The following is a 110,567-nucleotide window of genomic DNA, read 5'->3' as shown; positions in this document are numbered from 1 at the left end:
TGAACAGTGCGAGGCCCGCGAGGAGGACGACGATTCCGAGGATGAGGTGAATCCAGCCCCAGCCGGTCAGGCTGAACTGGAATGTGTAGTTGTGCGTGGCGACGAAGACGTTGTCCTTGGCGAGCGCCGAGATGCCCTCGAGAATCGCCATGATGCCGCTGAAAATCATCAGGGCGGCAGCCAAGGCGGTCCAGCCGGCCACAGCAGGACTGTGTCCGGAACCACCTGCCGCGTTACCCGTTCGGGTTTCACCGTGACTGGTCATGTCGGTCTCTCCTTCGACCGGGAGATGCCGCCTACGGCCTGGGCCGATGGGCAGCCTCACATTCCAGACTGACATGGCAGGCGCGGCTCAGCATCCGAAGCGAAGAGGAGCACCTCAGGACGACCGAGCCCGGTGTTCTCCCGGACGAGACGGGGGGCAGGGCGGGGGCAGGGCGGTATGCGGCCGTCCGCGACCTGACCTGGTGAGTGTCGCCGACGCGTCCTGTACCGTCGAATGGAGAACGCTGAAGACCGGCCAACGCGACGCGGGGACAACTCCGGCTCAACGCGTACGCACCGAGCCACGGCGGCCCACATGGTTGAAGCACCCATAATGCGCTCCCCGCCTCACACATCAAGCAGTGGTCGCCAGGACCGCCGTACGTTGTCGGCCACCGGCGACCCGGTCCTGGCGACGCGGTTCGCGATTCCGATGGTCCCGTCGACTTTCGTCCGCAGATTGCGGCTGACAAGACGCCTGGCGGACGGGGTGAACAAGCCATTGACCGTCGTGAACGGTCCGGCGGGGGCAGGCAAGACCCTCTGTGTCGCCGACTGGCTCGCGCAGGAAGCGGTGCCGTGGCCCACCGTGTGGCTCACGATGGAACACGGCGACAGAGCCCCGGGCACGTTCTGGGCCTACGTGCTCGAGGCCATGCACCATCACGGACTGTCCCCGCAGCCCGACGTCGGCAGTCCGGCTCGTGCCGACGAGGTTGACCGCTTGTTGCTGGTCCGTCTTGCCGCGTACCTGAACGGACGCCCCGATCCCGTGCTCCTGGTGCTGGACGAGTTCGACAGGGTGTCCTCACGGGAGATCGCCGAGCAGGTGGAATTTCTTCTCCGGCACGCCGGCCGCGGACTGCGGCTGGTGCTCATCAGCCGTGTGGAGCCGCTGCTCCCCCTGCACCGGTGGCGTGCGGCCGACGAGATCACCGACATAGGCGCCGCTGATCTGGCATTCAGCCCGCAGGAGATCACCGAACTTCTGGCCCGCCACGGCCTGAGCCCTTCAGGCGAGACGGTGCGGCTGCTGACCGAACGCACCGAGGGTTGGGCGGCGGGTGTGCGGCTGTGTGCCCTGGCCATGGGACAGACCGACGAGCCCGACAGGTTCCTTGCCGAATTCGAGGCGGGGCACAGCACTGTCGCCGATTTCCTGCTCTGCGAAGTGCTGGCCAGGCAGCCCGCTGAGACCCAGGAACTGCTGCTACGGGCGAGTGTGCTGGAGCGGATCCATCCCAGCCTGGCCAACGCCTTGACCGGGCGAGAAAATGCCGAGGGGATCCTGGCCGCGCTGGAGCGGGCGAACACCTTCGTGACCGGGGTGGGTCATTCCTGGTACCGGCTCCATCCGCTCTTCGCGGAGATATTGCGGGTTCACCTGCGTTCCCGCTATCCGGGCCTCGAACGGGAGCTGCACCGCGCGGCGGCCCGGTGGCTGTGCCAGGCCGGGCAACTTATCGACGCACTGCCACATGCTGCCGCCGCGGGCGAGTGGAAGTTCGCCGCCGAACAGGTCGTCGGTTGTCTGGCGGTCGGACAGCTGTTCACCGGCAGAGACACCGCGAAGCTGGACGCCGGCCTGTCGGGCATGCCCTCGGATGTTTCCGGGGCGGGCCCGGAACTGGTGCGGGCCGCGCGCAGCCTCGCGCGGTATGACGTCGCTTCAGGTTGAATCTGCTCTGATACGGGCGACCCACCAGCTTGGCACCTCATCCTGTCCGTCTCTGCCGCCGCAGGCCGGCTCGGGCCGTCTTCGTCCTGGCGCGTCCTTCCTCGCACAGGTTGCGCCACGGCCTTGAGGTGATCTCCACGGCGGGTTCGGCGCGGTTTCACAGGGGGCGGGGAGACGAGGGCACTACGGTCGGGATCGGGTCCGCAGGAGATGGTCCCGCCGGTCCCTGTTCCCGATGAGAGGGTGAGGGCGGAACCCGGCCGGAAGGGCAGTATGGACGCAACGTTTTCACTGATCCTGCTGGCACTGTTCTTGTGGGGCCTGTGCTCGCAACGAGTGGCCAAGGCAGAGCTCACCGCTCCCGTCGTCTTCGTCCTGCTCGGCCTGCTGATGCACGAGGGAATCAGCACGGTGGACCTGGAGCCCTCCCCGGAAGCGGTCAAGGCGCTGGCGGAGATCACCCTCACCTGGGTGCTGTTCACCGACGCGGCGCGTCTGTCGATCCCGTCCGTACGCGCGGATCTGCGCCTGTACCTTCGTCTGCTGACGGTGGGTCTGCCGCTGTGTATCGGACTGGGGACCCTGTTGGCCTGCGCCCTCCTCCCGCACGTATCGGGCTGGGTCGCTCTCTACGTCGCTGCCGCGCTGGCGCCGACGGATGCGGCGCTGGGCGCGTCGGTGATGTCGAATCCATCGGTACCCGGGCGAATCCGCCGGGCGATCAATGTGGAGAGCGGTCTCAACGACGGCATCGCCACACCTTTCGTGGTGTTGGCACTGGCCGGAATCGCCGCAGCGGAGACCGGGCGAAACCATCAGGGGGCCAGTGGCGCACTTGTGGAACTGCTGATCGGTCTGGCGTACGGGGGTGCGCTGGCGTCCGTCGAGAACGGCGTGGTGCTCTACGTCCACGGCGGCGGTTTCGAGTACCGCATGCCCGAGCTGATGAACCTGACCGCCCACCGGGTCTCGCGGGTGACCGACCGCCCCGTGCTCGTCGTGCACTATCGTCTCGCGCCGGCCGACCCCTACCCGGCCCCGCTGGACGACGTCGTTGCCGTCTATCGGAGTCTGCTCGACCAGGGCGTGCCCGCCGCGAAGATCACCGTGTTCTGTGAGTCCTCCGGTGCCACGCTGGCACTGTCCGCCCTGCTCGTTCTCAAGGAGTCCGGCACCGCCCTTCCGGCCGCCGTCATCGCCAACTCCCCGGTCACCGACCTCACCCTGGCCAGCCCGTCCATCGACAACAACAGCGCCCACGACTCGGGCGTCGACCGGGCGATGTTCACCCACCTCGTCGGCCAGTACCTGGGCGGCGCCCGTCCCGACCGGGCTCCGCAGTCGCCGATGCACGGCGCCCTCGACGGCCTGCCGCCACTGCTGTTCACGGTCGGCGCGGCGGAGGCGCTCCTGGACGACACCTTGCGCTTCGCGGAGGCGGCCTCCGGCCCCGGGGTCAAGGTCTGCGTCGATGTGTACGAGGCGATGCCGCACGTCTTCCAGGTCCTGATCATCTCCGACGAGAACCCGGCGGGCAGGAGACTGCTGGCACGCTTCGCCGAGTGGGTCGCCGCCGCGTAGGCACACAGCAGAGCAGTCCCGATCCCCGGCAAAGATCGACCGGACAGGACCAAGCCGTCGAGCCGCCCGAAGCTCCAGGTGTGCACATGACGCCGCACTCGACCGCACGCCTCGCTTTGATGTGCAGCGGATGCCACGCCGACACTGAACACCGCTGCCGGTGCCGAGTGCGGCGCCGTAGTAGTGCGCTCCCTCCGTTGCGGCCCATCGGTGGCTGACTGCCGGGCAGAAGTACGTCAGGTTGACGGTGGACACCTATCCGCGACGCTGGTTACGCGGCGCGCAACGCCTGCGAGAGCGCGTCGACGCTCACGCCCACAATGGCCAGGAGCTGTGCCCGGGTCGCCCCGGCTCTGCTCATGACGGCGAGGGACTGGTTCACGGCCGCCACGTGTACAGCGAAGGCTTCGGCGTCCTGGTCGGTCAATCGGCCGGCCGTCAGCGCGGCGCGCAGGCGCGCGCACTGGAAGCCCAGCGCCTCCTTCGCGTGCGCCGCGACGCTCGGGCTCAGCACCGGAATGGCCATGGCCGACTGGGCGACCAGGCAACCGTCCGGCAGTTCGGGATCGGCGATGCGCTCGAGGGTGACGTCGAAGAACGCACGAACAGCTGTCAGAGGTTCCGAGGCGGCACACGCCAGGGCGGCGTCGTACTTGTCGCCGTAGCGCGCGGCGTAGCGATCCAGGCAGCGCAGGAAGAGCGTGTCCTTGTCGCCGAGCGAGGAGTAGATGGAACTCCGGTTCAGGCCGGTTGCCCGGGACAAAGCGTCCAGCGAGGTGTCGGCGTAACCGGCGCGCCAGAACTGGATCATCGCGGCGTCGAGCGCCGCGTCCATGTCGAACTGCTTCTTGCCTGCCACGGGGCTCTTCTCGCCGATGTGTCGAAGTTTCGGACTGCGTTGCGCACCATTTTATCTTGAACCGGACGGTTCAAGATGTGTTAGCGTTCCAGCACGGTCATGGCCGGACCTGACACCGATGGAGGATCTCCGTGACGGACCACCCGACCAGCGTTCGGCATGTCTCCGCAAGCAACCCCGTCCGCGACCTGCCCCTGCACGACCTGGCCGGATTCACGCACCGCTGGGTCGACGCGCACGGTGTCCGCCTTCACGCCGTCGAAGGCGGCCGGCCGACCGCCCCGACCGTGGTGCTGCTCGCCGGATTCCCGCAAACCTGGTGGGCCTGGAGAAAGGTGATGCCCAGCCTCGCCGCCCGGTTCCACGTCATCGCGATCGACCTGCCGGGCCAGGGCCACTCCGAGTGCCCGGAGCGCAGCTACGACACGCACACGGTCGCCGCGCACGTCCACGCCGCCGTGCAGGCCCTCGGCGTGTCGACGTACTGGCTGGTCGCCCACGACATCGGCGCCTGGGTCGCCTTCTCCCTCGCCCTCAACTTCGAGAGCGAGCTGCGCGGGGTCGCTCTGCTCGACGCCGGAATTCCCGGCATCACTCTCCCGGAATCGATCCCCACCGACCCGGAGCGGGCGTGGAAGACCTGGCACTTCGCGTTCCACCTGGTGCCCGGCCTGCCGGAGACGCTGCTTGCCGGCCGCGAACGGGAGTACGTCGGCTGGTTCCTGAAGGTGAAGGCCCTCTCTCCCGATACGTTCGACGACGCCGAGCTCGACCACTACGCAGCGGCCGTCGCCGTCGACGGTGGCCTCCGCGCTTCCCTCGCCTACTACCGGGACGCCGCCGAGTCGGCGCGCAGGAACCACGAGGCGCTCGAGCGAAAGCACCTGACCGTGCCGGTCCTCGGGATCTCCAGCAGCCACGGCTCCGTTCCGGACATGGCGGCCTCCATCAGCCCGTGGGCCGACGACACCACCGGAGTCGTGGTGCCCGACGCCGGACACTTCATCCCCGACGAGCAGCCCGCAGCCGTCGTTGCGGCGCTGGACGATTTCATCGTCGACGACTGACGCCGGTCACACCTGCCCGACTGCGCACAGCCCCGGGCCGTGGGCTTGTCGGCCACCGGCGGAAACTCAGTCCGTGGGGCGGCTGGGCAGGTCGAGGAGCGTCATCTCCTCGTCCGTCAGCCGAAGCGCCCCCGCCGCCAGGTTGTCGATCAGGTGGTCCGGATTGCCCGTGCCGGGGATGGCCAGTACGTGGGCGCCCCGGTGCAGGGTCCAGGCCAGGCGGATCTGCGCGGGCGACGCCCCATGCGCCTCGGCCACCGCGAGTACCTGCTCGCTCTCCACTTCGACGGCGCCCCCCTCGCCGCCTTGGCCGGCGATGGAGTAGAAGGGCACGAAGGCGATGCCCTGGGCCGCGCAGTGACGAACCATCGCATCGTGGGCCCGCGCGTCGATCCCGTAGCGGTTCTGGACGCATACGACCGGTGCGATCGCCTCTGCTTCGGCGAGATGCTCCGGCCGGACATTGGAGACTCCGAGGTGACGAACGAGCCCGGCGTCGCGCAACTCGGCGAGCGCCCCGAAGTGCTCGGTGATGGACTCCTGGCGCATGCGGCGCAAGTTGACCAGGTCGAGATGGTCGCGGCCGAGCTGGCGCAGGTTCTCCTCGACCTGGCCGCGAAGCTCGTCAGGGCGGGCCGCGGTGTCCCACTCACCCGACGCGTCCCGGGCCGGACCGACCTTGGTGGCGATGACGAGGTCGTCCGCATACGGCGCCAGCGCCGAGTTGATCAGTTCGTTGGCGGAGCGCAACCGCGAGAAGTAGAACGCCGCGGTGTCGATGTGGTTGACGCCGAGCTCCACCGCCCGGCGCAGCACTCCGATGACGCGGCTACGGTCGCTGGGCGTGCCCAGGTGGAAGGCCCCGCCATCGCCGGTCAGGCGCATCGCGCCGAAGCCGATCCGGTTGACCTTCAGGTCGCCGAGCAGCCAGGTACCCGCGTCGGCTGCGGAAACCGTGTCGTGTGTCATTTTGCCCAGTTTCTTCGGAACGGACCGCACCCTCGGGCCACGTGAGGGGCGAGCCCTGGAGTATGCACGACGGCAGCCGCAGCGCGAAGGTGCGAAGGCGTGGGCAAATGTCACAGCGGATCGGGGAACTGGAGGGGTGGCGGGGCGAGTTGTTACTCGTAGAACATCGCACCGCATCCCGGCCCGCCGGACGGCCGCCCCACGACGACCTCCGCGGTAGGGAATGTCCCTGCCGTCCCACGGACTTCGCAGCGACGACGTTGAGCCGGGTCCGCAGCCCTGGGAGACGGAAATGACGAACGAACGCGCACTGGTCATCGGCGGTGGCGGAGTAGCCGGAATCGCCTGGGTGACGGGCGTGCTGGCCGGGCTCGCCGACGCCGGGGCCGATGTCACCGACGCGGACTTCCTGCTCGGCACCTCGGCCGGTTCCGCGGTGGGCGCACAGGTCACCAGCGGCGTGGAGCTGTCCGCGCTGTTCCAGGCCCAAGTGGACCCCGCACTCCAACGCGAGGAACTGAAGCCGAGGGAAGGCGCGCTCCTCGAGGTCTTCGAGTTCGGCGAGAAGGTGGACGCGGAGGTCAGCGACCCGGTGGAACGCCTGCGTCGGATGGGCGAGATGGCCCGGGCCGCCGACACCGTGACCGAGGCCGAGCGACGGCCCGTCATCGAGGCCAGGCTGCCGTCCCACACCTGGCCGGACCGCAACCTGTCCGTGGTCGCCGTGCACGCCACCACCGGTGAGACCCGGCTCTTCGACCGTGCCTCCGGGGTCGGCCTGGTGGACGCCGTGACCGCGAGTTGCGCCATCCCCGGCGTCTGGCCCGCCGCGACGATCGGCGACGCCCGGTACATCGACGGCGGCATCCGGTCCTTCACCAACCTCGACCTCGCGGCCGGCTACGCACGCACCCTCGTCATCGCGCCGATGCCCGATCCGGTACTCGATGCCGACGCGGCCTCTATCGCCGAGCACGGCGGTCGCATCGAGGTCATCACCCCTGACGAGGCCGCGCTGGACGCCTTCGGCACCGACCCGTTGTCCCCCGCCAGCAGGACCCCGGCGGGCCACGCCGGTTACGCCCAGGGCCGGGCGGCCGCCCAGGCAGTCATCGCGCTGTGGAACGGTGCGTAGCGCCCGGCGCCGCTTCCCGCATCACTCCGGTTCGTCGACGATGGACTCAGACATGCAGGGTCGGCCGGTAGACGAGCTCCTGGATGTGGCTGTCGAGCGTCCGGTGCTCGATCAGCTCGAGGTCGAAGTCGGCCGCACCCTGGAAGACCGGGTCCGCCCCGGTCCGACCGGTGATCACAGGGAAGAGCGTCACCTGGACGCGGTCGACCAGACCGGCGGCCATCAGCGCCCGGTTCATCGACAGACTGCCGTGCGAGCGCAACGGCACCTCGGACTCCTCCTTGAGCCGCGCGACGACGTCGACGGCGTTCCCGCTCACAACGTTCGCGTCCGGCCAGTCGAGGGGTCCTTCCAGCGTGGTCGACACCACCGTTGCCGGCAGGCTCCTCATCCGCGTGACCCAGGGGTCACGCACGTCGGACTCTTCGGTGCTCGATGCCAGCATCCGCGCGAACGCCCGATATGTGGTGGCCCCGAAGACCATCCGCTGCTGCCCGCCGTACAGGGCGAGGCGGTGGTCGAGTAGCTCGGGGCCTTGCTTGCCCCAGTAGCCGGTCCAGTTGCCTCCGGCGGCGCCGAAGCCGTCGAGGCTGGAAAAGACGTCGAAAGTGTAGGTAGCGGTCATGATGCTCTTTTCGAGTGATTGATCGCGCGTTGGGAAGGCAGAGCCGGGAACCACGGTGAAACTCATCGCCCGTGGACTCGCGGAGTCCGGCTGCCGGCTTCGTTCACTTCAGCTGAAAGCGATTGTCGACGAGTTTCAACAGCGAGTTGCGGGCGGCGCGCTCGCGGAGTTCACGAGTCTCGTCGAGCGGACAGGACCTGGTGACGTGGCGCAGATCGGTGGCCAGGGAATCGATCTTCACGGCTTGCCGGGCCGCGTTAGCCTTCCGGGATGAGGGGCACGGGCCGGTATCGGTGGCGCACCCGATGGTGAAGGCTGCTGCCCTGGAGCCTTGTCGAGCGCGGTTTCCTCGGCAAGGGCAGACGGGACTGCGGGGCGCATGAGTGGTACAACCACGACCGGTGTGTCGCCAGGTGCTATCACTGTGAGGCCGGTGAACGGCCCTGGGGCGCAGCGTCCGGCAGCCTCGTCCCGCCGGCCCATAGGTGATGTCGCTTCGTCTCTGACCCGGAGCCCCCCCGCATGTGACGCGCGGCCGACGGCACCCGCGCGTACGACAGCCCTGGCCCCCGGGCCCCGGCTGCACGCCGGATGCCGCAGTCCAACTCTGCCTGTTCGGCCGGGAATCCTGCCCCTGATTACCTGGATCCCTCACACCGGTTCGCGTAGAACAAGGCAAGGTGACCACTGACCTGAGGAGCGCTATGGAATCCGCAGAACGCAAGGTGTCCCCAGCGAAAGAAGAAACGACCCACCACCTTCGCCCTGCGGATTCAGCGAACAAAGACCTTCGGGGGATCCTCGGACTGCAGCGCACCGCAGGCAACGCGGCCGTCGTTCAGATGCTGCGACATGCCGGACACGAGCGGGCCCAGGACCGGCACGAGCACGGTGCCGGCTGCGGCCACCGCGCCGATACGCCTGCCGTGCAACGCGCCACCGCCCAGGACGTCCTCCGGCAGCCGGGGCGCCCGCTGGACAGCGAAGTCCGCGCCGAAATGGAAGCCCGGTTCGACACAGGCTTCTCCGACGTCCGCATCCACGCGGGCAGTGCCGCACAGGCTTCGGCGGCCGCACTGGGAGCGCGAGCCTACACATCCGGTAGCCACGTGGTGATCGGGCAGGGCGGCGAGGACAAACACACCCTCGCCCACGAACTCACCCACGTCATCCAGCAGCGCCAAGGCCCTGTCGCCGGCACGGACAACGGCAACGGTCTGCGGGTGAGCGACCCCTCCGACCGGTTCGAGCGCGAGGCCGAGGACAACGCCCGCCGGGTGATGAGCGGCTCGGTTTCCACCAGGGGTTCCGACCCGGCGGAGAGCGACACCTCGGGCGGGGACCGGCCGACGGTTTCCCGGGCGATCCAGCGGTACTACAGCGGCCGCCACACCGTTACCTACGCTTCCTCATCCACGAGCGGAGTGGGTAGCTACATGGAAGCCGAACTGCACCCCGGGTCGATCAAATACGGTGGAAAGCCGAAGGTGAAGCCCAGTTGGTGGCCCAAGACGGGGACGCCGACAGGGGACTGGTTCGCCAAGTACATGGTGCAGGGCCACCTCCTCAACGACAACCTCGGCGGCCCCGGCAACACGTTGGACAACCTGACGCCCCTCACCAAGGCCGGCAACCGGAAGCACCACGAAATGACGGAGTACAACGTAAAGGACGAGATCAAAGCAGGCAGAATAGTGGTGTACAAGGTCGAAGCGGTATTCGACGGGCAAGTCACCGGGGCGAGCCTCGGGGCAACAGGCTCAGTGGCTGCCGAGATCGACCGGTATTACGCGCAGTCGATTCCCACGTACCTGAATTGCCAGACGACTGTCCACGACCCGAGGACAGGGCAGGAGATGTACGGCGAAGGCTGGATCGTGCATAACACGGTGGCCTAGGAATCGTTCGAGGACGGGGCAGCGCCCGGAACGCGGGTCTCCGCCCGTCTCCGGCTCTGGTCCGTCGGCCGATGCCGCCAGAACGCGCCCGGTGGGCCGTCCCGGGATCGGTGGCGTGAGCCCGGTCGTCATCGGTAGTACGAAGGTGAGCCCGCCCGATCGGGTGACTCAAGGCTGGTCCGGGCGCGCGTGTCGCGGCCCTTGGGAAGCAGGCGGATAGGTTGAGCGGGATCCGGCCGCTGAAAGCCGTGCCGGCGAGGCCGAATCTCCGGCCCTCGCAGTCCAGTCCCAGCAGGGAGTGCAACCACCGGCATGGACATTCTCTTCATCACGAGCGTGGCGGCGGTCGTCGCCGACCCGCCGCTGAGCCGCAAGCTTTTCATCGATGCTCTTGGCCTCCCCCTGGAGGGGGAAGGCGACGGCTACTACTCCAGCGGGAGCGTCCCCGGCAGCAAGCACTTCGGCCTGTGGCCGCTCTCGCAGGCAGCCGAGGCATGCTTCGGCACGGCCCAGTGGCCCGTCGGCCGGGTGGTCCCGCAGGCATCGATCGAGTTCGAGGTGGCGAACGCGGAAGCCGTCACAGCCGCCGGTGCCGAGCTTCAGCGTGCGGGCTTCGAGCTGGTGCACCAGGCCCGCACCGAGCCGTGGGGCCAGACGGTGGCCAGACTTATCACGGCGGACGGCTTGATTGTCGGGATCTCCTACGCCCCCTCCTTGCACGGGTTGCAGGACGGCCGGCACCCCGGGTGAGCACAGCCCGACATGGGACGCCCTCGCACCATGTTCGCAGGTCACCCCTTGGACTCAATCGTGGATCCGGGGCGGTCTCCACTGCGGGTGACTATGCGTCGCGGTCACTTCGGCGGCCTGGACCGAGCGAGCGCACCACCCGCGCCGCCGCCGTGCTGTCGAAGAGATGACGGGCGGGGTCCACCTCGTCCCAGGTCAGAGCGCGAGGCCACAGCTCGGATATCACCGCGCAAGCCTGCCACGGCCACCCTGCGGTGGGGCAAGTGCATTACCGCTGGGCTTGAAACGGCGTGTGTCGGACGTGTCTTCAGCCTCGGGTCCGTCCGCCCGGCGGTCTCGTCGAGCATCCGCCGCAGCGTCCTCTCCTGAAGGTGGTCCTCGCGCAAGGCGCGTCCCCGCGTCACGGCAACGAGCGGGTGAGCCACGCCACTTCACCACTCTCCTCCGTGGAAACGTGATGCCGCGCGAACCCGAGCTTCTCAAGGACACGGAACGACGGTGTGTTCCCTGTGCCGACGGTCGCCCAGAGCCGCTTCCGCCCGGTCGCGATAGCGGCATCGAGCACCGCGCCGGCCGCCTCGGTGGCGTACCCACGCCCCTGCGCGCGCTGGAACAACTCATACGCGATTTCGGGCTCCTCCACGGTGGAGCGGCCGATGATCAACCCGCAGTAGCCGATGAAGTCGCCTTCGTCACGGCGCTGGATGGGCAGCAGGGCGATGCCCGTTGTCTCCGTTGCGGTGAGCAGCTTCGCGATGAGCGTCCGGGTGTGCTCGACCGTGGGCGTCCCGTTGCCGCGTTCGGATTGGAGTGCGCGGAGCTCAGCGGCGTCCGACTCGGCCCACGGCCGCAGTACCAGCCGCTCGGTCTCGAGGTGGAATGACATCGTCTCGTACGTAGACATGCTCCTACTCTGCCCCACGGGTCACGATCCAGCTGGAGTACTACCCACCGGACGACCAAGCGCTCGGCCCAACGACCCACCACCACAAACAGCACCCTCGGACAGTGGTGGCCCTCATCCTGCCGCCGTAAGGGGCCGTGAGGTTTCGGGCACTGACCTCTGGTGGTGATCCTGCCCCGGGTCAACCAACCCGGCAGGTCTCAGATCTGGGGGCAGCTCCGGCGGCCTACTGGGCTTCACCGCGTCCGGCTCCACTGGCACTGACGGCCTATGCGTCTTTCGCGGCGGAGTGCACGGCCGGGTGTCGATGGCCGCGCGCTGCGGCCCACACGATGGACACCACAAGGACCACCACCCCCAGCGCTGCCAGACCGGCCAGCACCTCGGACAAGGTGCCGTCGGTCAGCTCCGCCCGATTCAGCCGGCCGCCGTCCAGCACGCCTCTGCTGAGCAGGACGGACGCCGAAAGGCCCGCGACGTCGGCGCTCAGGAGCAGGAAGAGGATCCATATCTGGCTCACTCGCAGCCATCCGACCGTCAGGCCGCCGATGACCAGGCTCACGACGGATGTCGGCAGCGATGCGGTCGCCCCGTCGATGTGGAACTGCGCGTCAAGCCAGGCGGCGGCGCCCAGCGAGACCAGGGCGAAGAAGAGAGTGACGGCGCAGCGCCACGCCGTCCCGTAGCGGGTCCGTGGCACCGGAAGCGGTTCGGTCGCCGGGTCGGCGGTCGGATCGGTGAGAGACATGGCCACCATGATGTCGCCGTCAACAGATGGATCCAAGAGACCGGCCAGGAGACCGGGCAAGAGATGGCGCACCGCCACTGGCGTCGAGCTTGTCGCAGGTCATCCGACATCGGCCATCCCGGTTCGTGACTCCGGGCCACCTCCCCGATGAGTTGCCGACGGGGCTTCGCTCTGATGGACGAGGGCGGGGTCTCCTACGTGGTGCGGGTGTCGACGCCAAGCGGGGTGTTGCTTAGGATCGCAGGCACGGCATCGCGTGTCGGTCACCGGCCGGGTGAGGCATGGAGGTGCCCGTGAGATTGCCTTGCGGAGGCATTCCACACATGTCAGTCGAGTTGAATCACACCATCGTCCATGCCCGGGACAACCGGGAGTCGGCCGAGTTCCTGGCGCACATCCTGGGGCTCGAAGTAAGGACCGAGTGGGGTCCGTTCATTCCCGTGGCCACCGGCAACGGGGTCACCCTGGACTTCGCCGCCATCCCCGCGGAGTCGATCGTCATGCAGCACTACGCGTTCCTCGTTTCCGACGAGGAGTTCGACGCTGCCTTCGCGCGTATCCAGCAGGCCGGGATCACGTACTACGCCGATCCACATCTGAAGCAGCCCGGGGAGATCAACCACCACCACGGTGGGCGCGGCCTGTACTTCATGGATCCGGCCGGGCACGGCATGGAGATCATCACGCGGCCCTATGGCAGCCACGAGCAGACACCGACGGCTTCCTGAGGCAGTGGCAGGCCAGGCACTGTCCTGGCCTGCCGCTCCGTCGATCACGTGGCACTTCCGTCAATCCCGCCCCTCCGTACGCCATTGCGGATCCCCCGCCCATTGACAGCGCAGGTCACGACCGGACCGCCGAGCATGGACAGCATCAAGGGCTCGGAGAACGCGAGATGGCAGTGTCGGCATGACCTGAGTCCATCACCTTCTGACGCTTTCAACTCAGCTGTGGTCTTCGGGAGGAACGCTGTCATGCCGGTGGCCCCTGAGCACGGCACGGCCTCGTCGCCGGGAGGTGCTGCTCCAGGGGGCCGGTCGCCGACGACGCGGCCACCGGCCCCGGAGGTGCACCTGCGTCGTCAGCCGACGTTCAGCGCCGTGTCGTCGAGGACGAACGACGTCGCCAGCTTGGTGCCCTCGGTACCGGTGAAGCGGATCGTCACCGACTGGCCCGCGTATGCGCTCAGGTCGAGGGTGCGCTGGGTGTAGCCGCTCGTCGCGTTGAGGTTGGAGTAGGTGGCCGGGGTGGCCAGGACGGCTCCGTTGCCGCCGACGACCTGAACCTTCAGGGTGTCGTAGGCAGTCCCGGTGGTGGCCTCCTCCGTGTCGATGTGCAGGTAGAACGACAGGGTGGCCGCGCAGCCCGACGGAATCGCCACCGACTGGGACACCGTGTCGGTGTGGGACGTTCCGTAGCCGTCGAGCCAGGCCTTGTACGTACCCGAGTGGGCGGCCTCGGCGCTTGCGTTGGTGATGACCCCACTGGTGGCCGACCAGGAGGTGGCACCGGACTCGAAGCCGGGGTTGCGCAGCAACTGGGCCGCGGTGCAGGTGCCGCCACCGCCGCCGCCACCGCCCGATGTGCCGGAGGCTCCGGAGAGCCACTCGGTGCCGTTGAGGCCGAGCTCGGCGTCCGTTCCCGCGGGGTCGTTCCAGCCGTCGTAGAGCGTGTTGCCGCTCTGGCCGGTGCCGTCGTCGATCGGTGAGCTGTCACCCCAGAACGCGACCCGCCCGCTGCCGAAGGTGCTGGTGGCGAAGAACGCGCCGGTGTTGCCGGAGGACCCGGTGCGGTAGACGAGGCCCTTGGCGGCGGCGTTGTCGGCCGGCTTGAGGGTGACCGTGGTGCCGTTGCGGATGATGCTGCCGGTCACCTTGCCGAAGGAGCCGTTCAGTACGGGGTCGGAGGAATCCGAGACGGCCCTGGGGTTGTCGGTGCCGATGTTCAGCTGGTCGACGGAGAACCCGAACGGGTCGGTGCCGTCCACGCTGTTGTTGGTCATCAGGTCGTTGATGACGTCGACCGCGTCGCTGCCGTCGTTGTTGCGGTCGGAGCCGGTGTGGTCCGAGATGAGGAACAGGCCGCCACCGTTCTGCACGAACTTCATGACGGCTGTCTTCTCGGCGGCACTCAGCAGCACGTTGGGTTCGGGCAGCACGAAGGTGTCGAAGTTCTTCAGGTCGAGCGCCGACGAGGTGCCGTAGCTGATGGTGTTGCCCGAGGGCAGTGTCTTCAGCGCGTAGTCGCCGGTCTTCTGCAGGGCGACGCCCCAGGAGGACAGAGCGCCGGTCCAGTCGGACTCCGTCGAGGGCGTCGCGTCCTGTCCGAGTGGGTCCGGCTGGCTCGTGCCGATGATCCAGTCGGCGTTGCCGGCGGTCTCGGCCTTCGTGTTGTCGAAGAGCACACGGTGGGGGGTGGTGGCCGTGGCGGTTGCCGCGGAGACCCCGCCGGAGGCGGCGGCGGGCGAGGCGGCCGCCTGGGCCGCGACACCGGTGAGCAGCATGCCGCCCACCGTCAGCGCTGTGGTGAGCGTGCGGCGTGAGCGTCTTGAACCGAGCATCCGTCATACCTCCGTCGAGTGGGGGGAGAAGGGGTGCGGAGCGTAAGTCTGCGCGCGTAGATAACGGGCCGGGGAACTGCCGGACTACGAGCGTTTGAACGGTACATGACTACCTGGCTCGGGGACAGAGCAAACGCGTGCCCGTGCCGCCACGCGTTCCCCGACTCGGGCCCCGCATGGACCGGCCTGCTCGCGGCCCGCGATCGGCAACGCGCGAGGTGGAGCGACAGTTCGTCAACGAGCAAGGGCTTGAAGCCTTTTGGAAGCGTGATGGGGAGCCCACTGACGTGCTGCGTCGCCCCGCAGTCTGATCCGGGGAGGGCAGCAACCCTGGCGCACTAGGCCGACCGCAGGGTGAGCAGTGTGATCTCGCTGGGTGCGAAGATCCGGAAGGGAGGGCCCCAGAAGCCGGTGCCCCGGGATGTGTAGAGCTGGGTCCGCTCGCCGTGCCGGCTGAGGCCGTGTACCACCGGCTGGTCGATCCGGACGAGGTAGTGGAACGGCCAGATCTGTCCGCCATGGGTGTGCCCGGAGATCTGCAGGTCGATGCCGGCGCCCGCTGCCTGGTGGACGTATTTGGGCTGGTGCGCGACGAGCAGGACCGGCAGGTCCGGGTCCGCCCCCGCCAGCGCACCGTCCAGGTTCGCCCGGTGTCCGGTCAGGCCGGAGGACTCCGCGGTCACGTCGTCCACACCCGCGAGCACCAGGCTGTGCCCGCCCCGTTCGACGACGACGTGGCGGTTGTGCAGCGGCTCCCACCCCAGCTCCTCCATGCGGTCGAGCCAGCCCTGGGCTTCGCTGCCGTACTCGTGGTTCCCGGTGACGTACACCTTCGCCAGCCGTGACCGTATCGTCCCGAGCGGCGCGGCCTGCCCCCGGCGCTGGTGCGGGGTGCCGTCGGCGATATCGCCCGCGTGACAGACGACGTCGGCGTCCAGCTCGTTGACCGCCTCGGCGACCCGCGCCGACCATCCGGCCCGGTCGATCGGTCCGTAGTGGGTGTCGGCGAGTACGACGACCCGTGTCCCGTCCAGGCCCCGGCCGAGCCGCGGAACCGTGACGTCGAGTCGCACCACCCGGGGCAGGCGCATGGCCTCGCGGTATCCCCAGGCCAGCAGCCCGGCCCCGACCACCGCGACGACAACGGCCACGATCCTGGACCGCGCCGGGTCGCCGACGCCGGACACGATCAGCACGAGCCGCAGCAGGCCGCTCAGCGCCGACCAGACGAACAGCACCCAGATCACGCCGAGGGTGGTGTCGGCGACGCGCGCCGCCCGGTCCGACCGCCGGCGCCCGTGCCCCATGACCATCAGCACCGGAAAGGAGAGCAGCGCGGCCGCGAAGAGGACCGTGCCGGCCAGGACCACCGGGAACGGCCAGTCGGTGTGGGAGGAGAACAGCGTCCACCAGGGCAGGAGGAACAGGGAGACGAGTACGACGACGAGTATGAGAACCCGGCGCAGGACCCGGACAGCGCCGCCGTGCCTCGGAGCCGGCGACGAACCGGCGCCGACCGGTACGCCGGCCTCGGCCGAGGGCTCGAGCATGACGGTGTCCGGTGCACCGCCGCCGATCGGCGGCGCGACCGGTTCCGTCCCGTGAGATTCGTGGTCTGCCACTGCACTGCCCCTCACATCCGCGATCCGGCCGGTTCCCATCATCCGTTACGCGGAGCCGCCTGCTGCACGGGGTCTGCACCGTTTCGACGGGGGAGGCGTGGTGCTGGGCGTAGCGCCGGGACACCTTGGCCCGTTTGCGAGTTGCGGGAGACCCGCGCGGTTGCGGCTACCCCGAGCGAGACCTCGACGCCGTGGCCGCCGAGCGCAACAGCCGCCCACGCAAAACGCGTGGCTGGGAAACCCCGGCCGAGCGCCTGCGGAGTCCGATGTGTCCAGGAGTGACAGCGCAAGCGGCCTTCCGCGCGGTGCCTTCGGACCCGGGCCACGCCGTGAGGCAGCGGCTGTTGCTCATTCGGCCTTGATGCTTGACCGTCGAACGGGGGCGCCGGCCGGGTTAGCTTCGCGTGATCATGTGGCGGTCGGCGCATGAAAGCAGGGCCTCCTGCACAGCTCGGGGAGGGCGTAGCCACGGGCGGCGATCAGCACGGTAATGCCGCTGGAGTCGCAGAAGTTGAGGCCGCCGAGGTCCACGATCAGCTGCTGGCCGGCGTGCAGGTTCAGGTGCGGCAGCGCGTCGCGGACCCGGGGGCACTGTCGTGGTCGAGGCCGCCGGCCAGTTCGATGACCGGGCGGCTGGTGCTGGTACGGGTGCTCAGGGCCAGGGAGTTAACTGCTGCTCTTCACTGGGGGTCGGGGCACGTTGATGGCCAGAAGTGCGGTGTCGTCGTCCACGCCGGTGCCGAGGGTGTCGAGCAGGTCACCCATGGCCTTGATCGTTTCCGAGGCGGTGGTGGGGGCCAGCGAGCGTGCGAAATCCAGAAGCGCTTCGTCGCCGTAGCGTCCGCCGGACTGGTCGGTGTGGGCTTCGGTGAGACCGTCGGTGTAGAGCAGCAGGGTGTCGCCCGGGTCCAGGAGGACGGTGATGGTGGCGATGTGGGCGTCCGGCAGGACGCCGACGAGCTGGCCGCCGGAGGTGGGCAGCTCGTCGGCGCTTCCGTCGGCCCGCATCAGGATGGCCGGCGGGTGGCCGCCACTGGCCAGGGTGATCTGGAAGGCGCCCCCGTCGCCGACGGGGGTGAGCAGCCCGAAGATCACGGTGCAGAACCGGGGATCGGTGCCGTTGTACTCGTGGTTCAGGACGGTGTTCAGATTGCCGAGTACCGCGACGGGATCGGAGTCGTAGACGGCTGCGGCGCGCAGGGTGTAGCGGGCGAGCGAGGTGACAGCGGCCGCGTCGGCACCCTTGCCGCACACGTCACCGAGGAACAGTCCCCAGGTGCCGTCGGCGAGCGGGAACAGGTCGTAGAAGTCGCCGCCGACCTCGTCCACGGAAGCGATGTGGTAGTGGGCGGCGACGTCCAGTCCGGGCACATCGTCCAGGACCGGGGGCAGCAGCGACCGCTGCAGCGTGGCCGTCAGGGCCTTGAGCCGGTCGCGTTCGCGATCGGCTTCCTGCCGGGCGCGCAGCAGTTCCGTCTCGTAGGCACGCCGGTCACGGGCGTCGACGACGGTGGTGCGGATCAGCAGTGGCTGCCCGTCCTCGCTGTTCTTGACGGTGGACGTCACCAGGACCGGCAGGCGTGAGCCGTCGGCGGCCTGCAGTTCCAGCGCGATGCTTCTGACCTCGCCCTGCATGGCCAGCAGCGGCGCGAAGTGGGTCTCGTGGTACAGCTTGCCGCCGACGGTGAGCAGGTCGGAGAACCGCTTGCGTCCGACCAGTTCTTCCCGCCGGTGGCCGAGCCAGTCCAGCAGGGTCTTGTTGACCTTGGCGATCTGTCCGTCCAGCAGGGTGGACAGGTATCCGCAGGGCGCGTTCTCGTACAGGTCTTCGGCGTCGTCCTCCAGCAGTGCGGAGAACGCCGCCGCCTGCTCGTCGTTCGGGCCCGTCTCGCAGCCGTGACCGTCGTCGGCCTCGCTCATCTGAGGGCAGTCCTGGCGGCGAAGGAGGCGATCGCCGCGGCGGTCGCCTCAGGCGCGCTGAGCTGCGGGCAGTGCCCGGTGGCGGTCAGGGTGACCAGCTCGCTCCCCGCGATCCGGGCGTGAACGAAGGCGCCCACCTCGGGCGGGGCGATCGCGTCGCTGGAGCACTGTGCGATCAGGGTGGGGACCGTGACCGCGGCGAGGTCGCCGCGGTTGTCGGACAGGAACGTGGCACGGGCGAAGGTCCGGGCGATCTCCGGATCGGTGCGGCAGAAGCTGTTGGTCAGCTCCTGCCCCAGCTCCGGTCGCTCCGGGTTGCCCATGATCACCGGGGCCATCGACGCCGACCAGCCCAGGTAGTTCGACTCCAGCGACTCAAGCAGCTCATCGATGTCCTCGGCGCTGAAGCCGCCCCGGTAGCCGCCGGCCGGGTCGTCGATGTAGCACGGCGAGGGGGTCAGCAGCATCAGGCCGGAGAAATACCCGGGCTCCCGCTTCGCGGCAAGCACCCCGATCATCGCGCTCACCGAGTGCCCCACGAAGACCACGGGACCCAGATCCACCTCACGGCAGATCTCCAGCACGTCCTGCGCATAGCCGGCGAGTCCGGTGTAGCGGTCCTCGCTCCAGGCCGACAGATCCGATCGGCCGACCCCCACGTAGTCGAAGAGGACCACCTTGAAGTCGCGTTCCAGGATCGGTACCACCAGACGCCACATGTTCTGGTCGCAGCCGAATCCGTGCGCGAGCATCACCGCGGGCCCGTCCGCCCGGCCGGTCACCCTCACATGGTTCCTGGCTCGTACATCCATACGGTCCATCTTCGCACTCAGGCCCTTCAGGAGCCTCTGGGTCGCCGAGCCCGCACGTGCATGTCGTACAGCTGGATGAGTCGCTCGGGGGTACCCGCCACGGACCACAGGCCCTGGAGTGACGTCACCCATGAGACACGCGCCGCTGGCAGACGCAGCGATGACTTTGTCCGGCCGGGAGAGTCTCACCACCACTGTCGCCATCACAGGAGGAACCCGTGACTCAGCTACTGAGAGTGCAGAACTTCAACGTCTCGAGTGACGGGATCGGGGCCGGGGAGGACCAGACCCTCGAGAGGCCGTTCGGTCATGTCGATCCCGGGAAGCTGTTCGCCTGGGCCGGCGCCACAGCGAGCTGGCCCATGCGCACCGACCCGGGGGGAAGCCGGGGCCTGGACGACTACCTCACGCGGGACTACCCCCGCAACATCGGCGCCGAGATCATGGGCCGCAACAAGTTCGGGCCCCAGCGCGGGCCCTGGCAGGACCACGAGTGGCAGGGCTGGTGGGGCGAAGAGCCCCCGTTCCACACCCCGGTGTTCGTCATGACCCACCACAAGCGTCCTTCGTTCACGCTCTCCGACACCACGTTCCACTTCGTCGACGGCGACCCTGCCGCAGTCCTCGGGCAGGCCCGGGAGGCGGCGCAGGGCAAGGACGTCCGGCTCGGCGGCGGGGCCACCACCATCCGGCAGTTCCTCGACGCCGACCTCGTCGACACCCTGCACGTGGCGGTCTCGCCGGTGAAGTTCGGCTCCGGAGTACGACTCTGGGAGTCTCCCGATGAGCTGCTCGACCGGTTCCACCTGGACGTCGTCCCCAGTCCGAGAGGGGTGACACACCACCTGTTCTGGCATAAGTGACCACCCCTCGAGGCCGGCCCGGGAGCCTCGGGCCATGCACGGGACATCGGTGGCGCACTTCTATGACGAACTGGCTGACGACTACCACCTGGGCCCTGATCGGCCAGGATCACACGACCGTTGTCGACTGTTCCTGCGGCATCGGCACGCAGCCCACTGCCCGAGCCGCGCTCTGACCCTCTGTTCAGCCCAGTGGCTCTGCCAGGGCCTTGAACGCCGGGCGGAGCAGAGCGGCGATTCGGTCGGCCGGGGCGTCACGAAGAGCGGCCACGCCGAGGAACTGGTGGCCGATGGTGACGCCCAGCAAGGTGGTGACGGCGAGTGCCGCGCGCAGATCGGGGTCCTCGGTCGCCGACAGGGCGGCGCTGACGCTGTCGATCTGCCGATCGAGGGCGACGCGGACGTGGATCAGCACATTGCGTACGTCGGCCAGGTGAAGCGGGGCGGCCGCCTCGATGAGGGTGCGGCCCCCCTTCTCTGCGAATTGGGAGACCAGGTGGCGGCGCGGCTCGCCGAGATCGATCAGAAGCCGAGTTAGCCGCGGTATGCGCTGGGTTCGGCCGGCTCGCCGGGCGCGAACCGGACAGAGCCCCCTTGGTAGGGTGCGCCGATGTCATCGGCCAAGCAGTTCCAAGTCACCTTCGACTGCGCGGAACCTGAACGTCTCGCTCGCTTTTGGTGCGAGGTGCTGGGGTACGTCGTACCGCCGCCACCTGAGGGGTTTGCCACCTGGGACGATTTCAGGGGGTCGCTGCCACCTGAGCGGCAGGACGCATGGTTTGCCTGCGTTGATCCCTCAGGCGTGGGCCCGCGACTGTACTTCCAGCGCGTTCCCGAAGGGAAGGCCGCCAAGAACCGGCTGCATCTCGACGTGCGGGTCGGCACCGGACTCGTCGGTGCGGAGCGCCTGGCCGCACTCGAGGCCGAGTGCGCACGACTGGTCCCGCTCGGCGCGGTACACGTGCGAACACTGTATGACGGCAACGATGCGTGCATCCCGATGCAGGACATCGAGGGCAACGAGTTCTGCATCGACTGAGGGCGAGGCTGCGCGGCCGGGCGATGCCGTGCCGGGCGGTGTGTACGCCGCCGCCCGGTCAGCGGGTGACGTTCGGGAGGAGGACGACCTTGCCCAACGGGTGGTCGTGTTCCATGTGGGCGAAGGCCGCCCGGACCTTGGCCAGCGGGTAGGTCCTGCTGATCGGGAAGCATCTCGCCGCCACAGGTGCGTCAATCAGGCGCGAGGGTTTCGCATGCGCCTTCGCAGGGCGAGAGTTCGTGATCCACCGGACAGAACCTGGCGGTGCGGCGCACGAAAACCGGTGGAGCGGCACCGCGGTGCGCCGTTACCGTGCAGCCGAACCAAGTCGTCCGGTGAAGGGCATGCCGTTGTACACCCTGTGAGACCTCCCGAGTGCTGATTCGTCGCGCGTCGCACCTGTGCGCCGCGCTGCCTTTTGCTGCGGACTTCTCACTGGAACCGGTGTTCTTCTGTGCTCGAAAACTGGGTGGTCATACCCACCTGCCTGCCGCTCGTTCTGCGCCGTTGCCACGCGTGCGCGTCGGAGCGCTTCCGGACAAGCGGAAAATTCCGAGTCAACGCGAACCACAAGCTCATCGACGTCTGGCTCCTCGCGCTCTGTACCGGTTGCGGGGAAACGGCGAAGCTCACGGTCCTGGAGCGGATGAACGTGCGCTCCGTACGACCTGAACTGCTGGACCGGATGCATGACAACGACCCCGCCCTGGCGGCGGAGTTGCTCCAGGATCCGCTCATGCGGCGCCGGAATCGCATAGCCCTCGACTGGGACAACGCCTGGCGCCTGGAGACCGGTGCTTCGGATCTCACGGACCACGAGGTGCTCGACATCTCGGTCCGCTTCGCGGCACGGATCCCCGTCCGGCCGGTGCGACTCATCGCTGAGGGTCGCGGTCTCTCGCGGGCGGAGGTCGAGAGACTGATCGAGGAGGGGAAGCTCGTTTCGGCAGTCCGCCTGAGCGGCAAGCTCTCCGGCGACTTCACCTTCATGCTCAAGCGCTGAGCGCTCCCTGCCCTTGGGGGCCTGTCCGGCAGGATCCGCCGGACAGGCCCCCAAGGTCTTCTGCTGCGAAAGGGCGGGGCATCGGCCCGCTCGGCGGCGATCCGGCCACGCCGGGCGGAGAGCGACTTCTGCTCAGTCCCAGCGCAGTCATCGTCGCAGGCCGGTGCTCAGATCCGGGTGCGGACGAGTCGGCGGAGCGGGGATCAGGTGTTGTTGGCCAGGTTCTTCAGGCCGGTCAGCGGCCCGTTGAACCGGTCCTGGTCGCCGGGGAAGGTGCCGGAGTCCGCGTACTGCCAGAAGGTGTAGAAGCCCCAGCCGGCCGGCAGCGCCCCGACGCTGGTGGAGTACCGGGCGATGAACAGGGGGTCGTTGGATCCGTAGGCGCTGCTGTTGCCGGTGCAGGTGGTCCACCAGTTGGTGGTGGTGTAGATGGTGGGCCAGCGCGTGGTCTTCGCATGCACCTGGTTGACGAACGAGGTGATCCAACTGCGCATCGACGCCTGGCTGAGGCCCCAGCAGGTGGAGCTGGGACCGTACTCGATGTCCAGCATGGGCGGCAGGGTCTTGCCGTCCTTGGACCAGCCTCCACCGTGTGCGACGAAGTAGTTGGCCTGCGTGGCGCCGGAGGAGCTGTTCGGGGTGGCGAAGTGGTAGGCGCCGCGGATTAATCCGGCGTTGTACGAGCCCGTGTAGTTCGCCGAGAAGTTGGGGTCGCGAAAGCTGGTGCCCTCGGTGGCCTTCATGTAGGCGAATCTGGCGCCCTTGGAATAGGCGGAAGCCCAGTTGACGGTGCCCTGGTAGTGGCTGACGTCCATGCCCTGCGTCTGGGTGACGCTGGGCGTGATCACCTGGGTCTTGGCGCCATGGCCCTCGTGCACGGCAACGGTCGAACCCATCCAGTCCATCTCGGGATTGTGCGCGGCCGCAGCCGGCGGCGTCGCGGCCGCGGCGGGAATCGCGACGCCGGGACCCACCAGGCCCATCGCCGCACCGGCGACTGCGGCGACTCCGGCGAGAGAGCGGCGGAGGTACTTCTTCCGGGTGCTGTACGCGGTGGCGTTCACATGTCCTCCAGGAGCAGGGGCGGATCTGACGTGGCCATGGCAAACGCGAATGTACGCGCGTAGATGAAGGAAGTGGAAGGGCCTCTCCGACTGACTATTGGTCCAGTCCTCTGGACGTCTCAAGTAGCTGCGCTGCAGCACGAATTGAAAGAAGTATCAGCAAAACTGAAACTCGGACAGGCCAGCAGGCCATGCCCAACTGCCCTCCCGGCAAAGCTGGTTGGCGGGGCCTTCGATGGGCCCTTGCCCAGGGGACCGGCTGTGAGAAGGCCTTTCGGCCACAGCCGAAAGGCCTTCTCACAGCGCCGCGCCGCCTGGTTGCGTGGCGTTCGTCACCGATCGGGTTCCGAATACAAGGGGAACTACATGGCCGGTGCGGCGGCTGCAGCGTTCTTGACAGCGTCCAGAGCGGCGGTGTGCGAGACGATGGGCTTGTACCCGAGTTCGGCTACCGCCTTGTCGGTCCGCAGGGTGCACGTCTGCCCGAGGAACCATCGAACGGGCACGGGAATCGCACGGGCGGCGGTCTCGGCGTCCAGTTCGGCGGTCGGCTTGTCAACGCCATGGATGTCGAACATGGTCTCCCAGAAGTCGCGGAAGGTGACGCGGTGTTGGTCGGTGACGAAATATGCCTGACCCGGCCGGCCGCGCTGCCATCCGAGCATGAGGCCCTCGACGCAGTTGTCGACGAACGTGATCTCAGTCGTGTGGCGACCGCCCTCGATCCAGGCGAACTGCCCCGCCTTCGCCAACTCGATCAGCATGTCGATGAGGATGCTGCCGGGACCCCACACCATCCTGGGCCGGATCGACACCGTGGCGAATCCCGGCGCGTTCGCGTCGAGCACGATCGCCTCGGCCTCGGCCTTCACCGCGGAGTAGGCGGCTTCCGAGTCCGGCCGCAGCGGCGCGGCTTCGTCGGCTTCCACGAGCGGATCGCCGGCAAGGAGTGCGGCTTCGGTTCCGCAGTGAACGAACCGGGGAACCCCGGCGTGGCGGGCCGCGTCGATCGCTGCCCAGGTGCCGCCGATCGTCACCAGCTCCTGACGCGCACGGTCGGCGGAGACATCGGTTTCGGCAGCGAGGTGGAACACCACTTCGCTGCCCTTCACCGCGTCCCGCCACGTGGCCGGGTCGGTCAGCTCGCCCCGCACGGGTTCGGCGCCCAGCGCTGACACCTTGGCGGCCGACTCCTCGCTTCGGACCAGAGCCCGGACCGTATGCCCCTCACGGACAAGCCGACGGACCAGCACTTGGCCGATGAACCCCGAACCGCCTGTGACGAATGCTCGTGCCATCAAACTCTCCTTCATCGATACCGGCCTCCTCGCCCGCCTCAGGGCGAGAGGGTCTCAGGGGATGAAGCAGCCTCCACTCACCAGCCATTCCCTCGAAAATATTCATAGTTCGATTGGGTGCGATAAAATTTGGACATGGCTTCTCTTCGGGCGCTGGAGTGCCTTGTCGCGGTCGCGGACTCCGGGTCGGTCACACAGGCGGCACGGCTGCTGCACTCGTCGCAGCCCGCTGTCTCTCACCAACTCGCCGCGCTGGAACGCGAGACAGGGACGGTTCTGCTTCGTCGCGAACCCAGGGGAGTCAAGCTCACTCCTGCCGGGCGGGCCGCTGTCGCGGATGCCAGACGAGCGATCGACGCAGCCGCCTCCGCGGTCCGGTCGGCCCGCGCTGCCGGCGAAGCGACCGGGGGATCACTGCGGTTGGCCTGCGCGCAGAGCCTGATCTCCGTGCTCGCCCCGGTCATTCGCGAGTGGCGCCACCGTCACCCCGAGGTGACGATCACCTTGCGTGAATCCACGTCGGTACAGGAGCTCCACGGCTTCATCGACGCCGACGAAGCCGACGTAGTGCTGATGCCTTCTCCGGTGCCCGACCGATTCACGGCGACCGCCGTCGGCGACGAGGAGATCGTGCTGGCCGCACCGACGGACCACCCCATCGTCCGGCAGCCTGTCGTGTCCGTACAGGATCTGGACGGAGTACGTCTCGTTCACTACGCCCCGGAGAACGGCCTCAGCACGTGGCTCGACCGATCCCTCACCAAGGCCGGAGTCCGCCCGGAGCCCGTGATGAGGACAGCGGTCACTGTCGCGGCCCCGCAACTCGCGGCTGCCGGCCTGGGGGTCGCGGTATGCCCGGTAAGCGCGATCAGCGCCGGCTTCCCGGGCGCGGTCCGATCGTTCTCACCACCATGGGTCAGACAACTGGTGGCGGTCACCTCCACCACACTCGACCCGCTCGCCGCGCGGTTCATCGCCAACATGCGCAAGCGCGGCGTGCACGTGCCCCGCGACGTGCGAGCTCAACTCGCGGGGGACAACCCGAAGCCCGCGAAGGCGCGACCGTCCTCCTGAGGATCGCCCCGCCGACCCGGTCGGCGATCAGGTCGTTCGCCGGCGATCAACAGCGGGCGGCGTCGACACCCATCGACTCGGCGAACGTCGGACCCTGACGAATCGACGCCCGCACGGGCCGGCGTTGCTGCGTCGCATCGCCGGCCCACGGCCCGGCGCGCCCGGGCGGCGCCGCACGGCCGATGGCAGTCAGGCGCGCGCTGCGGCGGTCCGCGGGCCAGAGCGCGGTCCCGACTACGCCCTCAGACACGTAATCCCCAGTTGACATGAGCAATATCTATCGCAACCCCTACTTCTATCGATCGGAAGACGGGAAGGATGGCTCCCCGTCGGCAGTTGAACAGCAGACAGAGGGCGAACTCACCACTGGGCCCGCGCAACTTCGAGAAGCATTCGATGGCGTGTCCGGTCCGGCCCGTCGCCCTCGACCTGTCGGACGAGGGGTCGATCCAGGCGGCTGCGGATCAGGGCAGGGCCGCCGGTGCGCTCGACCACCTCGTCAGCATCCCCACCACATCTGTCACCACTGAGGAACGAGATACATCATGAGCAACATCAGCATCATCGGTCTGGGAAACATGGCCCGCACCATCGGCGCCCGGGCGGTCGCAGGCGGCAATGCCGTCCAGGTCATCGGCCGCGACGCGGCCAAGGCCAAGAACCTGGCCGAAGCCCTCGGCAGCGGCACCGCGGCCGGGACGTTCGGCACCGCACCGGCCGGCGACATCGTCATACTCGCCGTGCCGCACGACAACGCGGCGCCGGTCGTCGCCCAGTACGGGGACGCGCTGGCCGGCAAGGTCATCGTCGACATCACCAACGCCTTCAACTCCGACGCCACTGGGCTGACCACCGCTGCCGACGCGTCCATCGCGCAGGAGATCGCCAAGGTCGCCCCTGCCGGTGCGCACGTCGTGAAGGCGTTCAACACCGTCTTCGGCCACGTCCTGGCCCAGGGCCGCCCGCTGGACGTGCTCATCGCCGGCGACGACGCCCAGGCCAAGGCAACTGTGTCGGCATTCATCAAGAGCCTCGGGCTGCGGCCGCTGGACACCGGCTCCCTCGAAATGGCGCGCTGGCTGGAGGGAACAGGCCTGGTGATGATGGGCCTGGGCCGATACGGCGCAGGGAACTTCAACTTCACCCTCGGCGTCAACACGTCCGCCTGAGCCCGCCCGCGCTCGCCCGCGCCTGGCACCAGGCGCCGAAAACGGTTGATGAGCACCCGATCCGCCAACCATCCGGCTCACGCATCAACGTGACTGCCGCGTCAGCACCACAAGGAGACAGCAATGTCCGATTCCGCCCAGGCGCCCTCACACGACGGCACCGCGTCCGGCAGCACAGTGCCGGACGACCCGCCTGCTACCAGCAGCATGTCCGACTCTGGTGCAACAGCCCCGCGGTTTCCGCTCCCGGCGCTGATCGTGATGGCCTGCACCACTTTCATCGGAATCGTGACCGAGACGGCGCCGGCCGGGCTTCTCCCGCAGATCGCCCGCGGACTCCGCGTCTCCGACGGCTCAGCCGGCCAACTCGTCAGTGCTTACGCGGTTGGAGCGGTCCTCGGGGCGATCCCCGCGGTCATGCTGACTCGCGGTGCCCGGCGCAAGCCGCTGCTGTGCGTCGGGCTGCTCGGGTTCTTCCTCGCGAACACCGCCACCGCGCTCGCCCCTGATCTCCTCGTCGCCCTCCTCGTCCGCTTCGTTGCAGGCGCGTTCTCCGGTCTGCTGTGGGGCATGCTCGCCGGATACGCGATGCGCATCACCGCGCCGGAACGCGCTGGACGCGCCCTGGCCATCGCCATGGCCGGCATCCCGATAGCCCTCGCGGCGGGGACTCCGCTGGGCACCTGGCTCGGTACGACGCTCGGATGGCGATGGGCCTTCGCCGGATCGTCCCTGTTCACCGCTGTCGTCCTCGTCAGTGCACTGATCCTCGTCCCCGACGCTCCGGGCCAGCACGCACACACGCGTATCCCGCTCGTCAAGGTGCTGCGCATTCCGGGTCTTGCGACCATCCTCGCCGTCGTCTTCGTCTGGTTGCTCGCGCACAACCTCCTCTACACGTACATCGCCCCCTATCTGCAGCAGGAGCACCTCGATCTGAAGCCCGACCTCGCGCTCGTCATCTTCGGCGTCGCCGCGATCGCCGGTGTCTGGATCACCGGAATCCTGGTCGATCGCATGCTCCGCCGCCTCACCCTGGCCAGCGTGGGCCTCTTCATCCTCGCCGGCGTGATCCTCCTCGCCGCCGAGCAGTCCACGCCGCTCGCGATCCTCGCCATCCTCCTTTGGGGACTCGCCTTCGGCGGCTCAGCGACACAGCTTCAGTCCGCTGCGGGAGCTGCCACCGGCGAGCACGCCGACGCGGCCATATCCATGGTCACCACGGCCTTCAACCTGGCGATCTTCACAGCCGGGGCGGTAGGAGCGGTCATCGTGGACGGCGTCGGAGCCAAGGCCCTGCCCGCAGTGATGACCGTCCTCGCGGTCTCAGCGCTCATCGCGGTAGGCCTCGGTCGGCGCGCCGCGTTCCGGCCCGGTCGCTGACCGGCAGTGACCCGGGCCATGCCTGGCGCACTCAGGTCTGCGCCAGGACCCCACCCCGGCCGGTCCGTCACCGAGTGCCCTGATTCCGGCGGTCGGTGGCCCGGGGCGCCCGGTGGCCCGGTGGTTATACACGCCGGGGAACCTCAACCGGTACGGCTCCGCCCGCTGCCCGCGAAGAGTTGTCCGCGCAGAGTTGTCCGCGAACCAACCGGAAATTGTCCGCAGTCGGTAACGGAGGCATCCATCGGCCCACCCGCCTCGTCCTGCCAAGTGGTTGCGAGGTGACCAAGATCGGTGCGGGCTGCGAGGCAAGGGGCGGACATGGCACGGCACAGCGGCGGACGGGGCTGGTACGGCAAGGTGCTCGGGGCGGGGCTCGCGGTGACGATACTCACCGCCGGTGCCTCCGCGTGGACCGCGCAGGCCAGTTCCGCGGACGGCTCGTCACCGAAGGCGACCGCTCCCGCCAAATCGGCCAGTGAGACCAAGCCGGTCGAAGTGACCATCGCGCACTCCTCGGACGCCGGGGCGCACGGCGTCAACATCACCGTCGATGACGGCCCCGACCCCACGTGGACCCCTCAAGTGCTCGACCTGCTGCGCCAGTACGGGGTGAAGGCCACGTTCTGCATGGTCGGGCCGCAGGCACAGGCCCACCCGGACCTCGTGAAGAGGGTGGTCGCGGAAGGGCACCGGCTGTGCGACCACACGGTGTCGCACGACACCACCATGGACAAGAAGTCCGAGGCCTACCAGTCGCAGCAGATACTCGACGCCGAACGCATGATCACCAAGGCGTCCGGGGGCGTACGGCCGATGTACTACCGGGCGCCCGGCGGGGCCTTCACCCCGTACAGCCGCAAGCTCGCCGCCTCCCGGGGGATGCGCCCGCTGGGCTGGAACGTGGACAGCAAGGACTTCGAGCGACCGGGCGCGGACGCCATCGTCGCCACCGTCGAGGGGGAACTGCCCAACGGACCCACCCTCCTCTTCCACGACGCGGGCGGCGACCGCTCCCAGACCGTCGAGGCCCTGCGCCGCCTCCTGCCCCGGCTCAAGGAGCAGGGCTACACCTACGGCTTCCCGGTGCGCTGAGCCGAGCTCCGGCGGCGAGGCGGCGGGCTTCGGCTGTGACCTCGGCATTGACCTGAGCTACTGCTTTGCCGGTGTCTTCGAGGATGGCGTACTCGTCATCGAGCTCGGCGAGCCGTTCCGTCAGGGGCAGCTCATGTCCATAGCGCTGATGAATCCGGAAGGTCAACTCCCAGGGTTCCAGCTCGCCGGCGAGCATGCGTCGGGCGAGCGCCCGCACGGCTGCTTCTTGGCCGGCCTCGCCGGCGACTGGGTAGAAGGTGAGGCCGAGTTCGTCAAGTGCTGGGGGAAGCAAGTAGTGGACGTCGTAGTCCGCCTCGGCACGGGTACAGGCGGCGAGGATTCGAAGCCCGGGGCTGTCGAGCCCTGCGACGAGCGCATCACAGGCGGCACTGACGACATCTCTCGCAGGGACTTCCCCCATGCTCCAGAGGGCGGCATGGTCCTGTAGGGCGTTTGCTGCTGCTTCGGGCGACGTCACCCACTCATGGTTGCCTTCGCGGTGCGTCCTGGGCGAGCAGGTTCTGTCGAAATGCGGGAGATAGCCGACTGCCTCGGGCTGCGCCGCCGGCCTCGGGCCGCCCGGCGGCGGGTGGTGGGGATCAGTGGGCCTTGTCAGCCGGCCCGTGGGGTGAGGCTGGTGCGGTCGAACGGGCCACCGTGTGCGGCGGCGTACGCGATGGCGTCGTTGACGGCATCGAGGCCGAACGACCGGACTCGTTCGGGGGCGAGCTCCAGAGTGCCCGAGGCCAGGAGCCGGATGATGCCGGCATTGGCGGTGCGCGGATACATCCACTGCCCGCGCACGGTGATCGAGTTGCGCATGATCCATGGGTACGGGAGCGCGAGGTCGTCGCCCCCGAGCATGCCGACGCCGCCCATGAGGACGACGCGGCCGTACTCGCGCACGGTCATGGCCGCCGCGCGCGACACCGAGCTGGGTGCCCTCGGCGGGAGCAGGTCGATCACCATGTCGATCTGACCGCCGGCCGCCGCGGACATCGCCGCGCGGTCGGTGGCCTCGTCCCCGGTCAGCGGGACCGGGCGCAGCCGCGGACCGAACCGGTCGGCGAGGAGGTCGAGCGCGGCCTGGTTGCGGCCGGGGACGACCACGCGGCCCGCTCCCATCGCGAGCGCGACCGCGACCGCGCTGCTGCCGAGATTGCCGGTGGCCCCGCTGACGAGCAGCGTCTCGCCGGCTGCGAGCCCGCCTGCCAGCAGCCCGCCGTAGGAAATGGTGTGCACGGTGAGTGCGGCCCAGCGGGCCGGATCGTCCCTGGCCGCGGCGGGCAGCGGGAAGACGTTCTCCGTCGGGACCCGCATGAGCTCGGCGAACGCGCCGTCGTGCAGGTGCTCGGCGAGCCGTGCGCCGCCCGCGCCGCGCGAGCTCCAGCCCTGGAGCGTGATGTCGGGCGTCACGGCGTCGTCCCGCGAGCGCACCGTCGAGTCGCACCACACCAGGTCACCGACGCGCAGCCGGGTGGCGTCCGGGCCGACGTGGACGATCCGCCCCACGCCGCCGACACCGGGCACGACAGGAGGGACAAGGGGGTACTTCCGCTTGCCGCTGAAGACCTCGGCCGCATACGGCGCCACGCCGGCGGCGAGGACCTCGACCACCACCTCACCGCCCCCGGCCTCGGGGTCGGGTACCTCCCGCACCGTGAGCGGGGCGCCGAACTCCGTCAGAACTGCTGCTCGCACGTGATGACCTCCGTGTTTGTCCGTGCCTGTGGGATCGACACTAGGAGCTGAGTGAGCATGCGGGAAGCGATGATCTGGCATCTGTGGTATGCGTAGGCCGCATGGACATCTCCAGTGCGGGACTGCGGGTCCTGCGGCAGATCGCCGAGTCCGGCAGCTTCACCGCAGCGGCTGCCCGACTCGGCTACACGCAGTCGGCCGTCTCACGTCAGGCCGCAGCCCTCGAACACAGCGCCGGCACCACCCTGTTCGAACGCCGCCCGGACGGGGTACGGCTCACTCCCTCCGGCTTGATCCTGCTGCGGCACGCCCACACGGTCCTGGCCTCGCTCTCGGCGGCCGAGCGTGAGCTCACCGGCACCGTCCCGCGGACCGAACGGGTACGACTCGGGATAGTCCCGAGCGCGGGCGCGGCGATCCTGCCCGCCGCACTCGCACACGTCGCGGCGGCCGGCCCGCAGGTCTCGGTCACCACCCGCGAGGGCACCACACCCACCCTGATCCGGGCGCTGCGCGCGGGCTCGCTCGACCTCGCCGTACTGACGTCCCGACCGCCCCACCGGCCTTTCGACGGCGACTCGCCGCGCCTGCACTTCGAGACCGTCGCGGACACCGAACTGCTCGTGGCGGCGCCCTCGACCGGACAGTTCGCCGGACGCACCACGGTGCACGTCGACGAGCTGGTCGACGCCGCGTGGATCGCCACCCCGTCATCGGGCTCCGAGCCACTGCTCGGTGTCTGGCCCGGCCTGCCCGGACGGCCGCGCGTCATCCACTCCGCGCGCGACTGGCTGACGAAGCTCCAGCTGGTCGCCGGCGGCTTCGGCGTGACGACGGTACCGTCCGGGCTCGCACCGGTGCTGCCGCCCGCAGTGAGCCTGCTGCGCGTCGACGGCGCGCCCCCCGAGATCCGCCGGGTGCTCGTGGCACGCCTCCCCGGCCACCCCGCCCCGGCGATCAGCACCGTCACCCGAGCGATCATTTCGACCGCATGAACCGCCGCCAAGGCCCCGCGCGATCGCGTGTACCCCTCTCGTGAGGGACCAGCAGGACGTCGGGCAGGCCGAGCACGAGGATCTGCTCGACGCGTTCCTCGCGTCGGTGAAGCCGGACGAGGGTGTGCTGCACGCCGCCGCACGCCCCCGGTGGGGCCGGAAGTCCCGTTTGTGTGGTGGGAGATGATTTCCGTGCGGTACGGTGACGGTGCCATCACGCTCCGCGTACGCACGTATACGGGGCGGCCCCCGGCGGTGCTACAACACCAACCGAGGGCCTTCATCACCAGTGGAGAAAGGTCCACCGGGAATGCTTCGGTATGTTATCGCGCCGTCCGGGCGCTATACGAAGGCATCGCATGATGTCGTCCGTCATCCGCGTCTGAACAACGACGCGAAGATCCTCCTCCTGTACGTCCAGGGCCTCCCCGAGCACGCGGTGCACAAGCCCTCAGTGAGCTCGCGCAGAAGCTCGGGCTCAAGGGACGCGCCTACCAGAAGGCCAAGGAGCAACTGACCGCGCACGGTTACGTCCACGAGTGGCGCACCCAGGGCGACCGAGGCCGTTGGGTCACCGAGCAGCTCGTGGCGAATCTCCCGCTGACCGTCGAGCAGGCATCCGGTTTACGGCAGGACCCCACGCAGGCCGCTCCGTCACCGAGTACCCGGGTTCCGGCGGTCGGTGGGCCGGGGCGCCGGGTGGCCGGTGGCTATGAACCGGTAGAAGACCACGGTGAGAAGACCACTCCCCACCCACCCTCCGAAGCCCGCCCGCCCGGCGAACCGAGCCAGGCACCGGAACGGGAAACCGCACCGGCACCGGCGCCGGACCCCGGGCCTCATTCGGATCGGCCACCCGCTCGGGAACTGGCGCAGGCAGAACGGGTGTTGCTCTCGCTACGTCACTCCCGCCGGGAACTGCACCTCGGCGTACCCGAGGCCCGCGCCCTGGCGGCCGACGCCGCGAAGTGGCTGCTGCGCGGTGTCACGCCCGCCGACCTGCGCCTTGTCCTGCTCGCCGAACGCCCACACGACGGCGTGCGCTCGGCAGTCGGCTTCCTGCGCTACCGCCTCGTGCACAAGCTCCCCGACGCCCCGGAACCGGCATCCGCCCCGCCGCCGTCCGCGCCCACACCCACCGGCTTGGTCACCTGCCAGGGGCCGGGCGAGGACCACGCCTTCCGCCCCGTCGCCGACGAGACCCACTGCGCCCCCTGCCGCCGCGCCGCCGCACAGCCGAAATCGCCCGGATCCCCGTCCGCGCCGAACGACCACACCCCGTGGCGCGAGCGCTTCACCGTGATCAACGGAGCACCCAGCCCGTCGTAACCTTCGCTCCGGCCGACCTGACTGAATCCATGCCCGGAGAGCTGGAGAACGCCAGGGCGCCCCACTGCGGAAGCCCTGGCATTTCCTCTCAGTAGACGACGGTGATGGTGCACTTCACGTGTGCGCCCGAAGACCCGACCAAGGTCTCCCCGAGGCCCACGCTCTGCTGCGCCTGCTCGCCGGAGCAGTGCTCAGGACCGGTGGATGGGCCTCGGGCTGGATCGCGTCCCGTCTGCTGGACCACATCGTCACCGACGATCACGCGATGGCCGTACCCGTTCCCCACCGGGTCTGCGACAAGACCGCGGACCCGGACTGAGCATCAGGAGTGATCGAACAGAGTGACTACGCTCTGCGGTGCTTCCCCGCCGAAGAAGATCTCCAGGTTCTTCGCCGAGCGGCCGGCGACGTCGCTGCTACGCGGGAACAGCCGCTCTTCGTAGGCGGTGAGCGCGGCCTCGATGTCGGGTTGCTCAACCAGCTTGCTCGCCAGGTCAGCGCCGTCGTACATGGCGAGGTTCGCACCCTCGCCGGCGAAGGGCGACATCAGATGCGCGGCGTCGCCGACGAGCGTCACGCCGGGCACCCTGTCCCATGCGAGCCCGACGGGCAGGGCATGGATGGGGCGGAGCCACGGCTCCGCGTCGCTCTGTGTCACAAAGGCGGTGAGCAGCGGCGACCAGCCATCGAACTCGTCGGCAAGTTGACGGAGGCCCGCGGACGGGTCGTCGAAGTCGATCGACCTCATCCACTCCTCGGGCTTGTTCAGCGCCACGTATCCCCGCACCTGCCCGTCGGCGTAGCGATGGGCGATGATGCCCTTGCCCGGCGCGACTGCCATCAGCGTGCCGCTACTGATCGCGGCCACGCTCGCCCGACAGTCCTGGCGGCCCGAGGCGAGGGCGATCTCGATGAAGCAGGTTCCGCTGTAGAGGGGCTTGGCGGGGGTGAGCAGCGGACGCACCTTCGACCAGGCACCGTCCGCGCCGATGACGATGTCGGCGCGCGTGGCGGGACTTTCCGCGAAGGTGAGGTCGTAGCCGCCTTCCACACGGTGCCGGATCGAGGCGAGCTTGTGACCCCACCTGATCGTCCCGGGCGTCAGCGAGTCGATGAGCAGGCGCCTGAGTTCGCCACGATCCACCTCTGGACGGGTCGAGGCGGGGTCCGCAAGCATGTCGAACAGGATCGTGCCGTGGCGGTCGACCACGCGCTTGGCGTCCTCGCCCGGGCGGACCAGAGCGAGGAACTCGTCGTAGAGACCGGCTGCGCGAACCGCGACCTGTCCGGTCTCTTCGTGGAGGTCGAGCAGGCCGCCCTGCGCACGGGCCGTCGCCGAAGCCTCACCCTCGTAGATCGTCGCGGCGACACCGTGAGCCTGAAGCACCCGGGCGAGCGTCAGCCCGCCCAGTCCCGCTCCGACAATGGCGATGGTCTTCTGCATGGTGCGCTCCTCTGTCGCGCCGACAAGCGGCGGCGGTGGTCAGCGCCGAAAGCGGACGGGGATGCCCGATCTCGGCAAGGAGACGCTCACCGATCAGAACCATCTGCATCGATGTACGAGTGATGTCCGGCGGGGTGGACCCGCGGAACATCGTTTTTCGCGACCTGGTGACTATAACTCGGTATCCGTCTCGTGGCGGCCGGGACCGCCCAGTCTGTGACACACCGCGCAGTCACCCCCGACCGGGACCTCCGCCGGAAGCGTCCGCTCCTTGTTCGGCAGCGTTCAACTCCCGGTGGAACCGCAGGTCCTCGAAGCCGTCGGCCCCGACGTGGTGGCTGTTCGCGGCCACTGCGGACAGTCCCCGTGCCGTGGCGCTGTCCGACTGTCTGGTGGGGCGTGGGAACTGCTCCTCAGGGGCGGAAGGTGCGGCGGCGTACGAATGCAGGACGTCAGAGTTTGGGCACCACCGTGAACGGCAACTGAGCCGCCCACTCGGCAAGCGCACCCGCCGCGCTCTCACGCAGGTCGCCCTCGACCGGGACCTCCGCCAGGAGGGACCGCTCCTTGTTCGGAAGCGACAACTCCCGGTAGAACTGCAGGTCCTCGAAGCCGTTGGTCCCGACATCGTGGCTGTTGGCGGCGTACACCAGACGCGGGATCCGCGCCCAGTAGCAGGCGACCAGGCACATCGGGCAGGGCTCGCTGCTGGAGTACATGACGCCGTCCTCCATCAGGTGCCGGCCGAGCGACTCGCCCGCAGATCGCAGCGCCATGACCTCGGCGTGCGCGGTCGGGTCGTTGCGCTCGACGACGGAGCTGGTGCCGACGCCCACAGCCTCGCCATCCACGACGACGATGGCGCCGAAGGGGGTCTTGCCCTCGTCCTCAAGGGCGTGACGCGAGACGGCGATGGCCTGTTCGAGAAACGCTCGGTCCTGTGAGTTCCCCTGGGCGTATGGCAACGGATCTCCCTCATCTCACATGTGGACCGAAGGATCACCGTCGCTGAACGGGCCCTGAAGATCCACGTCGTAACCGGTAAGCGGTGTCGTGGCACCAGTGGTCTCGACGGTACTCAAAGCAAGAGCGGTGCTCTCTGGATCGGACCACTGGCCGTCCTCCAGCAGATCGACCATATCCGGTAGTGGGGCTGCGGCCTGGTCACCGGGGATGATCAGCCGGTGTACGCGCGGCGCGGGACCTGACAGCAGAGCGCCCGTCGCCGCGAGCCGGTAGTTCCACTCGTCGAACGCTCGCATCACGGCGTCCGCGTCGGGTGCGTCGACCGTGGCAGCCGGAAGGTTGTGGAGCACCACGCGGGTCAGCCGCAGCGACGAGCCCCGCCGCAACTGCGCTGCGACCAGGGCCTGGTCGATGTCGTTTCGGAGGCCCGCGTGCTGCGGTCTCAGCCAGTCGAGGCCGCACTGGACGACGACCGCGTGCGTGACAGAGGGTCGGAGCAACCTGGCCATGAGGGTCGGCCAGTGCATGGCATTCATGAGGTCACCTGTGCCGGCGCACCCACCAGCTGAAGGACGCGGAGCCCGACCGCGATGGTCTCGGCCTCACCTTGGGTGCCGGGCGGGATGGGAAGTACGCGGGCGGCCAGCGCAGCGGCCGACTTCAGCGCAGGCGCGGGCAGGCTGTCGAGGAACGCCCGGAGCTCCGACTCTCCGCCGGCATCGGCTTCGGCGACGCTGAGCGGCGCCAGGCGGCAGGCGATGGCCAGCACCATGGCGGCAGGCCGCTCTTGGGGCTCGGCGCGTGGAGAGGGACTGGGGACAGGACTGGCAGCGGTACGGGCCTGGATCTGCTGCCACGGCGAACCGGACTCATCCGTGCGCGCCATGAGGACGAGCAGCGCCTCCCGCGCCCCCGCAGCGGTCGTGAACCAGCGGTGGGAGGCGAAGGTACGCAGATACGCGCCCAGCAACTGCGGATCCGGTGTGAACTCCGGGCGGACGAGTTCGGGCGGATGGACGAGACGCGCATCGCGGAAGGTGGCGATGGCGCCGACGGAGACGAGGGCCCAGAAGCGGTCGAACCCGGCGACCGAGCCGAAGGTCTCCCGAGCGGTGTCCGCGGCCGGCCCGGTCGCGGGGTCCTCCGATCCGTAGAGGGCCTCGCGCATCTCACCGAGGACGGATGCGCCGTCCCAGTAGTTGCCCATGAACTTGCGGCCGGTGAGGAACTGGTACACGCCGTAGAACGCATTGGCCTGGTGCGCACCGTGGAATTCGGTGTAGTCGCGCGTCCAGAGCAGCACACCGGCCGGATCGCTCAGCACCGAGGCGACATCGTCCGCACTGCTCACCGTCTTCGGGTCGGGGTCGACGCAGAGGAGGATACGGAGCCGGCAGTCCACCGACATGGCCACCAGCTCGCGTGCGGCCCGGCTGGACGCGATCCCGCGCACCGACATGAGCATCGACGTACTGCCGAGCCAGGCGAGGTAGCGGCTGGTCGCGCCCAGGACTGCGGCGACATCCGGCAGGTCCCGGGCCTGAGCAAGGATGGAGCCGATGAGCCGCTCCGCGCTGCCGGTGACCACGATGGGGTCGGCGCCGCGTACGAGGGCCGCGCGGGACAGGCGGTGCAGTACTTCGAGGTGCAGGGCTACCGAGTTCTCGTTTGCGGGCGCCGGGACACGCGCGTCGATGAGCTGCCCCACCAGATTGCGGATACCGGTGGGATCGTTGCCGCTGATGGACTGGTCGAGCGTGCCGAGATACGCGGCGACCACGGGATCGTCGCTGAGCTCCTCGTCGAAGCTGAGTTCCTGGTCGTGCAGCTCGACGAGGCCGCGTGCGAGCGCCTGGGTCAGCAGCCGGTTCCGTCCGCCGACGCTGGCGAGGCCGAAGAGCCGGATGAAGGAGAAGACCCCGAAGACGTTCGCGAGGAGGAAGAGCTCCGCGCCGTACGTCGCGCTGGTCTCGTTCTTCCAGAGCAGCCCGCATCCGGTGAACATCGCGGCGACCCACCCGATGAACACCCACTCGCGAAACGCGATGTGGCTGTCGATGGCACGGAGCGACGGCCAGGAGCTGGCAGCGGAGAAGGTGAGCGCGAAGATGACGGCTTCACCCGTGAGCAGCGTCGCGAAGAACGCCACGGAGAACTGCGTCGCGTCGACGACCCGGTCCTCGTCGACGGAGACGCCCCAAGCCAGCCCGGCCAGCCCGAGCGAACAGACGAGCAACGCGGCCTGCCGCCGTAAGTGCCCCATGCCCCGTCTGCCCCCTGAGACTTACCGTCGACGATCAACTGTGCCAGGGGGCGGGGTGGTTGCCAAGGGCGGTCAGTCGAGTTGGCCGTTTCTCAGGGCCGCTACGAAGCCGGCCCAGGCGGGGGCGCCGAAGGCGAGCTGCGGACCGTGACGGTCCTTGCTGTCGCGTACGGCTGGGCCGCCAGGCAGGAACGCAGTTTCGACACACTCGCTGGTATTGGCTCCGCTGTACGAGGACTTGAACCAGGCGTTGGACGGTATGGGCGTAGTACGGCTCTGCATCACATCTCCTTACGGACTCGGTCGATCATGGCTGATGAGGCTGCCATGTCCAACGCTTGAGCCCGAAGGTAATCAAACGCAAGTCTGTATCGGGAGAGCTCTTCGTCCTTCTCCATGAAGAGCGACCCGAGATGGATGTCGACGTAGACGACGTCCAGACTCGGCTCGGCGCCACCGAGGATCACGAAACTGCCCATAGCTGCCGAGTGGGCGCCTTTGGAGAACGGGAGTACCTGGAGCGTGATGTCCGGAGACTCGTTGGCCTCGAGAAGATGGCCGAGTTGTTCCGTCATGACTTCGCGCGATCCGACGACCCGGCGGATCACCGACTCGTCGAGAATGGCCCAGAGGTGCAGCGGCTTGTCCCGAGCCAGGACCTCCTGGCGCTTCATACGGATGTCGATGAGCGGCTTGGCCTCATCGGGAGACAGCCGCATCTCGGACGCGTGCTGCACGGCCTCCGTGTAGCTGCGGGTCTGGAGGAGACCCGGCACATAGAGGCAGTTGAAGTGGTCCTCGCGAACAGCCTCGTCTTCGAGGGTGAGGAGGAGGTTCAGGGTCTCGGGGATGGAGTCGGAGAATGAACTCCACCAGCCCTGCTGTTTCGCTTCCTTGGCCAGTGAGACAAGTGCTGCGCGCTCCGCCTCGGTGGCACCGTACTCACGGCACAGCGCATCGACGACTGGCCACTTCACTGGCCCTTCCTGGGTCTCGTATCGGCTGATGGTGGCCTTCGAGACGTCGACCAGACGCCCCGCCTCCTCCAGCGTCATCCCGCTTCGAGCTCGCAACTTGCGCATCATTGCGCCGAGTTGCCTTCGCCGGGTGGTGGCCCTCGCTGACATGGAAGCAATCCTCCGCTACGTGCGACCAGTGACCTGGTCTTCAGGCAAGGCTAGGCAGGCGTGAAGGTGATGGGCTACCAGATTCACCCTGGAGAGTTCGTGAGAAGTTACACGACGGGACTTCTTAGTGGCATGCTTGCCCGGAGGAGCTACACAGCGCAGTCGTACGGACACGACAGGTGCAGGTGCTCGTGTGGCGAGGAGGGAGCGCAGCCATGAACGGCTACGAAGTCACGGAACCCCAACTCCGCTGTGTTCTGCCTTTCGAGGCGGAGCCGGCGGAGATGTCTGTCCTGCGGAAGGCGGTGAGGTCTCAGCTTGGCCACTGGGGGATGCTGACGGTGGCCGACGAAGCAGAACTGGCCGCAACCGAACTCGCGACCAACGTCATCAAGCACGTTGGACACGGTGTTGCGGCCACGCTGGTCCTCGAATCCCGCAGGGAGCGGCTCCGCATCGAACTGCACGACAAGAGTTACGCCTCTCCTTCCGTCGTGGCAGCCGGCTGGGACGAGGAGTGCGGACGTGGCCTGCACCTGCTGTCCGGGATGGCGGAAGACTGGGGCACTCTGCTCACTGCCACGGGGAAGGCAGTCTGGTGTGAGCTCCGCCTGAAGCCGCTGCGCCACTGTGCCCGGCTTCAGCGAGCCGCTGTCGTGCTTGAGGGGTACCGCCGGGCCGGCGGCGGCACGCAGACCCTGACCCCGAGCTACGCAGTGCTTGAAGAGTCGGTCACCGACATCATCGCCGACCTGCTTCACTGGCTTGCCGCTCAAGGTGGCGACCCGGACGACATCCTTGACCGCGCACAGATGCACTTCGAAGCAGAATCAGAGGCCGCCTAACGGTGGTTGGCGTGATTACCGCTGTGGTCCATAGCTGCTCGGATCAGGAGAGCTGCGTCTTCGTGGTACTCGGCTTCGTGTAGTGACCCGGCGATGCTGAGTACGGTCTCGGCCCCACGGAGGCCGGCATTGGTCAGCACTGCGTGAGCGGCGCCATCGAGCCCTGCTGTGCGGCACGCGACGATGGCATTTCGGACATCGCTCACATTCGTGGCTCTCGCCGCATGCGACAGGATCGTCATGGCTGCTGGCTCGCGGCCTGCTTCCAGGTGGCTCATCAATTCTTCAAGTCCCGTCCAGACGTACTCGGGAGTTCCGTTGTGTTGCCGGTCCCCCTGGCGGTGGGGGACCGGCAACACAACTTTCGGTGGCGCCGCCGGTGAACTGGCGCCGGTATGCGCTGCGCTGGCGAGTATGCCGACAGCCCGCGTGCGCAGATATCGCTTCGAGTGCCTGTTTCGGACAGTCAGCGGGGCCGGCCTCGCACTGACGACTGGGTCCGGTCCGTCGAGCGTGCGCGCGCGTTCCCGGGCTCGCCGGAGCTTGCGTGCAGCGTCCGCCCGCGCGTGCAGCCCCATCAGTTCACCACGTGTGCGGGGAATCGGCCTGCGCCTCAGCGCCATGCTGCCCGGCATGAGTTGCCACAGGCTGTAGAGAGTCTGCCGAGTGGGGAACTTCTGCATGCTGAGGCCCCCAGAGAGCACGGACTCACTGAGATGGATCTTGCCTGCGATCGCCTTCTGGCTCTCCAGGTCCCGCTGAATGCACATGCACATCGCGCGTAGTGCGCTCGCGAGTTGCCGCTCCTCCGCCGTGACGGTGGCTGCAACCTGGCTGCTGATCTGGCCTCTACGGGGCATCGAGCCTCTTCTGGGATCACAGAGTTCATTCCTGGCATCTCATGGTGAGGGAGCGCCTGGACGGAGCGAAAGCACTCCCTGTTCCCTTTATTGGAGAAGATCCAAAGACTCTGGCTTTTGGCCGTCAGACGAGGAAGCCTTCTCGGCAAGCGGTAGCGGATCACCGGGGACCGCAAGGCCGTCGTATTGCCAGATGGGGAGGCATTGACCATGACACTGCCGTCGTGGACGGACGAGAAGTACGGCTCGATGAAGCGGGGGGCTCTCTGGCTGGTCAGCGTCGTGGGGGAGGGCAACGTGTTCACCAAGACACAGCTTAAGTCGGCCTTTCCCGACACCTCACAGATCGACCGGCGAGTGCGCGACCTGCGCGACTTCGGCTGGCGGATCGACACCAACCGCGAAGATCTGAGCCTTGATGCCAATGAGCAGCGCTTCGTCACACAGGGGGAGCCGGTCTGGGAGCCTGGCAAGGGCCGGGCCAAGACGAACCTGGGGATCACGGCTGCTCAGCGGCGGGAGATCATGGCGAAGGATGGCCACCTCTGCCGCTCGTGTGGAATCACGGCCGGCCAGATGTACGCGGGGACGTACGAGGCGGCGCAACTCGACATCGCCCGGCGCCAGGTCCGGCAGGCCGATGGATCCATTTCCGTGCAGCTCTTGACCGAGTGCACACGCTGTCGCGTAGGCGGGCGCGAGCTTGCTGTGGACACCCCCGGCCTGCTGAGGAAGATCCAGAACCTTGGCAGCCTTGAGCGGACGATTCTGACGCGTTGGGTCGCGGCGGGGGAGCGGGAATTCAGCGCGCTGGAGTCCATCTGGGCCGAGTACCAGACGCTGTCCGCGGCCTCCCGCGAGCAGGTGCAGGGTGTCCTGGACGCTGGCAACTAGCACTGCACCGTACGGACACCCGCCTGGCACGCCTTTGCGGCGCGCAGACGATTCTGAACCTGAGGAGACAGGTATGAGTACAGACTTTGGCACGCCGCCGCGGGCAGCTGAGAACCAGGACCACATCGAGAAGCGTCTGAGAGAGATCAAGGATGCCGGAGGCGTACCGGAGACGCTCCGCATTGAGTGGCGGGAGCAGCCGATCCAGGTCGAGGTCATCGACATGCCGGTGGGCTCGCTCTACTACAACCCGGGCACTCACCGCATCCGTGCGCAACGCACCCACGAACCCGTGCGCGATCGGGCACTCGAAGAGGATGCCTGGAGTACAGAGAGCCAGGATTATCTGCACCATCTGCTTCAGGCGCTGCCGGCGGATCCCTCGAAACGAGACCCTGATTTCGACACGCTGCAGGAGAGTCTCAGGCTGTTCAAGCAGAACGACCCCGGCTTGATCACCCGTGACGGCGTCCTCGTGAATGGCAACACACGGCGTGCAGCGATGAAGGAGATGGGCACGCCTACCATCCGGGTCGGAGTGCTGCCGGCTTCCTGCACCTGGGCAGACGTCAACGCAGTTGAGCTGGCACTACAGCTGCGCAAGGACCACCGGCGGGAGTACTCCTACATCAACCGTCTGCTTGCCGTTGACGAGCAGATCAGTCTCGGGCGCTCGGTGTCGGACATTGCACGGGTTTTCCGGACAACCGGGCCCAGGTGCGAGCAGGACATCTGGATCCTCGCAACGCTCAATGACCTAGTCGAGCGGAGCAAGGAAGGTGGCGCCCAGCTTCGGCTGCTTGACTTCGAGGACCAAGCGGAGAAGCTCAAGGAGCTGCACCGCAGGTACATCAAGGACTCAGCGGCCAGCAAGGAGAAGGCCGACTTGATGAAGGAGAGCCGTCTCGCTGCTATCGTCCTCAACTTCTCGAAGACCGACGTCCGTCTGATCGAAGCGGAGTTCAAGACCCGGTACCTGGACAAGCGTCTTCCTGACGAGCTCAAGGCCCAGTCAGCCGTGGCGCCGGCTGCTGCTGTCACCATTCCCGGGCTGAACAGGACGGTGAGAGCCGCTGACCCGAAGGTTGCTGAGGCGAGGGCACTCACTGATTCGATCCTGCGGGTGAAGGCTGTCGAGGCAGCCGCGGAGTCACTGCCCATGGAGAGGGTCGCTGCGGCGGCGCGCACGCTCAAGGCTGCCAAGGACGCTCTCGAAGACGCGCTTGAGCCTGCGGGTAAGGATGCCCGCATCCGGAAGCGGAAGCAGGCGGCTCCTGATCGGCTGACCGACGCCTGTCAGGACATTGAGCAGTGCAACACGGACCTGGTTCTCGCCAGGGCTTCAAGCAGTCTGGACGACGAGACCTTCGACGAGGCGGTCATCAAACTGCGGGAAGCCTTGGGGAAGCTGGCAATCGAGTCTGCTCGCAGCATTAAGGTCCCGGGCGATGGCGTGTCCTGGCTTCTTGATGTCTTCCGGAAGGAGGATGCGTGAGCCAGGGGGAAGAACCGTCACTGCGGATCGTCTTCGATGTGACGCGTACCCGGGCCGTCCTCCGAGCCGGGCACGGCCGCCAGAGCGACCTTGCGCAGCTCGCAGCCCGCTTTCCCGCAGGCGGTCAGCGCGGCCCTCTGACCGCCGAAATCGATCTCGATGACTTCCTGGTCGGTATCGGTGAGCTGGGCACATGGCCGTCCCCCGACGTGGACTGGGACAAGGACCTGGCACAGCTGGTAAGCGGTGTCCTGGACGACGCGGACACGGCAGAGCAACAGCTTCAGGGCGATGGCACCACGCAAGAGCAGGAGATCCTGCCCGATGATGTCCTGGCGATGCTCGGCAACGAGTGGACAGCAGACCTCACGGACTTCCAGAAGAGGGACATAGCCCGACTGCTGTCTCTGCGCCACGGCGCCAACTTCAGTGTTCCCGGTGCCGGCAAGACCCGTGTCGGGCTCGCCGTATTCGCTGCGATGCGGGAGCGCGGTGAGGCACACCGGCTTTTGGTCATCAGCCCGAAATCCGCCTATGAGGCCTGGGAGTTCGAGAGCCGTACCTGCCTCAAGGAGCCGTTGAGGTTCGAGATCATGGGGAAGTCCCCGGCTCCGGGAGCGGAGGTCCTCGTCGTGAACTACGAGCGGCTTGACCGCTCGCTGGCCTCCCTCGCTGGGTGGCTCAGGGCTACACCGTCGATGGTGATTCTGGATGAGGCGCACCGGATGAAACTGGGGGCGCGAGGGATCTACGGCGCGGCGTGCATGGCCCTGGGCCCACTGAGCCGGCGACGGCTGATCCTGACCGGCACCCCGGCTCCGAACGGGGCGCGGGACCTGGAGAACCTTCTGTCGTTCGTATGGCCAGGGCACGGGCGCAGGGTCGTGACCGGCGCTGTCGCCGGCGGGGACCTCGCCTATGCGAGCGCAGTGTTGCGCCCGCTCTTCACCCGTACCACCAAGAACGAGCTCGGCCTGCCACCGTTCGAACCAAAAATCCGCTACGTGGACATGCCTGATTTGCACCAGGAGATCTACAACGCTTTGGTTGGCCGATACTCGGCGCGGGCCGAAGCAGCCCGCGATGATTTCGACGCTCTGGGCAAAGCCATGTTGCGCCTGCTGATGGCGGCCACCAGCCCGGCTCTTCTGGCGGAGGGCAACAGTCGGTATGAGCCGCTGTCGTACCAGGTACCACCGTTGGACGTGCCGCAGAGCGATTCGCTGTACTCGTTGATGAGGGATCTGCCGAGCTACGAGCTGTCTCCCAAGTACGAAGAGACTCTTCGCATCGTTGCGAACAACGCGGAGAAGGGTCGCAAGACCCTGGTGTGGACGACCTTCGTGCGAAGCCTGACGACGATGGAGCGTCTGTTCGCGGGCTTCGGCCCCGCGGTGGTGCACGGTGGCACACCCGACCGGGCGCTGGAGCTGCGCCGATTCCGCGAAGACTCGAACTGTGCAGTGCTGCTCTCCAACCCGGCGACCCTGGGCGAGGGGATCAGCCTGCACCATGCGTGCCATGACGCGGTCTACGTGGACCGCGATTTCATGGCTGGACGGTTCCTTCAGAGCCTTGACCGGATCCACCGCTTGGGCTTGGCACCTGGCACAGAGACCAATGTCACCGTGTTGGCGTCACGCGGGACGATCGATGAGGTCGTCGCCTTGAGATTGGAAGAGAAGCTCGAATTCATGGGCCGGATTCTCGACGACCCGTCTGTTCAGCAGCTTGCGGATCTTCAGGAAGAAACACCCATGGTGGGCGGTATGGACATGGCTGATGTCCGGGCTCTGCTGGGGCATCTCGATGGTGGTCATCGATAGAGGCCGTCCCTTGGACGGTGCTGCGTCAGCTGACGCAGCACCGTAGGCGCCCTCCGAGCCATGTGGTCAATCGCCGACGGCCAAGGCTGGGGACTCAGGCAGTAGCGCTTACCCGGGCCGGATGATCAAGTGCGGAAGCGATGCTTCGCCCGACCGCCTCCGCGACGGGCGGAGGAAACGCGTTGCCGACTTGGCGGTAGGCAGACGTCTTGCCGCCTGAGAAACGCCAGTCAGCCGGGAACCCCTGGAGCAAGGCCATCTGCGGGACCGTGAGTCTTACTGGGAGCGGGGTGCCCGGCAGCGGTGGCGCATCGGCAACACTGGAGCCGTTCACACCGAGTGCTGCCCAAGCCTGGCGGGCACGTGATGGTCCGAGGTCTGCGCCGCCGTGCTTGCGGGAGCCGCCACAGAGAGTCGGTGCGATGCGCATGGCGCCGTCTGCCCACTGACGGGCGAGGTCCCATCCTCGCGAGGCCATCGATTCGTAGAGAACCTCCCCGACCGGCGGCGCGGTGACGGGACAGGCTGTGGCGGTTGGCCAGGCGAAGTGAGCGAACGTCTGGCGGTGCAGAGCTACCAGTACAGCGCGGGGGCGGAGTTGGGATACGCCGTAGTCACATGAGCGCAGCAGGCGCCACGTCACTTCGTAACCCAGACCCTCCAACCTTTCGAGGACCGCGGCGCGGTAGGAGTCGAACTTGGCCTGCATGATGCCTTTGACGTTCTCGATCATGACGGCTCTGGGCTGGATGGCTTCCACCAGATCCAGTGCCCGCGGGAAGAGGTCCCGCTCATCGCCACCACCGAGTTGCTTGCCGGCCAGAGAGAACGGGGGACAGGGGACACCAGCGGCGAGCAGGTCAATCTCCTGCTTCCCAGAAGTGAGGTCGGACGCGGGCAAATCGCGGACGTCCGCTTGCAGGACCCTCCAATGGGGCCGGTTGCTCCGCAACGTCCGCACGGCATCTGCGTCAATCTCAACCAACGCGCCGTGTTCGAACCCTGCGCGCTCCAGCCCGAGAGCTTGACCGCCGGCACCGGCACAAATCTCAATGCAGGTGGGGGCTGAAAGGTTCGGGGTGGGCCCGCTCTGTACAGACATCAGTGGATACCTCCGGTTGTGGGTGGTCACGCTGATCACTCAAAGCTTGCCGCCACTTGCCGCGGCAAGTGGCGGCAAGTTATATTCATGCCGCGAACGAAGTAACGACGAAACACGTTTTCGAATTGGTGGGGTGGCTATGTCAGACGATGGGCTGGATTGGCGTGACGCGAAGCTTGGAACCCGGATCAGGGTGGCTTTGTGGCTTCGGGATGAGGTAGGGGAGGGTTCCGTCTTCTCTAAGCAGCGTTTGCGGGCTGCGATCCATGGAGCGGAGCAAGTGGACCGGCGTATGCGGGATCTCCGCCCGGCCGGCTGGGACATTAAGACGTATCGGGATAAGCCCAGCCTCCAGCCGGAGGAGTTGTTCCTCGAAAAGATCGGCTCGCCAGTCTGGGAGAAGGAGTACAGGGCCGCTGGCCTTCGCCAGATCAGCGCCAAGACTCGCCGCTACGTCTATGAGCGCGACGGCCACATGTGCCGGCGTTGTGGGGTGTCCGCAGGCGAGGCGTATCCCGACGACGTGAGCGCCCACGCGAGGCTGACCCTCGGGCATGTGAACCCGCACAAGTCCGGCAGTGGCTCACATGCGGAGGACTTGATCACGGAATGCGCCCGCTGCAACGAGACTGTGAAGCACCTCACGGGGACCCAGATGACGAAAGGGCAGGTCTGGGATCGTGTGAAGGAGCTCCCTGCGCGGCACAAGCGGGACCTGCTCGTGTGGATGAAGGCCGACTGCCGACCGCTGAGCGAGGCCGAGAAGGCATGGGGAATGTACCGGCAGCTCCCTGCTGTCGTGCGGGAGGAGCTTGAGCGTGACCTGGAAGCGCTCATGAGGAGCTGATTGGGCTCTGTGGCCTGCGGCCGGTCCCGTGACTCGTGTCAGTGCGGGGTGCGACACTTGCGTGTCTGCACGCACTGCACCAGGAGGAGTCGATGAGTACCGCCGACCGCAAGCTGACCTCGATTGAGATCTGCGCGGGCGCCGGCGGCCAGGCTGTCGGCCTTCACCAGGCTGGCTTCCGGCACCTTGCGCTGGTTGAGATCGACACGCACGCGGTGTCGACGTTGAAGCACAACATCGAGACTCTGCCGGCGTGGAGCTGGGAGAAGCGGCACTGCCTGGTGCGCGAGGTGGACGTGAAGAAGTTCCACCCGCTGGATGAGGTTCGCGACCCGGAGTCTCCCAGCAAGGGCGGCCAGAAGCCCGGCCTGCTGAGGCAGGGCCAGCTTGATCTCCTTGCCGGGGGTGTGCCGTGCCCACCATTCTCAACTGCAGGAAAGCAGCTCGGGCGTGACGACGAACGGGATCTGTTCCCCACGATTCTTGATCTCGTTGAAGAGCTAAAACCGCGAGCAGTCATGATTGAGAACGTACGCGGGCTGGTCGAACCGGAGCTTAAGTTCCGCTACTACCGCAACCACATCAAAAACCGGTTGCGTAAAGCTGGGTACGTGGTGTGTGGCTGGCGAGTCCTACAGGCCCAAGATTTCGGAGTGCCGCAGCTCCGTCCTCGTGCCATCCTCGTTGCGATCCGCGCTGACGAATACCGCGGCTTCACATGGCCTGAACCACAGAAGAAGCTGAAGACGGTCGCCGAAGCGCTGCGCGAGTCCATGGAACGACGGCTTGGTAAGGACTCGCCTCGGTTCAACAAGTGGCATGAGCAGGCGAAGCTGGGCACAGTCGCGCCCACCCTCGTCGGTGGATCCAAGAAGCATGGTGGCGCTGATCTCGGCCCCACGCGAGCGAAGAAGGCATGGGCTGCACTTGGGGTCGATGCCATGGGTGTGGCCAACGCTGAAGAAGACATGGTCGACCCCGGCCGTGATCTCGGGGACTTGGAGCGTGGGCCCAAGCTCACGGTAAAGCAGGCTGCCACGATCCAGGGGTTCCCAAAGCAGTGGGAATTCGTTGGAGGCGGGAAAACTGCGCGATACCGACAGGTAGGGAATGCCTTCCCGCCGCCCGTGGCCGCTGCCGTGGGTAAAAGTATCAGCGAAGCATTGTTGCGCACCGGGCCTGTGCTGGACGACCCGCATCCACAATTCGAGCCTGAGCAGGATCCGTCACTGGTAGCGCCTGAGCTTCCGCTCCAGCAGGGACTTCCGACGGTCGAGGACGACGCGGAGGATAGTGCGCGAGCACTCCTCGGGTGACTCGTGCTCCCAGAAGCGCAGCACCGTCCAGCCCTCCTCGGCTAGGCGCTGATCAGTGTCCCGGTCGCGGGCCATATTGCCCGCGACCTTGCCTGACCAGTAGCCGGGGTTTGTCTTTGGCGGAACGTAGTGCTCAGGGCAGCCGTGCCAGTAGCAGCCGTCGATGAAGACGGCGACCTTCGTGGGACGAAAGACCAGGTCAGCTGTCCTGCGGAGACTGGACAGGGGTTTTGCGGCGACCCGATAGCGAAGGCCGCCAGCGTGGACGAGGCTGCGAATCAGCCGCTCCGGCTTGGTGTCCCGACTGCGGATCGCCTGCATGTTGCGGCGGCGTGCCTCTGAGGACGCCCAAGATCCTTCGGGTCGCTCCCAGCCATCAGTCACCATGCCTCGCATGTGATCCAGTATGGCTGCCACGGCACCGGCGGGCGCAAAAGCTTACCCCGGGAGACCAGCTCCGCCCGGTGCTACCGCATCTGGCTCCCCTGTTCAGGATCTCCATGTCGGCGGCGGACCACATCACCGACCACCTCGGGCCTCCCGGGCGGGTCCTCTTTTGTCTGCCCTCTCAAGGCGCTTGATGGCTGACCGAATATCCCCCTGAGGCCAGGGTGGGCAGCTCGTTGCGCGGTAGTAGGTGCGTCGTCTCCTGGCAGAGGCTGTGGACTCGCTTTTGCTGTCAATGATCCAGCCGAGGATCCTTAGCTCGCGTAGCCGCTTCTGCCAGTCTTCCTGATATTGCTTCATGGAGGCGACTGTGCCAAGGAGGTCAGACGGCACCCAATTGCCGTTGAACGCTTTGAGGAGTTCCCCGATGCGGCGGTGCGGCTCGTCGTAATTTGCGGCGGATCGGATTTGATCACCGTAGGTGTTATATGTGGCGTAGAAATCTCGCTTTCCGGAATTGCATTCCTCGCACAGTGGTTGCAGGTTGCTCAGATCGTCACTGCCTCCCCACTCTCGTGGAACCATGTGATCGACGACGAGGACTACGCCGTGATCGACTGGCGTCCTCCCACATTGGGCACAGCGGCGGGGAGCAAGCACTTGGGCGCGGAGGCGCTTGTTGAGAGAGGACCGCACTCCGATCCCATCACCATCGCGCCAGCCAACGAGGTGGTACCGGTGCACCGACCCGGTTCGGACGGCCGGGATGTTGAAATGGCCGCGTAGATCACGAACGCGTCTGTCTGTCTGCGCGGGTGCTTCGCCACCCGTTTCTGCAACGTGGGCTCGGATCTCAACCATGGTCGGCGGTTCTGCGCGACGTTCAAAGAGGAAGCCGTACAGCAGGCGATGCGCCTCAGAAAGCTGGAGCTCTTCAAGCTCGGGAGAGCCGGGCTCGGGAAGAGCTCGCTTGCCCCCGGCTCCCTGACTGAGTGGAGTGCCGGGAGCGGCTTGCTCGGCCATCGGGCTTCATCCCCCTGTAAGTGCGTCAACGATTGGTGAACCGACTCGCGATACATCGATCGCACGGAACCGAACAAACGGTACTGGCTTGGTGGTTGGGTCTGCAGCCGGGATGAGGGATGCGGCGATTGCCACCTTGGCCGGGTCGATCCGACCATTGTTGGCGAACCTTGTGGACGCGCCGGGCTCTGCGTCCGCGATGGCGTACAGCAGGACCACTCCGCGTCGGCGCTGGTGGAACTGCGTGGCGAAGGGATCGTCGTCGGTGAGTGGCAGAAGCCCGACGATGCGCTCAGCGGACTGTCGGTGAGCTAGTCCGGAGATGCGGTTGAAGACGCCGTGCGCGTTGCGCCTTCGTTGTACGAGCGTGAGTGGCTGCGAGTTGAGGATGGCGGCGGCCACGCTGGTCGGTCCAGAGGTCTGCGGAGCGATCACCAGCCAGTCGTCGGTTGCGCAGCCGGCGTCGCTGGCGTCAGCGAGGTACCGGAGGTGAGGGTGGAAGAGGTCGCGCCGTGCCCAGGTGAGGGTGGTGAGCGTCTCCAGGAGCTGCGAGTGGCTGACGACGGCAGTCTTCGCGGGGTAGCGGGTATAGGTGCCTCGGTCGTCATCGGTGAGGTGAACGAAGACTGCCGGGTCGGGGTCGAGCATTTCCAGGATGGGTAGCCAGGTCTCGGTGTTGTGCCGCAGGTCGGCCGGGTCCGTCGGGTAAGCCGTCGGCTCCACCCACACCCCCGGCGACCGGATCTCCACCAGCTCCGCGTTGTACATCTTGTTCCGCGCCGCGGGCCGCAGCCACGGCAGGTGCTGGGAGACCAGCGGCGGGACCTGCGCCGGGATCAACTGGGGCTTGCCGTCGACGAGTTCCGCGTACCGCGCGAGCTGGCCCCGGAACTCCTCCTCGTCGCGGCAGATGGCCTCGAAGGCCTCGTACAGGTCGGCCGTCTGTCCGCGGCCGTACGTCTCCGCGCGGCCGATGTAGAGGCGGACCAGGTCGCGGTAGCCGGGGCGGAAGCCGAACCAACGGCCCATCTGCATGAGGGTGTCGGCCTGTTGGGTGGTGCGGCGGTAGTACGTGATGGTCAGGCCCTCGACCGTGAAGCCGCGGGAGAGCTTCGTGCCGCCGACCAGGATCTTCCAGACGTGCGGGGTGCGGTCGAAGTCCAGGTCGAGCTGTTCGAAGTACTTGTCGGAGTCGCCGTTGACGACGATGACCGGCCGGCCGCCCCTGCCGATCAGCTGGCGGGCGTAGCTGATGTACGGGGTGAGTTCCTCGAAGGACGACGGGGTGGGCAGGCCGTCCGCGCGGGCCGCGCTCACCGGCGCGAAGTCGTCCGCGAACAGCTCCGCCAGCCGGCTGCGTCCGGCGAGCGACGCGTAACCGGCCTCGTGCCACATGGTGTTGATGCGCAGGGCCAGTTCCGCGTGGTCGTTGATCCGGACCGACTCGTGGACGAGCATCGTGTGGTGGCGGAAGGGCTCCTCGGGGACTCCGTGGTCCGCGCGGTAGAGCTTGAGGGCGCCGGACAGCACGAAGGCGTCCATGGCCTGCTGGAGGCGGTCGTCCTCGTCGTCGTGGATGCCGCGTACGTGGGCCAGCTCCTGGGAGTTGGCGTACGTACGCTCGCCGGCCTCCAGCGGTGAGTCGAGGTCGTGGAAGTCCTGGACGCCCATGTAGCCGGCCGGGCGGGGGAGCGAGATCAGGAAGTCGGTGGGGAAGATGTCCTGCGCGTCGCTCGGGTCGATGAAGACGTTGGCGAAGGGAGTGGCGGTGTAGCCGACGTACTGGGCGCGGGGGAGGAGGGTGAGGAGCTGGGAGATCAGTGCGTTGATGGCCGTGCGTTCGGTGCAGCCCTGCTCCCAGCGCTTGGGGTTGGAGGTGTTCACCGAGGCCTGGTCGGACTCGTCGTCGATGATCAGGACGGGGAGCTCGCCGAGGAGGCCGTGGATCTGCTTCAGGTCCTTGACCAGCTTGGTGAGGACCGACTTGTTCTTCTTCACGACCATCACCCGGGCCGCCGCGTGGTGCAGATTGCGCGGGTCGTTGAGCGGGAGGGTCGGCTCGCGCTTCTCGAACTCCAGGGCGCGGATGCCCTGGGCCAGGCTCTTGTAGTCGTTGTCGCGGGTCGTCAGCCGTTCGATGTCGAAGGCGCCGAGCGTGGAGGGGCGGCCGCCGTGGCGTACGAAGTGGGGCCAGTCGGCGTCCTCGTCGACGTAGTCCACGCCGACCAGGGAGTCGGGGTCGGCGGGGTCCGCGCCGCGCAGGATGTTCTCCTGGCCGATCAGCTCCATGTCCAGCCGGCGCTGGGTCTGCGCGCGCAGCAGGTTGAGCGTGCCGCCGAGGACGATGACCAGGCGGTAGCCGGCGTCGATGGCCTTGGCGGCGACCCCGGTGAAGTTGGCGGTCTTGCCGGACTGTACGTAGCCGACGACCAGGCCCTTCGCCTGGCGCCTGGCGGGCTGCTCGGGGTCGGTGAGGCGTTCGACGACGGAGCGGCTCGCCTCGTCCAGGCTCGCGATGGCCGCGTCCGGCCAGCCCTTGGCGCGGAGCTTGTCCTCGTACGCCGTCCAGTAGAAGGAGCGCGCGGCCATCTGCTCCTGGGTGTACCAGGGGGTGAACTCGCGGGCGATGACGGTGGCGCCCGGCACCCGGCTCACCGGGACGGCCGCGTCCAGCGCTTTGCGTACGTCCGGGCCGAGGCGCAGCCGGTCGTAGACCGTCGTCCGGCGTTCCTCGGTACGGGGCGGGGCGTTCGGTGCCCACTGGGGGGCGTCGGCGAAGTCCCAGGCGGTGAGGGTGCGGCTCCACAGGGCGGTCAGACGTTCGTCGCCGTTGGCTATGTGAGCCCGGAACGTCTCCTCGGTGAGGTCGGCTTCGGGGTGGTCCTCGTCGGCGGCGAGCGCGGCCCACTTGGCGAAGTGGCGGGGGCTGTCCTGCATGCCGGTCAGCGCCGAGTTGTGGATCTTCAGCAGGATGTCGTCGTTCACGGGAGCGTCCTCGGGGAGCGGGCGGGCCGGGGCATGGACGGGTCGCGCAGGAGCCGGTCAGGACGTGGAGCGGGTGCGGCGCTCGCGCTGGGCTCGTACCGACGCCAGCAGGATCGTGTTCCAGTAGTCGATACGGTCCGCGCGGGCCTTCTCCCAGCGGCCCAGGCCGAAGCAGTCCTCGAGGAGGAGGTAGAGGAGTGTTTTGGTGACCGGCGCGTCGTTGGCGCCGCCGCGCCGGCCGTCGTTGAAGTCGTCCCGGTATTCGCTGTTGAGCAGGATGACGTTGTTCTCACGGTCGAGGTCGAAGAAGCGGTCCTCGCGGAACGAGGCCCAGGTGAAGGCGATGGGCTCCTCGCCCGGCTTCTCCGGCAGCTCCTCCTTGACGGTCCGCCTGATCCTCGGGTCCAGGCCCTTGCCGGGAGCGGTCACCGGCTTGCGTACGATCTCCGTCCGCTTCGCACCGTCGCGGTAGGCGGTCTCCGCGTCGGCGAGGTAGGTCTGGAACGGCGTCCCGGACGCGTCGACGGCCTTGTCCACGCCCAGCGTGAAGGCCGGTGTGACGGTGACGTCCTCCTTCTTGACGTCCAGGCTGAACACGCCGTTCGGGGTGGCAGGGAGGTCCACCGCTATCCGCGCCAGGTTGAGATGGCCCTCGGCGCTGCGCAGATCGTTCCAGCCGCCCGCCTGCACCAGGCGGTCGTTGCGGTAGAAGTAGAAGCCCTGCCGTTCGTTGAGCGCGCCGATCTGGCGGAAGCCGGCGTGCTTGGATTTCGCCGACCAGATGTGGGCGGTCAGCCGGATGTCTCCGGCGCCCTCCACGGGTGCGGTGAAGACGCGGGGGTAACCGGCCTTGCCCGGCACCGTGTAACCGAAGGGGTCCAGCGGTTCGACCGATATGTGGTCGACCTCCTCGCCCGGTCCGGCCGCGTGCCCACCGGCGTGCGTAGCGGTGGGCGTACCGACGTCTGTGCCGACGTCCCAGACGGCGATGTCCAGCTTCAGGCCGCGGGCCAGGAAACGGTGGAGGTAGAGGCCGAGGTGGGTCTCCAGGCGGGCGATCGCCTTCGACAGGTACTGCTCGCTCTGGCCGCGTGCCACGGTCTCGAAGGCGCGCACCCGGTCCCAGCGGACCACCGTGCCGTGCCACTCGATGATGCCGTCGTAACGGTCGACCAGGTCCTGTGCGTAGGCAGGTTCGACGGTGTCGCACCGAAAACCGTCCGCGACGCCTTCCGCGGTGAGCCGGCGGCCGGCTGCCCGGCTGCGCCGGGTACGGCTGACGACGGTGAGGGACTGGGCGTGCGAGAGGGACGCGGACTTGAGGCCGGTGCCGTACATGCCGAGTGCGCCTTCGCCGTACTCGCGCAGCCGCCCTACCGTCATCGCCGCGTTCAGGCCGGCGTCGTCCATGCCCGCGCCGTTGTCGACGATGAGGAGGGTGAGGATGCGGTCGGCGTCCCGCAGGAAGTGAACGACGATCTCGTCGGCGCCCGCGTCGATCGAGTTGTCGATCAGGTCGGCGACCGCCGCCTCGAAGCCGTAGCCCTGGTTGGTGAGCGCCTTGCCGTATCCGGCGTCGGGGGGCAGGCGGGTGCTGCCGATGGTGGGGACGTCGTACTGCCAACCGGCACCGGGCTCATAGGGCATGTGGTTCCTCGCGCACACGGAGACTGAGCCTGCGTGGGGGAGGAGCGGCCAGTCCGATCAGTCGTTACCGAATGTGAAGATACTGCAATGGGTGGGTGAAAGGTGCACGCTGAACCAATTTCTTTGTCTCCCGGCGCCCGAGCGCATCGGTTCGGGGCCCGGAAGGAGCGCGCAGGGATGCGCTGGGCTGCGGAGCCTCGGGCGGCGCTGTGCCTTTCCGATTGCGGGCCGGTCCGCTCTGTCAGAGGGTCCTGCCAGCATGACGGATATGGAACCTTCGGAGATCGTGCAGAAGTTCTGGGACCGCATGCAGGCCCGGGACTGGGAGGGCCTGGGCGAGCTGCTGGCCGATGACGTGGTGGTGGAGTGGCCCGTCAGCAGCGAGCGGATCGTGGGCCGCGACAACTTCGTGGGCGTCAACGCGGAGTACCCGGAGGGATGGTCGATCAAAACGCTGCGTACCGTGGCGGACGGCGATGCGGTCGTCTCCGAGGTGGAGGTCCCCCATGACACGTTGGGGGTCGACCGTGTGGTGTCCTTCTGGACGGTCCGGGACGGCAAGATCGTTGGCGGCCGGGAGTACTGGACGGAGCTGGGTGCGGACCCGTCGCCGGAGCGGCGGGCGGGGTACGTGCAGCGGATGTGAACCGGCCACCAATCGCCGGACCGGGATGCGAGAACCTGCGCAGGTATCAGAACTCGTCTCGTCCGGCCGACGATCGGCCGGTGGCCGGTGGCCGGTGGCCGGTGACCGGTGGCCGGTGACCGACGATCGGCCACCGGTTGTGGGGGTCCCGGAGGGCAGTGGCGTCGGATGAGCGGGGGCGCTCTTCCAGCGGGTGGAGCCCGAGCCGTCCGCGCGGCCGCGGGCCGGCGGCCGACTGCGGTACGGAGACCGGGAGATGCCAGCGGCGATCATCTTCGCGGCCACCTCGGGCTGCGCCTGGCGGCAGCATCCTCCTTTCGTCCGGACCGTCCGCCCGACTGCTCACGGCAAGACTCACCGCCGATCGACGCGTCGGCGGAAAATGCCTACCGTGACGGCCGGGAAGGGCGGAGACTCGTGCCGTGGCTGACATGGGGATGTTCCGGGAAGCGGTCATCGCCTGGGCGGCCGGTGCCCCCGGCGACCCCGCGCGCGAGCTGGCCGGGCGGCTGCCGGTCCGGGCGGCCGTCCTGTTGGAAGGGCCGAGCGACGTCGCAGCGGTCAGCGCGCTGGCCGCCATCCGCGGCCGGAACCTGGCGGCCGAAGGCGTCTGCCTCCTGGCGATGGGCGGTGCGATGAGCATTGGTCGCTTCACCCGCCTTCTCGGGCCACCCGGTCTGGGCCTGCGCCTCACCGGACTGTGCGATGAGGCCGAGCGTCGCTACTACGCCCGCGGCTTGGAGCAGGCCGGTGTGGCGGACCAAGGGTTCTTCGTCTGCGTGGCGGATCTGGAGGACGAGCTCATCCGCGCGCTGGGCGTGTCACGGGTGGAGGAACTCGTGCTGGCGGAGGGCGACCTGCGTGCCCTGCAGACCTTCCTGCGCCAGCCCGCACAGCGTGGCCGCTCCCCACAGCAGGCGTTGCGGCGCTTCCTCGGCACCAAAAAGGGACGCAAGATCCACTACGGTCGCGTTCTCGTCGAGGCCCTCGACGCCGACCGCGTACCTGCGCCGCTCGAAGACCTGCTCACCAGCGCCTGACCGCTGGGCGATGTCCATCCCGGCAGAGCAACCCCGGGGAGCGGGGCCTCGCTCGGACTCGCCGCCTGCGGATCAGGGGAGATCAGGGGATCAGGACGATCTTGCCGTGAGTGTGGCGCTGTTCGAGGACGGCGAAGGCGTCGCCGGTTCGGTCGAGGGGGTAGGTGGCGGCGATCGGGATCTCGATACGGCCGCTCACCACGAGATCGGCCATCTCGGTGAGAACCTCCCGGCTGGAACCGTCCTCGCTGCCCGCGCTCCTGGTGCCGAATCGCGCCGCCTGCTCGAACGAGATGATCGTTTCTATCCGGTCCGGTGGGACGCCCAGATCAATGGCGAGTTGGATGTACTCGGGTCCGAAGAGGTCGATGAAGGCGTCGATCCCGTCCGGTGCTGCCCCGGTGAGGTCCGCGGCGAGCCGGTCGCCGTAGGGGACGGGGGTGGCCCCGTGCGCGGTCAGCCAGGACGCGTTGGCCGGGGAGGCGATGCCCAGGACGTGGGCGCCCCGCACCCGGAGCAGTTGGACGACGATGCTGCCGACTCCTCCGGCCGCGGCTGACACGGCGACGGTCTCGCCGGGTTTCGGGGCGACCGCGTCGACGGCGGCCCAGGCCGTGCAGGCCGCGACGTAGAGGCTGCCGGCCACGGCCCAGCCGAGCGCTTCGGGTTTGCGGATCAGCTGGGTCGCCGGGACGGCGACATGGGTGGCGTGGCTGGAGCGCCGCCACGAGTAGCCCAGCACCTCGTCGCCGGGCGCGAAGTCGGTGACGCTCCTGCCCACGGCGGTCACGATGCCGGCGAGGTCGCTGCCCTGCCCGGACGGGAAGGTGGCGGGGAACCGGTCGTGCAGCGCGCCGGTGCGGATGGTGGCCTCTCCGGGGTTGATGCCCGCGGCCCGGACCTCGACGAGGACCTCGTCGGCGGCCGGTCGGGGCATGGGGATGTCGGCGACGTACAGCACGTCGCGGTCACCGTAGCGGTCGAAGCGCACGGCTCGTGCTGGTCGTTGCTCGGCTGGCATGTCAGCTCCTCTTGGGCAGTCGGCGGTCAGGGCGCTTCCTGGGAACCGGCCTGGTGGGGTGTGGCGGCGCGCAGGGTGGTGAGCGCGGCGGCGAGGTGGCCCAACGCGGTCTGGGACAGGGGGGCGGCCAGTCGCGCGGCGAGCTCCTGGTCGAAGATCCGGCCGGCCGACCGGGTCAGCTCCGCGCCCTCGGTGGTGAGTTGGACGATCGAGGAGCGGCGGTCGTTCGGATTGGGCTGCCGCGCGCACAGGCCCCGCTTCTGCAGGCGGTCGACGGCCTGGCTCGCGCCGCCGATCGTGATGGACAGGGCGGAGGCGATGTCGTTGACCCGGCAGTCCGGCGTGCGCTCCACGACGAGCATCACATCGAGGCTGCCCAGCGGCAGGTCCCCATCACGCCGGAGCCGGGCGTCGATCTCGTTCCACAGGTCGGTCTCGAAGCGCACCAGGTCGTCGAACAACTGCCGCAGATCCACGCCGTCTCCTCCTGCATGTGCATTACCTCTAATTAGATTAGCACTAATGCATGTTGGGGCGAGCGGCTTCCCGCGCACGCACGCCGGCCGCTGAACCCAACACCTGCACACCACGACGGAGTCGCCCCATGGACGTCACCGACAAGGTCGCCCTGATCGCCGTCACTTCCTCCGGCATCGGCACGGCAACGGCCCGCGCAGCCGCCGATGCCGGAGCGCCGGAAAGGCACGGCGACCAGGGCGATCGCCGAGCGCCTGCCACGCTCGGCCCGGCTCGACGGGGACCACATCGACAAGCTGATGGTGGTCGGTTGCGAGAGTGCGCAAGAAACCCCATTGCTCAATGGTCAAGAATCGTTGACCATTGAGCAATGCCTGCCGATGAACTTCCCGAGACGTTCCACGTCACCACTGACGAGCAGCTACGCGCTCTCTCCAATCTCACGCGTCACCGGATTATGGCCGTGCTCCGCTTCGAGCCCGCGACGATTACGCAGATCGCCGAGCGAGTGGGCCTTGCGAAGGGGAGTTCCAGCTACCACGTGCGGCTGCTCGAGCGGGCCGGCCTGGTGAAGGTGGTGCGGACGCGGAAGGTGCGGGGGGTCACCGAGCGGTACTACGCGATGGCGGCGGCGGCGATCGTGCTGCCGGATCCGGGGGTGGGGCAGCCGGATGTGCTGATGCGGCATGCGGTGGCGGACCTGGAAGCAGCGCCGGGGGATGGCGAGCGGCACGTACGGATGGTGCATCTGCGGCTCACCGGTGAGCAGTTCACCGAACTGGGGGCGCGCCTGCAGGCACTGGCGGACGAGTACCGGGAGCTGTCCGATCCGTCACTGCCGGACGCGTCGCTCGCCTTCGCGCTGTTCAGGCCGGCGCCGCGCCAGCAGGCCGAAGGTGACGCCAAGTGATAGCTGACGTAAGGAAGTTGCCGACCGCGTTCGGGCGACTGTGGACCGCGCAGACGGTGTCCTCGCTCGGTGACGGGGTGACGCATGCCGCGTTGCCGCTGCTCGCCTTGACGTTGACGCGGAATCCGATGGCGCTCGCCGTCGTCACGGCCGCCGGGACGCTGCCGTGGCTGCTCTTCGGGATACTCGGCGGTGCGCTGGTGGACCGCTGGGACCGCCGGCGCACGATGTGGGTCGCGGACGCGACCCGTGCGGCAGTGCTCGCGATACCGGTGGCGGCGGCAGCGCTCGACGTGCTGAGCATCCCACTGCTCGCGGCCATCGCCTTCCTGCTCGGCCTCGGCGGACTCTTCTTCGACACGGCCGGCACGGCCTATCTGCCGGATCTGCTCGGCCGCGACCCCGCGCTTCTGGAGCGCGCCAACTCCCGCCTGCGCAGCGCCCAGACCGCCATGTCCGGCTTCGCGGGGCCGCCCGCGGGCAGTGCACTGCTCGCGCTCGGCCGGGCGGTTCCGCTGCTCACCGACGCGGTGTCGTTCGCGCTCTCCGCACTGCTCGTACGGTCGCTGCCCGCCGCGCCCCCGCCTACCGGAGGCATCCGCGAGTCGCTTCTTCGGCAGGCGCGGGCCGGGGCCTCGTACGTCTTCCGGGATCGGTTGCTGCTCGGGCTTGCGCTCCGTCCGGCGGTCGGGAACATCGCCTTCCTCGCCGTGGAGACCGTACTCGCCCTCTTCGCGCAGGATCGGCTCGGCATCGACACCTTCGGCTATGGCCTGCTCCTCACGGCGGAGGCCACCGGCGGCCTGCTCGGCGCGGGCATCGCCTCCTCCCTCGGCCGACGACTCGGCACCGGGACCGCGCTGACCTGCACGGCTGCGGTCGAGGGACTCGCCATCCTGGGGCTTGCCGCCGCCCCGAATCCGTGGGTGGCCGGCCTCGCGCTCTCCTTCTGCGGGGCGGGCATGGGCGCCACGATGGTGCTCGGGCCCTCCCTCCGGCAGGCGATCGTCCCCGCCCACCTGATGGGCCGGGTCGCCTCCACCTCCCGGATGCTCGCCATGTGCGCCGCCCCGTTCGGCGCCTTCCTCGGCGGCTGGCTGGCCACCACGTACGACGTACGCACCCCTCTCTACGCCGCCGCCGGCCTCCTCCTCACCATGACCGCCGTCACGGCGACCATGGCCGGCAACCGCCGGGTCGAGGCAGCGCTGCGGCACGCTGCCTCGGCCGACGGCCCAAGTCACCCGGAATCCGAGCTTCCCGAACCACTACAGTCGTGATCACCGACGGGTGCTGCTGGACGCAGACGGGGGCTGAGTAGTTGGCCAGGTCACCATCGCGGCCAGGACTGCGGCCCCTCGGTGGACGACGGCAAAACGTGTCGTAGCGGGTGCACAGCCCTCGCGACTGCTCGAGCTGGTTGAAGGACCGTTCGACCACGTTGCGTCGTTTGTACGTCTCGGTGTCCAGGCGCGGGGGCCGCGCACCCTTGCTGCCTTCACAGGTCCGGTTGGCCTGCTGATCAACGTGCTCCGGGATCACGACCCGGATGCCCCCGAGCCCTGGCGAACCGACTGCGCGCCGCGTCAGAGAATGTCGAGGTCCAGGTCCAGCAGGTTGTGTTCGCCGCCCTCCTCATGGTGGCCGCCCCAGTTCGGGTGGGCGGTCGCCGTCTTTTGGGTGGGAACTGCCGCCGCCTGAGCGGCAGTGATGAGCGGCAACGCCACGGCAAGGGTGAGCACGGCCGTGGCGGCGCTACGACGAAGCATGATCTTCATGGGGGATCTCCTTGATCCGTTGGGGACGAGATCGACGCTAATCAGCCGTGCCGCCCCTGTCGTCCGGAGAGATGCGCGACTACTGCAAAAGGACGCAGAGGCCGCCGCCCGTGCCGCATGGGCGAGGGGCGTCATCGAGCCGGAAGCTGAGATCAAGTACCGGCGGCTGCTGGCCTACCTCGGCGCCCCCGGCGGCAGGCGGCGTGCCCCCACCCCGCTGTCGGGCCGGTCCGCTACTTGACCGAGGAGGCGGCCCGCGAGCCCGGTTCGGCGCGGGCCGCGTTCAACAGGGCGGCGGACGGAGCCGTCGCCCTGTTCGTGACCAGCGCGTAGTGCAGAGTCCCCTTGGCCGGTGCGGTGAGCAGGAGGAGCGGCGGCTGCCGGGGCCGCCCGGCTCAGGAGCCGCGGCGACCGGAGCCGTCTTGGGATACGCAGGCGGGCCGGCCGCCGTCCCGAGGTGTCTCGGGCCGCTCGATCAGTGATGCGGCCGTCGGCGAGCCAGTACCGCGGCGATCACCAGCAGCAGTGCGCCACCTGCCGCGTACCGGACGACCGAGGAGCGCCTCCTGGTGAGTCCGTGAGGGGAAGGGGGTGTGGGTTCGGCCGAGGCGGGGGCCGGCGACCGGCGAGCGCTTCCCGCTTCGCGTACGGGCTCCGCGCTTCGGGCCCGCGGTCCGGGCGTGAACTGCCGTACGACGGCCGGGTTCTCGACGACGATGGACGATGCGCTGTCCTTGAGGTGCGAGCGGGGGACGAAAGCGGAGGCTTTCAGCACATCACCGGCGAGCATGGTGAGTCCGGTCCCGGTGGAGCTCCATGGCCTGTACCAGCACCGCTCGCCCGAGATCCGGACGTATTCGGGGGCGTGCCAGGTGCGCGCGTCGTTCATGACGGCCGGGGTGTCGACCGTGGTCCGTCGCCTCGTCGGCGTCAGAAGGGTGCCGAAGGCCGGTTCGGCGATGCCCGCCGGCTCGGCAGAGTCCGGTCCCGCAGGGGTCGGCGGCAGGCCGTCGGAGTGGACTTCGTTCGGCGTGACGGGCGACCGCGAACCGGGGATGAGGTGGTGCTGCTCCGGGGTCGGCCGGCCGTTGCCGTCGGACGGGCGCACCGAGTGGCCGTGCCCCGACTCCTCCGTCCTGCTCGGAGCCGGGATACCTGCCGGGTACCACCCGCTGTCGCTGCCGTCCGCTCCGATGAGGAGCGCGGTCGGGTGGTAGTCCACGGGTGTGAACGCGCTGGGTGTGTGCAGCGCGACGTGGTAGCCCTGCCCGGCGGGTGCGCCGCCGCCGGCCATCGCCCTGTCGCGCTCGGTGGGAGCGGCGGTGGGGCACATGGCACAGGCGGTCACGGAGAGAAGACTGGTGCGACTCATGACCGGCACGTTAAGCACACGATCTACGGCTCGCCGGGGTGTCGAGTGCGGTCGGGCACGAACGCACTCCGCATGGGTGCACGGGGGTGCGCCGGATGGCGGCTGCCGGCCTGCCCGTTCTCCGACGCGGCCCGGCCGGGGTCAGGGGTGCGGGGCGGAGCTCGGCTGGTTGGCGGTGTTGTGGTCGAGGGCGGTCAGGACGCTGCGGTGACTGACCCAGCCGATCAGGTGGGTGCGGTCCTCGTCGAGTACGGGCAGGGCCTGGCTGTCGGCACCGGCGAGGGCCTGGAGGGCTTGGTCGAGGGCGGTGCCGGGGGTGAGGGCGTGGGGGAGGTGGGCGACTTTGCCGACAGGGGTGGTGGTGTGGGTGTCGTCGGCGAGGGTTTCGGCGACGGTGCGGGCGGTGGCGATGCCGCGATAGGCGCCGTCGGCGGCCAGCACGGGCAGGGTGCCGTACGGGGAGCGGGCCAGGGCGGGGGCGGCCTGAGCGAGCGGGGTGTCATCCGTGAGCGGGGTGGGCGTGGGTTCCATGGCGTCGTGGACGGTCAGTGCGGCAGCCGGGGTGCCCGGAGTGGGGGCGTCGATGTCGACGCCGCGGCGGCGCAGTTTGGCGGTGTAGATGGTCTCTGCGGTGAGCAGGCGGCTGACGCCGGTGGCGAGGGCGATGGCGGCCATGAGGGGCAGGATGATCGTGTACTCGCCGGTGAGTTCGAAGAGGATGATCACCGCGGTGATGGGGGCGCGGGCGGAGCCGGCGAAGACCGCTCCCATGCCGATCAGACCGTAGGCACCGGCGGGGCCGGCCAGGTGGGGCAGGACGTGGTGGGCGGTCTGGCCGAAGGCGGAGCCGAGCATGGCGCCGATGAACAGACTGGGGGCGAACACACCGCCGGAACCTCCGATCCCGATGGTGAGGGAGGTGGCAATGATCTTGCCCGCCAGCAGCGCGAGCAGGAACAGCAGCGCGTAGCGGCCGGTCAGGGAGTCGTGCAGGACCGGGTAGCCGACGCCGTACATCTGGGGCAGCACCAACAGCAGGCCGCCGAGCAGGAGACCGCCGACCGCGGGGCGGGCCCACTCCGGGCCGCGCCAGACCGTGTCGCAGGCGTCCTCGATGCGGTAGAGGACCTTGCTGAAGGCGACGCCGACCACCCCGGCGAGCACGCCGAGCAGTGCGAACAGCGCGTACTGGGTGAGGTGCTGGACGTGGAAGGGCGGCAGGTGGAGGAAGGGGGCGTTGCCGAAGGCGGCACGGCCGATGACGCTGGCGGTGACCGACGCGAGGACGACCATGCCGAAGGCTTCGGCGGTGAAGTCCCGCAGAACCAGTTCCATGGCGAAGAAGACCCCGGCCAGCGGCGCGTTGAAGGTGGCCGCGATGCCGCCGGCCGCGCCGCAGGCCACCAGGACGCGCATGCGGTCCTCGGCGACCCTGATCCAGCTGCCCAGAGTGGAACCGAGGGCGGAGCCGATCTGCACGATCGGCCCTTCGCGGCCGACCGAGCCGCCGCCGCCCATGCACAGCGCGGAGGCGAGCGCCTTGACGGCGGCGACCTGCGGCGGGATGCGTCCGCCGCGGCGGGCGACGGCGTACATGACCTCCGGCACGCCGTGCCCGCGGGCCTCCTTGGCGTACCGGTGGACCAGCGGGCCGTAGACCAGTCCGGCCAGCACCGGGGCGGCGAGCACGAAGTAGCGGCCCAGCCAGGGCAGATGGGGATTGGCGGCGTGACCGGCGGCCGAGTAGTCGGCGTGTCCCGACAGCAGCAGCGTGAAGGTCTTGATCAGCCAGCGGAAGACCACCGCCCCGCCCCCGGCCCCCGCGCCGACCAGCAGCGACAGGGCCAGCAGACCACCTTTGGACTCGCGCAGCGCGCTCCAGGCCCGCCGCAGGCCGCGCTGGGTCGCCAGCGGCTGGACCGGTACGGCGCTCTCGGTCGCGGGGGCGGGTATGGCAGACGTGACTGCATCACTCATACCATGCATTATGCAAACTTTGCCCGGTGCATGAAACAGCGGGGTGGCCTCGCCGTCCGTTCGGCCCCCTGGATCGGGTAGAACTGCACTCATGTCCGAAGCGAAACCCGCCCCGGCTCACACCGACCCCACCGACCCCACCGAGATGGTCGCCGCGGTCGTCACCGCTTCCCGCGTGCTGGTCGCCGTCTCCGCGCGCTCACTGGCGGCGGTGGAGGAGACCCTCACCGTGCCGCAGTTCCGGATGCTGGTGGTGCTGGAGGCCGGCGGCCCGGTCAACCTTTCCCGGCTCGCCGAGCATCTGGCGGTCAACCCCTCCACCGCCATGCGCATGGCCGACCGGCTGATCGCCGCCGGCACGATGGAGCGCACCAGCGACCCGGCCGACCGCCGCGCGGCGAAGCTGGCCCTCACCCCGGCCGGGCAGCGCGTGGTCCACCAGGTGACCCGGCGCCGACACCAGGAGATCACCGGGATCGTCCAGGCCATGCCCGTCGAGCGGCGCGGCGCCATGGTCGAGGCGCTGCAAGCCTTCGCCGACGCCGCGGGGGAACCGCAGATCGACCCCGACGCCTACGGCGGCCTGCTGCTGCCCGGGTGGAGCTGACCGGCTTACCGGCCGGTGTCGTACCCGTTCGCCGTCGAGCCGGCCATGGCGCTCAGGGCAGGCCCGCGCTCTTCGGCGATCCGCACCTGCCGGTGACCGCGGCCCGGGGCTCTCAGGAGATTTCGCACCAGACGGTCTTGCCGCTGCCCTGCGGCTCGACTCCCCAGGCCGACGCGAGCTCCTCGAGGAGCATGAGGCCGCGGCCGGAGGTCGACAGTGCGGGGGCGGCCCGGCGCTGCGGGGAGGCGGACGAGGTGTCGGTGACGGCGATGCGCAGGACACGGCCGCCGTCACTGACGGGTCTGGCTGTCAGCGTGGCGCGGCCCTCGGTGTGCAGCAGGGCGTTGGTGGCGAGTTCGCTGGCCAGGAGTTCCGCGGTGTCACTGAGCGGGACGAGCGACCAGCGGTGCAGCGCCGCGCGCAGGGCGAGCCGCGCGGCGTGCAGCGAAGCGGGGTCGTTGCGGCTGAAAGCGGCCTGGAACTGCGGCGCCCGGGCGTGCTTTCCCCGCCTCCCCAGCGCACGCCGCACGATCAGCAGGGCCACGTCGTCCTCCCCGCCCGTGTAGCCGTCCATGGTGTGGAGGAGATGGTCCGCCAGGGCATGGGGACGCCGGGGCGCTGTGCGGAGCGCGTCCAGGAGATGGGCGCGCCCCTGGTCGATGTCCTGGTTGCGTGCCTCGATGAGTCCGTCGGTGCACAGCAGCAGGGTGGAGCCCGGTTCCAGGACGGTTTGCACGGCCGGATACGCGAGCTGGGCGTCCGGGGCGGCGAGACCGAGCGGCAGCCCGCCGGGGGAGTCGAGCCAGACGCTGCTGCCGTCCTGGCGGCGCAGCACCGGCTCCAGGTGCCCGGCGCGCACGATGGTGGTCAGTCCCGTACGGGGGTCGAGCAGGGCGAGGAGGCAGGTCGCGAAGCGGTCGGTGTCCAGCTCGGCGAGGAAGGCCGAGGCGCGGGACAGGACGGTCGTGGGGGAGTGCCCCTCGGCGGCGTAGGCACGGAGGGCGATGCGGAGCTGCCCCATGACGGCGGCGGCTGTCACGTCGTGGCCCTGGACGTCGCCGACGACTACCGCGATACGGCCGTCGGGCAGGGTGAGGGCGTCGTACCAGTCGCCGCCGATGCCGCCCTGGGCTCTGGCCGGCCGGTAGCGGGTCGCCAGTGCGAGACCGGGCACCTGCGGCAGATGCCCGGGCAGCATGGCCGACTGGAGCCCGGTGGCGAGCTCGTGCTCCTGGTCGTAGAGGAGGGCCCGTTGCAGCGACTGGGCGATGACCTTGCCCAGGGCCGTCAATACGGTCCGCTCGTCGTGCGTGAAGCGCCCTTTGCCCTCATAGGTGAGCCCCAGAGCACCGATGGGGGTGCGGTGGGCGATCAAGGGGAGGTAAACGGCGGCTGTGGCCTCGGAGAACATCTTCAGATACGGCCGCATGCTCGGATATCGCGCCACGAACTCCGAGCGGCTGGTGATGAAGACGGCTCGGCGGGCCCGGACCGCGTCGGTGAGCGGCAGGGGCTGGCTGAGGCGGGACAGGTGGAAGTCGCGGACGAGGTCCTCGGAGAGGCCGTTCGAGCCGGCCAGTCGCATGCGGCCGTTGTCGACCAGGCCCAGCACGATGCTGGCGGCGTCGAGCTGGGCGAGCAGCAGCGTGGAGGTGAGGGCCTCCGCCACGTCGTCCACCGTGACGGTGGGCGCGAGCGCGTCGCTGACATGGCCGACGATGTCGGCCTGGCGGCGGCGGTCGTTCCTGACCCGGCGCAGCTGTTCGGTCTGGTCGATGGCGCGCAGCTCCTGGCTGGCGTCCCTGATGATCCCGATGACCCGGACCGGGCGCCCCTGCGCATCGCAGACCACGTGGCCCTGGGTGTGCGTCCAGCGCAGCCACCCGTTACGGTGCCGCACGCGGAAGTAGAGGCTGAAGCTCGACCGGTCCCGCAGCGCCTGATCGACTTGCTCCTGGATCCCCGGCACCTCGTTCGGCAGCATCCGCTCGCCGAGGGTGCTGAGGCGGCCGTCGAACTCACCGGGCCGGAAGCCCATCACGGCCATGCCTGCCTGGTCGTACTGCATGATGCCGCTGGTCAGGTCCCAGGTGAAGCTGCCCATGCCGTTGGCAGCCAGGGCGACGTGCGCGGCGGCCCGGGGCTCGCCGCTCGGGCCGGTCCCGCCGGTGCGTTCGCCGAAGCGATCCATCGACTGCCTCCTGGCTCGCACAGATGTGTCGCGTCCCGTTCGGCGACAGCCGGGATTGCCGCGTCAGGCGTGGCCACACTCACCATTCTGCGGGGCGTTGAGCGCCCGCGCCCGTCATGCCTGTTTCCGGTCTGCCCGGCGACCGGCAGCCGACGTGATCAGTCCCGCCCCCACCCGGTCGCCCGCGCCCGTCATGCCTGTTTCCGGTCTGCCCGGCGACCGGCAGCCGACGTGATCAGTCCCGCCCCCACCCGGTTCTGGTTCAGTGGCCGTGGGCCTTCACCATGGCGTCGACCGCCTTGATGACGACGTCGGGACGATCGGCCGGAATGTCGTGCGAGCTTCCCTTCGCGATCACGAGATTCCGGTTGGCCGCGGCCTTCGCGAACTGTGCCTGCGCGTCTCGCCACAGCTGCGCGTCCTGAGGCGTATCGAATGGCGTCTTCGACGACGCGATCACGGTCGCCGGGACGTTCCGCGGCCAGGAAATCCCGTGGTAGGCGTGGCGCGTCGGGCCGAATTCGTCCGCGGTGGCCAGCAGCTGGCGGGTTTCCTTCGTTGCGGGCCTGCCCTTGAGCGCGGAGATCTGCGCCTCGTTCGCGGCGACGTATTTCGCTGTTTCACGGTCCGTATAGAAATTGGGCAGGCCGGCATCGACGAGCAAGGCGCCGGATATCCATGGAGGCGGACCGTTCGGGCTCTTCGCCGCCATCATGATGCCGATCTTCGGGCTCGTCCTCTACGCCACCAGCCGCCGTCCGCGTCTGGCGGTGAACGCCGCGGGGCTGTCCTACGCCACCGACCTGTTCTCGGAGGACCGTACCGACATCCCCTGGGAGGACATCCTGTCCATCGGCCTCCTCCACAAGGCCTGTCTGCTGAGCGGGGACAGCGCGGAGAACATCGAGAACATGCTGCTGATGCGCCTGCGGGAGGGTGTCACTCCGCCGCTGCCGTCCCGGGTGGCGGACGGGCAGCTCGAAAAGCTGGGGTACCACCCGATCGGCACCCTCGGGGAGTTCGGCGCCGACCCCGTGCTGCTGCGCGAGGCCGTGCACCGCTTCTCCCCGGTCCGCTACCACACCAACGCCGAACTCCTCGACCTCGACCCGCGCCTCATCCCGCTGGGGCAGCCCGGGGCCTCGCCGTGACGTGCGGCGTTCACTCGACTCGGGCCGGCAGCCGCTTACGTCATCCTGCGGACGACACCGCATCGACGCCGGTGAGTTCGGCTGACAGCTCCCACAACCGTGCGGCCCGCTCGGGATCGGCGGCCCAGGCGCTCACCCCACTGCCCAGAACCGTGTCCTTCGCGGCGGGCTCGGCGATGTCACAGTCTTCGCAGTACACGCCACCCATGCCGTCCAACTGGGGGGACGTCGCGGCCCATACCTGAGTGGCGGCGCCCTGTTCGGGCGTCTTCCAGCCGCTGTTCGTCGGGCTGTCACCGATCGCCGTTGACAGTTCTGCCAGCTCCTCCTCGGACATGTGCCGGGCCAGCTGTGTGCGGATGGTTCCCGGGTGCAGTGAGAACGCCCGCACCCCGGCGTCACGGCCCAGCGCGTCCAGACGCAGGGCGAACAAGGCGTTGGCCGTCTTCGCCTGCCCGTAGGCCTGCCATTTGTCATAGCCGTGTTCGAAGTGCACGTCGTCCCAGTGGATGTCCGACAGCTGGTGTCCGTTGGAGGACACCGAGACCACCCGGGCACCACCTCGCACGATGGCCGGCCACAGCCGGTTCACCAGCGCGTAGTGACCGAGGTGGTTGGTGGCGAACTGGGCCTCCCAGCCCGGGCCGACCCGCCTTTCCGGGCTGGCCATGATCCCGGCATTGTTGATCACCATGCCGATGTCCCGGCCCGAGGCGAGGAACAGCTCGGCGAAGGACCGCACGCTCTCCGGATCCGTCAGATCCAGCTCCGCCACCTCGACGCCGTCGATCCCGCTCACCGCCTCCTGAGCCGTGGTGCGGCGCCGGGCAGGGACGATCACATGCGCCCCCGCGCCGGCCAGGGCCCGTGTCGTCTCCAGGCCCAGCCCCGAATAACCGCCGGTCACGATCGCGAGCTTGCCGGACAGGTCGACGCCTCGCAGAACGTCGCTCGTGGTGCTCCGGGCTCCGAACCCGGTGTTGATCCTGCGCTGCTGAGTGGTCATGGAGGAAACGTACGAATGAGAGCGCACTCGAAGTCAAGCGGAGGAGGTGGAACTGCGCCTTTGCCTCTCCACAGCCGCGCTCGCCAGTCGCTGCGCCGCCCGCTCCCCGCGCCGGCCCGCGGGCTCGACTCCCCACGCCGCACCCAGACCGGTCGGCGGCATGTCGCAGTAGACCGACTCGTACGAACCGGCCGGGACGATGTACGTCTCGTGCCAGATCCCCACGCCGCCCTTGCTGCCCCGCACGCGGCGGTTGAACGCCGCCCACGCGGGGTGATGCCGCCCGCCCCGGTCGGAGGCGTAGGCGAGCAGCTTTTCGCGCGACTCCCAGTACTGCACGACTCCGTACACCCGGGGACCGCCACCCAGCCCCCGAAGGCCCAGCAGCCCGCTGTCAGCGTTCCGCGAGAGCTCCTTGAGCATGCGGGGCATCGCGGCCAAGGCCGGCAGCCAGTGGCGTACGGCGCGCCAGTGGTTGATCCGCATCCCGATGAGGAAGACGACCACATCGCCCTCCGCGGCGGCCGTGACCCGTCGCCCGGGAGTCGGTGCCATACCCATGAGATCACCCGTTTCCGATGGGACAGCGGCGCTATCCATGCTTGGATAGTTCCACTGTCCGATGGGAGGCGCAACAGCATGCGGCTGGCGAAGCTGAGCGAGCGCAGCGGTGTGTCCACCGCCACGATCAAGTACTACCTGCGCGAAGGGCTGCTCCCGCCAGGACGCAGGGTCTCCGCCACCCAGGCCGAGTACGGCGAGGACCACCTGCGGCGGCTGCGTCTGGTGCGGGCGCTGATCCAGATCGGCGGGGTCCCGGTGGCTGCCGCGCGCGAGGTCATCGCTGCTGCGGAGGACGAGTCACTGGACCACTACCTGCGGCTCGGCGCGGCGACCCGGGCGCTGCCCTGCACGGAGGCGCCCGCCGAGGACGACCCGGCGGTGAAGACCGCACGCCGCTCGGTGGAGGCGCTGCTGGAGCGGCTGGGCTGGTCATCCGACCCCGGCCTGGACATGCCCAACCCCGCCCACCAGCGGCTCATCGACTCGGTCGCCGCTCTGGTCCGGCTCGGCTACCCCTGCGACACCGAGCAACTGCTGCCGTACGGGCAGCTGGCCGCGCAACTGGCAGTCACCGACCTCGACATCGTCGAGGAGCAGCCGACCCCGACCGGGCAGATCGAGGCAGCCGTCGCCCTTACGGTGCTGTATGAACCGGTGCTGCTGAGCCTGCGGCGGATGGCCCACGCGCAGGAGTCGGCCCGGCGGTTCTGATGCGCATTCAGCGGATGCGCGCCATGGCCGAGTCCGGAGCGGCGCTGGTCGCCGCCGCGGGCGATCGCGGTTTCGCTCCGCTACCTCGGACGATCGGTGCGAGCGGAGACGTACGGTACGGCGGCACTGCCTCTGTCCGGCCGGGGCACGTCCCGGGTGGAGAGAGGCAGGTGGTGTCGTTCCCGTCAGTCGCGGTAGCGGGCGCGGCCCACCGCGGCGGCGAGTGTCAGCGGGACCGTCAGGATCGCGGCCGTCAGGAAGAGGCGCTGGTAGGCGTGGTGTTCGGCCGGCACGGCCGCGAGGGCGCTCGCCAGCGCACTCCCCACATACAGAGCCAGGCCGAACATCGCGACACCGGTGGCGCGGGCGCTGGGGGACAGGGCGGTCGCCCAGGACTGGATCGTCGAGTGCATGAACGACCAGCCGCCGCCCAGCAGTAGCGCGGTCACCACCAGCGCCGGGATGGACCTGCTCGCCGCAGCGAGGCCGAAGGCCGCGGCCATCTGGACACCGCCGGCCACGATGAGCCGCACCGGCGTCCACCGGCCGACCAGCCGCTTGACCAGCTGGGCCGCCCCCATCGAACCGACGCCGTACAGGGCGGACACCGCGCCCGCCAGCGTGGCCGATGCGCCCTGTGCCTCCAGAGCCGGCGCGACATACGTCAGGAAGCCGAGCAGCACGGCGCCCTCCAGCATCGCGACGGCCATCACGTACCACTGCCACCGTGAACGCAGGACCACGCGGATCGGGGCGAGCAGTGAACCGGCCACCGGGCGGGCGGGCTCCGGCAGCCTGCGCAGGGCGACGGCCAGATACACGGCCAGCAGCCCGGGGAGGGCGAACACCAGGCGCCAGCTCACATAGTGGGCCAGGGCTCCGGCGACCACCGTGGCCACCGCGGTACCCAGGGCGAACGCGGTCATCAGCTCACTCAGCGGCCGTTGCCGGACCGCCGCGGGGACGGTGTCCCCGACATAGGTGATGGACGCGGCGATGGACGCGGCGAAGAAGGCGCCGGCCGCGGCGCGCGCCACGACCAGTGCCGGAGCGTCCGGCGCGAGTGCCGAACACAGTGAGGCGAGCGTCGCCCCGCCGAGCGAGACCCGCATCACCCGCACCCGGCCGATGCGGTCGCTGGCCAGCCCCCAAACCGGCTGCATCAGGCCGTAGCACAGGAAGTACCCGCTGGCCGCGAGCATCACGGTCGGGAGCGAGGCACCCAGTTGGGTACCGATCAGCAGCAGCATCGGGGTGATGCAGAAGCGGTCGAAGTTGCTGACGAAGCCGGCGGTGCGCAGCAGTCGCAGTGAGGCGGCGGGCAGCCCGGTGACCGGCCCGGCGGCGTCCGACGGCGCGGTACCTGGAAGGGCGGTGCCGGGTGAGGCGGGGCCGCTGACGGGGGTGTCCACGAGATGCTCCTTAGGCTGGTGTGCCGGCCTTCCCCGACCGGCACTTTCCAGCCCATCACCCACGGCGGAGGCGGCCGGTCCTCAGCCGGTTACCCTTTCTCACACCCTGCCGGGCGCTCCGCGGTGTCGGAGCGGGGGACGGAATGCCTGCTTGAAGGAGGACCCACGGGGATGCGTGGCGGGGAACCCACGGAGAACGCGCGGCCGGGCGGCTCTTCGGTGCGTACCCGGGCCGACGGCCCTCGCCGGGAACTGGGAGCCTTCCTGCGCTCGCGGCGGGAGCGCCTAACCCCGGACGAGGTGGGGCTGCCCGGTTCGCCGAGGCGCCGCACCCCGGGCCTGCGACGCGGCGAGGTGGCCGAGCTGGCCGGGATCAGCAGCTCCTGGTACGCGTGGCTGGAGCAGGGGCGGGTCCGCACGACCGAGCAGGTGCTGCGCGCCGTGGCGCGTGCGTTGTCGCTGGACGGGGACGAGACCGCTCATGTGCTGTCGTTCGTGGAGCGCGGCACGCCGGCCGGACAGCCGCCGGGCTGGGTGTCACCGAACCTGCTGTCCCTGGTGCAGGCGTTGGCGCCGAACCCGGCGGTGGTCCTGGACCCGCACTGGGACATGCTTGCCTGGAACACCGGCTACGCAGCGCTGCTGACCGATCCGGCGCGGCTCACGCCCAAGCAGCGCAACCTGCTGTGGCTGGTGTTCCGCTGGCCGCCCGCCCGGACCCTGCTCGCGGAGTGGGAGCCGGAGGCCAGGAGTCTGCTGGGCCAGTTCCGGGCGAAGGCGGCCCGCCACCCCGACGACGTCCGGTACGCGGAGATCACCGACGAGCTGCTGACCGACCCGGACGCGGCCCGGTGGTACGGCGCCCGGGAGACGGCGGCGTTCCATCCCGCCGTACGGCACTTCAGACACCCCGCGGCGGGCGACCTCCGGCTGCGGTACGTCAAGCTCGCCGCGGTGGACGAACCGGGCCATCACTTCCTGGCCTACCTGCCCGACGACGCGCAGACGGAGACGGCGCTGGCGGGCCTCGCGGGTCCGTACGGCGGGCGGGGGCAGTCGGCCTGACGGCCGCCGGTCCGGTGACCGGGGGCCCAGGTGGCTCGCCGCCCCGCCCGGGCGCCGCGCTCAGCGCCGTGCGCGGACCCGGGCCTCTCCGCCGACCGGTTGTCAGCCGGTCAGCACCGCCTTCATCACCGAGCCCGCGGCCACCGCGGTCAGCGCCTCGGCGTGCTCCGCCAGGGGGAAGGACGTCACCAGACTCGCGAGGTCGAAGCGCGCCGTCAGCGCGGGCAGCAGCCGTACGTACTCGACCAGATGAGCACCGGTAAAGGCCCAGGAGCCGATGACGTCGAGCTGTCGGTACACGATCTGGTGCGGGTTGACGGGGGTGTCCCCGGCGTCGGTGTACTGGCCGATGATGAGGTAACTGCCGCCGCGTCGTGCCAGGGTGAGGCCCTGACCCACGGCCGCCGGCACTCCGGCGCACTCGATCACGAGGTCCGCCCCGGCCCCGCCGGTGGCCGCCCGCGCCTCGCGCAGGATCTCCTCGGGGCCGGCGGCGCCGGTGATGTCCAGGTGTACGTCACCGATACCGGCCGCGGCGGCCTGCGCCAGGCGCCCGGCGGGCCCGCCGACCACGATGACCTTCGCCGCGCCTGCCAGTTGGGCGAACGCCGCGGCGGCGAGACCGACCGGTCCGCTGCCCTGCACCACCACGACCTCCCCGAGCCGTACCGGCCGGCGCTCGAACAGCGCGTGTGCGACGGTGGGCCCGGCGCAGGCCAGGGACATGGCGGCGAGCGGATCGATGGTGTCGGCGAGTTTCACCACGGTGGTGCCTGGCTGCAACACGATGTGGTCGGCCCAGGAGCCGGACAGCTCCGGCCCGTCGGCGAGTGAACGGTTGACGCCGTAGGTGCGTCGTTTCTCGCACAGCGTCGGTTCCCGGTGCAGCCGGCACGGCTGGCAGACGCCGCAGGCGACGGAGGACGCCCACATCACCGTGTCCCCGGCGGCCAGCGGTGCGCCGGCGGCATCCTGGTGGTCTCCGGCACCCAACTCGCGTACGACCCCCAGGCCTTCGTGACCAAGGACCAGCGGCACGGGAATGTCCAGATGGCCCTGGCACAGGTGCAGGTCGGTGCCGCAGATCCCGCCGTAGCCGCAGGCGACGATCATGCCGCCGTCGGGAGCCGGTGGGAGGCCGAAGGTACGCAGGCGCAGCGGTTCGCCGAACTCCTCCAGGACGACGGCGCGCCCGGTGCCGGCCGTCATGCCGTCACCGTTTCGAGCGTCTGCGAGAACGGCACCGGCAGGGCGCGCAGCGGCTCGGTGTCCCGGCACACGACGTGCGCGGGACGGGCCTCGCCGGACGGGCGCGGCAGATTGGCCGTGTCGTTGTAGGTGGCGATGAGCAGCCGACGGGTGAACGGTGACATGTTGGGTGCCGAGCCGTGCACGATCTCCGGCGAGAAGAGGACCACGGAGCCCGCCGGGCCCTTGGGGCTCGTCATACCGTGGCGGTCGACGTGCTCGGCGAGCTGCTGCGGGGTCAGCGATATGTCATCGGGGTCCAGGTGCTGGTCGGACCTGGCGGAGTCCGCCCGGCCCTCGCGGACGAGCCCACCCTGCTGGGAGCCGGGCAGGAAGATGACCGGCCCGTTGAACTCGGTGACGTCGTCCAGGAAGACGCCGACGTTGACCTGCCGGGGGGCGGGCAGCCCGTCGGCGAGACGCCAGGCCAGGTAGTCCTGGTGCCAGGCCCACTTGTCGCCGCCGAAGGCCGGCTTGGCGTTGATCTTGAATTGGTAGATGTAGACGTCGTCGCTGAGCAGCTGCTGGACGGGGTGGAGGACCCGCGGATCGCGGATGAGGCCGGCGTACTCCGGCTGCCGCTGGTGCGAGGAATACACCGCACGGACCTCCTTCCCGCCCTCCTCGGTCACGACCTGGGGGCCGGGAACCCTGCTGTCACGCTCGAAGGCGGAGCGCAGCGCCGCCACCTCTCGCTGGTCCAACAGGGATTCCAACAGGAGGAATCCGTTGGATCGGTAGTGGTCGACCTGGACCTGGTTCAGTCGCATGCTGGTGCTTCTCCTGAGAATGAGGGAGGAATCGATGGATGGCCGTCAGCCCATGAAATGGCCGCCGTCGACGATGAGTTGCTGTCCCGTGACATAGCCGCTGCGGGCAGTGACCAGGAACTCGAGGGCGTCGGCGATGTCCGCCACGGTGCCGAGCCGCCGTTCGGGGATGGTCTCCAGAACGGCTGCCCGCCGGCTCGGCTCGTCGAGCCGGTAGCGCTCGGTGACCTCCTGGGTGTCGGTGAACCCGGGGAGCAGGGCGTTCACCCTGATGTGCGGGGCCAGTTCGAGGGCCATGCACTTGGTGAGCTGGAGCAGTCCCGCCTTGCTCGCGCAGTAGTTGGCACCGTCCGCTCGCGGCCGGATGGCCGTGGTGGAGGCGACGTTGACGATGCTGCCCCCGCCCGCGGCGGCCATGGCGGGTGCCAGTGCCCGGCTGAGGCGGAACGGGCCGGACAGATTGGTGGCCAGGACTGTGTCCCAGTCCTCCCCGGTCATGGCGAGGAAGGGCCGGTCGCGGTTGACACCGGCGTTGTTGACGAGGACACCGGGAGCGCCGTGCTCGGCGGTGATGCGGGCGCACACGGAACGGATCTCGTCGGGGCGCGTGACATCGCAGCGCAGCGCCTCGATCCGCCCGTCACCGGCTCGTACGGTCTGCTGTGCGGCGTTCTCGTCGCCGCGGTAGAGGGCGACGACTTGGTGGCCGAGGGCGGCGAGGCGCAGGCTCAGCGCCTGTCCGATACCCCGGGTGCCGCCGCTGACGACGGACATGGTCATGGTGACTCCTGACGTGGCCGCTTCGCGAGACGGCCCTGGGTCGAGGTCAGTCGGCGATCAGGTCGCCGCGCATCAGGCCGGATCCTTCGGGCACCGCGGCCGGGTCGCCACCGATGTCCATGACGGTGTTCCGCTCGTCGACGAAGACGACGCTGGGGACGAACGTGGTGGCCTGCTCGTCCTTCATGGCGGCGTAGGCGATGATGATGACCCGGTCGCCCGGGCTGATCAGCCGGGCCGCGGCACCGTTGATGCCGATCACGCCGGAACCGGCCCGGCCCTCGATGACATAGGTGGACAGCCGGGACCCGTTTTCGATGTCGACGATGTCGACCTTCTCGCCGGGGAGCAGGTCGGCCGCCGCCATCAGGTCGGAGTCGACGGTCAGCGAACCGACGTAGTGCAGGTCGGCCTGGGTGACGGTGGCACGGTGGATCTTCGACTTCATCATGGTGCGGTCCACGGTGTTCCTCGCTTCGGATGGTTGATGAGGGGTCGTGCGGTCGAGCGGTGCGGTGGTCAGGACGGCCAGGTGGCATAGCGGCGCATGCCGTAGAGCAGGGGCGGCTCGCTGTCGGCCGGCGCTGCCAGGTGGGTGCGCAGCACCTCGGCGATGACGACGGTGTGGTCACCGGCCGCGGTGAGACGGGTGACCCGGCACTCGGCGACGGCATGCGCGTCGTCCGGCAGGACCGGCAGGCCGGTGCCCGGCGATGGCAGCCAGGGGACGCTCGTGAAGCGCTGAGCGGCCGGCCCGGCGAACGCCTCGGCGGCGCGCCGTCCGGGGCCGTGCAGGAAGTTGACGGCGAAGGCGCCGCGTGCGGCGATCACCGGCAGGGTGCTGCCGGACGTCGAGGCACACAGCAGGAGCTGCGGCGGATCGAGGGAGACCGAACACAGGGCGGTGCAGGTGAAGCCGTGTGGCGCGCCCCGGTCGTCGCTGGTGGTGACGACGGTGACGCCGCTGGGGTGGGCGCCCATCAGGGCCCGGAACGCGTCGCGGGTGACAGCCGTGTCGTGGGCCACCGGGGTTACCACGAGAAGGCCCGGGCGTCGTAGAGGTTGACGCCGACGGCTGCCTTGCCGAGGTATTCCAGGCACTCGCGCGGTTTGGCCGGCATCACATGGGCGAACGCGCTCTCACGGACGAGGCGTTCCAGTGGGTGACTGCGGCTGACGGCCGCCGAGCCGCAGATGCGTACCGCGTCCTGCGCCAGTTGCGGCCCGACCTCGCCGACGACGTACTTGGCGGCGTGCACCGCGGCGTTCGCCTCCAGACTGCCGCGTTCGGCGTCGACCAGATCACCCGCCTCGTGGACCAGCGCGCGGGCCGCCCTGAGCCGGGCGGACATCCGGCCGAGCTCCTGCTGGATGACCGGCGACGCGGCGCGGGCCGGGTCGGCGGTGACGTGGTCGGTGGCAATCCGGAACAAGGCCTCGGCGATGCCCAGATAGGCACCGGTGTACCCGGCGATCATCCAGTGCGGTTCGCGTACGACCTTGAACAGCGACATGCCCTCGACGCCGAGGTACAACCGGGAGCGGGGCACCGTCACCGCGTCCAGCGTCATCGGGGCCGTGCTGGTGCCGTACATCGCCGACATGCTGTGCACGGCGCCGAAGGAGACACCGGGGTCATCGGCGGCGACGACGAAGTGCGACACGTCACCGGTGTCCTCGACGCCGTCGTCGGCGGCGGCCGCGACGACGTAGTAGTCGGCGGCGCCGGCCAGCGACACGAAGGACTTCCTGCCGTTCAGGACGTAGCTCTCGCCGTCGCCGGAGAGGCAGTAGCGCGTGCTCATGCCGCGGAGCTTGGCACCACGGCCCGTCTCGGACGTCGCGGAGGCGAACAGTTTGCGCCCGTGGACGACCTCGTTCAGCATCCAGCTGCGGAACTCAGCAGCAGCAGGTGGCAGTTGAGCGCCCGCCGCGTCGGCCAGCGCGCCGATCACGACGTTGTGCATGTTGAATCCGAGGGCCGCGGCGCCGTTGTGGGCGCCGAGTTCGGCCAGCACCCGCCAGTAGGCGCCGAAGCCGAGGCCCGCGCCGCCCGCGTCACGCGGAGCGAGCAGTGCGAGGAGGCCGGATGCGCGCAGGACGTCGTAGGTCTGGTGGCCGTCGGAGCGGCCGGCGTCCACGTCCGCGGCGAGAGGGGCCAGGGCCGCACCCGTCTCGGCGGCGTGTTTCAGGATGTCGTCAAGAGATGTCGGCAGCGTCATCGATGTCCTTCGGGTCAGTTTTCGACGGGTAGGCCGAGCTGGCGGGCGATGCCCACGCGGAGCAGGTCGTTCGGCCCGGCGTAGGCGAGGCCGGCCATGGGTCCTGCGAAGTCCGCGGCCAGCGCGGAGTCGGGGAGGAAGGCCCGGACCCCCGACAACCTCGCGGCGTGCTCGGTCAGGCTCACGAAGTCCTCCGACACCGAGATCTTGGTGAGGGCGGCCTCGGTGGCCAGTTGCCGGGCCGGAGTGCCGGCGTCGAGCCTGGCGGCCATGGCGTACAGCTGGACGCGGGAGCGGTGCAGGGCGAGCGCCATGTCACTGATGCGGGCGGCGACCTGGTGACTCGCGCCCATCCGGCGCCCGAAGTGTTCCCGGCCGCAGGCCCAGTCGACGGTACGCGCGAGCGTGCGGTGCATCTGCCCGAGTGCGTACCCGAAGATGACCGAGCGCTCCCAGGCGGTGGTCGAGGCCATCACGGCCAGCCCGGAACCCTCCTCGCCGATCAGCGCGGCGGCCGGCAAGCGGACGCCGTCGAAGAACAGTTCACCCATCGGCGCGGTCGACAGCGCGGTCTTGGTGAAGGAGTCGCCGCGCGTCACTCCCGGTAGGTCGAGGGGGAAGAGGAACGCCGAGAGGGCGAACGGGGAGCGGCCCTCGGACGTGCGGGCGAAGACGATCGCGCGGTCCGCGACCGGGGCGGCGGTGATGAAGGTCTTGGCGCCGTCGAGGACGTAGCCGTCCCCTTCTCGACGTGCGCGGGTCGCCATGGACAGCGGGTCGCTGCCCCCCTTGCGTTCGGTCAGCGCGTGGCAGAGCAGCACCCTGCCGTCCTGGACGTCGTCGAGTGCGCGCCAGGCCTCCGGGGACAAGGTGGCGCGCAACGGGAACTGCATACCGAAGATCTGGGAGGCGAGGGCGTAGCAGACGCCGGGGTCGACGCCGGCCAGGCCGATGCCCTCGATCATGGCGAGAGAGCGGGTGACGGGGCCGGGACCCTCGGCGCCGGATTCCGCCAGGCGCAGAACACCGAGTTCGGCCATGGCCTGCCACTGGGCGGCGAAATCCTTGTCCGCGACCGCGTCCCAGGCGGGCGCGGCCAGGCGGCGGTAGTGGTCGACGACCTGTTCGCTGCGGGGGTCGCCGGTACGCAACGGAACGGCGGCGACGGCGCTCACACGCGGCTCCTGGGGGCGAGGTTTCCGATGGCCGTCCACAAGGTCCCAGGAGTACGGAAGTTGGCGGCCACGATCTCGGTGTCAGGCAGTGAGACGCCGGCTTCCTTGTCGAGGGCGGCGACGATCTCCATGATGGCCAGCGAGTCGATGAGGCCCATTTCCAGGAGCGGGGTGTCCGCGTGGAGGGATCGCGGGTCCTCGTTCCGGCTCCAGGTGATGCGGCTGCTGATGAGCGTGCAGAGGTCTTCGACGCTGTTCATGTCCGGGTCTCCTGCGAGGGGTCGGGTGCGGGGAAGGCGGCGGCGCTGAGGGCGCGGCGGTCGGTCTTGCCGCTGGTGGTGGTGGGCAGGGTGGTGACGGGGACGACCCGGTCGGGGAGCATGCGCTGAGGCAGGACGTCCCGCAGCCCGGCCAGGATGTGCCGTTCCGTCGCGTCGGTCCGGGCGTACACCCAGAGCTGGCCGGCGTACTCACCGTCCTTGGCGACGACGGCCGCGGTGGTGACGCCCGGCAGTTCGATGACGGCGCTCTCGATGTCCAGCAGGTCGATGCGGTGGCCGCGCCGCTTGACCTGGGAGTCACGCCGGCCGCGCAGGAAGACCCGGCCGTCGGGCGTGATCCGGCCGAGGTCGCCACTGGCGTAGGCGCGGCGGGTGACGCCGTCGCGGAACGTCACGCCGACCGTGGGATCGCTCAGCTCACCATCGCGCAGATATCCCTGGAACACGGTGGGTCCGGCGATGTGGATCTGACCCTCGCCGTCGGTGGGCCGGCCGTCCTCGTCGAGGACGTCGAGGTGGACGTCTCCGATACCGCGCCCGATGGTCAGTTCCCGGTCGGCGGTCCAGTCGGCGGGTATCCGGTGATAGGTACAGGCGTTGGTCTCGGTGGGCCCGTACAGGTTGTAGAAGGGCACCCCGTCCAGCAGACGGAGGTACCGCTCCAGGAGGGGAGGGGCGAACGCCTCCCCGCCGAATGCGGCGACGCGCAGGTGCGCCGGCCGGGCGTCGGCGAGGCCACCCTGTTCGAGCAGGTTGTGGTAGAGGGACGGCACGGCCATGAACGCGGTGATCCGCTGCTCGTTGAGCCAGCCGACCACATCGCGCGGAAAGGCGCGCAGGACGTCGGGCATCAGGACGGTGCAGGCACCGGTGGCGGCGGCGCTGAACAGGTCGAAGGTGGTCAGGTCGAAGGTCAGGGCGGCCTGCGAGCCGATCCGGTCGGCGGGCGTGAGGCCGAACTCGGCGGCGGCCCACAGCGCGTAGTGGGCGACGTTCTCGTGGGAGAGAAGGACGCCCTTCGGCCACCCGGTGCTGCCGGAGGTGAAGAGGATGTAGCCGCCCCGGTCGGTGGGCGCGGGCAGGGGTGCGGGGCGCTCGTCGGGGTGAAGGACGCGGAGCCAGTTCAGACCGTGGTCGAGGGCGCCCTCGTCGGCCGGTGCGCCGCCGCGGGCGTGGGCGGTGGCCCGCTGCCCGGCGGCCAGCGAGCGGTCGGTGGTCAGCAGGAAGGACAGTCCGGCGTTGCGCACCATACGGGCGGTCCGCTCGGGCGGGTCGGCGACGTCGAGGGGAGCGGCCACCGCGCCGGCGCGCAACGCGCCGTAGAGGGCGATGACCGTGGCCGGCGTCTTGGCTGCGTACACGCCGACCCGGTCGCCCGCGGCAACGCCGACGCTCGCCAGTCGCGCGGCCAGAGCGTCCACAGCACGGTCGAGCCGGGCGTACGTCCAGCTTTCGCCGGCGCCCTCGAGGGCCGGGCGGTCGGGGTGAAGCCGGGCGGAGCGGGCCAGCAGCGCGTCGAGACGCGGTGCCACGGTGGTGGCGGTCATCGGCCGCTCTCCACGGCCGCGCCGGCGGTGTGTGCGGCGAGGAAGTCCCGGGCGGTGTCGATGACCAATTCGGTACGCACGAGGTAGGGGTAGTGGTCACAGCCCTCGGGCACCAGTCGACGCACGGGGCCGCGTACCGAGCGCTCCACGGAGTGGATCTGGTCGAGCGAGCCGTACTCGTCCGCGTCGCCCTGGATCAGCAACACTGGTGCCGTGACGTCGAGATCGTCCTCGATGGACCAGTCGCGGAAGCCGCGCGAGAGCCACACCTCGCTCCAGCGGGTGAAGACCGTGGCCGGGTCGTTGTGCACCAGGGCCATCTTCCGGGCCAGCGGGCCGGCGGCGTAGGAGGCCCGGGCGGCCTCGATGCCCAGACGGTTCTGCTCCTCGAAGTACATGTGCGGTCCCATGGCGACCACGGCTTCCACCGGGCGGACGGACGCGTACAGCAGAGCGATGGAGGCGCCGTCACTGTGGCCGACGAGGACCGGGTGGTCGATGCCGAGCGCGTCGAGAAGTTCGGGCAGCACCCCTTGGGCGTGCACGTGCATGTAGCGGTCGGTGCGCGGCAGCGGGTCGGGTCCCGAACCGCCGTTGCCGTGGCGGGAGTAGACCAACGCGCGCCGTCCCGTCGCGGCGGCGAGCTGGGCGGGGAACCGGCCCCAGGCGGCGATGCAGCCGAGGCCGCCGTGCAGGAAGACCAGGGGCGCCAGATCCGGGTCGCCGTCGATCAGGACGTGTTCGAGCGGGCCATTGCGCGTCTCGATTATCGGCACATCAATATCCTTGTCGCTGTCTTGGGTGTCAATGGTCGTACCGCCGGCGCGAATAGATGATTGCGAACTGGACAGTTGAGCAATAAACGTTCGAATGGGCAACGTGATGCCGCCGGACCACCCCAACGCGTTCCTTTACGCGACGAGGTGAGAACGGCTCTGCCCGGCGCATCCGGTAACCCGTGGTGCGGGGTCTCGCGGGATGGGCAGGGAAAGCGGAAAAGGGCGACCGGAGCGCGCGGCGGGTGTCACCTGGGCCGGCGTGCAAGCGGCGGAAGACAGGCGGGGATGCGGAAGTGTCCGGCGGAGCCGACGGCAGGGGAAGGAAATGCCCCACTCGGAACCCGTCCGGACCGCATCGGACCGACCACGCCGCGCCTACCACCCCTCGGGGTGCGCGCTGTTGGTGACCAGGGGCCATCCTTCCGTCTCGGGTCGGCGGCGCTATGTGCCGCCGCGCGGACGCGTCAGCTGCCGGTCGCCCCACTGACCGGGCGACCAAATTCTTTTACTCTCTTTTTGTCGAGCTTTTCCGCTCCGTCAATCTGGAGATCACCACGAAAACACCGCATCACATACCCCCGTTGATCACATCGATCGGTATCCGATCGCGCTGGTCGGCCTGTCGAGCGCTGCACCGGATAGTTCGTCCGTTCGCGACACCAGAAGAGTAGGCAACGCGACCCGGGTTGGAGAAATGACATTGCTGATGCACCTATACGCTTAAAGAATGAACATCGACCTGCGTCACCTACGCTGCTTTCTGGCGGTCGCCGCGGAGGGCGGCTTCACCGCGGCTGGACACCGGATGCATCTGGGCCAACCGACTCTGACTCGCAACATCCGTGCCCTGGAGCAGTCGTTGGGCGTCCGGCTGTTCGATCGCACCACCCGCAGAACAGAGTTGACCGAAAAGGGTGGCGCGCTGCGGGACGCGGTCGCCCCGCTGCTGAACCAGCTGGACGCGGTCCTGACGGACCTGCGGGAAGGAGAAAAGCTGCGCGTCGGGTTCAGCTGGGGCCTGCCCGAGGGGTTCTCCCGTGTCGCCGCCCGGTTCGCGGAGGAAACCGGGATCGAAGTGGAGTTCATCCGTTGCGACACGCTTCTGGCCGGCCTGGACACGGGAGTGGTCGATCTAGGACTCCTGCGCGGCGAGGAGCTCCCCAAGGGCCTGCGCGGGGTCTTCCTCTATGAGGAGTCCCGCGTCGCCGCCATCCCCGCCGGCTGGCGACTGGCCGAGCGCCCACGGCTCGACTGGACGGAGCTGGCGCAATGGCCGCTGGTCATCAACACCGTCAGCGGGACCACCTTCCCGGACATGTGGCGGGACGGCGGACAGCCGGAGATCGGTGCGGAATGCCGCAACTTCGATGAGTGGCTGGAGAAGGTGGCCGCCGGCCTGGGTGTGGGTACCGCCCCCACCTCCGCCGCCCGGCGCTACACCCACCCGGGCGTCCGTCTGGTCCCGCTGGCCGGAGCGCCCACTGTCCGTACCCACCTGGCCCATCCCTCGCACGGCGCGCATCCCCAGGCCACCCGCTTCGCCGACCAGGTGTGGCGAGCGGCGGACGCGCTGCTGACCGGCCCCGCGACCGTCCGGCCGGAGCCGGAGGGCTGACAGGCCGTCACGGTGACCGTCTCACACACCGGCAGGTGGCCGTGCACATGGGCACGCTGTCGGGACGGGCATCGTAGGGACGCGTTACGGCTGGTGGACCCGGACCATAAGCGCCATCAGCTGCTCACGTTCGGCCGCGCTGAGCGGGGCCAGCAGCTCGGCGTTGGCCTGTTCGGCCAGTTCGGCGCAGCGCTTCAGGGTACGTACGCCGGGTGGCGTCACCGTGACCGCGTTCTTACGGCGGTCCCGAGGATCGGGTTCCCGTACCACCAGCCCGCTCTTTTCCAGGTGGTTGAGCAGAAGGACCACGTCCTTGGCGTCGATGGCCAGCCGGCGCACCAAGTCCGCCTGGGCGACCGGGCCGTATTCGGCCACCGCCGCGAGCACGGCGTGCTGCGGCAGCTTCAGTCCCTCCCCGGCGATCGCCTCGGCGACCAGGCTCCGGCCGCGCGCCGCCACCCGGCCGGCCAGCCAGCTCGGCAGGGACTGGATGTGCTCCAGGGCGTGCAGCCGTTCCGTACGCGTCATGGCAGCAGGCTATCCCGAAACCATTGGACTTCCCAATGAGTTCCTCCTATGCTGGCCATTCGTTGGGAGACCCAATGAATACTCGTTTCCTGTCCACCGCACCCGGAGGTGCCCATGCGTCGTGTCCGCTACCAGGTCAACGGCGGCCCCGAAGTCCTCTTCACCGAGGACGTCCCGGCCCCCGAGCCCGGCCCGGGAGAGCTGCTCGTCCGTAGTGAGGCGGTCGGCGTCACGCTGCCCGTCGTACGGAAGGTGCGCGAAGGGGCCGGGCCCGGCCCCCTCAGCGGCGAGGTGGCCGGCACCGTCGCCGCGGTCGGTGAAGGCGTCACCGGTTTCGCCGTGGGTGACCGCGTCACCGGCCTCTGTTTTTCCCACGCCTACGCCGAACTGGCAGTCCTGCACAGCGGGATGGCGTCCCCCGTCCCTGATCGGGCGACCGCCGTCGACGCCGTGGCCCTGGTCCGCAGCGGTCTGGTGGCGCGCGGGGCGTACGAGGCCGGCCGGCCCGGCTCCGGTGATGCCGTTCTGGTCACCGCGGCGGCCGGCGCGGTCGGTACCCTCGCCCTGCAGTACGCGAAAGCGTGCGGTGCGTCCCGGGTGGTCGCCGCCGTCGGCAGCGCGGACAAGGCGGATCTGGTCCGGGCGCTGGGCGCCGACGAGGTCGTGCTCTACGACGACGAGTCCTGGGGCGATCCGGTCGACATCGTCCTGGACGGGGTCGGCGGCGAACTCCTCGGTCCCGCGGTACGCGCCCTCGCCCCCGGCGGCCGGCTGGTCGCCTTCAGCTCGGGCGGCGGCACCATCGACGCGTACGAACTGCTGGTCCGCAGCGCCTCGGCCATCGGCTTCCAGGTGGCCGCCATCGCACGGGGCAGGCCCGAGCTGTACGGGCGCTGGCGCGACGAGCTCTGGGAGCTGCACCGGAGCGGCACGCTGGTCACTCGCGTGCACGCCGAAATCCCGCTCGCCGAGGCAGCCAGGGCCCACGAGATCATCGAGTCCCGCCGCAACCTCGGCAAGGTCGTCCTGGTCGACCGCGACTGACCGGGGCCTGCCGCTACGCCCCGTGGCACCCCCGGTAGGCGACCGCCGACCCGCACCAGCACGGGGCGTTGCGGGAGGGCGGCCAGGAGACCGCGCGGCCGCGGGCGGCCAGCGTGGTGGCGTACTGGGGGAGGAGGTCGGCGTTGGAGGGGGAGGCGTGTTCGGAGGCGGCGAAGGCTTCGTAGGACGGGACGCTGCCCGAGACGATGCCCAGGTTCGTGGTGCCACCCGCCGACAGCTCGCGCAGGGCGGACTCTATGTCGGTCAGGTGCGTCTTGTGCGAGGGGTACTCGGACCGCAGAGCCGGGTACCCGGCGAGGAGTTCGGTGAGTTCGGCGGCCGGCCAGTGCAGCACGGCCACCGGGAACGGGCGGGACAGAGCAGCCCGGTACGTGCCCAACTCCGACTGCAGGCGGGCGATTTCGGCCCGGAGGACGGCGGGATCGTTGGAGCCGAGGGCCCAGAGGCGTTTCGGGTCGTGGAGTTCGTCGAGGCTGATGTCGCCGGTGTGCAGGGTGTCGGCGAGGGCGTCCCAGTCGTCGTGCTGGTTGCCCTTGAGGCGGCTGACCCGGTGCCGGCCGGTGAGCAGCGCCCGGGCCGCGTAGGGCACCTCTTCGGACGGGTCGACCAGCAGGGTCAGTGCTGTGGTGAAGGTCTCATGGGCCGCGTCCAGTTCGTCATGGGCCTCCAGGGTCTCCGCGACGATGGCCCAGGCGGCCGGGTCCTGCGGGGAGGAGGCACGGACGCCGTTGATGATGGCGCGGGCCTCCGCCTCGTGCCCGTACTCCCAGAGGTTCGCCGCCTGCAGGGCCTTGACCAGCGGAAGGTTCACGCCGGGGACGGTCAGCAGCTGGTCGTAGAGGGTGGTGGCTCCGGCGCGGTCGTCGGCCAGCTCCAGATGGGCGGCGGCCTGCAGCAGCAGCGGTTCCTGGTCCTCGGGATACTGCGCCGCGGTACGCAGCAGGCGCTCGGCTTCGGCGGTGTGGGCGGCAGGGGTGTCGGGGCGCATGGACCACACCGTACTGCGGTGGACTGGTGTGCGGTCAGGGTGCGTATGGAGCGGGGCGCGCAGAAGCCCGGCTGCCGGCCGGTGGCGGGTGCGGCCGCGCTGAGCGCTGCCGGCCGCCTGGGCCCGCTCAACTGCCGCACGCACGGACCCGCTCACGCGAGCGGGCTCAGGGTCCCGGTGCGTCGCGAGCTCCGGTTCGCGGGATCTCCGTGCCACTGGACGCGATTGCGGTCGAGTCCCACTCCGCCGCCGGTGATGCGGTTGTGCGCCTGGCAGGCGGCGACGGCATGCGCGATGAAGGTGTGGAGCTCAGCGGGGCTGACGGGGGTGCCGGCGGGCCTGCTGGTGAGGCCGGCGATCAGCGTGTTCAGCTGTTCCAGCTCTGCGGAACGGGGCGTGATGGCCCCCTCACTGTCGTAATTGGGGTCGATGCCGGCGCCCGGGTCGTCCGTCCTGTTTCCCGGCTCGGGGCCGACGGCGTAGTTGGCCGGGAGGTTCTTCAGGGCGTCCGACACGGCCTGCAGACTGCTCGAGCCGGAGGTAAAGGCCGTCGGGGAGTGTGGCTTCAGGGCCTTCACGACATCGCCCCGCTGTGTCGCGGTGAGCATCGCCGCGAACTCTGCGAGCTTCGATTTGGGTGCGATGTGGTGCAGCGTGTGGACGAGCGGGTCACCGGGGTACTGCTGCTTGAGGGCCTTGAGCGCACCCTTTGTCTGCTTGTTCTTCCAATCGCCGGCCCGCTGCACCGCGGGGGCGTCCTGCTGATGGCCGCAGCCCGCGCCGTGCTGGTGGAGGTCCTGCTCGATCAGGCGGCTCACCGCCGCATTGCCGATGCTGCGCTGCAGGGCGCGCAGCGACAGCGGCGACCGGCCGCCCCGTCCCGCGGTCACGTCCGTGGTCACGTCCGCAGGGCGGACGGCGGCGGCGCGGGACGCCCGGGCGCGGGCCTGGTCGGCGTCGGATGTCTTGTCGCGGTCATGCGCGCGCATGGGAGCGGACCTTCCTGGAAGCGGGCTTCGGCCGGGAGCCAAACCTCATGGGTACCTCGGCGGGACACCGCCGGGGAAGGTACCCGGGGGCAGCCTTCGTTGCCCGTACCGGCGCGGCCGGCGGTGGGCCGGCCACACGACCCGGTCGCGACGACTCGTGTATAACGGCTGGAGGTACGCACCAGCTTCGCGAGGGGAGGAAGACCGTGGCCGGACGCCTGATGCGCCTGTCCCGCCCGGCAGCCGCGCTGCTGTTCTTCCTCGTCGCCGATGTGCTGCTCGTCGAGGGCGGCCTGCTGTCGTCCGCCGTCGCGCTCGCCGCGACGGCCGCGGTCGGCTCCGCGCTGGCCGCCTGCGCGCTGGTCGTGTCGCGCCAGGTGCCCGCCGTGCCGCGCACCAGGGTCCGCACCGCGATCCGGGACCGCGAGCGGCGTACGGCCTTCCTGCCGCAGCGTGATCCGGACGCCTCGGGCCCGCCCAGGCCCCGAGCACCCGGTCGTCCCGTCCTGACGACCGCGTAGGGCCTCACGCCTCACTCTTCCGCTCACCCCGCGGTTCGTCACGCCGACATGTCCGTCTGTCCGGCCTGCGACGAGACCCCACGGAGGGCTCCCGTGTCATCGATCTTCAGCGCGTTCGCCGATCTGGTCGCGCACCTCGCCGATCTGCTCCAGCCGCTCTTCCACGGTTCGGCCACCGCCGCCGCGATCATCCTCTTCACCGCCTGCGTCCGACTCGCCGTGCACCCGCTGTCCCGGGCCACCGCCCGGGGCCAGAAGGCCCGCGCCAGGATCGCGCCGCGCGTCGCCGAACTGCGCAAGAAGCACGCCAAGGACCCGAAGCAGATGCAGAAGGCCGTGATGGAACTGCATGCGGAGGAGAAGATCTCCCCGCTCGGCGGCTGCCTGCCCAGCCTGCTGCAGATGCCCGCCTTCTTTCTGCTCTACCACCTCTTCTCCAGCTCCCACATCGGATCGAGCACCAACACCCTGCTCGGTCACACGCTCCTCGGCAGCCCGCTCGGCGGCCGGCTCAAGGACGCCGTCGGCCACGGCGGGCTGCTCGGCGAGCAGGGCGTCGTCTACCTGGTGCTCTTCGTGATCGTCGCCGCCGTCGCCACCTTCAACTACGGACGCACCAAGCGGATGATGGCCGCCTCGCCGAATCCGCTGCCCGAGGGGCCCGGCGCCGGCGCGATGTCCACCATGAGCAAGGTGATGCCGCTGATGTCCTTCGCAACCCTGCTCACCGTGGCGTACGTGCCGCTCGCCGCCGCGCTGTACGTGGTCACCAGCACCACCTGGACCGCCATCGAGCGGGCCGCCCTGTACCGGGACACGCTGCCCGCCGGGGCCGTGGTGAGCAGCCCGATGTAACCGCGGCGGGCGGAGGGACGCGCTCCAGGCCGAAGGGCACGGTCCAGCTTGTGAACGGGGTCTTGCGGAGTGGACTGCCAAATTGGAGGATCAGCCAATCCCCCGATGGCCGCATCCCATCGGCCGGGCCGGTCGAAATCGTTGGGAGACTGACCATGAAGTTGCTCCGAGTCGGAACCGCCGGGGCCGAGCGCCCCGCCCTGCTGGACGAGCGCGGAATCCTGCGCGATCTGTCGGGCCTCGTCACCGACATCGACGGTGACCTGCTGGCCGACGAGGCCGCGCTCTCCCGGGTACGTGCCGCGGCGGCTGCCGGTGTACTGCCCGCGATCGAAGGGGAGGGGCTGCGGACCGGGCCGCCGGTCGCCCGTATCGGCAAGATCGTCTGCGTCGGACTGAACTACCACGACCACGCCACCGAGACCGGCGCGGCGATTCCGTCCGAGCCGATCCTCTTCATGAAGGCACCCGACACGGTGGTCGGTCCCGACGACACCGTGCTGGTGCCGCGCGGCAGCGCGAAGACCGACTGGGAGGTCGAGCTCGCGGTCGTCATCGGGCGCACGGCCCGCTATCTGGGGTCGGCCGAGGAGGCGCTCGGGCATGTGGCCGGATACACGATCGCCCACGACGTCTCGGAACGCGAGTTCCAGATCGAGCGTGGCGGCCAGTGGGACAAGGGCAAGAACTGCGAGACCTTCAACCCGCTCGGCCCGTGGCTGGTGACAGCCGACGACGTGCCCGACCCGCAGGCGTTGCCGCTGAAGCTGTGGGTGAACGGTGAGCTGAAGCAGGACGGCAAGACCGCCGACCAGATCTTCCCGGTGGGTGAGGTGGTGCGCTACCTCAGCCAGTTCATGACCCTCTACCCCGGTGACGTCATCAACACCGGCACCCCGGCCGGGGTGGCCATGGGGCAGCCCGAGCCGAAGCCGTATCTGCGGGCGGGCGACGTGGTGGAGCTCGAGATCGGCGGTCTGGGCAAGCAGCGGCAGGTACTGCGCTCGGCTTAGCCGGCCGGTTCCTCCGGCCGGTTCATCCGGTTCGTTCAGCGAGCCGGTTCAGCCCGGTGAATCGGGGGAGGGGCGCGCGCCCCTCCCCCGATTCACAGCCGCACCGTGGTCCCCTCCCGCGCGGAACGGCGGGCGGCCTCCAGTACGTCCAGGGTCGCCGCCGCTTCCGTCACGGTGACGGGCGGCCGGCCGCCGGTGCGCAGGGCGTGGGCGACCGCTGCGTAGTACGCCGGGTAGTCGCCGGGCAGCGTCGGTACGACCGCGCCGCCGCCGGTCAGCGGGGACTCGCCGGAACCGAGGCGGCCCCACTGCGACTCCGGCTCCTCGCCCCAGACCTCCCCGGCGGTGGCCGGTCGTCTGCCCTCGCGGAGGGCGGCCTCCTGCGGGTCCAGGCCGTACTTCACATAGCCGGCCGTCGAGCCGAGCACCCGGAAGCGCGGCCCGAGCTGGGCGGTGGTGGCCGAGACGTACAGATGGGAGCGGACGCCGTTCGCGTGGGTGATCGCGATGAAGGTGTCGTCGTCGGCCTGCGCGCCCGGGCGGCGTACGTCCGACTCGGCATACACCCGGACGGCGGGGCCGAAGAGGACCAGGGCCTGGTCGACGACGTGACTGCCCAGGTCGTACAGCAGCCCGCCGATCTCCAGCGGGTCGCCGGACTCGCGCCAGCCGCCCTTCGGCCGGGGACGCCACCGCTCGAACCGGGACTCGAACCGCTGCACGTCGCCCAGCGCCCCGTCGGCGAGCAGCTTCCGAAGGGTCAGGAAGTCGTTGTCCCAGCGGCGGTTCTGGAACACCGAGAGCAGCAGCCCGCGTTCGTCGGCCAGCGCCGCGAGCTCACGCGCCTCGGCCGCCGTGCCGGCGATCGGCTTGTCCACGACGACCGGCAGACCCACCTCGAGAGCGGCGGTCGCGACCGGAACGTGCGTCTTGTTCGGCGACGCGATCACGATCAGATCCAGCTCAGCGGCGCGCGAGCCGAGATCGCCGGGTACGGCCGCGAAGCGGACGTCGGGGAACTCGGCGCGGGCCTGTTGGCGCCGCTCCTCGTTCGAGGTGACGACCGTGTCGAGGACGAGACCTTCGGTGGCGGCGATCAGCGGCGCATGGAAGACGGAACCCGCGAGGCCGTAGCCGACGAGTCCTACGCGGAGGGGGGTGGCGGTCATGGATCCCACTCAATCAATGATCCGACCGCGATGGGAAATGGCAGCTGCATGAGACCAGCTGCATCGGACCAGCTGCCTCAGACCAGCTCCACCAGATCAGCGATGGAGTCCACGATCCGGGTGGGCCGGAACGGGTACCGCTCGACGTCAGCGGGCTTGGTCAGCCCGGTCAGCACCAGGAACGTTTCCATCCCGGCCTCGAGACCCGCCAGGACATCCGTGTCCATCCGGTCCCCGATCATCGCCGAGGACTCCGAGTGCGCGCCGATGGTGTTCAGCCCGGTGCGCATCATGAGCGGGTTCGGCTTCCCCACGAAGTAGGGGTCCTTGCCGGTGGCCTTCGTGATCAGAGCCGCCACGGAGCCGGTGGCAGGCAGATCCCCTTCGGCCGATGGCCCGGTGCTGTCGGGGTTGGTGGCGATGAACCGCGCCCCCTTGTTGATCAGTCGAATGGCCTTCGTCAGTGCCTCGAACGAATAGGTCCGGGTCTCACCGAGGATCACGAAGTCGGGGTCCACATCGGTGAGGATGTATCCGGCGTCGTGCAGGGCCGTGGTCAGGCCTGCCTCGCCGATCACGTAGGCGGTGCCTCCGGGGTGCTGGTTCTCCAGGAAGTTGGCCGTCGCCAGCGCCGAAGTCCAGATGTTCTCGGTGGGCACGTCCAAGCCGATCCGGCTCAGCCGGGCCGACAGGTCCCGAGGCGTGTAGATCGAGTTGTTCGTCAGGACCAGGAACGGTCGTTCCGACTCCCGCAGACGCCTTATGAAGGCGTCGGCTCCGGGCACGGGGACACCTTCGTGCATGAGCACGCCGTCCATGTCCGTGAGCCAGGATTCGATGGGCTTGCGCTGGGTCATGGGACGAGTCTCCTGCGGGGTGCGCGGCAGCAATGCTGCGATCATCCCATAGGCGGAAGAAGCCGCCCGCGCTGTCGGATGCGCGCTCCTCCCGGGATGCGGGAAGCAGCGGGATGGGTGAACCTTCGGAGTACCAGGAGGCTCGCCATGCGTTTGATACCAGTCACCCTCTGTGCCGCCACCACGGTTGCGGCGGCCCTGCTCCCCGCGACGGTGGCGACGGCAGCGGCCACGGCTGCGGAGGCCGCAGAGGGGCCGGGGGCGGTCGCCGTCAGCCCGTCCGTCATCTCCCGGGGGGAGGATGTGGACCTCAGGGTGCACTGCGCCGGCGGCAGGATCGTGGGGACGTCGGAGGCGTTCGCGGCCGACGTGGCGTTCTCGCCGGCGGCCGACCGGGGCGCCATGTACGCGGAGGCCCGGATCCGGGCGGACGCCAGGGCGAAGGTGTACCCGGTCGAGGTCAGGTGCCACGGCCGGCGGTCGGCCGGCAGCATCAGTGTCGTACGGCGGACCGCGACGGTCCCGCTGCCCACGCCCACCGCGCCGGTGCACGCCGGCGGCGGCGCCACGGCGGTGCTGGCGGCGGACGAGGACGCGGCAGGCACCCGGAATGCCGTTTTGGGGCTGGTGCTCGCGGGGGTCGCCGCGGTGACGGTGGCGGCGCGGGGTTTCCGGCGGCGGCGGGATGACGAGTGACATGTCCTCCGAGGATTCCGGCCACCGCCGCGGGCGGCTGCTGATCGGAGTGGCCTGGGCCGCACTGCTGCTCGGGCTGTGGCTGTGGGGCCGCCGGATCGCCGACGGGCCGGACGGCGCTCTGGGGCCGAAGACCGGTGACGTGGCCGCGGTCGGCCGCCCGCTCGGCGTGGACCTGCCGCCGGCCCACCGTCCGGTCAGGGGTGTGACGCCGGGCCGGGTGGAGATCCCCGCGGTGGGCATCAGCGCCCCCGTCGTCCCGCGCGGCCTCGACGACGACGGCGCCGTGGACCCGCCGCCGTTCGACCGTCCCGGCGAGGTCGGCTGGTTCGGTGCCGGCACCCGTCCCGGTGCGAAGGGTGCCGCCCTGCTCGTCGGCCACGTCGACACCCGGCGCGAGCCGGCGGTCTTCTACGGTCTGAGCGCGGCCCGCCCCGGCGAGAAGATCCGGGTGGAGGGCGAGGACGGCTCGCGCACCGAGTTCACCATCGACGACGTCCACGTCTTCCGGCGCGACCGCTTCGACCCGAAGAAGGTGTACGGCCGGCGGGAGCAGGGCCGCGCCGAGCTGCGGCTGATCACCTGCGGGGGCTCGTACGACCGCAAGGCACAGACGTACACGGCGAATGTGGTCGTATCCGCCTATCTGACGGCCGTACTCGAGCACTGACCACGACGGATCGCGCCCGTCCGACCAGGCCCGTCCGACTCAACCCGTCCGACCATGCCGGGCCGACCGCCGCCCCCCGGAGCCGTCGGCCCGGCGGGTCCTCGACCGCCGGGCGCACGGACCGCGGGAGGGGCCCGGCGCCTGCGCGGGAGGTCATGGAGGGACCCGGGGCGCACATCGCGGGCAGGGACTGGGGCCGCGAGGCCCACTGTAGAGCGGTGAACGCGGCGGGCCCAGGCCCTGTCCGGTCGATTTTTGCGGGCCGGGCAAAGATCGGCCGGACAGGACCCGGAGCCGATTCGGCACCGGCCGCGGAACGACGGAAGCCCCTCGCCGTGAGGCGAGGGGCTTCCGGTGTCGGTGCGCCGCCAGGGACTCGAACCCCGGACCCGCTGATTAAGAGTCAGCTGCTCTAACCAACTGAGCTAGCGGCGCCTGCTGACCCGGAGAACTTTACCGGACGTCCGGAGGTGCTCGGGACCTGTCATTGAGTCACTTGTTCGTTTCGCACCCATTTCACCCATAAAAATGCGATTTGTCATAACAGTTGAGAAGCTGACGACCATGCAGATAGGCCAGCGAACACGTGAAGCAGACCTGCAACAGTCGTGGAGGGCACACGGATGACGCTTCCGGTCTTCGAGGAGAAGTGCGAACCTGCGAGGCACCGCGGTCGTGGAGGCCGCGCCGACCGGCGGAACCCGGCACCGCGCGCACCGTCACCGAAGGGCCGCGGTCACCTGCGGGCGCGCCGCGCCCGTCAGGCACTCGTCCTCGCCACGGCGGCCGGAATGGTACTGGGCGGGGGAGCGGTGGCGGCCGCGGAGCCCGCTCCGCCGACTCCGGCCGGGGCAAGTGCGCCTCCGAGTGCGGCTGCTGAGGCACCGGATGCCACGCAGCAGACGGCCGACGGCCCCCAGCCCGATCCCACCCGGAGCCCGCCGGCCGAACAGGCCACCACACAGAAGACCCCGCTGTCCCTGCCCGCCACCACCAGGTCGGCCATCATCAGCCGGGCAGAGCGCTGGGTGTCGGCCCGCGTCCCGTACAGCACGTCCAAGCACTGGTCGGACGGGTACCGGCAGGACTGTTCGGGTTACGTCTCCATGGCGTGGGGCCTGAAGCAGAACGAGTGGACCGGGAGCCTGGCGCCGTACGGCGTCCGCATCTCGAAGTCCGATCTGCGGCCCGGCGACATCCTGCTCTTCCACAACCCGGCGAACCCCAAGAAGGGCTCGCACGTCACCCTCTTCGGCGGCTGGACCACCAGCGCGCACACCTACTACAAGGCCTACGAGCAGACGCCGCCGTACACCCGCGCCCGGTCCACGCCGTACGCCTACTGGTCCAACTCCAGCCGCTATGTGGCCTATCGCTACCGGGGCCTGATCACCGGCGCCGGCGGCTCGGCCTCGTCCACCGCCTACCCGGGGAAGAAGTACTTCGGCAAGGGCAAGAAGAACGCCCATGTCGCCCGGCTGGGAAAGAAGCTGGTGGCGCGTGGCGGCGGCCGGTTCTTTGCGACGGGTCCGGGGCCCAGCTGGAGTGAGGGCGACCGGCGGGCCACCCGGGCCTTTCAGCGCGCCCAGGGCTGGTCGGGGGCGAACGCGGACGGCCTGCCCGGTCCCACCACCTGGAAGCTGCTGGTGACGGGCAAGGGCAAGAACATCCCGGCCGTGAAGAGCGACCGCGGTGCCGTGCCGGCCGCGACGGGACGCATCGGTACGGGCCACTTCGGAACGGGCCACTTCGGTGCGGGCCACTTCGGAACGGGCCACTTCGGTGCGGGCCACTTCGGAACGGGCCACTTCGGGACGGGGCACACCGAGCCGGGTTCGTCCGGTGCCTTCGGGCACCGCCCGGCAGACGCAGGGAGGCGAATGTTCGCATGACAGAGGCGACGGCCGTGCCGACGGGCGGAGGGCCCGACCCGGTGGAGCACGCGCAGGGGCGCAGGCCCGCGGTCATCGGGAACGACTCCACGATCGAGATCCCGGTGCACCTGCTGTTCCGTGAGGACGGCCCGGACGTCGTGTCGCCGAGGCCCCGCCGGGCCGCGGCCGGGCCGGCCGGTGATACGGGCGCCGGTTCGGTGGCCGGACGCAAGCAGCAGCTCCGGAAGCCGGTACGCCTGGCCGTTACCGACCGGCCGGCGCCGACCGGCGATCCCCGGCTGACCGAACGGTCCGCTCCCTCGGTGCCGGGGGCGATTGCCGTGCTCGGCGGGGCCGCGGCGCTCGCCGGTCTGCTTCGGCTGATCTGGCTGACCGGGCTGGTCCCGGACACGTTGGCCACCGCGGTGGGTCGTGAGCCGTACCCGTACCAAGGCGTCGGGCTCGGCGCCGAAGTGGCGCTCACCCTGCTCACCGCGCTGACGCTGTTCGCCTTCCTGGGCCTCGGCCGCGGCCGGACCGGGCAGGTCCTGGTGCTGTCCCGTTTCGGCCATTACCGGGGCACCGTACGGCGGACCGGTCTGCTGTGGACCAGTCCGCTGCTGCAGCGCCGGCCGGTCGACGTACGGCTGCGGCACTGGCGCAGCGAACCGGTGTCCGCGGCGGACGCCGAGGGCACCGCGCTGCGGGTGGCGGTGCTCGTGGTGTGGCGGGTCGCGGACACCGCGAAGGCGGTGCACGCCGTCGCGGACCATGAGGGGTATCTGAGCGAACAGCTCGAAGCCGCGGTCGCGCGGGTGGTCGCGCAGTTGCCGGCCGACGCCGCCTTCGGCGGGGACGCGCCGACGCTCCGGGACACCGACGCGGTCGGCGAGGCACTGACCCGGCTGCTGCGCGCGAGCGTGCTGCCGGTGGGCATCGAGGTGTTCTCCGCCCAGCCGGTCCGGATCGACTACGCGCCCGAGGTGGCCGGGGCGGTGCAGCGGCGCAGGACTGCGGCCGTCGACGCGCTCCACCGGGCGGCGGTGCTGACCTCGGTGGTGGACGAGGTGGCGGACGCCGTTGACCGGCTGACCGCCCGCGGACTCGTCGAGCTGGACGCCGCCGGACGCAACACCCTCGTCAAGGATCTGACGATTGCCTTCTACTCGGCGCGCGTTTGATGTGGACACAACCAACTGACGTACCTACGCTGAGCCTTGGTCTAGACCGCAGTACGGCACACCGAACTCCCCCACGGTTTTGAGGAGTGCAGTCATGCGAAAGAAACTCGGCGCGGCCGTGGTCGGCCTGGCCGTGGCCGGCGTCTCGCTGCTCGCCACCGGCAGCGCCAGCAGCCACGGATACACCGACCAGCCCATCAGCCGCCAGAAGCTCTGCGCCAACGGCACCGTCGCCGACTGCGGTGACATCCAGTGGGAGCCGCAGAGCGTCGAGGGCCCCAAGGGCTTTCCCGCCGGCGGCCCGGCCGACGGTTCGATCTGTTCCGGCGGTCACGGCAACTTCGCCCAGCTCGACGCGGCGAAGTCCCCCGGTGGCGGCGCCTGGCCGGCCACCCGGCTGACGGGCGGTCAGGGCTACGCCTTCCGCTGGCAGTTCACGGCCAGGCACGCGACCACCGACTTCGAGTACTTCATCACCAGGAACGGCTGGGATGACACCAAGCCCCTCACCCGGGCCGACCTCGAGTCGCAGCCCTTCATGACGGTGCCCTACGGCGGTATGCAGCCGCCCGGATCACTGTCCCAGCAGGGCACGATCCCGACCGGGAAGTCCGGGCACCAGGTGATCCTGGCGGTGTGGAACATCGCCGACACCGGCAATGCCTTCTACGCCTGCTCGGACGTGCACTTCTGACCGTCCGCCGCGCCGATCCGGCCACCCGCCGGGTCCGCCGCGCCGATCCGGTCACCCGCCGCGACCGGCACGCGTTGCCGGTCGCCGCGGTGCGGCGGTACGTCACCGGCCGGGCGGCGCCGGGCGCGCAGCAGCACCGGCGCCAGCACCGCGCCCAGCAGGAGCAGCACCGCGCCGCCGACCGCCGCCCCGTGCATCCCCGACACGAATGCCTCCCGCGCTGCGTGCACCAGCCCCGGATCCCCGGTCGCGGTCGCCCCGGCAAGCGTTTCGCGGGACTGCGCGGGGGCCGCGGCCGGCATGTTCGCGCGGTACACCGCCGTACCGATCGACCCGAGGATCGCCATCCCCAGCGCCCCGCCGAACTCCTGCCCGGTCTCCAGGAGCGACGCGGCCGAACCGGCCTTCGCCACCGGCGCCGACGACAGTGCCATGTCGGCGACCAGCGCCATCACCGTGACGATGCCGCAGCTGCTCACGGCCGCCCCGGCCAGCAGTAGCCACAGCGCGTCGGTGCCCACGCAGAAGAGCAGCGCGAAGCCGGCCGCGGCGATGAGGAATCCGGCGGTGACGACATACGCCCGCTCGACCTTCTGGGCGATCGCGGAGGCGGTCGGCGCGGCGATGCCCACCGCGATCGACGGCGCCATGGACCAGAGCGCGGCCCGCATGGTGCTCATCCCGAGCACCGACTGCAGATACTGCGTGGTGAAGTACGCGGAGCCCATCATCGCGAAGGCGGCCAGCGCGTTGAGCGCGATCCCGGCGCCGAAGCCGCGGCCGCGGAAGAGTTCCCTGCTGATCATCGCCCGGGTGGTGCGGCGCTGACGGCGTACGAAGAGACAGCCGACGACCGCGCCCACCGCGATCCACAGCACCCGCGGGACGCTGAAGCCGTAGGCGGCGATCTCCTTGAGCCCGTAGATGACGGGGAGCACGGAGCCCATCGACAGCGGCACGCTCAGCAGATCGAACCTGCCCCGTTCGGCGCCCTTGAACTCCGGCACCAGTACGGGCACCAGGACCAGCAGCAGAAGCATCGCCGGCACGTTGATCAGGAAGACCGAGCCCCACCAGAAGTGCTCCAGCATGATGCCGCTCATCACCGAGCCCAGCGCGATACCGCCGGCCATGGCACCCGACCAGATGCCGATCGCCTTGGTGCGCTGTCTCTCGTCGGTGAACATGTTGCGGATCAGCGCCATGGTCGACGGCATCAGAGTCGCCCCGCCGATGCCGAGCACCGCCCGTGCGGCGATCAGCATTTCGGCGTTCTGCGCGTACGCGGCCCCGACCGAGGCCGCACCGAAGGCCGCGGCGCCGAACAGCAGCAGCTTGCGGCGGCCGATCCGGTCGCCCAGCGAGCCCATGGTGATGAGCAGTCCGGCGAGCGTCAGAGCGTAGATGTCGAAGATCCACAGCTGCTGGGTGCTGGTGGGAGCGAGTTCGCGGGTGATGGCGGGGATGGCGAAGAAGAGGACGGAGACGTCCATCGAGACCAGGAGAAGCGGCAGCAGGAGGACGACGAAGGCGGTCCACTCCTTGCGGCCGGCCAGGGCTGTTGTGCTCGGCTGATGCGTCATGCCAGGAACTGTACGAGCGTTTTAAACGGACGTCTAGTACGATCGTATAGATTCTCGAACGTGCGGATTCTCGCGCGTTCCTTCCTGAACGAGCGCATGAAAGAAGCCCCCCGCTTCCGCGAGGGGCTTCTTCTGTCGGTGCGCCGCCAGGGACTCGAACCCCGGACCCGCTGATTAAGAGTCAGCTGCTCTAACCAACTGAGCTAGCGGCGCCTACTGACCCGCAAAGAATACCTGGTCCGAAGGGGTGCTCCAAACCGGATGGCTCAGATGGTCAGCGAGAGCACCACCGGCGCGGCCTGCCGGTTGAGCGCCTCCGCCGCCGAGCGCAGCCGATGGGCGTGCTCGATCGGCAGTGACAGGGCCAGGCACCCGACCGCGGAACCCGCGGTGAGGGGTACGGCGGCACACACCGTGCCCACCGCGTACTCCTGGAGGTCGAGCATCGGGACCGTGGCCGGCTGGGAGTCCAGCCGGGAGAACAGCACCCGCTCGTTGGTGATGGTCCTGGAGGTCAGCCGGGCGATCTTGTGGCGCGAGAGATGGTCGCGGCGGCCGTTGTGGTCGAGCTGGGTGAGCAGGCATTTGCCTGCCGCGCTCGCATGGGCCGACGAACGGAAGTCCACCCACTCCTGGACGGCCGGGGTGAGCGGTCCGTCGGCGAACTGGGTGACCCGGACCTCGCCGTCGATGTACCGGCTGATGTAGACCGCGGCCCCCACCGAGTCCCGCAGCCGGGTCAGGGTGTCGCGGAGCTTCGCCGCGAGGGCCGCCTCGCGGGTGGCGCCGGAGTCGAGGAGGACGAGCGAGTCACCGGTCACATAGGCGCCGTCGCTGACCTGCTCGACGTATCCCTCGCGGCGGAGCATCAGCAGCAGCGAGGAGAGATGGGCGGCGGGGAGGCCGGTGTCGCGGGCGATCTGGGTGTCGGTGACACCGGTGCCGCACTTGGAGACGGACTCCAGCACGCGCAGTGCGTACTGCACCGAGTGGAACGGCGCAGTCGGCTCGGGCTTCAGCGCCACGGTTCCCCCTACAGGTTGTGACCGCTTGCTCGCGTACCACGATAACGGCCAAGAGCCGTTTGTGGGGAGGCCGTTGGTGACTCGGTGGCGCGTCCCGGGCCGTTACGCTGGGGCGCGCCACCATGGCATATGCCGAGGTCATGCTCTCCGCGAAGACTCCGTGGTCAGAGCACCGCGCTGAGGAATTCGCGCGTGCGTTCGTGCTCCGGCTCGCTGAAGATTTTTTCCGGCGATCCCGACTCGATCACCTTTCCGGAGTCGAACATCAGCACGTCGTCGGAGATGTCCCGGGCGAAATTCATCTCGTGGGTGACGCACAGCATGGTGATGTCGGTGGAACGCGCGATGTCCCGCAGCACATCGAGCACCCCGGCGACTAGCTCCGGGTCGAGTGCCGACGTCACCTCGTCGAGCAGCAGCACCTGCGGTCGCATCGCCAGCGCACGGGCGATGGCCACCCGCTGCTGCTGACCGCCGGACAGCTGGTTCGGCTTGGCGTCGGCGCGGTCCCCGAGCCCCACCAGGTCGAGCAGGCCCTTGGCCCGCTCGGCGGCCTCGTCCTTCGACATCCCCAGCACCCGGACCGGGGCCTCGGTGATGTTGCGCTGCACCGACATGTTCGGGAAGAGGTTGAACTGCTGGAACACCATGCCGATGTTCTTGCGGACCTCGCGGAGCTGCTTCTCGCCCTCCGAGGGGAAGAGCTTGGCACCGTTGACCGTGATCGCGCCTTCGTCCGGCTTGAGCAGGGTCATCAGAAGTCTGAGGATCGTCGTCTTGCCGGACCCGGAAGGACCGATCAGCGTGACGTGCTTGCCCGGCTGTACCGAGAAGCAGAGATTGTCGAGGACGGTGTTCTCGCCGAACCTCTTCGTGACGTTCTCGAAGCGGATCAGCTCGCTCGCGGTGACGGGGTTTTCGGGGTTCGCGGGTATCGCGTCAGCGGACAAGGCGGCGCTCCAGGGCTCGGACAAGAAGAGATGCCGGATAGGCGATGACGATGAAGGCAATGCCGACGACGGTGATCGTCTCGTTGCTGTGGAAGGTCAGTCCGCCCTGCTGGCGGGCCTCGCCGAGCAGGTCGAGCACGCTGATCGCGACGACCAGCGGGGTGTCCTTCAGCATGGCGATGACGTAGTTGCCGAGGGCCGGCAGGACGCGGCGGATCGCCTGCGGCAGGATCACCGCGTTCCAGGTACGGCCCACCGGCAGGGACAGCGCGGTGGCCGCCTCCCACTGCCCGACCGGTACGGCATCGATGCCGGCCCGGTAGACCTGGGCGGTGTACGTCGAGTAGTGCACGCCGATCGCCACGGTGCCCGTGGTGATGGCGGAGAACTGGATGCCCCAGTCCGGCAGCACGAAGTAGAGGAAGAACAGCTGCACCAGCAGCGGCGTGTTGCGGATGAACTCGGTGACGAAGTTCACCGGCCACCGCACGTATCGCGTCTTCGTCCGGTAACCGAGCGCCCAGACCAGACCCAGCGCGAAGGAGAGCACCGAGCCGAGCACGAGGATCCGCAGAGTGGTGAGCAGACCGTCCCAGAGATACGGCATGAAGCCCGAGACAGCGGACCAGTCCCATGTGTTCATCGGGCACCTCCGGTGGCCGTGAGACCGAGATTGGCCCTGGTCTTGCGCTCAAGCGCCCGCATCCCGCGGGTGAGTACGAAAGCGATGAGGAAGTAGATGACCAGGATGACGGAGTAGATCTGAGAACTCTCCTGAGTGGCGAGCCGCACCAGATAGGCGGCGAACGACACATCTCCGACGCCGAGCAGCGAGACCAGCGCGGTGCCCTTGAGCAGCTCGACCAGCAGGTTCGAGAACGGCGGCATCATCTCGGGGATGGCCTGCGGCAGCAGGATCAGCCGCAGCCGCTGCGAAGGCGTGAAGTTGAGCGCGATGCCCGCCTCACGTTGGGCGGGCGCCACCGCCTGCAGCGCGCCCCGCACGATTTCGGCGCCGTACGCACCGTAGGAGAGGCCCAGGGCGAGCACGGCCGCCCACATCGGCACCAGGGCCCAGCCGAACAGGTTCGGCAGCACGAAGAAGATCCAGAACATCAGGACCAGCGCTGACGTGCCGCGGAAGATCTCGGTGTAGGCGCCGGCCAGGAAACGGACGAAGCGCGAGTGGTGGGTACGTGCCGTGCCTATGCCGAAGGCCACCACCGTCGCCAGCGCCGCGCTGTACACGGTGAGCTGGACGGTTATCCAGATGCCGGGGATTACCCAGTGTGTCCACAGTCCCGACGTCATGCGCACAGCTCCTTGGCCGTCAGCGTGGTCATCTCCGCCTTGGTGAACCCGAACGGCTGGAGGACCCGGAAGAGTTCACCGCTCTTCTTCATCTTGTGGATCTGGACGTTGAAGGCATCGCGGAGCGATGTGTCGGTGCGACGGAACGTGAAGCCGCCGCCGTCGATCTTCTTCTTGCCGTCGATGGTGGTGGCGAAGGCCTTGGTGCCCTCCGCCCGGTGGCTCTTCTTCACCACCTCGCGGACGGTGAGCGAGGTACCCGCGAAGACGTCGACACGGCCGGTCTCGACGGCGTTGAGACCCGCGACCTGGTCCTGGAGAATGACGATGTCCTTCTCCTTGTAGCCCGCGGCGACGGCGTAGGCGATCTCGGCGTACGCGGTGCCGGTGGCGAACTTCGCCTTGGCCCGGTAGCAGTCCTGGTAGTTGTGCAGGTTCTTCGGGTTTCCCTTGCGGACGATGAAGGCGTCCAGCATCTGGTATTCGGGATCGGCGAAGATCACCTGCTGGCACCGGTCGTGGTTGATGTACATCCCGGCGGAAACCACGTCGAACTGCTGGGAGTTGAGGCCCGGTATCAGTGAACCGAAGTCGGTGGCGACCGGCTGGACGTGATCGATGCCGAGCCGCTTGAAGATGATCTTTGCGAGCTCGACCGCCTCGCCGGTGAAATCGCCGTTCTTGTCGACGAAGCCGTACGGCTGCTCCCCGGCGATGCCGAGCCTGACGGTGCCCTGAGTCTTCAGCCGGGCCAGCGTGTCTCCCGTCGGAATCCTGCTGCAACCGGCGGCCCCGAGCGCCCCCGCGGCGCCCAGCCCCGCAGCGCCGAACAGGAGCGACCTGCGCCGTATGGGCTGGATGGACCGTCTTGTCGTGCTTCCTGAGTCGTTCCCTGGTGGTGAAGCCATGGGCGCGTGGCTACCCGACTCCAGCCGAGATATGCAGACCAATTTCCGCCAGGCCGGGGGAAGGGCCGTCATGTCGGGCGAGTAATCGGATTGCAACGTCTGAGATGTACTGATTGACCGGGCTCGCTCCCCGCCCCTACCGTCTACAGAAGAAGCGCCAGCCGCCTCGCGTAGGTCGTATTCGCGCACGTCACTTGGGGGGCCCTCGTGGACATCTCCTTTCTCGGCGGACCACAGCCACAGCGCGGTGTGGGTGTAGTAGCCCCTTTTGATTTCGCTCTCGACAGAGAGCTCTGGCGCTGGGTACCGGACGACGTATCGCTCCATCTCACGCGCACCCCTTTTGTGCCGGTCGAGGTCTCGCTCGACCTCGCCCGGCTGGTCAGCGAACACGAGACGCTCCGTGAGGGGGTCCGCGCGCTCTGCGCGGTCGCGCCGCAGGTCGTCGCGTACGCCTGCACCAGCGGTAGTTTCGTCGGCGGTCTGGCCGGTGAACGTGCCATGTGCGAGGCCATGACCACGGCGGGCGAGGTCCCCTCGCTCACCACGTCCGGCGCCCTGCTCACCGCTCTCGAGGAGCTCGGCGCACGGCGGATCGCCCTGGTCACGCCCTACACTGAATCTGTGACGTCCTCGCTGGAGGAATACCTCGCGGAAGCCGGGACAACTGTCACTGGGCGGGCCTTTCTGGGCCTCACCAGGCACATCTGGAAAGTCCCGTACCGCGATGTGGTGGACATGGCGCGAGAGGCAGTGGTCGGCGAGGCGGATGCGCTGTTCATCAGCTGCACCAATCTCCCGACGTACGACGTGATCCCGCAGCTCGAAGCGGAGCTGCGGATGCCGGTGCTCTCGGCGAACCAGGTCACGATGTGGGCGGCGCTGCGGCACATCGGCGCCCAGGCGGTCGGCCCGTACCAGCGGCTCCTGATCGACTCGGCGCCCGCAGCACCGGAGCCGCCGCCGCTCCCCGAGCCCGCCGCCGCGGTAGCAGATGATCCGCCCGACGAACAGGGAGGCTGGACATGACAGCGGTTGGGTTCCTCTACCCGGGGCACTCCGCGGAGGACGACTACGAGCGCATCGAGCAGATGCTCGCCTCCGACATCAGACTGCCCGTGGTGCACACCGACATCGGCGAGGACGCCCACCGGGTCGACGCGCTGCTCACCATGGGCGAGGACGACCGCCTCGCCGCGGGAGTCGAGGAGCTGCGGCTCGCCGGAGCCGAGGCGGTGGTCTGGGCGTGCACCAGCGGCAGCTTCGTATACGGCTGGGACGGCGCCCACGAACAGATCAGGAACCTGGCGCGGGCGGCCGGGATGCCGGCCTCCAGCACGTCCTTCGCCTTCGCGCACGCCATCCAGCACCTGGGCGCCACCCGCGTCGCGGTCGCCGCGACCTATCCCGAGGACGTGGCCGACTACTTCGCCGACTTCCTCAAGTCGGCGGGCACCGAGGTGACCGCCACCCGGGGCAGCGGCATCATCACCGCGGCGGAGGTCGGCACGTGGGGCCGCGACGAGGTCCTGGAGCTGGCCCTCGCCGGGGACCATCCCTCGGCGGAGATCCTGCTGCTGCCGGACACCGCCCTGCACACGGCAGCGTACCTGGCGGAGTTGGAGCAGGTGCTGGGAAAGCCGGTCCTCACGGCTAATCAGGTGTCCGTGTGGGAGGCGCTGCGGCTGGCCGAGCGGAGGGTCTGGGGGGACCGGATGGGCAAGCTGTTCGCCCGGCCGACGTAAGCCATCCGGCAGGCCCCGGGGGAACCGGACGTGAGCTGTCCGGCACCTCCGGGGGAATAACCGGACACCCCTTTCCGTTGGCGCCAGGCGTACCTGGCGAACAGCAGGAAGGCACTTCCGGTGGACCCGATCCAAGGCAAGGCGGCCGGCGCCGCCCCCGTACCCCTCTCCGTCCTGGACCTGGTCACCGTCGGCAAGGGCCGGACCGCCACCCAGGCCATCCGAACCGGTGTGGACATCGCCCGGCTCGCGGAACGGCGCGGATTCCACCGCTACTGGGTGGCCGAGCACCACTCGATGCCGGGGGTCGCCTCCTCGTCGCCGGCCGTGCTGCTGGCCCACCTCGCCGCCCACACCGACCGCATCCGGCTCGGTTCGGGCGGCGTGATGCTGCCCAACCACGCTCCGCTGGTGATCGCCGAACAGTTCGGCACGCTGGAGGCGATGGCCCCCGGCCGGGTCGACCTGGGTCTGGGGCGGGCGCCCGGCACCGACGGGGCCACCGCGGCGGCCCTGCGCCGCAGCGACAGGCTCCGCGAGGGCGCCGACGAATTCCCGCAGCAGCTCGCCGAGTTGACCCGGTTCCTGGACGACGACTTCCCGGACGGCCATCCGTACGCCCGGATACACGCGGTTCCCGGCCCGGTCCAGGGACCGGCCGGCCGTCCGCCGATCTGGCTGCTCGGGTCGTCCGGGTTCAGCGCACGGCTGGCGGGGACGCTCGGCCTGCCGTTCGCCTTCGCGCACCACTTCTCGGCGCAGAACACCATCCCGGCCCTCGACCTGTACCGGGAGTCCTTCCGCCCGTCGGCGGTCCTGGACACCCCGTACGCGCTCATCGGTGTGGCGGCGCTGGCCGCTGACGAGGAGCGGGAGGCCCGCCGGCAGGTGCTCACCGGGGCGCTGTCGATGGTCCGGCTGCGCACCGGGCGGCCGGGTCTGGTGCCGACGCCCGAGGAGGCGGAGGCGTACGAATTCAGCCAGATGGAGCGGGAGTTCGTGGACGGCTGGTTGAACAACATCATCATGGGCACCGCGGACGAGGTCCGCTCCGGTCTCGACGACCTGCAGAAGCGCACCGGCGCGGACGAGCTGATGATCACCGCCAACGCGCACGGCGGCGACGCGCGCCTGCGCTCGTACGAGCTGATCGCGGACGCCTACGGGCTGCCCGGGTGAACCAGGAAGGTGCGCTGCGAAAGGTGCGCTGAGGAATAGGCGAACGACAGCCGGGGACCCATCGCGATATGCTTAGTCCAGTGGTTAGTCCACTTTGATGATGTCCCTGAGAGGCCACCGTGGAAGCAGGTCGGCAGTACAACGTGCACGAGGCGAAGACTCACCTGTCGCGCATCCTGGAACAGGTGGCGACCGGTGAGGAGGTCGTGATCAGCAAGGCCGGGCAGCCCGTCGCCAAGGTGGTACCACTGCGTCCGAAGGTGAAGCGAACCGGCCGCGGGTCGTTGCGAGGTCAGATCTACATCCCGGACGACTTCGACGAGTTGCCCGACGACATCGCCGATGCCTTCGGGGCGCACTGATGCGCCTGCTGCTCGACACCCACGTCGTCCTGTGGTGGCTCGACGACTCCGCGGAGCTGTCCGGCGAGATCAAAGATCTGCTCGACACCGAGCCTTCGGTGTACGTCAGTGCCGCGACACCGTGGGAGATCGCGGTCAAGCAGTCACTCGGGAAGCTGCCCGGTCCGGAGGATCTGCCGGAACGGGTGCGGGACAGCCAGTTCACACCGCTGCCGATCACCGCGGGGCACGGTGTGCGTGCGGGGCGGCTGCCGCTGCACCACAGGGATCCCTTCGACCGGCTGCTGGTGGCCCAGGCGCAGATCGAAGGGCTGGTCCTGGTGACGCGTGACAAGTGGATCCCGGAGTACGACGTACAGGTGCTGCCGGTCTGACGGCCGTCAGGACTGCTGCGGAACGGCACCGATCATCGCCCCGATGGCTTCCGGGGTGACGGCCCGTGAGTACAGGTAGCCCTGCCCGGTGTCGCAGCCGATGCGGCGCAGCCGGGCCGCCTGCCCTGCGGTCTCCACGCATTCCGCGGTGACCGTGAGCCCGAGCCGGTGCGCAAGCTGGACCAGGGCCTCGACGATCACCTCGTCGGCCGGGTTGGGGTGGGTGCCCTCCTCGTACCGGAAGCCGCTGACGAAGGAGCCGTCCAGTTTCAGTACGGAGACCGGCAGCCGGCTGAGATACGCGAGGTTCGAGTAGCCCGTCCCGAAGTCGTCGATGGCGATCTGTACGCCCATGTCGCTGAGCGCCTGCAGCGCCTGGAGCGGGCGGCCGGCGGAACCCATCAGCGCGGACTCGGTCAGTTCCAGCTGGAGCAGACCCGGTGCGAGGCCGGTCTCGGTGAGGATGCCGGCCACCTCGCCCACCAGGTCCGAGTCCCAGACCTGCCGCACCGCCACATTGACGCTCACGAACAGCGGCGGCTCGTCCGGGTGGTCGAGCTGCCACTGTCTGGCCTGCCGGCAGGCGGTCCGCAGTACCCAGCCGCCGAGCTGGACGATCGAGCCGTCCTCCTCGGCCAGTGTGATGAACCGATTCGGCGTCAGCCGGCCGAACTGCGGGTGTTCCCAGCGGACCAGCGCCTCCACACCCTTGAGCGCCCCACCCGCCATGTCCACCAGCGGCTGGTACTCCAGGAGGAACTCACCGCTCTCGACGGCCGGGCGCAAGGTCGAGGAGAGGGCCTGACGGGTCATCCGGTGGGCGTTGCGCTCGGGGTCGAAGAGCGTCCAGCGGCCTTTGCCGTCCGCTTTCGCCCAGTACAGCGTGGTGTCGGCGTCCTGCATCAGACCGGTGGCACTGGTGCCGGCCACCAGCCGCTCCACCACCCCGATCGAGGCGGACACGGACAGCCGGTGGCCGCTCAGGTCGAAGGGCTTCTGCAGCGCTGCGAGCACCGATCCCGCCAGGTCGGCGAGCTGTTCCGTACCGGTGGAGTCCTCGACGAGCAGGGCGAACTCGTCGCCGCCGAGTCTGGCCACCAGGTGGCCGCCGCTGCGCCCGTATCCGGACTGGTCGGCGCAGTGCGTCAGCCGGGCGGCGACCTCCGAGAGCAGCCGGTCGCCGAAGCGGTGGCCCAGGGTGTCGTTGACCGCCTTGAAACCGTCCAGGTCCAGATAGCAGAGGCCGATCCGGCCGGTGCCGGGCTGTCCGTACGCCGTCGGGTCGAGCGCGGCGGACAGCCGCTCGAAGAAGAGACTGCGGTTGGGGAGGCGGGTCACCGGGTCGTGCATCTGCAGATGGCGCAGCTTGGCCTGGAGCTCCCGCCGGTCGCTGACATCGGCGACCGAGAGCAGCACCTGCGGGCTGTCGGGGACGGGGGTGACGCTGACCTCAGCCCAGAGCGAGTGCCCGTCGGGATGCTTGAGCCTGCGGGTGCAGCGGAAGCCCGCGCGGTGGCCGCCCAGTACTTCGCGGTAGGCGTGCCAGGTGCGGGCGTCCGTGGCCAGGTCCACCAGATCGGCCGCGGCCTGCCGGGTCAGCCCCGCGGGCTCGGCGCCGAGCAGCCCGGCGAGGGCGTCATTGGCCGCGACGACCAGGCCCTCCCGATCGACGACCGCCATTCCGAGCCGGGCGGTGTTGAACGCGGCCCGGTAGTCGCGCAGTTCGGCCGCACTGTGGCCGGCGGCACTGTGGTCGGCGGCACTGTGTACGGCCGCACTGTGTACCGCCGCGCTGTGAGCGGCTGCGCTCCGGACGGCTTCCTGACGCTCTGTGACCGGCAGCCGGATGGATGCGGGCGCCGGGCCCGGTCCTTCGGGGGTTCCGCTCACGGTTGGCTCCCGCAGTGCAGTCGGCTTGAACAAGTGAGGTCCGGATCGGGATCCGGACGGTGGAAGAACGCCGGAGCCGCGATCAACGCTGGAAAGTGTGCCGATCATAGAGGTTCAAGGGATGACCATTCCAGCGCCGGCCGAGGACCGAGACCGCTCCGGCACCTCAGGTTGACCGTTTCTGCGCGGCTATGGTCCGGGGTTCTTCCAGCCTGACCGGTTGTGACTTTCCGTGAAGGTTCGGGGTGTCGGCCGGTCACCCGAGTGGGGCAGTTGGACAGGGCAAACCTGCACAAATCGTCACAGGGTGGGTGGGGTGTCCCCGCATCCCGAACCCGGAGGTCGACGTGCAGCGTCTGCAGACACCCGGGGGACTGGACCGGCAACGTCTGCGCCGGGTCGCCGCCGTGCTCACCTCGTTCACCGCGCTGGCCGCCACTTCACTGGTCGCCGGACCCGCCGTCGCCGCCGAGGGAGCGGCGGGACCCTGCGCACTGCCGCGTACCGACGTGCACCACTCGCTCGGGCTTGACACCTGGGACACCGCCTATCCGCGGCCGGTCGGCACCCTCAACGCCGTAATGATCTTCCTGTCCTTCCCCGGTGCCACCCCTCGCAGCACCCCGAAGGAACTGGCGGCCGACTACTTCCCCGCGACCACCGACTTCTACCGGCGTGCCTCGTACGGCAAGTTCACCCTGCGCTCGCATCCCCTGACGACCTGGACCGAAATGCCACGGCCTGCCTCCGCGTACGCCGTACAGCGCGACTGGAACGCCGACCGCCGCAGCGCCTACCTGCACGACGCCCTGGCCGCCGCCGATCCCGTGGTGGACTTCAGCAAGTACGACATCGTCTACCTGATGGCGGATCCGGAGGCGCCGGGCGTCGACTCCGACGCCACCAAGGTGGTCAACCTCAACACCCCGATGCACGCCGACGGCACGGCCATTCGGCGGGTGGTCACCGGCTTCGAGCGGCACCCGCCGGACCGCAACGTGCTGGCCCACGAGACCGGACACCTCTTCGACATGCCGGATCTGTACCACCGCCCCACGGACGGCAAGGGCGACTGGGACACCTATGTCGGCGACTGGGACGTGATGGGCAGCCAGTTCGGGCTGGCGTCCGATTTCTTCGGCTGGCTCAAATGGAAGCTGGGCTGGCTCGACCGGCGGCAGATCGCCTGCGTCCAGGGCACGGCACCCCGGATGTACACCCTCGAGCCGCTGGAGGAGATGCCGGCAGGCGGTACGGAGGTCGCCGGGACCCGGATGATCGTCGTACGGACCGGCCTGGACAGTGTGCTGGCGATCGAGGCCCGCACCGCCACCGGAGACGATCGCGCCACCTGCACCGAAGGCGTACTGATCTACCGGATCCAGGGCGGCACGGCCTCCGGCGACGGACCGGTCCAGGTCATCGACACCCATCCGCACCGCACGGCGTGCCTGGGGCAGTCCGTCTATCCGGAGCTGGCCAACGCGCCGCTGCAGGTCGGCGAGACCTACACGGTGCCGGACGGCGGCACCCGGGTGGAGGTCACGGACCGCACGCCGTCCGGGGCGTGGACGGTGCAGGTCACGCCAGTGGTCTGACCGAACGAACGAGGCCCCCCGCTTGCGCGAGGGGCCTCGTCTGTCGGTGCGCCGCCAGGGACTCGAACCCCGGACCCGCTGATTAAGAGTCAGCTGCTCTAACCAACTGAGCTAGCGGCGCCTGCTGACGTCGTAGACCTTAGCACCCTGATCGGCGCGGGGAAAAATCGATAAGCGGACCGACGGCGAGCAGGCCGAGCGGGCCGCCCGCACGCAGGCCCAGAGCACCACCTCGGGCCCTGGGAGCCAGGGGTGCCGGGTGTCGGGGGCCACCAGCCAGCGCATGCTCGAACGGGGAACGGGGCTGGTCAGCGACGGTACGGTCACCGCGTCCCCGGTGCCGTGGCAGAGCAGCGGCGGCACCGCGTCGCCCCACTCCTCCCAGTCGAGCAGGGACGGCAGACGCTGCGCCGTGCCGGGTGCGGTGAAGAGCAGCATCCGGCCGCGATGAGCGGCCACCGGGCCCGACCCGGGCCCCTCGGACCACAGCGCGTCCAGCAGCCGGCGGCCGAAGACCGACTCCACGTTCACCACGTCGAAGACGGAACCGCAGGGCAGGACGACGGGGGCGCCGGGGCGGGACTGCCACACCGAGAGCGCACTGCGGGGATACGCGGCAGCCGACGCCAGCCAGTCCGCGCCGGCTGCGGTCACCCGGGCGGCGTGCTGCTCATCGGTGCCGGGCAGATCATGCAACGCGTGCGGCAGGTGACCGGACCCCGCGGAGGACCGGCCGCCGGGCCCGCTGCCCGTGCGGATGCCCATGCCCGTGGAGGTCCCGGTGCCGTCGTCATGTCGCTGCCATGCGTTCATGACGTCCATATGTACCCGCAGTGACGGTCACACTCCGGGGGGTTGGGTGAAATCGGGACGGGGAGGGGCGGGAAGGCGTATCTTGCGCGTCGGCATATGCCAGCCGGTTGCGCCCGGTGTCGGTCGGCGTTTCTGTTCCGCCGACGTTGCTAACCGCCGTTGCCGTTGCGCAGCAGGTCCCGGCCGAACTCCACCATCTTCTTGGCGTAGTCCTCCGCCCACTGGGCGCGCTCGGCGATGTCCGCCGTGGTGAGCCGGTCGAAACGGCGCGGATCGGCCAGCTGGGCGGCCGCGACCGCCTGGAACTCGGTCGCCCGGTCGGCGGCGGCACGGAAGGCGAGCGTCAGCTCGGTGGAACGGGCCAGTAGTGCGGCCGGGTCGTCGATCGACTCCAGGTCGAAGAAGTGCTCGGGATCGGCGGAGGCCTCCGACGGCTCGAAGAGCAACGGCGCCGGGCGGAGCTTACGCTCGCGCTGTTCGGGTTCCGCCATAACGTGTGCCTCCTGCTGTCGTGCTGTCCCGTAGTACTGGTCAGCCTTTTCGGACCACCGTCCATTGTCCCGCCTCTGGCAAGAGGGCCTCCGCCCGCGGTCGCCGGGCGACTCGGTGGCCGGACCAGTGGTCCCCGTGGACGTCATCGCCTCCCACCCGTCCGGGCTGTGTCTTTTGGCCGCCTCCGGCGGGGTGCCGGACTCCGTCCGGCGGGGGCGGCGGTGGGCTCGGCGTGTCCGGGGTCGGGTGTGGGGTCAGGGTCGCCAGGGGATCCGGTGGCCGGACCAGTGGTCCCAGGTGGACATCATCGCCTCCCACCCGTCCGGGCTGTGTCTTTTGGCCGCCTCCGGCGGGGTGCCGGACTTCGTCCGGCGGGGGCGGCGGTGGGCTCGGCGTGTCCGGGGTCGGGTGTGGGGTCAGGGTCGCCAGGGGATCCGGTGGCCGGACCAGTGGTCCCAGG

Annotated in this window: 112 protein-coding genes, 3 tRNA genes and 3 pseudogenes (1 of these 118 running past the window's edge); 50 read left to right on the top strand and 68 right to left on the bottom strand. The window is 69.3% G+C overall.

The window, feature by feature from the left end; all coding sequences use genetic code 11:
* A protein-coding gene (locus AB0M87_RS06745) for a hypothetical protein (RefSeq protein WP_365850972.1) crosses the window boundary here: on the bottom strand, positions 1–169 show its 5' end (the start). It extends 170 nt beyond the left edge of the window; 169 of the gene's 339 nt are visible here — the first part of the coding sequence; the start codon lies at positions 167–169; the stop codon falls past the left edge of the window.
* A gap of 585 nt (positions 170–754) precedes the next feature.
* On the opposite strand from AB0M87_RS06745, the gene AB0M87_RS06740 reads away from it, so the two are divergent.
* Positions 755–1,942: an AAA family ATPase gene (locus AB0M87_RS06740; protein ID WP_365850663.1), complete on the top strand. Its 1,188-nt coding sequence runs from the start codon at positions 755–757 to the stop codon at positions 1,940–1,942.
* A 273-nt stretch (positions 1,943–2,215) separates the two neighbouring features.
* Complete coding sequence (locus AB0M87_RS06735) at positions 2,216–3,523, top strand: alpha/beta hydrolase fold domain-containing protein (RefSeq protein WP_365850661.1); 1,308 nt, start codon at positions 2,216–2,218, stop codon at positions 3,521–3,523.
* Positions 3,524–3,794: 271 nt separating this feature from the next.
* On the opposite strand, the gene AB0M87_RS06730 is transcribed toward AB0M87_RS06735, so the two are convergent.
* Positions 3,795–4,382 (bottom strand): TetR/AcrR family transcriptional regulator, encoded by a 588-nt coding sequence (locus AB0M87_RS06730; RefSeq protein ID WP_365850660.1) that lies wholly within the window; start codon positions 4,380–4,382, stop codon positions 3,795–3,797.
* Between the two features lie 131 nt (positions 4,383–4,513).
* Here AB0M87_RS06730 and AB0M87_RS06725 point away from each other — a divergent pair, with 131 nt between their 5' ends.
* Complete coding sequence (locus AB0M87_RS06725; protein WP_365850658.1) at positions 4,514–5,449, top strand: alpha/beta hydrolase; 936 nt, start codon at positions 4,514–4,516, stop codon at positions 5,447–5,449.
* Between the two features lie 66 nt (positions 5,450–5,515).
* Here the strand turns inward: AB0M87_RS06725 and AB0M87_RS06720 are convergent, their stop codons facing one another.
* Positions 5,516–6,418, bottom strand: a complete 903-nt coding sequence (locus AB0M87_RS06720) for an oxidoreductase (RefSeq protein WP_365850656.1) — start codon at positions 6,416–6,418, stop codon at positions 5,516–5,518.
* A gap of 292 nt (positions 6,419–6,710) precedes the next feature.
* Between AB0M87_RS06720 and AB0M87_RS06715 the strand changes: the two genes are divergently transcribed.
* Complete coding sequence (locus tag AB0M87_RS06715; RefSeq protein WP_365850654.1) at positions 6,711–7,553, top strand: patatin-like phospholipase family protein; 843 nt, start codon at positions 6,711–6,713, stop codon at positions 7,551–7,553.
* A gap of 46 nt (positions 7,554–7,599) precedes the next feature.
* Here the strand turns inward: AB0M87_RS06715 and AB0M87_RS06710 are convergent, their stop codons facing one another.
* Positions 7,600–8,178, bottom strand: coding sequence for a dihydrofolate reductase family protein (locus tag AB0M87_RS06710; RefSeq protein WP_365850653.1), 579 nt, complete (start codon positions 8,176–8,178; stop codon positions 7,600–7,602).
* A gap of 103 nt (positions 8,179–8,281) precedes the next feature.
* Complete coding sequence (locus tag AB0M87_RS06705) at positions 8,282–8,419, bottom strand: hypothetical protein (RefSeq protein WP_365850652.1); 138 nt, start codon at positions 8,417–8,419, stop codon at positions 8,282–8,284.
* A gap of 601 nt (positions 8,420–9,020) precedes the next feature.
* Here AB0M87_RS06705 and AB0M87_RS06700 point away from each other — a divergent pair.
* Both AB0M87_RS06700 and AB0M87_RS06695 read left to right on the top strand, forming a co-directional pair.
* A complete protein-coding gene (locus AB0M87_RS06700; RefSeq protein ID WP_365850970.1) occupies positions 9,021–10,076 on the top strand; it encodes a DUF4157 domain-containing protein in 1,056 nt (351 codons plus the stop codon).
* A 312-nt stretch (positions 10,077–10,388) separates the two neighbouring features.
* Positions 10,389–10,826, top strand: coding sequence for a VOC family protein (locus tag AB0M87_RS06695; RefSeq protein WP_365850651.1), 438 nt, complete (start codon positions 10,389–10,391; stop codon positions 10,824–10,826).
* 400 nt (positions 10,827–11,226) lie between these two features.
* On the opposite strand, the gene AB0M87_RS06690 is transcribed toward AB0M87_RS06695, so the two are convergent.
* Together AB0M87_RS06690 and AB0M87_RS06685 are read right to left on the bottom strand one after the other, a co-directional pair.
* Positions 11,227–11,730 carry a GNAT family N-acetyltransferase gene (locus AB0M87_RS06690; protein ID WP_365850650.1) on the bottom strand — a complete coding sequence of 168 codons (504 nt, stop codon included), beginning with the start codon at positions 11,728–11,730 and terminating at the stop codon, positions 11,227–11,229.
* 268 nt (positions 11,731–11,998) lie between these two features.
* Positions 11,999–12,478, bottom strand: coding sequence for a hypothetical protein (locus AB0M87_RS06685; protein ID WP_365850649.1), 480 nt, complete (start codon positions 12,476–12,478; stop codon positions 11,999–12,001).
* Positions 12,479–12,801: 323 nt separating this feature from the next.
* On the opposite strand from AB0M87_RS06685, the gene AB0M87_RS06680 reads away from it, so the two are divergent.
* Entirely contained in the window at positions 12,802–13,206 is a 405-nt protein-coding gene (locus AB0M87_RS06680) for a VOC family protein (RefSeq protein ID WP_365850648.1), read from the top strand.
* 353 nt (positions 13,207–13,559) lie between these two features.
* On the opposite strand, the gene AB0M87_RS06675 is transcribed toward AB0M87_RS06680, so the two are convergent.
* The 5 genes from AB0M87_RS06675 to AB0M87_RS06655 all read right to left on the bottom strand — a co-directional run bounded on the left by AB0M87_RS06675 (position 13,560) and on the right by AB0M87_RS06655 (position 19,392).
* Entirely contained in the window at positions 13,560–15,038 is a 1,479-nt protein-coding gene (locus AB0M87_RS06675) for a hydrolase (protein WP_365850647.1), read from the bottom strand.
* Between the two features lie 338 nt (positions 15,039–15,376).
* Positions 15,377–16,660, bottom strand: a complete 1,284-nt coding sequence (locus tag AB0M87_RS06670; RefSeq protein WP_365850646.1) for a metallophosphoesterase — start codon at positions 16,658–16,660, stop codon at positions 15,377–15,379.
* Positions 16,661–17,068: 408 nt separating this feature from the next.
* On the bottom strand, positions 17,069–17,215 hold the full coding sequence (locus AB0M87_RS06665; protein ID WP_365850968.1) for a hypothetical protein: 147 nt from the start codon (positions 17,213–17,215) through the stop codon (positions 17,069–17,071).
* Positions 17,216–17,326: 111 nt separating this feature from the next.
* The gene (locus tag AB0M87_RS06660) at positions 17,327–18,580 is read right to left on the bottom strand and encodes a SpoIIE family protein phosphatase (RefSeq protein WP_365850645.1); all 1,254 of its coding nucleotides are present in this window, start codon (positions 18,578–18,580) and stop codon (positions 17,327–17,329) included.
* Positions 18,577–19,392, bottom strand: a complete 816-nt coding sequence (locus tag AB0M87_RS06655) for an alpha/beta hydrolase (RefSeq protein ID WP_365850643.1) — start codon at positions 19,390–19,392, stop codon at positions 18,577–18,579. The genes AB0M87_RS06660 and AB0M87_RS06655 overlap by 4 nt, the downstream gene beginning before the upstream one ends.
* A gap of 218 nt (positions 19,393–19,610) precedes the next feature.
* Here AB0M87_RS06655 and AB0M87_RS06650 point away from each other — a divergent pair, with 218 nt between their 5' ends.
* Positions 19,611–20,255, top strand: a complete 645-nt coding sequence (locus AB0M87_RS06650; protein WP_365850642.1) for a dihydrofolate reductase family protein — start codon at positions 19,611–19,613, stop codon at positions 20,253–20,255.
* A 184-nt stretch (positions 20,256–20,439) separates the two neighbouring features.
* Here AB0M87_RS06650 and AB0M87_RS06645 read toward each other — a convergent pair whose 3' ends face one another.
* Positions 20,440–20,670: a hypothetical protein gene (locus AB0M87_RS06645; protein WP_365850640.1), complete on the bottom strand. Its 231-nt coding sequence runs from the start codon at positions 20,668–20,670 to the stop codon at positions 20,440–20,442.
* On the opposite strand from AB0M87_RS06645, the gene AB0M87_RS06640 reads away from it, so the two are divergent.
* Both AB0M87_RS06640 and AB0M87_RS06635 read left to right on the top strand, forming a co-directional pair.
* On the top strand, positions 20,659–20,793 hold the full coding sequence (locus tag AB0M87_RS06640) for a hypothetical protein (RefSeq protein WP_365850639.1): 135 nt from the start codon (positions 20,659–20,661) through the stop codon (positions 20,791–20,793). The genes AB0M87_RS06645 and AB0M87_RS06640 overlap by 12 nt on opposite strands.
* A 72-nt stretch (positions 20,794–20,865) precedes the next feature.
* A complete protein-coding gene (locus AB0M87_RS06635; RefSeq protein WP_365850638.1) occupies positions 20,866–21,294 on the top strand; it encodes a VOC family protein in 429 nt (142 codons plus the stop codon).
* Positions 21,295–21,352: 58 nt separating this feature from the next.
* On the opposite strand, the gene AB0M87_RS06630 is transcribed toward AB0M87_RS06635, so the two are convergent.
* Positions 21,353–21,478: a hypothetical protein gene (locus AB0M87_RS06630; RefSeq protein ID WP_365850636.1), complete on the bottom strand. Its 126-nt coding sequence runs from the start codon at positions 21,476–21,478 to the stop codon at positions 21,353–21,355.
* A 270-nt stretch (positions 21,479–21,748) separates the two neighbouring features.
* On the opposite strand from AB0M87_RS06630, the gene AB0M87_RS06625 reads away from it, so the two are divergent.
* On the top strand, positions 21,749–22,297 hold the full coding sequence (locus AB0M87_RS06625) for a DUF1062 domain-containing protein (RefSeq protein ID WP_365850634.1): 549 nt from the start codon (positions 21,749–21,751) through the stop codon (positions 22,295–22,297).
* A gap of 203 nt (positions 22,298–22,500) precedes the next feature.
* Here AB0M87_RS06625 and AB0M87_RS06620 read toward each other — a convergent pair whose 3' ends face one another.
* Entirely contained in the window at positions 22,501–23,361 is an 861-nt protein-coding gene (locus AB0M87_RS06620) for a GH25 family lysozyme (protein ID WP_365850633.1), read from the bottom strand.
* A gap of 362 nt (positions 23,362–23,723) precedes the next feature.
* Positions 23,724–24,659 carry an NAD-dependent epimerase/dehydratase family protein gene (locus AB0M87_RS06615; RefSeq protein WP_365850632.1) on the bottom strand — a complete coding sequence of 312 codons (936 nt, stop codon included), beginning with the start codon at positions 24,657–24,659 and terminating at the stop codon, positions 23,724–23,726.
* Positions 24,660–24,794: 135 nt separating this feature from the next.
* Between AB0M87_RS06615 and AB0M87_RS06610 the strand changes: the two genes are divergently transcribed.
* The 4 genes from AB0M87_RS06610 (at position 24,795) to AB0M87_RS06595 (ending at position 29,380) form a co-directional block, all read left to right on the top strand.
* The gene (locus AB0M87_RS06610; RefSeq protein ID WP_365850631.1) at positions 24,795–25,733 is read left to right on the top strand and encodes a LysR family transcriptional regulator; all 939 of its coding nucleotides are present in this window, start codon (positions 24,795–24,797) and stop codon (positions 25,731–25,733) included.
* Between the two features lie 545 nt (positions 25,734–26,278).
* Entirely contained in the window at positions 26,279–26,902 is a 624-nt protein-coding gene (locus tag AB0M87_RS06605) for an NAD(P)-binding domain-containing protein (protein WP_365850630.1), read from the top strand.
* Positions 26,903–27,025: 123 nt separating this feature from the next.
* A complete protein-coding gene (locus tag AB0M87_RS06600) occupies positions 27,026–28,285 on the top strand; it encodes an MFS transporter (protein ID WP_365850628.1) in 1,260 nt (419 codons plus the stop codon).
* A gap of 321 nt (positions 28,286–28,606) precedes the next feature.
* Positions 28,607–29,380, top strand: coding sequence for a polysaccharide deacetylase family protein (locus AB0M87_RS06595; protein WP_365850627.1), 774 nt, complete (start codon positions 28,607–28,609; stop codon positions 29,378–29,380).
* Here the strand turns inward: AB0M87_RS06595 and AB0M87_RS06590 are convergent.
* Positions 29,340–29,858, bottom strand: a complete 519-nt coding sequence (locus tag AB0M87_RS06590) for a hypothetical protein (protein WP_365850625.1) — start codon at positions 29,856–29,858, stop codon at positions 29,340–29,342. The two genes, AB0M87_RS06595 and AB0M87_RS06590, sit on opposite strands and share 41 nt — an antisense overlap.
* A 134-nt stretch (positions 29,859–29,992) precedes the next feature.
* Positions 29,993–31,081 carry a zinc-binding alcohol dehydrogenase family protein gene (locus AB0M87_RS06585; protein WP_365850623.1) on the bottom strand — a complete coding sequence of 363 codons (1,089 nt, stop codon included), beginning with the start codon at positions 31,079–31,081 and terminating at the stop codon, positions 29,993–29,995.
* Positions 31,082–31,182: 101 nt separating this feature from the next.
* On the opposite strand from AB0M87_RS06585, the gene AB0M87_RS06580 reads away from it, so the two are divergent.
* From AB0M87_RS06580 to AB0M87_RS06565, 4 genes are all read left to right on the top strand, one after another.
* Positions 31,183–32,076 (top strand): LysR family transcriptional regulator, encoded by an 894-nt coding sequence (locus AB0M87_RS06580; protein ID WP_365850622.1) that lies wholly within the window; start codon positions 31,183–31,185, stop codon positions 32,074–32,076.
* A gap of 40 nt (positions 32,077–32,116) precedes the next feature.
* Complete coding sequence (locus AB0M87_RS06575; RefSeq protein WP_365850621.1) at positions 32,117–32,263, top strand: hypothetical protein; 147 nt, start codon at positions 32,117–32,119, stop codon at positions 32,261–32,263.
* A 698-nt stretch (positions 32,264–32,961) separates the two neighbouring features.
* Entirely contained in the window at positions 32,962–33,405 is a 444-nt protein-coding gene (locus AB0M87_RS06570) for a hypothetical protein (protein ID WP_365850619.1), read from the top strand.
* Between the two features lie 118 nt (positions 33,406–33,523).
* The gene (locus AB0M87_RS06565) at positions 33,524–33,724 is read left to right on the top strand and encodes a hypothetical protein (RefSeq protein WP_365850618.1); all 201 of its coding nucleotides are present in this window, start codon (positions 33,524–33,526) and stop codon (positions 33,722–33,724) included.
* Positions 33,725–33,727: 3 nt separating this feature from the next.
* Here AB0M87_RS06565 and AB0M87_RS06560 read toward each other — a convergent pair whose 3' ends face one another.
* The 6 genes from AB0M87_RS06560 to AB0M87_RS06535 all read right to left on the bottom strand — a co-directional run bounded on the left by AB0M87_RS06560 (position 33,728) and on the right by AB0M87_RS06535 (position 39,205).
* Positions 33,728–34,849, bottom strand: a complete 1,122-nt coding sequence (locus tag AB0M87_RS06560; protein ID WP_365850617.1) for an NAD(P)/FAD-dependent oxidoreductase — start codon at positions 34,847–34,849, stop codon at positions 33,728–33,730.
* A gap of 452 nt (positions 34,850–35,301) precedes the next feature.
* Positions 35,302–35,814 carry a nucleoside deaminase gene (locus AB0M87_RS06555; protein WP_365850615.1) on the bottom strand — a complete coding sequence of 171 codons (513 nt, stop codon included), beginning with the start codon at positions 35,812–35,814 and terminating at the stop codon, positions 35,302–35,304.
* A 15-nt stretch (positions 35,815–35,829) separates the two neighbouring features.
* Complete coding sequence (locus AB0M87_RS06550) at positions 35,830–36,351, bottom strand: hypothetical protein (protein WP_365850614.1); 522 nt, start codon at positions 36,349–36,351, stop codon at positions 35,830–35,832.
* Positions 36,348–38,078: a hypothetical protein gene (locus AB0M87_RS06545; RefSeq protein WP_365850612.1), complete on the bottom strand. Its 1,731-nt coding sequence runs from the start codon at positions 38,076–38,078 to the stop codon at positions 36,348–36,350. The genes AB0M87_RS06550 and AB0M87_RS06545 overlap by 4 nt, the downstream gene beginning before the upstream one ends.
* A gap of 72 nt (positions 38,079–38,150) precedes the next feature.
* A complete protein-coding gene (locus tag AB0M87_RS06540) occupies positions 38,151–38,360 on the bottom strand; it encodes a DUF397 domain-containing protein (RefSeq protein WP_365850610.1) in 210 nt (69 codons plus the stop codon).
* The gene (locus AB0M87_RS06535) at positions 38,360–39,205 is read right to left on the bottom strand and encodes a helix-turn-helix transcriptional regulator (protein WP_365850609.1); all 846 of its coding nucleotides are present in this window, start codon (positions 39,203–39,205) and stop codon (positions 38,360–38,362) included. Before AB0M87_RS06535 ends, AB0M87_RS06540 begins: the two co-directional genes overlap by 1 nt.
* Positions 39,206–39,384: 179 nt before the next feature.
* Here AB0M87_RS06535 and AB0M87_RS06530 point away from each other — a divergent pair, with 179 nt between their 5' ends.
* The 4 genes from AB0M87_RS06530 to AB0M87_RS06515 all read left to right on the top strand — a co-directional run bounded on the left by AB0M87_RS06530 (position 39,385) and on the right by AB0M87_RS06515 (position 45,125).
* Positions 39,385–40,050 carry an ATP-binding protein gene (locus AB0M87_RS06530; RefSeq protein WP_365850608.1) on the top strand — a complete coding sequence of 222 codons (666 nt, stop codon included), beginning with the start codon at positions 39,385–39,387 and terminating at the stop codon, positions 40,048–40,050.
* Positions 40,051–41,120: 1,070 nt separating this feature from the next.
* Positions 41,121–41,804, top strand: coding sequence for a hypothetical protein (locus AB0M87_RS06525; protein WP_365850606.1), 684 nt, complete (start codon positions 41,121–41,123; stop codon positions 41,802–41,804).
* Positions 41,805–41,877: 73 nt separating this feature from the next.
* Positions 41,878–43,299: a transcriptional regulator gene (locus AB0M87_RS06520; RefSeq protein ID WP_365850604.1), complete on the top strand. Its 1,422-nt coding sequence runs from the start codon at positions 41,878–41,880 to the stop codon at positions 43,297–43,299.
* Complete coding sequence (locus tag AB0M87_RS06515) at positions 43,296–45,125, top strand: DEAD/DEAH box helicase (protein WP_365850603.1); 1,830 nt, start codon at positions 43,296–43,298, stop codon at positions 45,123–45,125. Before AB0M87_RS06520 ends, AB0M87_RS06515 begins: the two co-directional genes overlap by 4 nt.
* A 94-nt stretch (positions 45,126–45,219) precedes the next feature.
* Here AB0M87_RS06515 and dcm (AB0M87_RS06510) read toward each other — a convergent pair whose 3' ends face one another.
* Positions 45,220–46,227 carry a DNA (cytosine-5-)-methyltransferase gene (dcm, locus tag AB0M87_RS06510; RefSeq protein WP_365850601.1) on the bottom strand — a complete coding sequence of 336 codons (1,008 nt, stop codon included), beginning with the start codon at positions 46,225–46,227 and terminating at the stop codon, positions 45,220–45,222.
* 292 nt (positions 46,228–46,519) lie between these two features.
* Between dcm (AB0M87_RS06510) and AB0M87_RS06505 the strand changes: the two genes are divergently transcribed.
* Positions 46,520–47,074, top strand: a complete 555-nt coding sequence (locus AB0M87_RS06505; protein WP_365850600.1) for an HNH endonuclease — start codon at positions 46,520–46,522, stop codon at positions 47,072–47,074.
* Positions 47,075–47,166: 92 nt separating this feature from the next.
* On the top strand, positions 47,167–48,390 hold the full coding sequence (dcm, locus tag AB0M87_RS06500; RefSeq protein ID WP_365850598.1) for a DNA (cytosine-5-)-methyltransferase: 1,224 nt from the start codon (positions 47,167–47,169) through the stop codon (positions 48,388–48,390).
* Here the strand turns inward: dcm (AB0M87_RS06500) and AB0M87_RS06495 are convergent.
* The 4 genes from AB0M87_RS06495 to AB0M87_RS06480 all read right to left on the bottom strand — a co-directional run bounded on the left by AB0M87_RS06495 (position 48,301) and on the right by AB0M87_RS06480 (position 54,432).
* On the bottom strand, positions 48,301–48,777 hold the full coding sequence (locus AB0M87_RS06495) for a very short patch repair endonuclease (RefSeq protein ID WP_365850596.1): 477 nt from the start codon (positions 48,775–48,777) through the stop codon (positions 48,301–48,303). The two genes, dcm (AB0M87_RS06500) and AB0M87_RS06495, sit on opposite strands and share 90 nt — an antisense overlap.
* Positions 48,778–48,909: 132 nt before the next feature.
* A complete protein-coding gene (locus tag AB0M87_RS06490; protein ID WP_365850966.1) occupies positions 48,910–49,362 on the bottom strand; it encodes an HNH endonuclease signature motif containing protein in 453 nt (150 codons plus the stop codon).
* A 444-nt stretch (positions 49,363–49,806) separates the two neighbouring features.
* Positions 49,807–52,737: a Z1 domain-containing protein gene (locus AB0M87_RS06485; protein WP_365850965.1), complete on the bottom strand. Its 2,931-nt coding sequence runs from the start codon at positions 52,735–52,737 to the stop codon at positions 49,807–49,809.
* 105 nt (positions 52,738–52,842) lie between these two features.
* The gene (locus tag AB0M87_RS06480; protein ID WP_365850594.1) at positions 52,843–54,432 is read right to left on the bottom strand and encodes an ATP-binding protein; all 1,590 of its coding nucleotides are present in this window, start codon (positions 54,430–54,432) and stop codon (positions 52,843–52,845) included.
* Between the two features lie 268 nt (positions 54,433–54,700).
* Between AB0M87_RS06480 and AB0M87_RS06475 the strand changes: the two genes are divergently transcribed.
* From AB0M87_RS06475 to AB0M87_RS06465, 3 genes and pseudogenes are all read left to right on the top strand, one after another.
* A complete protein-coding gene (locus tag AB0M87_RS06475; RefSeq protein WP_365850593.1) occupies positions 54,701–55,078 on the top strand; it encodes a nuclear transport factor 2 family protein in 378 nt (125 codons plus the stop codon).
* A gap of 193 nt (positions 55,079–55,271) precedes the next feature.
* Positions 55,272–55,394: pseudogene (locus AB0M87_RS06470) on the top strand (IS5/IS1182 family transposase); the annotation flags it as partial.
* A 106-nt stretch (positions 55,395–55,500) separates the two neighbouring features.
* Entirely contained in the window at positions 55,501–56,118 is a 618-nt protein-coding gene (locus AB0M87_RS06465) for a TOPRIM nucleotidyl transferase/hydrolase domain-containing protein (protein ID WP_365850591.1), read from the top strand.
* An 82-nt stretch (positions 56,119–56,200) separates the two neighbouring features.
* Here the strand turns inward: AB0M87_RS06465 and AB0M87_RS06460 are convergent, their stop codons facing one another.
* Both AB0M87_RS06460 and AB0M87_RS06455 read right to left on the bottom strand, forming a co-directional pair.
* Positions 56,201–57,139, bottom strand: a complete 939-nt coding sequence (locus AB0M87_RS06460; RefSeq protein ID WP_365850590.1) for an NADP-dependent oxidoreductase — start codon at positions 57,137–57,139, stop codon at positions 56,201–56,203.
* A 26-nt stretch (positions 57,140–57,165) separates the two neighbouring features.
* Positions 57,166–57,615 (bottom strand): MarR family transcriptional regulator, encoded by a 450-nt coding sequence (locus AB0M87_RS06455; RefSeq protein WP_365850588.1) that lies wholly within the window; start codon positions 57,613–57,615, stop codon positions 57,166–57,168.
* 371 nt (positions 57,616–57,986) lie between these two features.
* Between AB0M87_RS06455 and AB0M87_RS06450 the strand changes: the two genes are divergently transcribed.
* Together AB0M87_RS06450 and AB0M87_RS06445 are read left to right on the top strand one after the other, a co-directional pair.
* The gene (locus AB0M87_RS06450) at positions 57,987–58,526 is read left to right on the top strand and encodes a winged helix-turn-helix domain-containing protein (RefSeq protein WP_365850586.1); all 540 of its coding nucleotides are present in this window, start codon (positions 57,987–57,989) and stop codon (positions 58,524–58,526) included.
* Complete coding sequence (locus AB0M87_RS06445; protein ID WP_365850584.1) at positions 58,523–59,806, top strand: MFS transporter; 1,284 nt, start codon at positions 58,523–58,525, stop codon at positions 59,804–59,806. Before AB0M87_RS06450 ends, AB0M87_RS06445 begins: the two co-directional genes overlap by 4 nt.
* Here AB0M87_RS06445 and AB0M87_RS06440 read toward each other — a convergent pair.
* From AB0M87_RS06440 to AB0M87_RS06420, 5 genes and pseudogenes are all read right to left on the bottom strand, one after another.
* Positions 59,807–60,080, bottom strand: a pseudogene (locus AB0M87_RS06440) (transposase); the annotation flags it as partial.
* Positions 60,081–60,112: 32 nt separating this feature from the next.
* Complete coding sequence (locus AB0M87_RS06435; RefSeq protein ID WP_365850582.1) at positions 60,113–60,304, bottom strand: hypothetical protein; 192 nt, start codon at positions 60,302–60,304, stop codon at positions 60,113–60,115.
* A 233-nt stretch (positions 60,305–60,537) separates the two neighbouring features.
* Positions 60,538–60,761, bottom strand: a pseudogene (locus AB0M87_RS06430) (endoglycosylceramidase); the annotation flags it as partial.
* A gap of 18 nt (positions 60,762–60,779) precedes the next feature.
* Positions 60,780–61,676, bottom strand: coding sequence for a hypothetical protein (locus tag AB0M87_RS06425; protein WP_365850581.1), 897 nt, complete (start codon positions 61,674–61,676; stop codon positions 60,780–60,782).
* A 141-nt stretch (positions 61,677–61,817) separates the two neighbouring features.
* Positions 61,818–63,524 carry a chloride channel protein gene (locus tag AB0M87_RS06420; protein WP_365850964.1) on the bottom strand — a complete coding sequence of 569 codons (1,707 nt, stop codon included), beginning with the start codon at positions 63,522–63,524 and terminating at the stop codon, positions 61,818–61,820.
* A gap of 220 nt (positions 63,525–63,744) precedes the next feature.
* Here AB0M87_RS06420 and AB0M87_RS06415 point away from each other — a divergent pair, with 220 nt between their 5' ends.
* Positions 63,745–64,260: a MarR family transcriptional regulator gene (locus tag AB0M87_RS06415; RefSeq protein WP_365850580.1), complete on the top strand. Its 516-nt coding sequence runs from the start codon at positions 63,745–63,747 to the stop codon at positions 64,258–64,260.
* A gap of 112 nt (positions 64,261–64,372) precedes the next feature.
* Here the strand turns inward: AB0M87_RS06415 and AB0M87_RS06410 are convergent, their stop codons facing one another.
* Together AB0M87_RS06410 and AB0M87_RS06405 are read right to left on the bottom strand one after the other, a co-directional pair.
* Positions 64,373–66,451, bottom strand: coding sequence for a SpoIIE family protein phosphatase (locus tag AB0M87_RS06410; RefSeq protein WP_365850578.1), 2,079 nt, complete (start codon positions 66,449–66,451; stop codon positions 64,373–64,375).
* Between the two features lie 262 nt (positions 66,452–66,713).
* Entirely contained in the window at positions 66,714–67,166 is a 453-nt protein-coding gene (locus AB0M87_RS06405; RefSeq protein WP_365850577.1) for a hypothetical protein, read from the bottom strand.
* On the opposite strand from AB0M87_RS06405, the gene AB0M87_RS06400 reads away from it, so the two are divergent.
* Positions 67,165–67,602 carry a hypothetical protein gene (locus AB0M87_RS06400; protein ID WP_365850576.1) on the top strand — a complete coding sequence of 146 codons (438 nt, stop codon included), beginning with the start codon at positions 67,165–67,167 and terminating at the stop codon, positions 67,600–67,602. The two genes, AB0M87_RS06405 and AB0M87_RS06400, sit on opposite strands and share 2 nt — an antisense overlap.
* Before the next feature lie 40 nt (positions 67,603–67,642).
* Here the strand turns inward: AB0M87_RS06400 and AB0M87_RS06395 are convergent, their stop codons facing one another.
* Both AB0M87_RS06395 and AB0M87_RS06390 read right to left on the bottom strand, forming a co-directional pair.
* Complete coding sequence (locus tag AB0M87_RS06395) at positions 67,643–68,608, bottom strand: SDR family NAD(P)-dependent oxidoreductase (protein WP_365850574.1); 966 nt, start codon at positions 68,606–68,608, stop codon at positions 67,643–67,645.
* A gap of 33 nt (positions 68,609–68,641) precedes the next feature.
* Positions 68,642–69,169 (bottom strand): DUF4188 domain-containing protein, encoded by a 528-nt coding sequence (locus AB0M87_RS06390; RefSeq protein ID WP_365850573.1) that lies wholly within the window; start codon positions 69,167–69,169, stop codon positions 68,642–68,644.
* A 78-nt stretch (positions 69,170–69,247) separates the two neighbouring features.
* On the opposite strand from AB0M87_RS06390, the gene AB0M87_RS06385 reads away from it, so the two are divergent.
* Positions 69,248–69,883 (top strand): MerR family transcriptional regulator, encoded by a 636-nt coding sequence (locus AB0M87_RS06385; protein ID WP_365850572.1) that lies wholly within the window; start codon positions 69,248–69,250, stop codon positions 69,881–69,883.
* Between the two features lie 185 nt (positions 69,884–70,068).
* On the opposite strand, the gene AB0M87_RS06380 is transcribed toward AB0M87_RS06385, so the two are convergent.
* Positions 70,069–71,295, bottom strand: coding sequence for an MFS transporter (locus tag AB0M87_RS06380; RefSeq protein WP_365850570.1), 1,227 nt, complete (start codon positions 71,293–71,295; stop codon positions 70,069–70,071).
* A 171-nt stretch (positions 71,296–71,466) separates the two neighbouring features.
* On the opposite strand from AB0M87_RS06380, the gene AB0M87_RS06375 reads away from it, so the two are divergent.
* Positions 71,467–72,360, top strand: coding sequence for a helix-turn-helix transcriptional regulator (locus AB0M87_RS06375; RefSeq protein ID WP_365850569.1), 894 nt, complete (start codon positions 71,467–71,469; stop codon positions 72,358–72,360).
* A 102-nt stretch (positions 72,361–72,462) separates the two neighbouring features.
* On the opposite strand, the gene AB0M87_RS06370 is transcribed toward AB0M87_RS06375, so the two are convergent.
* The 10 genes from AB0M87_RS06370 to AB0M87_RS06325 are packed head-to-tail and all read right to left on the bottom strand — an operon-like array spanning position 72,463 to position 81,159.
* Positions 72,463–73,569, bottom strand: coding sequence for an alcohol dehydrogenase catalytic domain-containing protein (locus AB0M87_RS06370; protein ID WP_365850568.1), 1,107 nt, complete (start codon positions 73,567–73,569; stop codon positions 72,463–72,465).
* Positions 73,566–74,378 carry a phytanoyl-CoA dioxygenase family protein gene (locus AB0M87_RS06365; RefSeq protein ID WP_365850567.1) on the bottom strand — a complete coding sequence of 271 codons (813 nt, stop codon included), beginning with the start codon at positions 74,376–74,378 and terminating at the stop codon, positions 73,566–73,568. The genes AB0M87_RS06370 and AB0M87_RS06365 overlap by 4 nt, the downstream gene beginning before the upstream one ends.
* Positions 74,379–74,423: 45 nt before the next feature.
* Positions 74,424–75,158, bottom strand: a complete 735-nt coding sequence (locus AB0M87_RS06360; RefSeq protein ID WP_365850565.1) for a glucose 1-dehydrogenase — start codon at positions 75,156–75,158, stop codon at positions 74,424–74,426.
* Positions 75,159–75,204: 46 nt separating this feature from the next.
* Positions 75,205–75,621, bottom strand: coding sequence for an aspartate 1-decarboxylase (panD, locus tag AB0M87_RS06355; RefSeq protein ID WP_365850564.1), 417 nt, complete (start codon positions 75,619–75,621; stop codon positions 75,205–75,207).
* A gap of 56 nt (positions 75,622–75,677) precedes the next feature.
* On the bottom strand, positions 75,678–76,184 hold the full coding sequence (locus AB0M87_RS06350) for a flavin reductase family protein (RefSeq protein ID WP_365850562.1): 507 nt from the start codon (positions 76,182–76,184) through the stop codon (positions 75,678–75,680).
* Between the two features lie 5 nt (positions 76,185–76,189).
* Positions 76,190–77,380: an acyl-CoA dehydrogenase family protein gene (locus AB0M87_RS06345; protein WP_365850561.1), complete on the bottom strand. Its 1,191-nt coding sequence runs from the start codon at positions 77,378–77,380 to the stop codon at positions 76,190–76,192.
* A 14-nt stretch (positions 77,381–77,394) separates the two neighbouring features.
* Positions 77,395–78,555 (bottom strand): acyl-CoA dehydrogenase, encoded by a 1,161-nt coding sequence (locus AB0M87_RS06340; RefSeq protein ID WP_365850559.1) that lies wholly within the window; start codon positions 78,553–78,555, stop codon positions 77,395–77,397.
* On the bottom strand, positions 78,552–78,815 hold the full coding sequence (locus AB0M87_RS06335; protein WP_365850558.1) for an acyl carrier protein: 264 nt from the start codon (positions 78,813–78,815) through the stop codon (positions 78,552–78,554). The genes AB0M87_RS06340 and AB0M87_RS06335 overlap by 4 nt, the downstream gene beginning before the upstream one ends.
* The gene (locus AB0M87_RS06330) at positions 78,812–80,383 is read right to left on the bottom strand and encodes an amino acid adenylation domain-containing protein (RefSeq protein WP_365850556.1); all 1,572 of its coding nucleotides are present in this window, start codon (positions 80,381–80,383) and stop codon (positions 78,812–78,814) included. The genes AB0M87_RS06335 and AB0M87_RS06330 overlap by 4 nt, the downstream gene beginning before the upstream one ends.
* Positions 80,380–81,159, bottom strand: coding sequence for an alpha/beta hydrolase (locus AB0M87_RS06325; protein ID WP_365850555.1), 780 nt, complete (start codon positions 81,157–81,159; stop codon positions 80,380–80,382). The genes AB0M87_RS06330 and AB0M87_RS06325 overlap by 4 nt, the downstream gene beginning before the upstream one ends.
* Before the next feature lie 730 nt (positions 81,160–81,889).
* Here AB0M87_RS06325 and AB0M87_RS06320 point away from each other — a divergent pair.
* Positions 81,890–82,777 (top strand): LysR family transcriptional regulator, encoded by an 888-nt coding sequence (locus tag AB0M87_RS06320; RefSeq protein ID WP_365850553.1) that lies wholly within the window; start codon positions 81,890–81,892, stop codon positions 82,775–82,777.
* A gap of 84 nt (positions 82,778–82,861) precedes the next feature.
* Here AB0M87_RS06320 and AB0M87_RS06315 read toward each other — a convergent pair whose 3' ends face one another.
* On the bottom strand, positions 82,862–83,305 hold the full coding sequence (locus tag AB0M87_RS06315) for a MarR family transcriptional regulator (RefSeq protein WP_365850552.1): 444 nt from the start codon (positions 83,303–83,305) through the stop codon (positions 82,862–82,864).
* A gap of 114 nt (positions 83,306–83,419) precedes the next feature.
* On the opposite strand from AB0M87_RS06315, the gene AB0M87_RS06310 reads away from it, so the two are divergent.
* Positions 83,420–84,349 carry a zinc-binding dehydrogenase gene (locus AB0M87_RS06310; RefSeq protein ID WP_365850550.1) on the top strand — a complete coding sequence of 310 codons (930 nt, stop codon included), beginning with the start codon at positions 83,420–83,422 and terminating at the stop codon, positions 84,347–84,349.
* A gap of 13 nt (positions 84,350–84,362) precedes the next feature.
* Here AB0M87_RS06310 and AB0M87_RS06305 read toward each other — a convergent pair whose 3' ends face one another.
* Positions 84,363–85,358, bottom strand: a complete 996-nt coding sequence (locus tag AB0M87_RS06305) for an SEC-C domain-containing protein (RefSeq protein ID WP_365850549.1) — start codon at positions 85,356–85,358, stop codon at positions 84,363–84,365.
* Positions 85,359–85,510: 152 nt separating this feature from the next.
* A complete protein-coding gene (locus tag AB0M87_RS06300; RefSeq protein ID WP_365850548.1) occupies positions 85,511–86,347 on the bottom strand; it encodes a hypothetical protein in 837 nt (278 codons plus the stop codon).
* Between the two features lie 221 nt (positions 86,348–86,568).
* Here AB0M87_RS06300 and AB0M87_RS06295 point away from each other — a divergent pair, with 221 nt between their 5' ends.
* The 3 genes from AB0M87_RS06295 to AB0M87_RS06285 all read left to right on the top strand — a co-directional run bounded on the left by AB0M87_RS06295 (position 86,569) and on the right by AB0M87_RS06285 (position 88,736).
* Positions 86,569–86,868 (top strand): DUF6412 domain-containing protein, encoded by a 300-nt coding sequence (locus AB0M87_RS06295; RefSeq protein WP_365850963.1) that lies wholly within the window; start codon positions 86,569–86,571, stop codon positions 86,866–86,868.
* Between the two features lie 93 nt (positions 86,869–86,961).
* Positions 86,962–87,723, top strand: coding sequence for a YidC/Oxa1 family membrane protein insertase (locus tag AB0M87_RS06290; protein ID WP_365850547.1), 762 nt, complete (start codon positions 86,962–86,964; stop codon positions 87,721–87,723).
* A 155-nt stretch (positions 87,724–87,878) separates the two neighbouring features.
* Positions 87,879–88,736, top strand: coding sequence for a fumarylacetoacetate hydrolase family protein (locus AB0M87_RS06285; protein ID WP_365850545.1), 858 nt, complete (start codon positions 87,879–87,881; stop codon positions 88,734–88,736).
* 92 nt (positions 88,737–88,828) lie between these two features.
* Here the strand turns inward: AB0M87_RS06285 and AB0M87_RS06280 are convergent, their stop codons facing one another.
* Complete coding sequence (locus AB0M87_RS06280; protein WP_365850543.1) at positions 88,829–89,905, bottom strand: Gfo/Idh/MocA family oxidoreductase; 1,077 nt, start codon at positions 89,903–89,905, stop codon at positions 88,829–88,831.
* Between the two features lie 77 nt (positions 89,906–89,982).
* Positions 89,983–90,762, bottom strand: coding sequence for an HAD-IIA family hydrolase (locus AB0M87_RS06275; RefSeq protein WP_365850542.1), 780 nt, complete (start codon positions 90,760–90,762; stop codon positions 89,983–89,985).
* 147 nt (positions 90,763–90,909) lie between these two features.
* Here AB0M87_RS06275 and AB0M87_RS06270 point away from each other — a divergent pair, with 147 nt between their 5' ends.
* Both AB0M87_RS06270 and AB0M87_RS06265 read left to right on the top strand, forming a co-directional pair.
* Positions 90,910–91,458 carry a hypothetical protein gene (locus tag AB0M87_RS06270; RefSeq protein WP_365850540.1) on the top strand — a complete coding sequence of 183 codons (549 nt, stop codon included), beginning with the start codon at positions 90,910–90,912 and terminating at the stop codon, positions 91,456–91,458.
* Between the two features lies 1 nt (position 91,459).
* Positions 91,460–92,128, top strand: coding sequence for a class F sortase (locus AB0M87_RS06265; RefSeq protein ID WP_365850539.1), 669 nt, complete (start codon positions 91,460–91,462; stop codon positions 92,126–92,128).
* A 361-nt stretch (positions 92,129–92,489) separates the two neighbouring features.
* Here AB0M87_RS06265 and AB0M87_RS06260 read toward each other — a convergent pair.
* Positions 92,490–92,563: transfer RNA gene (locus AB0M87_RS06260), tRNA-Lys, on the bottom strand.
* A gap of 188 nt (positions 92,564–92,751) precedes the next feature.
* Between AB0M87_RS06260 and AB0M87_RS06255 the strand changes: the two genes are divergently transcribed.
* The 3 genes from AB0M87_RS06255 (at position 92,752) to AB0M87_RS06245 (ending at position 95,877) form a co-directional block, all read left to right on the top strand.
* The gene (locus AB0M87_RS06255) at positions 92,752–94,020 is read left to right on the top strand and encodes a peptidoglycan-binding protein (RefSeq protein ID WP_365850537.1); all 1,269 of its coding nucleotides are present in this window, start codon (positions 92,752–92,754) and stop codon (positions 94,018–94,020) included.
* Positions 94,017–95,183, top strand: a complete 1,167-nt coding sequence (locus AB0M87_RS06250; protein ID WP_365850536.1) for an SPFH domain-containing protein — start codon at positions 94,017–94,019, stop codon at positions 95,181–95,183. Before AB0M87_RS06255 ends, AB0M87_RS06250 begins: the two co-directional genes overlap by 4 nt.
* Positions 95,184–95,277: 94 nt before the next feature.
* Entirely contained in the window at positions 95,278–95,877 is a 600-nt protein-coding gene (locus AB0M87_RS06245) for a lytic polysaccharide monooxygenase (RefSeq protein ID WP_365850534.1), read from the top strand.
* On the opposite strand, the gene AB0M87_RS06240 is transcribed toward AB0M87_RS06245, so the two are convergent.
* The 7 genes from AB0M87_RS06240 to ehuB form a co-directional block, all read right to left on the bottom strand.
* Positions 95,850–97,460, bottom strand: coding sequence for an MFS transporter (locus AB0M87_RS06240; RefSeq protein ID WP_365850533.1), 1,611 nt, complete (start codon positions 97,458–97,460; stop codon positions 95,850–95,852). The two genes, AB0M87_RS06245 and AB0M87_RS06240, sit on opposite strands and share 28 nt — an antisense overlap.
* A 139-nt stretch (positions 97,461–97,599) precedes the next feature.
* A tRNA-Lys gene (locus tag AB0M87_RS06235) sits at positions 97,600–97,673 on the bottom strand.
* 53 nt (positions 97,674–97,726) lie between these two features.
* A complete protein-coding gene (locus tag AB0M87_RS06230; RefSeq protein WP_365850532.1) occupies positions 97,727–98,485 on the bottom strand; it encodes an IclR family transcriptional regulator C-terminal domain-containing protein in 759 nt (252 codons plus the stop codon).
* A gap of 164 nt (positions 98,486–98,649) precedes the next feature.
* On the bottom strand, positions 98,650–99,435 hold the full coding sequence (locus AB0M87_RS06225; RefSeq protein ID WP_365850531.1) for an amino acid ABC transporter ATP-binding protein: 786 nt from the start codon (positions 99,433–99,435) through the stop codon (positions 98,650–98,652).
* Positions 99,425–100,078, bottom strand: a complete 654-nt coding sequence (gene ehuD / locus AB0M87_RS06220) for an ectoine/hydroxyectoine ABC transporter permease subunit EhuD (RefSeq protein ID WP_365850530.1) — start codon at positions 100,076–100,078, stop codon at positions 99,425–99,427. The genes AB0M87_RS06225 and ehuD overlap by 11 nt, the downstream gene beginning before the upstream one ends.
* A complete protein-coding gene (gene ehuC / locus AB0M87_RS06215) occupies positions 100,075–100,746 on the bottom strand; it encodes an ectoine/hydroxyectoine ABC transporter permease subunit EhuC (protein WP_365850529.1) in 672 nt (223 codons plus the stop codon). The genes ehuD and ehuC overlap by 4 nt, the downstream gene beginning before the upstream one ends.
* The gene (gene ehuB, locus AB0M87_RS06210) at positions 100,743–101,654 is read right to left on the bottom strand and encodes an ectoine/hydroxyectoine ABC transporter substrate-binding protein EhuB (protein ID WP_365850527.1); all 912 of its coding nucleotides are present in this window, start codon (positions 101,652–101,654) and stop codon (positions 100,743–100,745) included. The genes ehuC and ehuB overlap by 4 nt, the downstream gene beginning before the upstream one ends.
* A gap of 207 nt (positions 101,655–101,861) precedes the next feature.
* On the opposite strand from ehuB, the gene AB0M87_RS06205 reads away from it, so the two are divergent.
* The 5 genes from AB0M87_RS06205 (at position 101,862) to AB0M87_RS06185 (ending at position 105,314) form a co-directional block, all read left to right on the top strand.
* Positions 101,862–102,683, top strand: coding sequence for a decarboxylase (locus AB0M87_RS06205; protein WP_365850526.1), 822 nt, complete (start codon positions 101,862–101,864; stop codon positions 102,681–102,683).
* The gene (locus tag AB0M87_RS06200) at positions 102,680–103,399 is read left to right on the top strand and encodes a decarboxylase (RefSeq protein ID WP_365850525.1); all 720 of its coding nucleotides are present in this window, start codon (positions 102,680–102,682) and stop codon (positions 103,397–103,399) included. Before AB0M87_RS06205 ends, AB0M87_RS06200 begins: the two co-directional genes overlap by 4 nt.
* 120 nt (positions 103,400–103,519) lie before the next feature.
* Positions 103,520–104,578, top strand: a complete 1,059-nt coding sequence (locus AB0M87_RS06195) for an LLM class flavin-dependent oxidoreductase (RefSeq protein WP_365850524.1) — start codon at positions 103,520–103,522, stop codon at positions 104,576–104,578.
* A gap of 119 nt (positions 104,579–104,697) precedes the next feature.
* Positions 104,698–104,940 (top strand): type II toxin-antitoxin system prevent-host-death family antitoxin, encoded by a 243-nt coding sequence (locus AB0M87_RS06190; protein WP_365850523.1) that lies wholly within the window; start codon positions 104,698–104,700, stop codon positions 104,938–104,940.
* Positions 104,940–105,314: a type II toxin-antitoxin system VapC family toxin gene (locus AB0M87_RS06185; protein ID WP_365850522.1), complete on the top strand. Its 375-nt coding sequence runs from the start codon at positions 104,940–104,942 to the stop codon at positions 105,312–105,314. The genes AB0M87_RS06190 and AB0M87_RS06185 overlap by 1 nt, the downstream gene beginning before the upstream one ends.
* A 6-nt stretch (positions 105,315–105,320) precedes the next feature.
* On the opposite strand, the gene AB0M87_RS06180 is transcribed toward AB0M87_RS06185, so the two are convergent.
* Positions 105,321–107,204 (bottom strand): EAL domain-containing protein, encoded by a 1,884-nt coding sequence (locus AB0M87_RS06180; RefSeq protein WP_365850521.1) that lies wholly within the window; start codon positions 107,202–107,204, stop codon positions 105,321–105,323.
* A 347-nt stretch (positions 107,205–107,551) separates the two neighbouring features.
* Between AB0M87_RS06180 and AB0M87_RS06175 the strand changes: the two genes are divergently transcribed.
* Positions 107,552–108,802 carry a M6 family metalloprotease domain-containing protein gene (locus AB0M87_RS06175; protein WP_365850520.1) on the top strand — a complete coding sequence of 417 codons (1,251 nt, stop codon included), beginning with the start codon at positions 107,552–107,554 and terminating at the stop codon, positions 108,800–108,802.
* Between the two features lie 47 nt (positions 108,803–108,849).
* On the opposite strand, the gene AB0M87_RS06170 is transcribed toward AB0M87_RS06175, so the two are convergent.
* The 3 genes from AB0M87_RS06170 to AB0M87_RS06160 form a co-directional block, all read right to left on the bottom strand.
* A tRNA-Lys gene (locus tag AB0M87_RS06170) sits at positions 108,850–108,923 on the bottom strand.
* Positions 108,914–109,615, bottom strand: a complete 702-nt coding sequence (locus tag AB0M87_RS06165; protein WP_365850519.1) for a bifunctional DNA primase/polymerase — start codon at positions 109,613–109,615, stop codon at positions 108,914–108,916. The genes AB0M87_RS06170 and AB0M87_RS06165 overlap by 10 nt, the downstream gene beginning before the upstream one ends.
* Positions 109,616–109,764: 149 nt before the next feature.
* Positions 109,765–110,106, bottom strand: coding sequence for a hypothetical protein (locus AB0M87_RS06160; RefSeq protein ID WP_365850518.1), 342 nt, complete (start codon positions 110,104–110,106; stop codon positions 109,765–109,767).
* Between the last annotated feature and the right edge of the window lie 461 nt (positions 110,107–110,567).

It is taken from the genome of Streptomyces sp. NPDC051320 (assembly GCF_040682175.1).
Classification (GTDB): Bacteria; Actinomycetota; Actinomycetes; order Streptomycetales; family Streptomycetaceae; genus Streptomyces.
Note: the sequence above shows the minus strand (reverse complement) of the source record. Positions and strands in the feature narration are given on the sequence as shown.

Bases quoted from the DNA above. Each gene is read 5' to 3' on its own strand.
- AB0M87_RS06700 (WP_365850970.1), top strand. From the start codon at position 9,021: ATGCTGCGACATGCCGGACACGAGCGGGCCCAGGACCGGCACGAGCAC.
- ehuB (WP_365850527.1), bottom strand. From the start codon at position 101,654: ATGGCTTCACCACCAGGGAACGACTCAGGAAGCACGACAAGACGGTCC.
- AB0M87_RS06720 (WP_365850656.1), bottom strand. From the start codon at position 6,418: ATGACACACGACACGGTTTCCGCAGCCGACGCGGGTACCTGGCTGCTC.
- AB0M87_RS06405 (WP_365850577.1), bottom strand. From the start codon at position 67,166: ATGATGGCGGCGAAGAGCCCGAACGGTCCGCCTCCATGGATATCCGGC.
- AB0M87_RS06540 (WP_365850610.1), bottom strand. From the start codon at position 38,360: ATGCAGAGCCGTACTACGCCCATACCGTCCAACGCCTGGTTCAAGTCC.
- AB0M87_RS06695 (WP_365850651.1), top strand. From the start codon at position 10,389: ATGGACATTCTCTTCATCACGAGCGTGGCGGCGGTCGTCGCCGACCCG.
- AB0M87_RS06270 (WP_365850540.1), top strand. From the start codon at position 90,910: ATGCGTTTGATACCAGTCACCCTCTGTGCCGCCACCACGGTTGCGGCG.
- AB0M87_RS06715 (WP_365850654.1), top strand. From the start codon at position 6,711: ATGACGAACGAACGCGCACTGGTCATCGGCGGTGGCGGAGTAGCCGGA.
- AB0M87_RS06335 (WP_365850558.1), bottom strand. From the start codon at position 78,815: ATGAACAGCGTCGAAGACCTCTGCACGCTCATCAGCAGCCGCATCACC.
- AB0M87_RS06305 (WP_365850549.1), bottom strand. From the start codon at position 85,358: ATGCGCCCCGACACCCCTGCCGCCCACACCGCCGAAGCCGAGCGCCTG.
- AB0M87_RS06415 (WP_365850580.1), top strand. From the start codon at position 63,745: ATGTCCGAAGCGAAACCCGCCCCGGCTCACACCGACCCCACCGACCCC.
- dcm (WP_365850598.1), top strand. From the start codon at position 47,167: ATGAGTACCGCCGACCGCAAGCTGACCTCGATTGAGATCTGCGCGGGC.
- AB0M87_RS06330 (WP_365850556.1), bottom strand. From the start codon at position 80,383: ATGACCGCCACCACCGTGGCACCGCGTCTCGACGCGCTGCTGGCCCGC.
- AB0M87_RS06460 (WP_365850590.1), bottom strand. From the start codon at position 57,139: ATGCCAGCCGAGCAACGACCAGCACGAGCCGTGCGCTTCGACCGCTAC.
- AB0M87_RS06535 (WP_365850609.1), bottom strand. From the start codon at position 39,205: ATGTCAGCGAGGGCCACCACCCGGCGAAGGCAACTCGGCGCAATGATG.
- AB0M87_RS06265 (WP_365850539.1), top strand. From the start codon at position 91,460: ATGTCCTCCGAGGATTCCGGCCACCGCCGCGGGCGGCTGCTGATCGGA.
- AB0M87_RS06680 (WP_365850648.1), top strand. From the start codon at position 12,802: ATGTCAGTCGAGTTGAATCACACCATCGTCCATGCCCGGGACAACCGG.
- AB0M87_RS06615 (WP_365850632.1), bottom strand. From the start codon at position 24,659: ATGGCACGAGCATTCGTCACAGGCGGTTCGGGGTTCATCGGCCAAGTG.
- AB0M87_RS06475 (WP_365850593.1), top strand. From the start codon at position 54,701: ATGGAACCTTCGGAGATCGTGCAGAAGTTCTGGGACCGCATGCAGGCC.
- AB0M87_RS06480 (WP_365850594.1), bottom strand. From the start codon at position 54,432: ATGCCCTATGAGCCCGGTGCCGGTTGGCAGTACGACGTCCCCACCATC.
- AB0M87_RS06315 (WP_365850552.1), bottom strand. From the start codon at position 83,305: ATGACGCGTACGGAACGGCTGCACGCCCTGGAGCACATCCAGTCCCTG.
- AB0M87_RS06370 (WP_365850568.1), bottom strand. From the start codon at position 73,569: ATGACGGCCGGCACCGGGCGCGCCGTCGTCCTGGAGGAGTTCGGCGAA.
- AB0M87_RS06685 (WP_365850649.1), bottom strand. From the start codon at position 12,478: ATGTCTCTCACCGATCCGACCGCCGACCCGGCGACCGAACCGCTTCCG.
- AB0M87_RS06320 (WP_365850553.1), top strand. From the start codon at position 81,890: ATGAACATCGACCTGCGTCACCTACGCTGCTTTCTGGCGGTCGCCGCG.
- AB0M87_RS06710 (WP_365850653.1), bottom strand. From the start codon at position 8,178: ATGACCGCTACCTACACTTTCGACGTCTTTTCCAGCCTCGACGGCTTC.
- AB0M87_RS06390 (WP_365850573.1), bottom strand. From the start codon at position 69,169: ATGGGTATGGCACCGACTCCCGGGCGACGGGTCACGGCCGCCGCGGAG.
- AB0M87_RS06295 (WP_365850963.1), top strand. From the start codon at position 86,569: ATGCGCCTGTCCCGCCCGGCAGCCGCGCTGCTGTTCTTCCTCGTCGCC.
- AB0M87_RS06600 (WP_365850628.1), top strand. From the start codon at position 27,026: ATGTCCGATTCCGCCCAGGCGCCCTCACACGACGGCACCGCGTCCGGC.
- AB0M87_RS06400 (WP_365850576.1), top strand. From the start codon at position 67,165: ATGATGCCGATCTTCGGGCTCGTCCTCTACGCCACCAGCCGCCGTCCG.
- AB0M87_RS06450 (WP_365850586.1), top strand. From the start codon at position 57,987: ATGCCTGCCGATGAACTTCCCGAGACGTTCCACGTCACCACTGACGAG.
- AB0M87_RS06490 (WP_365850966.1), bottom strand. From the start codon at position 49,362: ATGGTTCCACGAGAGTGGGGAGGCAGTGACGATCTGAGCAACCTGCAA.
- AB0M87_RS06635 (WP_365850638.1), top strand. From the start codon at position 20,866: ATGTCATCGGCCAAGCAGTTCCAAGTCACCTTCGACTGCGCGGAACCT.
- AB0M87_RS06200 (WP_365850525.1), top strand. From the start codon at position 102,680: ATGACAGCGGTTGGGTTCCTCTACCCGGGGCACTCCGCGGAGGACGAC.
- dcm (WP_365850601.1), bottom strand. From the start codon at position 46,227: ATGTCTGTACAGAGCGGGCCCACCCCGAACCTTTCAGCCCCCACCTGC.
- AB0M87_RS06165 (WP_365850519.1), bottom strand. From the start codon at position 109,615: ATGAACGCATGGCAGCGACATGACGACGGCACCGGGACCTCCACGGGC.
- AB0M87_RS06255 (WP_365850537.1), top strand. From the start codon at position 92,752: ATGACGCTTCCGGTCTTCGAGGAGAAGTGCGAACCTGCGAGGCACCGC.
- AB0M87_RS06660 (WP_365850645.1), bottom strand. From the start codon at position 18,580: ATGAGCGAGGCCGACGACGGTCACGGCTGCGAGACGGGCCCGAACGAC.
- AB0M87_RS06545 (WP_365850612.1), bottom strand. From the start codon at position 38,078: ATGGGGCACTTACGGCGGCAGGCCGCGTTGCTCGTCTGTTCGCTCGGG.
- AB0M87_RS06375 (WP_365850569.1), top strand. From the start codon at position 71,467: ATGCGTGGCGGGGAACCCACGGAGAACGCGCGGCCGGGCGGCTCTTCG.
- AB0M87_RS06690 (WP_365850650.1), bottom strand. From the start codon at position 11,730: ATGTCTACGTACGAGACGATGTCATTCCACCTCGAGACCGAGCGGCTG.
- AB0M87_RS06655 (WP_365850643.1), bottom strand. From the start codon at position 19,392: ATGGATGTACGAGCCAGGAACCATGTGAGGGTGACCGGCCGGGCGGAC.
- AB0M87_RS06435 (WP_365850582.1), bottom strand. From the start codon at position 60,304: ATGAAGATCATGCTTCGTCGTAGCGCCGCCACGGCCGTGCTCACCCTT.
- AB0M87_RS06275 (WP_365850542.1), bottom strand. From the start codon at position 90,762: ATGACCCAGCGCAAGCCCATCGAATCCTGGCTCACGGACATGGACGGC.
- AB0M87_RS06505 (WP_365850600.1), top strand. From the start codon at position 46,520: ATGCGGGATCTCCGCCCGGCCGGCTGGGACATTAAGACGTATCGGGAT.
- AB0M87_RS06520 (WP_365850604.1), top strand. From the start codon at position 41,878: ATGAGTACAGACTTTGGCACGCCGCCGCGGGCAGCTGAGAACCAGGAC.
- AB0M87_RS06525 (WP_365850606.1), top strand. From the start codon at position 41,121: ATGACACTGCCGTCGTGGACGGACGAGAAGTACGGCTCGATGAAGCGG.
- AB0M87_RS06610 (WP_365850631.1), top strand. From the start codon at position 24,795: ATGGCTTCTCTTCGGGCGCTGGAGTGCCTTGTCGCGGTCGCGGACTCC.
- AB0M87_RS06675 (WP_365850647.1), bottom strand. From the start codon at position 15,038: ATGCTCGGTTCAAGACGCTCACGCCGCACGCTCACCACAGCGCTGACG.
- AB0M87_RS06735 (WP_365850661.1), top strand. From the start codon at position 2,216: ATGGACGCAACGTTTTCACTGATCCTGCTGGCACTGTTCTTGTGGGGC.
- AB0M87_RS06280 (WP_365850543.1), bottom strand. From the start codon at position 89,905: ATGACCGCCACCCCCCTCCGCGTAGGACTCGTCGGCTACGGCCTCGCG.
- AB0M87_RS06345 (WP_365850561.1), bottom strand. From the start codon at position 77,380: ATGACGCTGCCGACATCTCTTGACGACATCCTGAAACACGCCGCCGAG.
- AB0M87_RS06595 (WP_365850627.1), top strand. From the start codon at position 28,607: ATGGCACGGCACAGCGGCGGACGGGGCTGGTACGGCAAGGTGCTCGGG.
- AB0M87_RS06560 (WP_365850617.1), bottom strand. From the start codon at position 34,849: ATGCAGAAGACCATCGCCATTGTCGGAGCGGGACTGGGCGGGCTGACG.
- AB0M87_RS06185 (WP_365850522.1), top strand. From the start codon at position 104,940: ATGCGCCTGCTGCTCGACACCCACGTCGTCCTGTGGTGGCTCGACGAC.
- AB0M87_RS06240 (WP_365850533.1), bottom strand. From the start codon at position 97,460: ATGACGCATCAGCCGAGCACAACAGCCCTGGCCGGCCGCAAGGAGTGG.
- ehuD (WP_365850530.1), bottom strand. From the start codon at position 100,078: ATGAACACATGGGACTGGTCCGCTGTCTCGGGCTTCATGCCGTATCTC.
- AB0M87_RS06495 (WP_365850596.1), bottom strand. From the start codon at position 48,777: ATGGTGACTGATGGCTGGGAGCGACCCGAAGGATCTTGGGCGTCCTCA.
- AB0M87_RS06605 (WP_365850630.1), top strand. From the start codon at position 26,279: ATGAGCAACATCAGCATCATCGGTCTGGGAAACATGGCCCGCACCATC.
- AB0M87_RS06250 (WP_365850536.1), top strand. From the start codon at position 94,017: ATGACAGAGGCGACGGCCGTGCCGACGGGCGGAGGGCCCGACCCGGTG.
- AB0M87_RS06550 (WP_365850614.1), bottom strand. From the start codon at position 36,351: ATGAATGCCATGCACTGGCCGACCCTCATGGCCAGGTTGCTCCGACCC.
- AB0M87_RS06425 (WP_365850581.1), bottom strand. From the start codon at position 61,676: ATGAGTCGCACCAGTCTTCTCTCCGTGACCGCCTGTGCCATGTGCCCC.
- AB0M87_RS06360 (WP_365850565.1), bottom strand. From the start codon at position 75,158: ATGACCATGTCCGTCGTCAGCGGCGGCACCCGGGGTATCGGACAGGCG.
- AB0M87_RS06285 (WP_365850545.1), top strand. From the start codon at position 87,879: ATGAAGTTGCTCCGAGTCGGAACCGCCGGGGCCGAGCGCCCCGCCCTG.
- AB0M87_RS06300 (WP_365850548.1), bottom strand. From the start codon at position 86,347: ATGCGCGCGCATGACCGCGACAAGACATCCGACGCCGACCAGGCCCGC.
- AB0M87_RS06160 (WP_365850518.1), bottom strand. From the start codon at position 110,106: ATGGCGGAACCCGAACAGCGCGAGCGTAAGCTCCGCCCGGCGCCGTTG.
- AB0M87_RS06310 (WP_365850550.1), top strand. From the start codon at position 83,420: ATGCGTCGTGTCCGCTACCAGGTCAACGGCGGCCCCGAAGTCCTCTTC.
- AB0M87_RS06580 (WP_365850622.1), top strand. From the start codon at position 31,183: ATGGACATCTCCAGTGCGGGACTGCGGGTCCTGCGGCAGATCGCCGAG.
- AB0M87_RS06485 (WP_365850965.1), bottom strand. From the start codon at position 52,737: ATGCAGGACAGCCCCCGCCACTTCGCCAAGTGGGCCGCGCTCGCCGCC.
- AB0M87_RS06245 (WP_365850534.1), top strand. From the start codon at position 95,278: ATGCGAAAGAAACTCGGCGCGGCCGTGGTCGGCCTGGCCGTGGCCGGC.
- AB0M87_RS06365 (WP_365850567.1), bottom strand. From the start codon at position 74,378: ATGCGACTGAACCAGGTCCAGGTCGACCACTACCGATCCAACGGATTC.
- ehuC (WP_365850529.1), bottom strand. From the start codon at position 100,746: ATGACGTCGGGACTGTGGACACACTGGGTAATCCCCGGCATCTGGATA.
- AB0M87_RS06410 (WP_365850578.1), bottom strand. From the start codon at position 66,451: ATGGATCGCTTCGGCGAACGCACCGGCGGGACCGGCCCGAGCGGCGAG.
- AB0M87_RS06385 (WP_365850572.1), top strand. From the start codon at position 69,248: ATGCGGCTGGCGAAGCTGAGCGAGCGCAGCGGTGTGTCCACCGCCACG.
- AB0M87_RS06395 (WP_365850574.1), bottom strand. From the start codon at position 68,608: ATGACCACTCAGCAGCGCAGGATCAACACCGGGTTCGGAGCCCGGAGC.